Source organism: Roseateles sp. GW821-FHT09H11, assembly GCF_059415845.1.
In genome coordinates, this window is record NZ_JBWKOA010000001.1 from 730,589 (window position 1) to 844,411 (window position 113,823).

98 protein-coding genes are annotated in these 113,823 nt (G+C 68.8%); 34 read left to right on the plus strand and 64 right to left on the minus strand.

What is annotated here, in order from left to right; all coding sequences use genetic code 11:
• Window positions 1–342: 342 nt before the first annotated feature.
• Complete coding sequence (locus tag AC07PR_RS02855; protein ID WP_495134338.1) at window positions 343–1,902, plus strand: serine hydrolase domain-containing protein; 1,560 nt, start codon at window positions 343–345, stop codon at window positions 1,900–1,902.
• Here AC07PR_RS02855 and AC07PR_RS02860 read toward each other — a convergent pair.
• The gene (locus AC07PR_RS02860; protein ID WP_431103489.1) at window positions 1,871–3,805 is read right to left on the minus strand and encodes a potassium transporter Kup; all 1,935 of its coding nucleotides are present in this window, start codon (window positions 3,803–3,805) and stop codon (window positions 1,871–1,873) included. The two genes, AC07PR_RS02855 and AC07PR_RS02860, sit on opposite strands and share 32 nt — an antisense overlap.
• Window positions 3,806–4,059: 254 nt before the next feature.
• Here AC07PR_RS02860 and AC07PR_RS02865 point away from each other — a divergent pair, with 254 nt between their 5' ends.
• Window positions 4,060–4,266 carry a hypothetical protein gene (locus AC07PR_RS02865; RefSeq protein ID WP_377155172.1) on the plus strand — a complete coding sequence of 69 codons (207 nt, stop codon included), beginning with the start codon at window positions 4,060–4,062 and terminating at the stop codon, window positions 4,264–4,266.
• A 31-nt stretch (window positions 4,267–4,297) separates the two neighbouring features.
• Here the strand turns inward: AC07PR_RS02865 and AC07PR_RS02870 are convergent, their stop codons facing one another.
• A complete protein-coding gene (locus AC07PR_RS02870) occupies window positions 4,298–5,407 on the minus strand; it encodes an S-(hydroxymethyl)glutathione dehydrogenase/class III alcohol dehydrogenase (RefSeq protein WP_377155173.1) in 1,110 nt (369 codons plus the stop codon).
• 191 nt (window positions 5,408–5,598) lie between these two features.
• Entirely contained in the window at window positions 5,599–6,558 is a 960-nt protein-coding gene (locus AC07PR_RS02875) for a c-type cytochrome (protein WP_495134339.1), read from the minus strand.
• 225 nt (window positions 6,559–6,783) lie between these two features.
• Here AC07PR_RS02875 and AC07PR_RS02880 point away from each other — a divergent pair, with 225 nt between their 5' ends.
• From AC07PR_RS02880 to AC07PR_RS02890, 3 genes are read left to right on the plus strand one after another with little or no spacing between them, the layout of a single operon-like run.
• The gene (locus AC07PR_RS02880; RefSeq protein WP_377155175.1) at window positions 6,784–7,161 is read left to right on the plus strand and encodes a c-type cytochrome; all 378 of its coding nucleotides are present in this window, start codon (window positions 6,784–6,786) and stop codon (window positions 7,159–7,161) included.
• A gap of 11 nt (window positions 7,162–7,172) precedes the next feature.
• Complete coding sequence (gene coxB, locus AC07PR_RS02885; RefSeq protein ID WP_495134340.1) at window positions 7,173–8,177, plus strand: cytochrome c oxidase subunit II; 1,005 nt, start codon at window positions 7,173–7,175, stop codon at window positions 8,175–8,177.
• Window positions 8,174–10,786, plus strand: a complete 2,613-nt coding sequence (locus tag AC07PR_RS02890; RefSeq protein WP_495134341.1) for a cbb3-type cytochrome c oxidase subunit I — start codon at window positions 8,174–8,176, stop codon at window positions 10,784–10,786. Before coxB ends, AC07PR_RS02890 begins: the two co-directional genes overlap by 4 nt.
• Before the next feature lie 111 nt (window positions 10,787–10,897).
• On the opposite strand, the gene AC07PR_RS02895 is transcribed toward AC07PR_RS02890, so the two are convergent.
• Window positions 10,898–12,343, minus strand: coding sequence for an NAD-dependent succinate-semialdehyde dehydrogenase (locus AC07PR_RS02895; protein ID WP_495134342.1), 1,446 nt, complete (start codon window positions 12,341–12,343; stop codon window positions 10,898–10,900).
• Between the two features lie 166 nt (window positions 12,344–12,509).
• Between AC07PR_RS02895 and AC07PR_RS02900 the strand changes: the two genes are divergently transcribed.
• Window positions 12,510–15,014 carry a mechanosensitive ion channel domain-containing protein gene (locus AC07PR_RS02900; protein ID WP_495134343.1) on the plus strand — a complete coding sequence of 835 codons (2,505 nt, stop codon included), beginning with the start codon at window positions 12,510–12,512 and terminating at the stop codon, window positions 15,012–15,014.
• A 97-nt stretch (window positions 15,015–15,111) separates the two neighbouring features.
• Window positions 15,112–15,741 (plus strand): flavin reductase family protein, encoded by a 630-nt coding sequence (locus AC07PR_RS02905; RefSeq protein ID WP_495134835.1) that lies wholly within the window; start codon window positions 15,112–15,114, stop codon window positions 15,739–15,741.
• A 93-nt stretch (window positions 15,742–15,834) separates the two neighbouring features.
• On the opposite strand, the gene AC07PR_RS02910 is transcribed toward AC07PR_RS02905, so the two are convergent.
• From AC07PR_RS02910 to AC07PR_RS02940, 7 genes are all read right to left on the minus strand, one after another.
• Entirely contained in the window at window positions 15,835–16,923 is a 1,089-nt protein-coding gene (locus tag AC07PR_RS02910; RefSeq protein WP_495134344.1) for a porin, read from the minus strand.
• Between the two features lie 121 nt (window positions 16,924–17,044).
• Window positions 17,045–18,088: a tripartite tricarboxylate transporter substrate binding protein gene (locus tag AC07PR_RS02915; protein ID WP_495134345.1), complete on the minus strand. Its 1,044-nt coding sequence runs from the start codon at window positions 18,086–18,088 to the stop codon at window positions 17,045–17,047.
• Window positions 18,089–18,215: 127 nt separating this feature from the next.
• On the minus strand, window positions 18,216–19,766 hold the full coding sequence (locus tag AC07PR_RS02920) for a sensor histidine kinase N-terminal domain-containing protein (RefSeq protein WP_495134346.1): 1,551 nt from the start codon (window positions 19,764–19,766) through the stop codon (window positions 18,216–18,218).
• Window positions 19,763–20,428: a response regulator gene (locus tag AC07PR_RS02925; RefSeq protein ID WP_377155182.1), complete on the minus strand. Its 666-nt coding sequence runs from the start codon at window positions 20,426–20,428 to the stop codon at window positions 19,763–19,765. Before AC07PR_RS02925 ends, AC07PR_RS02920 begins: the two co-directional genes overlap by 4 nt.
• A gap of 74 nt (window positions 20,429–20,502) precedes the next feature.
• On the minus strand, window positions 20,503–20,673 hold the full coding sequence (locus AC07PR_RS02930) for a hypothetical protein (RefSeq protein WP_495134347.1): 171 nt from the start codon (window positions 20,671–20,673) through the stop codon (window positions 20,503–20,505).
• Window positions 20,663–21,079, minus strand: a complete 417-nt coding sequence (locus AC07PR_RS02935) for a hypothetical protein (protein WP_495134348.1) — start codon at window positions 21,077–21,079, stop codon at window positions 20,663–20,665. The genes AC07PR_RS02930 and AC07PR_RS02935 overlap by 11 nt, the downstream gene beginning before the upstream one ends.
• Before the next feature lie 395 nt (window positions 21,080–21,474).
• Window positions 21,475–21,807, minus strand: a complete 333-nt coding sequence (locus AC07PR_RS02940; protein WP_377155185.1) for a hypothetical protein — start codon at window positions 21,805–21,807, stop codon at window positions 21,475–21,477.
• 439 nt (window positions 21,808–22,246) lie between these two features.
• Between AC07PR_RS02940 and AC07PR_RS02945 the strand changes: the two genes are divergently transcribed.
• Both AC07PR_RS02945 and AC07PR_RS02950 read left to right on the plus strand, forming a co-directional pair.
• Window positions 22,247–22,672: an organic hydroperoxide resistance protein gene (locus AC07PR_RS02945; RefSeq protein WP_377155186.1), complete on the plus strand. Its 426-nt coding sequence runs from the start codon at window positions 22,247–22,249 to the stop codon at window positions 22,670–22,672.
• A gap of 259 nt (window positions 22,673–22,931) precedes the next feature.
• Window positions 22,932–23,984, plus strand: a complete 1,053-nt coding sequence (locus AC07PR_RS02950) for an MBL fold metallo-hydrolase (protein ID WP_495134349.1) — start codon at window positions 22,932–22,934, stop codon at window positions 23,982–23,984.
• A gap of 31 nt (window positions 23,985–24,015) precedes the next feature.
• Here the strand turns inward: AC07PR_RS02950 and AC07PR_RS02955 are convergent, their stop codons facing one another.
• Complete coding sequence (locus tag AC07PR_RS02955; RefSeq protein WP_495134350.1) at window positions 24,016–25,410, minus strand: MFS transporter; 1,395 nt, start codon at window positions 25,408–25,410, stop codon at window positions 24,016–24,018.
• 257 nt (window positions 25,411–25,667) lie between these two features.
• Between AC07PR_RS02955 and AC07PR_RS02960 the strand changes: the two genes are divergently transcribed.
• From AC07PR_RS02960 to AC07PR_RS02990, 7 genes are all read left to right on the plus strand, one after another.
• On the plus strand, window positions 25,668–27,230 hold the full coding sequence (locus AC07PR_RS02960) for a methyl-accepting chemotaxis protein (protein ID WP_495134351.1): 1,563 nt from the start codon (window positions 25,668–25,670) through the stop codon (window positions 27,228–27,230).
• Between the two features lie 242 nt (window positions 27,231–27,472).
• Window positions 27,473–28,024, plus strand: coding sequence for a type VI secretion system lipoprotein TssJ (tssJ, locus tag AC07PR_RS02965; protein ID WP_483106311.1), 552 nt, complete (start codon window positions 27,473–27,475; stop codon window positions 28,022–28,024).
• A complete protein-coding gene (gene tssK, locus AC07PR_RS02970) occupies window positions 28,021–29,355 on the plus strand; it encodes a type VI secretion system baseplate subunit TssK (RefSeq protein WP_377155192.1) in 1,335 nt (444 codons plus the stop codon). The genes tssJ and tssK overlap by 4 nt, the downstream gene beginning before the upstream one ends.
• 74 nt (window positions 29,356–29,429) lie before the next feature.
• Complete coding sequence (locus AC07PR_RS02975) at window positions 29,430–30,752, plus strand: DotU family type VI secretion system protein (RefSeq protein ID WP_377155193.1); 1,323 nt, start codon at window positions 29,430–29,432, stop codon at window positions 30,750–30,752.
• A complete protein-coding gene (gene tssM, locus AC07PR_RS02980) occupies window positions 30,749–34,327 on the plus strand; it encodes a type VI secretion system membrane subunit TssM (protein WP_495134352.1) in 3,579 nt (1,192 codons plus the stop codon). The genes AC07PR_RS02975 and tssM overlap by 4 nt, the downstream gene beginning before the upstream one ends.
• Before the next feature lie 22 nt (window positions 34,328–34,349).
• Window positions 34,350–35,060, plus strand: coding sequence for a type VI secretion system-associated protein TagF (gene tagF, locus AC07PR_RS02985; protein ID WP_483106309.1), 711 nt, complete (start codon window positions 34,350–34,352; stop codon window positions 35,058–35,060).
• 77 nt (window positions 35,061–35,137) lie between these two features.
• A complete protein-coding gene (locus AC07PR_RS02990) occupies window positions 35,138–36,661 on the plus strand; it encodes a HAMP domain-containing methyl-accepting chemotaxis protein (RefSeq protein ID WP_495134353.1) in 1,524 nt (507 codons plus the stop codon).
• Window positions 36,662–36,694: 33 nt separating this feature from the next.
• Here the strand turns inward: AC07PR_RS02990 and AC07PR_RS02995 are convergent, their stop codons facing one another.
• Window positions 36,695–37,564: a PP2C family protein-serine/threonine phosphatase gene (locus tag AC07PR_RS02995; RefSeq protein WP_377155197.1), complete on the minus strand. Its 870-nt coding sequence runs from the start codon at window positions 37,562–37,564 to the stop codon at window positions 36,695–36,697.
• A gap of 33 nt (window positions 37,565–37,597) precedes the next feature.
• On the minus strand, window positions 37,598–39,562 hold the full coding sequence (gene tagH, locus AC07PR_RS03000; protein ID WP_495134354.1) for a type VI secretion system-associated FHA domain protein TagH: 1,965 nt from the start codon (window positions 39,560–39,562) through the stop codon (window positions 37,598–37,600).
• A 132-nt stretch (window positions 39,563–39,694) separates the two neighbouring features.
• Between tagH and AC07PR_RS03005 the strand changes: the two genes are divergently transcribed.
• The 6 genes from AC07PR_RS03005 to AC07PR_RS03030 all read left to right on the plus strand — a co-directional run bounded on the left by AC07PR_RS03005 (window position 39,695) and on the right by AC07PR_RS03030 (window position 47,344).
• Window positions 39,695–40,738 carry a LysM peptidoglycan-binding domain-containing protein gene (locus AC07PR_RS03005; RefSeq protein WP_495134355.1) on the plus strand — a complete coding sequence of 348 codons (1,044 nt, stop codon included), beginning with the start codon at window positions 39,695–39,697 and terminating at the stop codon, window positions 40,736–40,738.
• Window positions 40,739–40,805: 67 nt separating this feature from the next.
• Entirely contained in the window at window positions 40,806–41,957 is a 1,152-nt protein-coding gene (locus AC07PR_RS03010; RefSeq protein WP_495134356.1) for an acyltransferase family protein, read from the plus strand.
• 56 nt (window positions 41,958–42,013) lie between these two features.
• A complete protein-coding gene (locus tag AC07PR_RS03015) occupies window positions 42,014–43,327 on the plus strand; it encodes a putative DNA modification/repair radical SAM protein (protein ID WP_495134357.1) in 1,314 nt (437 codons plus the stop codon).
• On the plus strand, window positions 43,327–44,280 hold the full coding sequence (locus AC07PR_RS03020; RefSeq protein WP_495134358.1) for a TIGR03915 family putative DNA repair protein: 954 nt from the start codon (window positions 43,327–43,329) through the stop codon (window positions 44,278–44,280). The genes AC07PR_RS03015 and AC07PR_RS03020 overlap by 1 nt, the downstream gene beginning before the upstream one ends.
• A 1,017-nt stretch (window positions 44,281–45,297) precedes the next feature.
• Window positions 45,298–45,726, plus strand: coding sequence for a VOC family protein (locus AC07PR_RS03025; protein ID WP_495134359.1), 429 nt, complete (start codon window positions 45,298–45,300; stop codon window positions 45,724–45,726).
• Window positions 45,727–45,826: 100 nt separating this feature from the next.
• Complete coding sequence (locus tag AC07PR_RS03030; protein ID WP_495134360.1) at window positions 45,827–47,344, plus strand: F-box protein; 1,518 nt, start codon at window positions 45,827–45,829, stop codon at window positions 47,342–47,344.
• A 24-nt stretch (window positions 47,345–47,368) separates the two neighbouring features.
• Here the strand turns inward: AC07PR_RS03030 and AC07PR_RS03035 are convergent, their stop codons facing one another.
• The 30 genes from AC07PR_RS03035 to AC07PR_RS03180 all read right to left on the minus strand — a co-directional run bounded on the left by AC07PR_RS03035 (window position 47,369) and on the right by AC07PR_RS03180 (window position 79,459).
• Window positions 47,369–48,277, minus strand: a complete 909-nt coding sequence (locus AC07PR_RS03035; RefSeq protein WP_495134361.1) for a hypothetical protein — start codon at window positions 48,275–48,277, stop codon at window positions 47,369–47,371.
• A complete protein-coding gene (locus tag AC07PR_RS03040; RefSeq protein WP_495134362.1) occupies window positions 48,274–49,389 on the minus strand; it encodes a polysaccharide deacetylase family protein in 1,116 nt (371 codons plus the stop codon). The genes AC07PR_RS03035 and AC07PR_RS03040 overlap by 4 nt, the downstream gene beginning before the upstream one ends.
• A gap of 26 nt (window positions 49,390–49,415) precedes the next feature.
• Window positions 49,416–52,082, minus strand: a complete 2,667-nt coding sequence (locus AC07PR_RS03045; protein WP_495134363.1) for a protein kinase domain-containing protein — start codon at window positions 52,080–52,082, stop codon at window positions 49,416–49,418.
• A gap of 125 nt (window positions 52,083–52,207) precedes the next feature.
• Window positions 52,208–53,110, minus strand: coding sequence for a type VI immunity family protein (locus AC07PR_RS03050; RefSeq protein ID WP_495134364.1), 903 nt, complete (start codon window positions 53,108–53,110; stop codon window positions 52,208–52,210).
• Between the two features lie 40 nt (window positions 53,111–53,150).
• Window positions 53,151–54,125, minus strand: coding sequence for a DUF4150 domain-containing protein (locus tag AC07PR_RS03055; protein WP_377155209.1), 975 nt, complete (start codon window positions 54,123–54,125; stop codon window positions 53,151–53,153).
• Window positions 54,126–54,129: 4 nt separating this feature from the next.
• Entirely contained in the window at window positions 54,130–54,909 is a 780-nt protein-coding gene (locus tag AC07PR_RS03060; protein ID WP_495134365.1) for a hypothetical protein, read from the minus strand.
• 12 nt (window positions 54,910–54,921) lie between these two features.
• Window positions 54,922–55,827 carry a type VI immunity family protein gene (locus AC07PR_RS03065; protein WP_495134366.1) on the minus strand — a complete coding sequence of 302 codons (906 nt, stop codon included), beginning with the start codon at window positions 55,825–55,827 and terminating at the stop codon, window positions 54,922–54,924.
• 11 nt (window positions 55,828–55,838) lie between these two features.
• Window positions 55,839–56,861, minus strand: coding sequence for a DUF4150 domain-containing protein (locus AC07PR_RS03070; RefSeq protein ID WP_377155212.1), 1,023 nt, complete (start codon window positions 56,859–56,861; stop codon window positions 55,839–55,841).
• A 4-nt stretch (window positions 56,862–56,865) separates the two neighbouring features.
• Window positions 56,866–58,164 carry a TIGR02270 family protein gene (locus AC07PR_RS03075; RefSeq protein WP_495134367.1) on the minus strand — a complete coding sequence of 433 codons (1,299 nt, stop codon included), beginning with the start codon at window positions 58,162–58,164 and terminating at the stop codon, window positions 56,866–56,868.
• Window positions 58,161–59,264, minus strand: coding sequence for a beta-ketoacyl synthase N-terminal-like domain-containing protein (locus AC07PR_RS03080; protein WP_495134368.1), 1,104 nt, complete (start codon window positions 59,262–59,264; stop codon window positions 58,161–58,163). The genes AC07PR_RS03075 and AC07PR_RS03080 overlap by 4 nt, the downstream gene beginning before the upstream one ends.
• A gap of 1 nt (window position 59,265) precedes the next feature.
• Window positions 59,266–60,336: a DUF2169 family type VI secretion system accessory protein gene (locus AC07PR_RS03085; protein WP_495134369.1), complete on the minus strand. Its 1,071-nt coding sequence runs from the start codon at window positions 60,334–60,336 to the stop codon at window positions 59,266–59,268.
• A 27-nt stretch (window positions 60,337–60,363) separates the two neighbouring features.
• On the minus strand, window positions 60,364–61,029 hold the full coding sequence (locus tag AC07PR_RS03090; protein ID WP_377155216.1) for a DUF6484 domain-containing protein: 666 nt from the start codon (window positions 61,027–61,029) through the stop codon (window positions 60,364–60,366).
• A gap of 1 nt (window position 61,030) precedes the next feature.
• Window positions 61,031–63,268, minus strand: a complete 2,238-nt coding sequence (locus AC07PR_RS03095) for a type VI secretion system Vgr family protein (RefSeq protein WP_495134370.1) — start codon at window positions 63,266–63,268, stop codon at window positions 61,031–61,033.
• A gap of 290 nt (window positions 63,269–63,558) precedes the next feature.
• Window positions 63,559–64,077: a hypothetical protein gene (locus tag AC07PR_RS03100; RefSeq protein ID WP_495134371.1), complete on the minus strand. Its 519-nt coding sequence runs from the start codon at window positions 64,075–64,077 to the stop codon at window positions 63,559–63,561.
• 73 nt (window positions 64,078–64,150) lie between these two features.
• Entirely contained in the window at window positions 64,151–64,594 is a 444-nt protein-coding gene (locus tag AC07PR_RS03105; RefSeq protein ID WP_495134372.1) for a hypothetical protein, read from the minus strand.
• Window position 64,595: 1 nt separating this feature from the next.
• The gene (locus tag AC07PR_RS03110; protein ID WP_495134373.1) at window positions 64,596–65,945 is read right to left on the minus strand and encodes a hypothetical protein; all 1,350 of its coding nucleotides are present in this window, start codon (window positions 65,943–65,945) and stop codon (window positions 64,596–64,598) included.
• A 26-nt stretch (window positions 65,946–65,971) separates the two neighbouring features.
• Window positions 65,972–66,955 carry a hypothetical protein gene (locus AC07PR_RS03115; protein WP_495134374.1) on the minus strand — a complete coding sequence of 328 codons (984 nt, stop codon included), beginning with the start codon at window positions 66,953–66,955 and terminating at the stop codon, window positions 65,972–65,974.
• Between the two features lie 17 nt (window positions 66,956–66,972).
• Complete coding sequence (locus AC07PR_RS03120; RefSeq protein WP_495134375.1) at window positions 66,973–67,956, minus strand: hypothetical protein; 984 nt, start codon at window positions 67,954–67,956, stop codon at window positions 66,973–66,975.
• 18 nt (window positions 67,957–67,974) lie between these two features.
• Window positions 67,975–68,544 carry a hypothetical protein gene (locus AC07PR_RS03125; RefSeq protein WP_495134376.1) on the minus strand — a complete coding sequence of 190 codons (570 nt, stop codon included), beginning with the start codon at window positions 68,542–68,544 and terminating at the stop codon, window positions 67,975–67,977.
• A 45-nt stretch (window positions 68,545–68,589) separates the two neighbouring features.
• The gene (locus AC07PR_RS03130; RefSeq protein ID WP_495134377.1) at window positions 68,590–68,958 is read right to left on the minus strand and encodes a hypothetical protein; all 369 of its coding nucleotides are present in this window, start codon (window positions 68,956–68,958) and stop codon (window positions 68,590–68,592) included.
• 1 nt (window position 68,959) lies between these two features.
• Window positions 68,960–69,622, minus strand: coding sequence for a GAD-like domain-containing protein (locus tag AC07PR_RS03135; protein ID WP_495134378.1), 663 nt, complete (start codon window positions 69,620–69,622; stop codon window positions 68,960–68,962).
• A gap of 50 nt (window positions 69,623–69,672) precedes the next feature.
• Window positions 69,673–70,050, minus strand: coding sequence for a hypothetical protein (locus tag AC07PR_RS03140; RefSeq protein WP_495134379.1), 378 nt, complete (start codon window positions 70,048–70,050; stop codon window positions 69,673–69,675).
• Window positions 70,051–70,118: 68 nt separating this feature from the next.
• Window positions 70,119–71,435, minus strand: a complete 1,317-nt coding sequence (locus tag AC07PR_RS03145; protein WP_495134380.1) for a HEAT repeat domain-containing protein — start codon at window positions 71,433–71,435, stop codon at window positions 70,119–70,121.
• A 20-nt stretch (window positions 71,436–71,455) separates the two neighbouring features.
• Complete coding sequence (locus tag AC07PR_RS03150; RefSeq protein ID WP_495134381.1) at window positions 71,456–72,418, minus strand: hypothetical protein; 963 nt, start codon at window positions 72,416–72,418, stop codon at window positions 71,456–71,458.
• Between the two features lie 16 nt (window positions 72,419–72,434).
• A complete protein-coding gene (locus tag AC07PR_RS03155; protein ID WP_495134382.1) occupies window positions 72,435–74,024 on the minus strand; it encodes a PAAR-like domain-containing protein in 1,590 nt (529 codons plus the stop codon).
• Between the two features lie 9 nt (window positions 74,025–74,033).
• On the minus strand, window positions 74,034–75,104 hold the full coding sequence (locus AC07PR_RS03160; RefSeq protein WP_495134383.1) for a hypothetical protein: 1,071 nt from the start codon (window positions 75,102–75,104) through the stop codon (window positions 74,034–74,036).
• Window positions 75,101–76,237: a DUF2169 family type VI secretion system accessory protein gene (locus tag AC07PR_RS03165; RefSeq protein WP_495134384.1), complete on the minus strand. Its 1,137-nt coding sequence runs from the start codon at window positions 76,235–76,237 to the stop codon at window positions 75,101–75,103. Before AC07PR_RS03165 ends, AC07PR_RS03160 begins: the two co-directional genes overlap by 4 nt.
• An 8-nt stretch (window positions 76,238–76,245) precedes the next feature.
• Window positions 76,246–76,791 carry a DUF6484 domain-containing protein gene (locus tag AC07PR_RS03170; RefSeq protein ID WP_495134385.1) on the minus strand — a complete coding sequence of 182 codons (546 nt, stop codon included), beginning with the start codon at window positions 76,789–76,791 and terminating at the stop codon, window positions 76,246–76,248.
• A gap of 1 nt (window position 76,792) precedes the next feature.
• Window positions 76,793–78,928: a type VI secretion system Vgr family protein gene (locus AC07PR_RS03175; protein WP_495134386.1), complete on the minus strand. Its 2,136-nt coding sequence runs from the start codon at window positions 78,926–78,928 to the stop codon at window positions 76,793–76,795.
• A 168-nt stretch (window positions 78,929–79,096) separates the two neighbouring features.
• Complete coding sequence (locus AC07PR_RS03180) at window positions 79,097–79,459, minus strand: hypothetical protein (RefSeq protein WP_495134387.1); 363 nt, start codon at window positions 79,457–79,459, stop codon at window positions 79,097–79,099.
• Between the two features lie 165 nt (window positions 79,460–79,624).
• Here AC07PR_RS03180 and AC07PR_RS03185 point away from each other — a divergent pair, with 165 nt between their 5' ends.
• The 4 genes from AC07PR_RS03185 to AC07PR_RS03200 all read left to right on the plus strand — a co-directional run bounded on the left by AC07PR_RS03185 (window position 79,625) and on the right by AC07PR_RS03200 (window position 82,221).
• On the plus strand, window positions 79,625–80,125 hold the full coding sequence (locus AC07PR_RS03185; RefSeq protein ID WP_495134388.1) for a hypothetical protein: 501 nt from the start codon (window positions 79,625–79,627) through the stop codon (window positions 80,123–80,125).
• 28 nt (window positions 80,126–80,153) lie between these two features.
• The gene (locus AC07PR_RS03190; protein ID WP_495134389.1) at window positions 80,154–80,600 is read left to right on the plus strand and encodes a hypothetical protein; all 447 of its coding nucleotides are present in this window, start codon (window positions 80,154–80,156) and stop codon (window positions 80,598–80,600) included.
• Between the two features lie 197 nt (window positions 80,601–80,797).
• Window positions 80,798–81,454 carry a hypothetical protein gene (locus AC07PR_RS03195; protein WP_377155231.1) on the plus strand — a complete coding sequence of 219 codons (657 nt, stop codon included), beginning with the start codon at window positions 80,798–80,800 and terminating at the stop codon, window positions 81,452–81,454.
• A 32-nt stretch (window positions 81,455–81,486) separates the two neighbouring features.
• Complete coding sequence (locus AC07PR_RS03200) at window positions 81,487–82,221, plus strand: hypothetical protein (protein ID WP_495134390.1); 735 nt, start codon at window positions 81,487–81,489, stop codon at window positions 82,219–82,221.
• Between the two features lie 158 nt (window positions 82,222–82,379).
• On the opposite strand, the gene AC07PR_RS03205 is transcribed toward AC07PR_RS03200, so the two are convergent.
• The 11 genes from AC07PR_RS03205 to tssA form a co-directional block, all read right to left on the minus strand.
• On the minus strand, window positions 82,380–83,015 hold the full coding sequence (locus tag AC07PR_RS03205; protein WP_377155233.1) for a PEP-CTERM sorting domain-containing protein: 636 nt from the start codon (window positions 83,013–83,015) through the stop codon (window positions 82,380–82,382).
• 255 nt (window positions 83,016–83,270) lie between these two features.
• Window positions 83,271–85,922, minus strand: coding sequence for a type VI secretion system ATPase TssH (gene tssH, locus AC07PR_RS03210; protein WP_495134391.1), 2,652 nt, complete (start codon window positions 85,920–85,922; stop codon window positions 83,271–83,273).
• Complete coding sequence (gene tssG / locus AC07PR_RS03215; RefSeq protein ID WP_495134392.1) at window positions 85,919–87,166, minus strand: type VI secretion system baseplate subunit TssG; 1,248 nt, start codon at window positions 87,164–87,166, stop codon at window positions 85,919–85,921. Before tssG ends, tssH begins: the two co-directional genes overlap by 4 nt.
• Window positions 87,163–89,073 (minus strand): type VI secretion system baseplate subunit TssF, encoded by a 1,911-nt coding sequence (tssF, locus tag AC07PR_RS03220; protein WP_495134393.1) that lies wholly within the window; start codon window positions 89,071–89,073, stop codon window positions 87,163–87,165. The genes tssG and tssF overlap by 4 nt, the downstream gene beginning before the upstream one ends.
• Before the next feature lie 4 nt (window positions 89,074–89,077).
• Window positions 89,078–89,572, minus strand: a complete 495-nt coding sequence (gene tssE / locus AC07PR_RS03225; RefSeq protein ID WP_088404496.1) for a type VI secretion system baseplate subunit TssE — start codon at window positions 89,570–89,572, stop codon at window positions 89,078–89,080.
• A gap of 79 nt (window positions 89,573–89,651) precedes the next feature.
• Window positions 89,652–90,455, minus strand: coding sequence for a type VI secretion system accessory protein TagJ (locus AC07PR_RS03230; RefSeq protein ID WP_495134394.1), 804 nt, complete (start codon window positions 90,453–90,455; stop codon window positions 89,652–89,654).
• Window positions 90,456–90,474: 19 nt separating this feature from the next.
• Window positions 90,475–90,972 carry an Hcp family type VI secretion system effector gene (locus AC07PR_RS03235; RefSeq protein ID WP_377155238.1) on the minus strand — a complete coding sequence of 166 codons (498 nt, stop codon included), beginning with the start codon at window positions 90,970–90,972 and terminating at the stop codon, window positions 90,475–90,477.
• A 190-nt stretch (window positions 90,973–91,162) separates the two neighbouring features.
• Window positions 91,163–91,642: an Hcp family type VI secretion system effector gene (locus AC07PR_RS03240; protein ID WP_377155239.1), complete on the minus strand. Its 480-nt coding sequence runs from the start codon at window positions 91,640–91,642 to the stop codon at window positions 91,163–91,165.
• Between the two features lie 220 nt (window positions 91,643–91,862).
• Window positions 91,863–93,362, minus strand: a complete 1,500-nt coding sequence (tssC, locus tag AC07PR_RS03245) for a type VI secretion system contractile sheath large subunit (protein ID WP_377155240.1) — start codon at window positions 93,360–93,362, stop codon at window positions 91,863–91,865.
• A gap of 66 nt (window positions 93,363–93,428) precedes the next feature.
• Window positions 93,429–93,938 carry a type VI secretion system contractile sheath small subunit gene (gene tssB / locus AC07PR_RS03250; RefSeq protein ID WP_377155241.1) on the minus strand — a complete coding sequence of 170 codons (510 nt, stop codon included), beginning with the start codon at window positions 93,936–93,938 and terminating at the stop codon, window positions 93,429–93,431.
• Between the two features lie 86 nt (window positions 93,939–94,024).
• Window positions 94,025–95,056 (minus strand): type VI secretion system protein TssA, encoded by a 1,032-nt coding sequence (tssA, locus tag AC07PR_RS03255; protein WP_377155242.1) that lies wholly within the window; start codon window positions 95,054–95,056, stop codon window positions 94,025–94,027.
• 320 nt (window positions 95,057–95,376) lie between these two features.
• Here tssA and AC07PR_RS03260 point away from each other — a divergent pair, with 320 nt between their 5' ends.
• On the plus strand, window positions 95,377–96,492 hold the full coding sequence (locus tag AC07PR_RS03260) for a glycoside hydrolase family protein (protein ID WP_495134395.1): 1,116 nt from the start codon (window positions 95,377–95,379) through the stop codon (window positions 96,490–96,492).
• Window positions 96,493–96,608: 116 nt separating this feature from the next.
• On the opposite strand, the gene AC07PR_RS03265 is transcribed toward AC07PR_RS03260, so the two are convergent.
• On the minus strand, window positions 96,609–97,037 hold the full coding sequence (locus AC07PR_RS03265) for a hypothetical protein (protein ID WP_377155244.1): 429 nt from the start codon (window positions 97,035–97,037) through the stop codon (window positions 96,609–96,611).
• A 247-nt stretch (window positions 97,038–97,284) separates the two neighbouring features.
• On the opposite strand from AC07PR_RS03265, the gene AC07PR_RS03270 reads away from it, so the two are divergent.
• Complete coding sequence (locus AC07PR_RS03270; protein ID WP_483106272.1) at window positions 97,285–98,283, plus strand: Crp/Fnr family transcriptional regulator; 999 nt, start codon at window positions 97,285–97,287, stop codon at window positions 98,281–98,283.
• A gap of 40 nt (window positions 98,284–98,323) precedes the next feature.
• On the opposite strand, the gene AC07PR_RS03275 is transcribed toward AC07PR_RS03270, so the two are convergent.
• From AC07PR_RS03275 to AC07PR_RS03295, 5 genes are all read right to left on the minus strand, one after another.
• Window positions 98,324–100,489, minus strand: a complete 2,166-nt coding sequence (locus tag AC07PR_RS03275; RefSeq protein WP_495134396.1) for a GAF domain-containing protein — start codon at window positions 100,487–100,489, stop codon at window positions 98,324–98,326.
• A gap of 20 nt (window positions 100,490–100,509) precedes the next feature.
• A complete protein-coding gene (locus AC07PR_RS03280; protein WP_495134397.1) occupies window positions 100,510–101,412 on the minus strand; it encodes a response regulator transcription factor in 903 nt (300 codons plus the stop codon).
• A gap of 9 nt (window positions 101,413–101,421) precedes the next feature.
• On the minus strand, window positions 101,422–103,035 hold the full coding sequence (locus AC07PR_RS03285) for a hybrid sensor histidine kinase/response regulator (RefSeq protein ID WP_495134398.1): 1,614 nt from the start codon (window positions 103,033–103,035) through the stop codon (window positions 101,422–101,424).
• Window positions 103,032–103,685: an MEDS domain-containing protein gene (locus tag AC07PR_RS03290; RefSeq protein WP_483106268.1), complete on the minus strand. Its 654-nt coding sequence runs from the start codon at window positions 103,683–103,685 to the stop codon at window positions 103,032–103,034. Before AC07PR_RS03290 ends, AC07PR_RS03285 begins: the two co-directional genes overlap by 4 nt.
• A 394-nt stretch (window positions 103,686–104,079) precedes the next feature.
• Window positions 104,080–104,439 (minus strand): four-helix bundle copper-binding protein, encoded by a 360-nt coding sequence (locus tag AC07PR_RS03295; protein WP_431103404.1) that lies wholly within the window; start codon window positions 104,437–104,439, stop codon window positions 104,080–104,082.
• Window positions 104,440–104,933: 494 nt separating this feature from the next.
• Here AC07PR_RS03295 and AC07PR_RS03300 point away from each other — a divergent pair, with 494 nt between their 5' ends.
• The 4 genes from AC07PR_RS03300 (at window position 104,934) to AC07PR_RS03315 (ending at window position 110,255) form a co-directional block, all read left to right on the plus strand.
• Window positions 104,934–106,070 (plus strand): TolC family protein, encoded by a 1,137-nt coding sequence (locus AC07PR_RS03300; protein WP_483106267.1) that lies wholly within the window; start codon window positions 104,934–104,936, stop codon window positions 106,068–106,070.
• A 63-nt stretch (window positions 106,071–106,133) separates the two neighbouring features.
• Window positions 106,134–108,290, plus strand: a complete 2,157-nt coding sequence (locus AC07PR_RS03305; protein ID WP_495134399.1) for an ATP-binding cassette domain-containing protein — start codon at window positions 106,134–106,136, stop codon at window positions 108,288–108,290.
• Between the two features lie 41 nt (window positions 108,291–108,331).
• Window positions 108,332–109,486: an HlyD family type I secretion periplasmic adaptor subunit gene (locus AC07PR_RS03310; RefSeq protein ID WP_495134400.1), complete on the plus strand. Its 1,155-nt coding sequence runs from the start codon at window positions 108,332–108,334 to the stop codon at window positions 109,484–109,486.
• A gap of 103 nt (window positions 109,487–109,589) precedes the next feature.
• Window positions 109,590–110,255 carry a response regulator gene (locus AC07PR_RS03315; protein ID WP_067271469.1) on the plus strand — a complete coding sequence of 222 codons (666 nt, stop codon included), beginning with the start codon at window positions 109,590–109,592 and terminating at the stop codon, window positions 110,253–110,255.
• 87 nt (window positions 110,256–110,342) lie between these two features.
• Here AC07PR_RS03315 and AC07PR_RS03320 read toward each other — a convergent pair whose 3' ends face one another.
• Window positions 110,343–111,533: an EAL and HDOD domain-containing protein gene (locus AC07PR_RS03320; RefSeq protein ID WP_495134401.1), complete on the minus strand. Its 1,191-nt coding sequence runs from the start codon at window positions 111,531–111,533 to the stop codon at window positions 110,343–110,345.
• 339 nt (window positions 111,534–111,872) lie between these two features.
• Here AC07PR_RS03320 and AC07PR_RS03325 point away from each other — a divergent pair, with 339 nt between their 5' ends.
• Window positions 111,873–112,532 (plus strand): YiaD family glycine zipper/OmpA-like lipoprotein, encoded by a 660-nt coding sequence (locus tag AC07PR_RS03325; protein WP_483109249.1) that lies wholly within the window; start codon window positions 111,873–111,875, stop codon window positions 112,530–112,532.
• A gap of 88 nt (window positions 112,533–112,620) precedes the next feature.
• On the opposite strand, the gene AC07PR_RS03330 is transcribed toward AC07PR_RS03325, so the two are convergent.
• Window positions 112,621–112,824: a hypothetical protein gene (locus AC07PR_RS03330; protein WP_377155257.1), complete on the minus strand. Its 204-nt coding sequence runs from the start codon at window positions 112,822–112,824 to the stop codon at window positions 112,621–112,623.
• Between the two features lie 22 nt (window positions 112,825–112,846).
• Window positions 112,847–113,374 (minus strand): hypothetical protein, encoded by a 528-nt coding sequence (locus AC07PR_RS03335; protein ID WP_377155258.1) that lies wholly within the window; start codon window positions 113,372–113,374, stop codon window positions 112,847–112,849.
• A gap of 263 nt (window positions 113,375–113,637) precedes the next feature.
• Here AC07PR_RS03335 and AC07PR_RS03340 point away from each other — a divergent pair, with 263 nt between their 5' ends.
• Window positions 113,638–113,814: a DUF1328 family protein gene (locus AC07PR_RS03340; RefSeq protein WP_067271457.1), complete on the plus strand. Its 177-nt coding sequence runs from the start codon at window positions 113,638–113,640 to the stop codon at window positions 113,812–113,814.
• The last annotated feature ends 9 nt before the right edge of the window (window positions 113,815–113,823 follow it).

Genomic DNA, 113,823 nt, shown 5'->3' on the forward strand with positions numbered 1-113,823 from the left:
ACTCGGCGGCGCCGCTCTCATAGGGATTCATCTGCATCGTCTGTTCCTCGATCAACAGCGGGCCCCTGCCCGCCATGGAGAACAACTCTGCCACCGCTGATCGAGTCCGAAATCGAAATCGGGCCGTGTTCCCCCATCAGTCGGCCTCAATCTGGAATCACCTTGCGGCGGATCAAAGGGCGGCGATAAAAATTCGTCCGGATGGGGGTGTGAATCGGCGGCGACGACGGCCCTCTTGGGGGATGGAGGCAACTCCTGACCCCGCCTTACACTGCTCAGGCATTCGGTCCTCGGCGACAAGACATTGGCGCTGAAGGCACCGGCATCCCGGGAGTCCCTCTCATGCCCAAGTTCACTCGTCGCGCCGGCCTGCAGGCTTCGGCCGCATTGGCCACCATCGGTCTGTCGGCGCCGTGGCGCGCGGTCGCGCAGTCCGCCGCGCCCGCCAGCAGGCCTGCCTCCAACGCCGCATCCAACGCCGCTTCGAACTCCGCTTCGAACTCCGCGTTGAACGCTCCTTCAAACGCGGCTTCGAGCGCCGGATCGAGCCCCGCCGTTTCGCCGTCCCGCGACGCCCCTCAGCACGACGGCCCGGACGGCGCCCTGCTCGCCGAGCGCTTGAAGTACGAAGGCGTCGCGCTCGCAGCCCTGCGCATCCGTGACGGGGCGACCACCTTCAGCGCAGCGAGCGCCCGCGGTCCGGTGCCCGATCAGCAGGCGCTGTTCGAGCTCGGCTCGATCACGAAGACCTTCACCGCACTGCTGCTGGCGGATGCCGTGACCCGCGGCCTGATCAAGCTCGACGATCCCGTCGAGACCGCCCTGCCCGATCGCCTCAAGCTGCGCGACAGCCAAGGCGCGCCGCTGCGCTGGGTGGATCTGGCGACACAGCGTTCGGGGCTGCCGCGGCTGCCCTCGAACCTGGCCGTGCGCCCGGATCTCACCGATCCCTACGCCAGCTACGACTGGACGCAGATGGCCGCGTTCCTCTCCGGGTGGAAAGCCGACAAGCCGCGCGACACGGCCTACGAGTATTCGAACCTCGGCTTCGGCCTGCTCGGCCAGGCGCTGGGTTTCCTGCAGCAGCGCGACTATGCGACGCTGCTTCGCGAGCGCGTGCTGGTGCCGCTGGGGATGGCGGACCAGATCTTCCTGAGTCCTCCGGCAGGCCGGCGTTTCCTCGACGGACATGACAAGTCCGGCAAGCCCGTCGACCACTGGACCTTCCGTCCGGCGATGGCCGGCGCGGGCGCGCTGCTCGGCAGCACGCGCGGCCTGGCGCGCTACGCACAGGCGGCGATGGGGCAGTTCGACCATCCGCTGAAAGAAGCCTTCGCGCTGTGCCTGCGCCGTCACGGCGCCCGCGACATCCCCGGTGCAGGCATCGGTCTCGCATGGAACAGCGCCGCGTTGCCGGGTCGCATCGCGTTCAACCACGACGGCGCCACCTTCGGCTTCAGCACCTCGCTGTGGCTGGACCCGTCGAAGGGCAATGCCTCCGCCGTACTGGCCAACGCCGGCGTGGGCGTCGTCAATCTGGCGTTGCATCTGCTGGAGCCGACCATCCCGCCGTCGGACATGTCCTTAACGCGCCAGACCGAGGTGACGCTGTCGCCGGAGCAGCTGACACCGTTGACGGGCGTCTATCTGCTGTCGCCGTCGATGAAGATCACCGTGCACGCCGACAGCAACCGCCTGTTCGCGCGGGCGACCGGGCAACAGGCCTTCGAGCTCTTCGCGACATCCCCGCTGACGTTCTTCGCCAAGGTCACGCCGATGGAGATCGTCTTCGAGCCCGGCGAGCGTGCCGCGCCGGCGCTGACCGTCAGGCAGGCGGGAAGAAGCACGCGGGCCGCGCGGGAGCCGGACGCTACAGCTGGACCCGCGAGCCCAACTCGATGACGCCGTTGTCCGGCAGCCGGAAGTAGTCCGCGGCGCTGCTGGAGTTGCGCGCCATGGTGATGAACAGCTGCTGCCGCCAACGCGCCATCCCGGAGGTCTTCTTGCCGGCGCCGGGTACCACGACCTGCCGGCTCAGGAAGTACGACGCCAGGAAGGGATCGAACTGCAGATCGTGCCGCGCGCAGCGCCCCAGCGCCGCCGGCAGATTGGGCTCATCCTTGAACCCGTAGCGCACCACCACGCGCCAGAAGCCGGGGCGCAGTGACTCGACGCTCAGTTGCTGGTCCTCCGGCACGAACGGCACCTCGTCGAAACGGACGGTGACGATCACGTTGCGCGCATGCAGCAGTTGGTAGTGCTTCAGGTTGTGCAGCAGCGCCGGCGGCACGACCTCGGGATTGGAGACCGGATAGACGGCGATCCGGTCGGGTCGAGGGCCTTCGACGTCATGCGACAGGGACTCCAGGAACGGGAGCAGCGGCAGGTCCTCCCCGGCGACCTGCTCGTGCAGCCGTTCCTTGCCTCGGCGCCACGTCGCCATCACGGCGAACAGCACCAGCCCCAGCGCCAGCGGGAACCATCCCCCCTGCATGATCTTGAGCGAGCAGGAGACCACCAGCAACGCGTCGACCGCCAGGAACCCGGCCGTGGCGGCCCATGCCAGCGGGGCCGGATAACGCCAGGCGTGGCGGACGACGAAGAAGGTCAGCAGCGTCGTGATCAGCATGGTGATCGTCACCGCGATGCCGTAGGCCGACGCCAGGGCCGAGGAACTTTCGAAGCCCAGCACGGCCAGCAGCACGGCGACCAGCAGCGTCCAGTTGATCGCCGGCAGATAGACCTGGCCCATCGCCCGCTCGGAGGTGTAGATCACCCGCATGCGGGGCAGCAGCCCCAGCTGGATCGCCTCCTTCGTCAGCGAGAACGCGCCCGAGATCACCGCCTGCGAGGCGATCACCGACGCGAGCGTGGCCAGGAGCACGCAGGGGATGAGCCAGGCCGACGGGAAGAGGCGGAAGAACGGGTTGTCCAGCGCACCCGGCTCCCGCAGCAGCAAGGCCCCCTGTCCGGCGTAGTTCAGCGCGAGCGTCGGCAGCACGAGCGCCGACCAGGCGAGCCGGATCGGTCGGCGGCCGAAATGCCCCATGTCCGCATACAGCGCTTCCGCGCCCGTCAGCGCCAGCACGAGCGCGCCGACGACCAGGAACAGCCCCGGCCCGCGCGCCTGGAGGAAGGCCAGGCCGAATCGGGGATCGAGCGCCTGGAGGATCTGCGGGGCCTGCGCGATCTGGAGGGCTCCGATCGTGCCGAGCACACCGAACCACAACAGCATGACCGGGCCGAACATCACGCCGACGGCCGCCGAGCCGTGGCGCTGGATCAGGAACAGGCCCGTCAGCACGGCCACCGAGAGGGGCAGGACAAAGGGCTTGAGGGTCGGCGTGATGATCTCCAGGCCTTCCACGGCGCCCATGACGGAGATCGCGGGCGTGATGACGCTGTCGCCGTAGAAGAGCGCCGCCCCGCAGACACCGACCAGCAGCAGCATCCGGCGCCGGCCCGGCGTGTCCCCGGCGGCCCGGACCGCCAGCGCGGTGAGCGCCATGATGCCGCCCTCGCCCCGGTTGTCCGCGCGCAGGATCAGCACGACGTACTTGAGCGTCACGACGATCATCAGCGCCCAGAGGATGGCCGATACCGCGCCGATGATGTCCGCCGGCTGCAGGCTCACGCCGTTGGCGGGGTTCAGCACTTCGCGCATCGTGTACAGCGGACTCGTCCCGATGTCGCCGAACACGATGCCCAACGCCCCCAGCGTCAGCGGGGCCAGTCCTTGACGCGGGCCGTGCTGGCCGCTCGAGGGGATGTCGCCGGCGACAGGCGGGGCGGAATCTCGAAGCATCAGGAGAGCGCCGAGGCGCGGTCTGCGGAGAAGGCACCACTATCCCACAGCGGGTGCCGGCTTCACGGGACCGGAGATCCGCGGCCGCGGGTGTCTCGCGGCCGCGGGTCCCCTCCGGCCGGGCGATCCTTCGCCCGTGCAGTCCGTGAAGCCCAAATCACGGTTGGTCGCGCGACGAGGGCGGCGGGCGGCCGTCGACGTTATGGTCTCGGCCAGCCGTATCGATCGATCACGGCGTCAACAAGGAGTGCGTCATGGGCTTCGTCGGCCTGCTGTTCTGGTTGGTCCTGTTCGTGCTGTGCTGGCCGCTGGCCTTGCTGGCGCTGGTGCTGTGGCCCGTCGCCTGGCTGCTGACGCTGCCGTTCCGCCTGATCGGACTGAGCGTCGAGGCGGTCTTCGCGCTGCTCAAGGCCATCCTGTTCCTGCCGGCGCGGGTGCTGGGCTGGCGCGAGTCTCGCTGACCGCTCTCAGGACGGAAGTCGCCCGCCTGCTTCAGTAGTGCACGACCGAGCGGATCGACTTGCCTTCGTGCATCAGGTCGAAGGCCTCGTTGATGCCGGTGAGCGGCATCGTGTGGGTCACGAACGGGGCGAGCTGGATGTCGCCGCGCATCGCCTCCTCGACCATGCCCGGCAGTTGCGAGCGCCCCTTGACGCCGCCGAAGGCGCTGCCCTTCCAGGTGCGGCCCGTGACCAGCTGGAACGGCCGCGTCGAGATCTCCTGACCCGCGCCCGCCACGCCGATCACGATCGACTGGCCCCAGCCGCGATGCGCGCACTCGAGCGCCGCGCGCATCACGTGGACGTTGCCGATGCACTCGAACGAGTGGTCGACGCCCCAGCCGGTCATCTCGACGATCACCTGCTGGATCGGCTTGTCGTGGTCCTTCGGGTTCACGAAGTCGGTGGCACCGAAGACCTTGGCGAGCTCGAACTTCGACGGGTTGGTATCGATCGCGATGATGCGGCCGGCCTGTGCCAGCTTGGCGCCCTGGATCACCGCCAGCCCGATGCCGCCGAGGCCGAACACGGCCACCGAGTCGCCCGGCTGCACCTTGGCGGTGTTCTTCACCGCGCCCAGGCCGGTGGTCACGCCGCAGCCCAGCAGGCAGACCTGCTCGGGATTGGCGTCCGGGCTGATCTTGGCCAGCGACACCTCGGCCACCACGGTGTACTCGCTGAAGGTCGAGCAGCCCATGTAGTGGTAGATCGGCTGGCCCTGGTAGGAGAAGCGCGTCGTGCCGTCCGGCATCACGCCCTTGCCCTGCGTCGCGCGCACGGCCACGCACAGGTTGGTCTTGCCGGACTTGCAGAACAGGCACTCGCCGCATTCCGCCGTGTAGAGCGGGATCACGTGGTCGCCGGGCTTGACGCTGGTGACGCCCTCGCCCACCTCGACGACGATGCCCGCGCCCTCATGGCCCAGCACCGCCGGGAACAGGCCTTCCGGATCGTCGCCGCTCAGCGTGAACGCGTCCGTGTGGCACACGCCGGTGTGGGTGATCTTCACCAGCACCTCGCCCTTGCGGGGCGGCTCGACATCGATCTCGACGATCTGCAGCGGCTGGCCAGCCTGGAATGCGACGGCGGCACGGGATTTCATGGGAAGGCCTTTCGGAAGAGACGGAGCAGCGGGGGAAGCGCCAGGAATGGCAGGGGCGCCAGGGACGCAACGAGGACGCGCCCCGGAGGGCGCGCTGATGCGTTCGAGTCTATCCCGCCCGGTCGCTCATCGCGGGTCCGATCCGGCATCGGCGTTCGCTTCCTGCATCGGCTCCGGGAGCGCTCCGGCGGTCAATGCGCGAGCAGGTAGCGCGCCATCAGCCGCGCCTGCGTCTCGCTGACGCCCAGCGTCGGCATCGCGGTGTGCGCGTCGATCGCCTGCGGATCACGGATCCAGGCGGCCAGGCCGTCCTCGGTCGGGAACGCCTTGCCGCCGATGCGGTCGCGTCCCGCGAGGCCGCTCAGGCGCGGACCGTTGGAGGTGTCCGGCCCGACCACGCCAGGGATCGTGTGGCAGGCGGTGCAGCCGTGCTGGCGGAAGGCGCGCTGGGCGAGCTCCACGCTCGGCAGCGGCGGCACCAGTGGCGCCGGGGCATCCACGATGCCGTCGCAGCGCGGCGTCGCGTTCCGCGCTCCAGCCGGTCCCGCCGTCACCGGTGACGGTCGCTGCGATGTCGGCGACGTCAGTGATGTCGTCGATCTTGCCGATGTGCTCGGCACCGGGCCCGCCGTGGCGCCTCCCGACGGCAACGCGGTCAACGCCCGGTACTGGTCCGGCGTCATCAGCGGCAACGCGTCGAGGAAGGCGACGACGGCCCAGAGCTCGTCCTCCTCCAGCCGGTACTCCCAGGCGGGCATGCCGCTCATCTTGATGCCGTTGCGGGTGATCCAGTAGAGGTCCTGCGGGCGCCAGTGGCGGGTGGCCTCCACGAGGGAACTCGGCACCGGCTGCATGCCCAGCGCGAACGCCTCCGGCGCCACGCCCGGCGCGCCGTGGCAGGCGACGCAACGGTCGCGGAAGCAGGCGGCGCCCTGCATCACTCGCTCCCGGGTGAGCAGGTCCCGCGGCGGCGGATGCGCGTCCGCGCGGTGCTGGACCGCGCGCTGCAGCGCGATTTCCAGCAAGGAATGCACCGGCTGCAGGTGCGGCCCGGTCGCCGACACGTCGTAGACGCCGAACCAGACGAAGGCGGCCGCGCCCGCCGCCCCGAGCACGCCGGCCGCGACGCCGGCGGCCAGGACGGCTTTCACAGGGGAGACGCCCGGGGGGACGCCCGGGGGGACGCGACGCGGCGGATCGATCATGGCCGCAGCGAGGCAAGCGCGGTGCCGGACCTGCGATGCCGGACCTGCGATGCCGGACCTGCGATGCCGGACAGGTGGGCTCGATGCCGGGGCAGGCACTTCGTGTGCCGGGGAGCGCGCATGACGCGTCCCCGCCCTCCCGTTCGCCCTCGCTCCTCCGGTTCAGCCACCGTGCCTGCGGCCGTCCTGGGACTGGCCGCCGCGCTGGTCCTCCTGCTGAGCGGCTGCGGCCCCGCCCCGGACGAGCCGCTGCGGCGGTGGCAGGTCGACGCCGCCGACCTGGAACGTGGTCGGCAACTGATGTCGCAGTTCCAGTGCGGCAGCTGCCACGCCGTCCCCGGCGTACCGGGGGGCGGTCAACGGGCGCCGGCGCTGGAGCGCTTCGGCCGGCGCGCCTACATCGCCGGCCAGTTGCCCAATTCCCCGGAGGTGCTCCAGCGCTGGCTGCTGGACCCGCCGGGCCTGCTGCCCGGCACGACGATGCCGCGACTCGGCCTGTCCGAGCGCGACGCGCGCGACATCGCCGGCTACCTGCTGTCGCTGCGATGAGCGCGGGCGGCATGCTCCGGCCCGCCGGCCCGCAGGCGCAGGCGCTGGCCGAGGTCATGACCACGACGCTGATCGTCTGCGCCTTCGCCTTCGTGTTCGCGATGGCCTGCCTGGCCGCGGCGCTGTGGTGGAAGGGCCGCCGGCCCGTGTCGACGGCGCTGTGGCTCTGGGGCGGCGGCCTGGTGCTGCCGGTCCTGGTGTTCGGCGGCCTGCTGCTCCACGGCGAGCGGCGCGCCTTCGGCCTGGACGACCCGTCACCGCCGGGCGCGCTGCGCGTGGCCGTCACCGGACACCTCTGGTGGTGGGCGATGCAGTACGACGCGGAGAGCGACGCGCCCGCCTTCGCGACGGCCAACGAATTGCGCGTGCCGGTCGGCCGTCCGGTGACCCTGACGCTGGCCTCGGAGGACGTGATCCACAGCTATTGGGTGCCGGCGCTTGGCGGCAAGGTCGACATGGTGCCGGGACGACTCAACCGGCTGACGTTCACCGCGTCGCAGCCGGGCGTGTTCCGCGGACCGTGTTCGGAGTACTGCGGCACGCAGCACGCGGCGATGGTGCTGCAGGTCGTCGCGATGCCGCCGGAAGAGTTCGCGCGATGGCGGCGCGCGCAGGCCGGCGCCGCGCCGGAGCCGGTCTCGCGACAGGCGCTGCGAGGCGCCGCGCTCTTCCGCGAGAACGGCTGCGCCGCCTGTCATGCGGTGCGGGGCACCCACACGGCCGGCGACGTGCGTCAGGGTCTGCAGGCGGCACCGCCACTCGGTCCGGACCTGACCCATGTGGCGAGTCGGCTGTGGCTGGGGGCCGGCGCGCTGCGCAATCGCGATCCGCTCGGTGATCCGCGCACGGCGTTGCGACAGTGGATCAGCGACGTCCATGCGGTGAAGCCGGGGGCGCGCATGCCGTCCTATCGGCACCTGCGCACGGACGAGATCGACGCGATGGTGGAGTTCCTCGCCGGACCACCCGTCGCAGGCGGCGGAACGGAGCGGCCGCTGGTCGCGTCCACGCCATGAGCGACGCCGGCAGCATGGACGGCGTGGGCGGTGCAGCCGGCGTGAGCGGCGCGGCCGACGTGCGCGCCACGAGCGCCACGGGCGACATGAACGATGTGCCGTCGCCCGGCGCCCGCCGGCCGGAGAATCGCCTGCCCAGGCCGGAGGGCGAGCTCGAGCGCTTGCGCGCCGCCTGGGAGCCGCCGAAGGGCTGGGCCGTGATCGGCAGCGTCAACAACGTCTTCATCGGCAAGCTCTACATCGCGACGGCGTTCGTGTTCCTGCTGCTGGGCGGTGTCCTGGCGCTGCTGATGCGAGCGCAACTGGCGACGCCGGGGCAGACGCTGTTCAGCGCGCCGGTCTTCCAGCAGTTGTTCACGATGCACGGCACGGTGATGATGTTCCTCTTCGCCGTGCCGATGGTCGAGGCGATCGCCGTCTTCCTGCTGCCCAACATGCTGGGCGCGCGCGACCTGCCCTTCCCGCGCCTGTCGGCTTATTCGTACTGGATGTACGCCATCGGCGGGCTGGCGTTCTACGCCACGCTGTTCTGGCAACTGGCGCCCGATTCGGGCTGGTTCATGTATCCGCCGTTGAGCGGCGCGACGTACTCGCCGGGCTTGAACGCGGACTTCTGGCTGCTGGGCATCGGCTTCATCGAGATCAGCGCGATCGCGGGCGCGATCGAGCTGATCACCGGCATCCTGATGACGCGCGCGCCGGGCATGACGCTGGGCCGGATGCCGGTCTACGCGTGGTCGATGCTGGTGGTGGGGCTGATGATCGTGCTGGCCTTCCCCGCCGTGATCGCCGGCACGGCGTTGCTGGAGATCGAACGCGCCTTCGACTGGCCGATCTTCGACGCCACGCGGGGCGGCGATCCGTTGCTGTGGCAGCACCTGTTCTGGTTCTTCGGGCACCCGGAGGTCTACATCATCTTCCTGCCGGCGGCGGGGCTGGTCTCGACGATGGTGCCGGCGCTGGCGCGGACCACGCTGATCGGCCGCCACGCGGTCAGCGCCGCGCTGGTCGCCATCGGTGCGGCGAGCTTCCTGCTGTGGCTGCATCACATGTTCACCGCCGGCCTGGGCGGCCTGGGGCTGAGCCTGGTCTCGATCTTCAGCGTCGCCATCGCCATCCCCGGCGCGCTGCAGATCTTCGCGTGGATCGGCACCTTGTGGCGGGGCCGACTGCAATGGACCACGGCGACCTGGTTCCTCATCGGCTTCCTCGTCACCTTCGTCGTCGGCGGCCTGACCGGCGTGATGCTGGCGCTGCTGCCGATCGACTGGCAGGTGCACGACACCTACTTCGTCGTCGCGCATTTCCACTACGTGCTCATCGGCGGCATGGTGCTGCCCATGTTCGCGGCGCTCTACCACTGGATTCCGCTGTGGAAGGGGCGCGCGATGTCGGAGCGCGCGGGCCGCTGGGTCTTCGGGCTGATCTTCGGCGGCTTCCACCTGACCTTCTTCCCGATGCACATCGCCGGCATGCTGGGCATGCCGCGGCGGGTGCACACCTACCCGTCGGGGCTGGGACTCGAACTGCCGAACCTGCTCTCGTCCGTCGGCGCCTTCATCATCGCCGCGGGCGTGCTGCTCTTCGTCATCGACCTCGTGCGCAGCCAGCTGGGGCCGGAGCAGGAGCACGACGACCCATGGCGCTCCTCGACGCTGGAGTGGCTGCCCAGCGAGGCTTACGGCACGCGCAGCATTCCGCACGTCGAGCACCACGAGCCGCTGTGGCACCGGCCCGCGCTGCATGAGGAGGTCGAGGCCGGCGCGCACTGGTTGCCCGGCACGATCACCGGCGACCGCGAGACGCTGTTGACCAGTCCTGCCCAGGCGCATCCGCTGCGTATCGTGACGCTGGCGGGGGACAGCCTGTGGCCGCTGCTGGCGGCGATCGGGACGGCGGCCTTCTTCCTGCTGATGACGGTGAAACACGTGAGCGGCACCGTGGCGGGCGGCGTACTGGCGATCGTCGCGATCTGGGCGTGGTTGTGGCAGACGGACCGCGCGCCGCCCTTCGAGGAAGCCGAGGCGGCGGATGGCGTGATCCTGCCGATGGGGGTGACGGGGCGTCAGGCGCCGTCGTTCTGGGCTGTGGTGATCCTGATCGTGGTGGAGGCGACGATCTTTGCGTCGATGGCTTTCGCGCATCTGCATGCGGCGATGAAGCTGGACGTGTGCCCACCGCCGGGAGTCGGGTTGGCGAGCCCCGCGACCTTGTTCCAGCAGACGCTGGGCTACGCGCTGAGTCTGGTGGTCGTCGTGTGGGCGGGGCTCGGCGCCAAGCGCGCGCCGGTCTCGAGGTGGCGTGCCGTACTTCTTGCACCGGCCTTCGGCCTGGCGGTGCTGGCGTTCTACAGCGGCCTGAGGACGGCCTGGCCGGCGGAACGACCGCCGACGCTGGATGCGTGGACGGGCACGCTTGCCGCGCTGCACAGCCTGCAAGGCCTGCAGATCGCTGTCGCCTCAATGCTGGCGCTGTACTACGCCGCGCGACTTGCGAGTGGCCTGATCCGTCCCCGACAGCACGCCACGCGCGAAGCGGTGGTGTTGCTGTGGGGTTGGATCTGCGTGCAGGGCGTGATCACGGTGTGGTGGCCTCGTCTCGTCGCATGAAGACGAGGGCAGCGAGCGCTTGTGGGGCCGGAATGGGGCTTGGGGTCCCTGGAGGGGCGCCCCATGCCCCGTGGAGAGCCCGCGCCAGGCTTACCGGAGTGGGCTCGCCGATCAAACCCCGAGCAGCGACACCGCCTTGGTATTGAGGTAGGCCTCCAGCGCCTCCGGCCCACCTTCCGAGCCGTAGCCCGAGTCCTTCACGCCGCCGAAGGGCATTTCCGCGGACGGCGTGGCGGGCTGGTTGACCCACAGCATCCCGACCTCCATGCGCTGCGCGAGCAGATGGGCGTTCTTGATGGACTTCGTGAACGCATACCCGGCGAGTCCGAACGGCAGCCGATTGGCTTCCGCGATGGCTTCCTCGAGCGTATCGAACCCGCGGATGGCTGCGATCGGCCCGAAGGGTTCGTCGTTGAACACGGACGCGTCGAGCGGGACATCGGCCAGGACGGTGGGCGCGAAGAAGTTGCCGGCGCTGCCGACGCGTTCCCCGCCGGTGGCGATCTTGGCGCCGCGTTCGCGGGCTTGCGCGACGATCTTGGACATGGCGACGACGCGTCGCTCATTGGCGAGCGGTCCCAGCGTGGTGCCTTCGGCGAGCCCGTCGCCGAGCTTGAGTCCTTGGGCGTGCTTCACCAACGCCGCGGTGAACTCGTCCTTGAGGCTGTTATGGACGAGGAAGCGTGTCGGCGAGATGCAGACCTGCCCGGCGTTGCGGAACTTCGCTGCGCCGGCGGCCTTGACGGCGAGGGCGACGTCCGCGTCTTCCGCGACGATCACGGGCGCGTGCCCGCCGAGTTCCATCGTGACGCGCTTCATGTGCGCGCCGGCCAGCGCGGCGAGCTGCTTGCCGACCGGGGTGGAGCCGGTGAAGGTGACCTTGCGGATGACCGGATGGGGGATCAGGTAGCTGGAGATTTCATGCGGGTCGCCGAAGACGAGGCCGACGGTTCCGGGCGGCACGCCCGCGTCGACGAAGGTCTGCAGCAGCGCTGCGGGCGATGCGGGGGTTTCCTCCGGCGCCTTCACCAGGAAGGAACAGCCGGTGGCCAGCGCCGCGCCGAGCTTGCGCACGATCTGGTTGACGGGGAAGTTCCAGGGCGTGAACGCGGCGATGGGCCCGACGGGTTCCTTCAGCACGAGCTGCTGCGCCGCCAGGTTGCGCGACGGCACGATGCGGCCGTAGACGCGGCGGCCTTCGTCGGCGAACCACTCGATGATGTCGGCGCCGGCGAGGACTTCCACCTTCGCTTCGCCGACGGGCTTGCCCTGCTCCTGCGTCAGCAGCTTGGCGATCTCGGGTGCGCGCTCGCGCAGCAGCGCGGCGGCGCGTCGCATCGTCGCGGCGCGCTCGTGCGCGGACACGTTGCGCCAGGCCTCGAAGCCCTTCTGCGCCGCTTCGAGCGCGCGGTCCAGGTCCGACTTGCTCGCATGCGCGACCTTGCCGATCACGGCGCCGGTCGCGGGGTTGCGCACGTCGATGGTCTTGCCGCCGGCGGCGTCGACCCATTCGTTGGCGATCAGCAGGCGGGTATCGGGATAGGAAGCAGTGGTCATGGCGGGTCCTCGTGAACGTTGAGGGTGACTCTACCCGCTGGCCGCGCTCGCCGGCGCCGCGGGGGCGCTAACCCGACGGATCGCTGGCCCATTGGACGCAGAGCGCCCGGGACGACGGGCAGGCAGGCGGATTGCCCTCCTGGCGCACCTCCACTCACGACTCACGATGCGACGGATCAAGGACCTGACCGCGAGAGCCTCGCGGATGCTCGCCACATGGCTGCTGTGCGCCGCCGTGGCGGCGATCCCGGCGTTCGCCTTGGCGCAAGACCCGGCGCCCGAGCCGACCGACCCCGCGAAGCTGCTCGACCTGGCCCGGACGGAACTCAAGGCGGCCCAGCCCAAGCCGGGCAAGGAACTGACGACCGAGGACCTGAACGCCATCAAGGACAAGGTCGAACGGGTGAAGTCGCGCATCGACCAGGCGCGCTCCGCGCTTCAGCCGAAGTTGGACGATGCCAAGAACCGGCTCGCGCAACTCGGCACGGCCCAGGCGGACGTGAAGGAAACGCCCGAGGTGGCGCAGTTGCGCGCGCAACTGGGACGCGAAGTCGCCACGATCGACGGTCAGGTGAAGGTCGCCAACGACCTCGGCGGACAGGCCGACAGCACACTGCGCAACGCCAACGCGGCCCAGCGGCTGCAGCTGAGCGCCCGTCTGGGCGAGCGCGTGCCGTCCTTGCTCCAGTCGGGCTTCTGGCGGGCGCTGGGCGCTGATCGCGCGGCCGACGTGGAACGCGCCCGCGTGTTCGGGATCGAGTTCGGGGCTTTGTGGTCCTCGGTGCCGGCCTCGGCCTGGGCGACCTTCGTCGCCGCGGTGGCGGCGTGGCTGGTCCTGTGCCTCGGCGCCCGGCGATTGACCGCGCGCCTGTGCGCGACGCGCATCCCGCCCGGTCGCCTGCGTCGATCGCTGTTCGCGATCAGCGAGGTGATCCTGCGCACGCTGCGGCCGGGGTTGATCGCCCACGGCCTGGTGCTGACCTTGACCGCCAGCCTCGTCGACGGCGCGCCGGACGGTCCGGACTCGCTCGCCCAGTGGCTGGACACGGCGGAGATGATCGTCTGGTTCGGCGGCTTCATCGCCGGTCTCGGGGCGGCTCTGCTGATGGCGCGCAAGCCGTCGTGGCGGCTGCTGCCGGTGCCCGACATCGCCGCGTCGCGCCTGGCCTGGCTGCCGCGCACGCTCGCGGGCGCCGTCGTGCTGGGCTGGCTCTCGTCCCGCACCGCGGCGACGCTGGACCTGAGCGCGTCGGGCAACGGCGCCGTGCAGACGCTCGCGTCGCTGACCTTCATCACGGTGCTCGGAGCGGCCATCGCGCAGCTTCGCCGGCATGCCGGCGTCGCGGAGGACAACGCCGCCGACGCCGATGCCGGTACTGGCAACCATCCAGAACTGACGATCCGTCCGTTGTGGCTGTCGGTGCTGCGCGCCGCCGCGTGGCTGACGCTGGTGGGCGCGACGCTCGCGCTGCTCACCGGCTTCGTGTCGCTGGCAATGTTCGTGCTGAACCAGGTGGTGTGGGGCTTGATCGTGATCGGCGGCGCCTACCTGCTGACGGTGCTGGTCGACGACCTCTTCATGACCCTGCTGGCGCCCTCGCCCTCGCCCTCGCCCTCGTCGGCGGCGACGGCGGGTGATGGCAGGAACGATGGCAGGAACGATGGCAAGGGCGACAACAAGGGCGGCCCGAACGCAAGACCTGGCACCTCCTCCGCCGCCGCCGCCGACGGTCCCGCGCCGCCGCGCACGCGCGAGCAGACCGCCCTGCTGCTGTCCGCCGTCTGCCGCGTGTCGATCGCCTTCTTCGCGCTCCTGCTGCTGCTCGCGCCGTACGGCGAAGGCCCGATGGACCTGGTGCGCCGCTCCGGCAGCCTGCAGGACGGCCTCACCATCGGCACGCTGCAGCTCAATCCGATCAAGCTGCTGCAGGCGCTCGCCGTGCTGTTCGTCGGTCTGGGCGCGGTGCGGCTGCTCAAGGCCTGGCTGAACGACAGCTACATGCCGACCACGCGCATGGACGTCGGCATGCGCTCGTCGACGACGACGCTGTTCGGCTACGTCGGCACTGTCGCCGCGATCGCCGCGGCCTTGACCGCCGTCGGCTTCAGCCTGCAGAGCGTCGCCTGGGTCGCCAGCGCGCTGTCGGTGGGCATCGGTTTCGGCCTGCAGTCGATCGTGCAGAACTTCGTCTCCGGCCTGATCCTGCTGGCCGAGCGGCCGGTGAAGGTCGGCGACTGGGTGTCGCTGTCGGGCGTGGAGGGCGACATCCGCCGCATCAGCGTGCGGGCCACCGAGATCCAGATGGGCGACCGCTCGACGGTGATCGTGCCGAATTCCGAGTTCATCACCAAGATCGTCCGCAACGTCACCTACGGCGAGTCGCTGGGCATGGTGCAGTTCAAGCTGCCGATGCCGCTGGCCACCGACACCGACCGCGTGAAGGCGCTGGTGCTGGCCGCGTTCCAGGCGCACGGCGGCGTGCTGTCCGCACCGGCGCCGAACGTGCAGCTCGACGGCGTGGACGGGACGAACCTGGTGCTCAACGCGTCGGGTTTCGTGAACTCGCCGCGCGCGGCCTACGGCATCAAGAGCGAGCTGCTCTTCGACGTGCTGTCGCGCCTGCGCGCCGAGGGGTTGCTGCCCGGGCAGACCGCGCCGCCGCCGGCGTGAGCGCCTGAGGGCCGGAGGGCTGAATCACGCGCAGGAGCAAGGTCCGGCGACCGCCGTCACAATGGTCGCCGCCATGAAGACGCTCTTGAACGAACTCCTGAACGAACACGTCGCGCCGGTCCCGCTGAACAAGGCCTACCGGCTGCTCAACCACGGGCCGACCGTGGTGGTGTCCGCCGCGCACGGCGGCGTGCGCAACGCAATGGCCGCGGCCTGGTCCTGCGCGCTGGACTTCCAGCCGCCGAAGGTGACGGTGGTGCTCGACAAGGCGACGCGCACGCGCGAACTGGTGGAGGCCAGCGGCTTCTTCGTGCTGCAGGTGCCGACGGCCGCTCAGGCCGAGCTGACGCACCGGCTCGGCAACCGCAGCCTGCATCAGGATGCGGACAAGCTCGCCCACGCGGGGGCGAGGGTGGTCGATGTCGAGCTCCCGGCCGATGCGGGCGCCGGCCCCGACGGCGCCGCCGCGGGTCCCGTCCCGCTGGTGGACGGCTGCGCCGCGTGGCTGGTGTGCCGGGTCTTGCCCGAGCCCCGCAACCAGTGGATCTACGACCTGTTCATCGGCGAGGTCGTCGCGGCCTGGGCCGATGCCCGCGTGTTCAGCGACGGGCATTGGCACTTCGAGTCCGCGCCGCCCGCGCTGCGCACGCTGCACTACATCGCGGGCGGCCAGTTCTACGCGATCGGGGAATCGATCGTCGTGCCGGACACGCCCGCGGCGGGTTGAACGGAGCGGATACGCGCCAGGGCGGATCGATCGCGGCCTCGCAGTGACGGCGACGTCGGACCGGTGAGGTCCGGACCGACGTGCCGACGCCTGTCAGAACCGGTGCTGGATGCCCAGGCCGACGCTGGACTGCGAATCGCCGAAGCCGTTGTCGTCGCGCGAGACGCTGACCCGTCCGCCGTCGCCCGACTTCGCCGTCGAGGCCACCGCGTAGAGGCTGGTGCGCTTGGACAGCTCGTACTTGGCGCGCAGCGCATACAGCTTCGGATCGTCGGTGCCGCTGGCGCCGCTGGAGATGTTCTGGAAGTACACGGCCGGCGTGATGCTCAGCGCGGGCGTCGCCTGCCAGGTCGCGCCCAGCCAGGTCATCGTGCTCTTCGCATCGGCGCCGCCGACCGCGAACGCCTTCCTGTAGACGCGTTGCGCCAGGAACAGCTTGACCGGCTTCCAGTCATAGGACGCCGCCCAGTGCAGCGCCTTTTCCTTGTCGTAGCGGCCGTTGGCGGCGATCGTCGCGCCGTTGCGCTGATCGACGACCAGCGTCGCCGAGAACGGCCCCGCCGTGTACGCGCCCGCCAGCGCGAAGAAGCGGCCCGCCGAGTCCGAGCCCGTGACCTCGCCGAGCGCGTAGGTCGCGCCGACCTTCACCGGGCCGAAGGTCCCCTGGTACTTGATCAGGTTGGACATGCCCGTGGCCATCCCGTCCTTGCGCGGCAGCGTCGCGATCTGGCCCCCGGACGTGGCCCACGAGTAGAACGGCGCGTAGCCCATCGGGTCGAACGGCAGCAGGAAGTCGTAGGTGGTGGTGTAGGAACGGCCGGCGACGACGCGGCCGAATTCCCCCTCCAGGCCGACGTTGGCCTGGCGGCCCCAGTAGGACGAGCCCGCCATGCCGGTGTCGAAGGCGACCTCGGCCTCGAGCTGGAACACAGCCTTCAAGCCGCCGCCGAGGTCCTCGGCGCCGCGCAGGCCCCAGCGGGAGGTGTTCATGCCGCCCGACGTCACGCCGAAGCGGTGGTCGCCGGCGGCGTTCATGTGGTCGCGGTATTCCAGCAGGACATCGGCGATGCCGTAGACCGTGACGCTGCTCTGCGCGAAGGCGGACGGTGTCGCGCACAGGGCCAACAGGCCGGCGGCGCACAGGGTGTTCAGTCGGATCGGGGTCTTGCGGGAGGATGTCAAGGGAGTCTCCTTGTTGTCGTTGAAAAAATTGGGACGCAGGGGCGCCCGCGGTCCTCACGCGGTGAGGCCCGGGTCTGGCGGAATCGGAGGGACGGGAAGCGGGACCGGAGCTTCGACGCGCTCAGCGTCTGAGACCGAAACGGGTGGCGAGCTCGACGTACTCGCGGTTCTGCCGGTCGATGACGGCGCGCAACGCCGGGCCGGTGAGCGCGAGCGGGAACAGACCGTGCCGCGCGCGGACCTCGGCGAAGGCCGGCGCGGCCATCAAGTGGTCGAAGGTGGCGGTCCACGCGGCGACGTCGCCGTCCGAGACCTTCGGCCCGACATAGAAACCGCGGATCGCGGGCCAGACGATGTCGACGCCCTGCTCGCGCGCCGTCGGCACGCCCGACAGCGGGCCGGGCAGCCGCTGGTCGGCGAGCACCGCCAGCGCGCGGAAGGGGCTGCCGGGGCCGAGCTTGTCGAAGACCTCGGACGCGTCGCCCATGTAGACCTGGACGTGGCCGCCCTTGAGCGCGGCGATGGCTTCGCCGCCGCCCTCGAAGGCGACGAAACGCATCGACTTGTGGTCCACGCCGCCGGCCCCGGCGACCAGCGCCGACTTGACCCAGTCCTGGCTGCCGATCGTGCCGCCGGCGGCGAAGCTGATCCGGCCCGGATCGGCCTTCAGCGCGGCGAGCAGCTCGGGCAGCGTCTTCCACGGCGACTGCCGGCCGACCAGGACCACGCCGTAGTCGACGCCGATGGCGGCGATCCAGCGCACGTCGTCGACGCTGCGCTTGCCGAAGCGGCCATGCGAGAGGTTCAGCAGCGAGCCGCTGGAGAAGGCCACCAGCGTGCGCGGCTCGGCGGGGCGGCGCGTGACGATCTGGTCGAAGGCGATCGCGCCGACGCCGCCCGGCATGTAGCTGATGCGCATCGGCGTCGTCGTGAGGCCGGCCTGCTGGAACGCGGCCTGCGCGAGCTTGCAGCTCTGGTCGAAGCCGCCGCCGGGCTTGGCGGGGGCGATGCATTCGGGCGCGGTGTCGCCGCCCGGCATCGGCGCGATGGCGGGCGTCCTGGCGGGCGCCGAGGCGCCACGGCCCGGCTGCGCCGCGACACCGGCGGACGCGGTCAGCCAGACGGCCGCCATGAGCGTGGCCGCCCAGGTCGAGATCGATCGCATGTCTTGTCTCCTCGCGGTGGTCTGTATCGCCGCCGGCCGTCGTCGATCGCGAACGCTCGCGCATCGTCGACAGGGCCGCGCGGTCGCCCGCCACCTGCTGGTGACGAACTCTAGGAAAGCGGCGCTTTCAACCGGCTTTCAGCGTGAAAGGAATTTCCGCCGTCGCGCGCAGCGGAAGCCGCAGCGTGACGGTGGTACCGCGCTCCAGGCCGTCGGCGTCGAGACGCGCCGCGGCGATCTCCATGTCGCCGAGGTGGCGACGGACGATCGCCCGCACGATGGCCAGGCCCAGTCCCGAGCCCGGCAGGTCCACGTTGCTGCCGCGGAAGAAGCGCTCGCCCGCGCGCGGCCGCTCGTCGGCGGGAATGCCGGGGCCGTCGTCGACGACACGGATCACGGCCCAGTGCGCGCGTTCTCCGCTCTCTCCGCTCTCTCCGCTCTCTCCGTTCTTTCCGCTCTGCACGCCCTGCTCGGCTGCCTGGTGTGCCTGCCTGCGTTCCACCCCGACCTGCAGCGTCACCGCACCGCCGCGCGGCGTGTAGCGCAGCGCGTTGTGCAGCAGGTTCAGCAGCGCCTCGCGCAACTGACCTTCGTGGCCCAGCACGACGATGTCCCCACCCATGTGATCGAAGCCGAGGTCGATGCCCTGCTCCCGCGCCAGCGGCCAGGATTCGCGCGCGCAGCGATCGGCCAGACGGTCCAGCGCCAGCGGCGTCATCGCCACCGCCGCGGTATCGGCACGGGCCAGCGCCAGCATCTGGTTGGTGCGACGCACGGTGTCGTCGATCTGGCCCTTGAGCGCGGTCAGCGCTTCGGCGAGCCGCTCCGGGTCGCGCTCGCGGCGCGCGTAACCCACCATCGTGGCCAGCGTCGCCAACGGCGTGCGCAACTGGTGCGAGGCGTCGTCGACGAAACGCCGTCGGCCGTCGATCAACTCGCGCTGCCGGGCGAGGTGATGGTTGATCGCGCGCACCAGCGGCGCGGCGTCGGCGGGCACCTCGGTCTCGTCGACGGGCGACAGGTCGTCGTCGGCACGCGCCTCGACCTCCCGCCGCAGCCGCTCCAGCGGCCGCAGCGCCCAGCCGATCACCAGCGCCAGGGTGCCGGCGACGATGGACACGGTCAGCAGGTCGCGCCACACCGCCTGCAGCAGCAGCGCGCGCGAGAACGCGTTGCGCGAGTTGGTGCTCTCGGCCACCTGGATGATCATTCGTCGGCCGGGACGTTCGGGATCGAGCTCGCGCGCCCACGCGCCCACGCGCACCGGGGCGCCGAAGTACTCGGCATCGATGAAGCGCGGCACGCCGGTCTTCAGCGGCTGGCCGGGCAGCGGCAGGCCGGCGTTGCCGATCTCGACGAGGCCGTCCTCCGTGCTGACGCGGAAGAAAACCTGCCCGCTGGCGGTGAGTTCGAAGAACTCCAGCAGCCGGTACGGCATCTCGACGGACAGGCCGCCGGTCTCGGTCGAGACGTTGCTGTCGATCGCCTTGATCGCGCCGAGCAGCGAGCGGTCGTAGGCGGAGTTGGCCGCCTGCAGCGCGGTGCCCCAGGTCAGCGCCAGCTCGATGCCGACGGCGGCCAGCATCACCGGCAGCACCAGCGCGAGCAGCGTGCGGCGGACGCTGAAACGGTGCCAGCGGGTCGGGAGCGAGGGCCAGCGGAGGCCGAGGCGTTTCACATCGCTTCCAGCACGTAGCCCAGGCCGCGCAATGTGGTGATGCGGACCTTGCCGGACTCGATGCGGCGGCGCAGCCGGTGGACGAGGACCTCGACGGCCTCGGGCCGGACGTCCTGCTCGTCGGAGAACAGGCGCTCCAGGATTTCCTGCTTGGACATGGGCTCGCCGCTGTGCTGGATCAGCGTGCGCAGGACCGCGTGCTCGCGCGGCGACAGCGCCAGCGGTTCGCGATCCAGCGTGAAGAGCTTGGAGGCCGCGTCGTAGACCAGCGGGCCGCAGGCGAAGCGCGGCTGGTCGCGGCCGCGGGAGCGACGGATCAGCGCGATCAGTCGGGCTTCGAGTTCCTGCAACTCGAACGGCTTGGCGAGAAAGTCGTCGGCGCCTTCATGCAGCGTGCTGACGCGTTCCATCAGCGAGTCGCGTGCGGTCAGCACCAGCACGGGGACGCGCGAATCGGCGTCCCGCAGCCGCGCCAGCACCTCGTGGCCGCCCAGGCCGGGCAGTCCGAGGTCCAGGACCATCGCGTCGTAGCGGGTGGCGGCCAGCTGGTTCAGCACCAGCCGGCCGTCGTCGACCCAGTCGACGACGAAGTCGTTCTGGGCAAGCGCCTTCACCAGCCAGTCGGCCAGGGGCTTTTCGTCTTCGACGAGGAGGATCCGCATGGCGCGCGATGCTAGCGCGGCGGTTTACGGTGGCGGCTAGTGTCTTCCCACATGGATGGATTCCCTCGCCGGATTCACGCTTCAGTGGCCATCGCGCCTTCACTTGCCTTATTGCGACGTCGGATCGCCTTTTCTTCGTCGGTATCCAGATATCCCAATCGACCGGCGACATAGAAAATCGTGCCAAAGAAAATCATGTAGAAGACAAAGGCCGCAAGGCCACCGAGCAAGAGTTCAGACAACATTGAATCCCCTTCCAAGAAGGTAGTAGTGAAAATAAAGATTGGAGCCAACAAATGTCCACATGGTCATGCACATGGCTACGCGCACGCCAAATGAGAAGCGATGATCCGAAGGCATCAGGAATGTCAGCTCAATCCAGCGGACAATGAGCAACCAGATCAGAATCGACAGGAAGATCAGCGCTGGCGAGATCGCCGGAAGAAGCAGCCTGACGGCCGCATTTGGCACATGGCAAGCCAGATCCTGTATACCGATGGCAATCGCACCGTCGAATGCAAGAAGCATCAAGGCCCAGTCCGCGGCCGAGCTTTTCAGGGCTTGCTCCCCTCGCAGAATCAGATTCAAGGCCCAGGTCGCCGCCGCGGGAATGGTGCCCGCCAGCCAATATGTCAGAGCCTCCGAGGTCATCGCATCTCCAAGTACTGCAGATGAAGACGATCCTATGACTGCGCGAGATACCCGAAAACGAGTCCACCCCGCGTTTTGCGAGGTTCTTGCCATCAAAACAGTGCAAACAAGTAGTCCGGCGTCACCGCGGGACAAAGTGGGGCTAGCAAGACGCGCCGGATGCGTCGTGGATCGATGAGGGAATGGCCTTGTTCAGGCGTGTCGGAGGCAGCAGCGCGGGCCACCCGGGCCCGGACACGCGCCGTCTCCCGACGGCACGGGTTCGCGCCGCACCGCGGTCGCGAGACTCCTCCGGCTGGCGCTGCGCAGCGCCAGGAACGGCATGGGATGCGGGAACCTCCCCGCCGCGGCCCGCGACGACATCGCGGATCGCGGACAGCGGCGGGTGATCCCGCTCAGGCGGACAGGCCGCGCGCCGCGTCGATCGTCGCGATCGCCTCGACCGTGTCGCCGTGGCGGACCAGCCAGCTGACCTTCTCCAGCTGGCGCAGATCACGGGAGTTGTCCGGGTCGCGTTGCGCCATCAGTTGACGACGCACGTCGCGCAACAGATGCATCGCGTTGTCCTGGTGATCGCAGTAGAGCTCGACCTGCACCGCGCGCAGTTGCTGCTGGATCGTCGCGCGGCGCTCCGACCGGCGCGCCATGTCATCGGGATTCGTCGAGGCCTGGGCCGACGCCGCCGCGAATGCGGCGACCATGGCGAGGATCGGGGTGGACTTGCTCATGTGCATCTCCTTCGGCTCGGCGGGCTCCGCGCCGGTGGCGTCTCGGGAAAGGCGTCGCCGTGGGCCGCGGGGCCGGTCGGGCCGATTGCGTCAAACATCGTGTTGCCCTGGGCGTAAGGTGCGCCCACCGAATTAGGGCGTCCTTAAGAAAACCGTCTGACGGGCGCTGGAAAACCTGTCGCGGCGCTGCACGCCCCAGGTTTTACGCGGCGGCAACGTCGACGTCACGGATCGTCACAGAGGCGGCTCCGGAGGAGGTCGTTCGCCTCGTCTGTCCGGACGCCCGCGGGGGCGGACGGTCCGTTTGTATGCCAGTGTGTCCAACGGCTGCCGCGACACGCGCCGCGCCAATTCGCCCGGGGGGTCACACATCGTCGATACATCGGCCCGTTGCAATGCAGGTCATGCAGCGAGTGACGCTGTGCCACTGGAGTCCGACATGCCCCCGACCACCGATCACGTCCAGGTCCTCTACACCGCCCACACGCACACGACCGGCGGCCGCGACGGCCGCGGCCAGTCCGACGACAGCCGTCTCGACGTCCAGCTGGGGTCGCCCGGCACGTCGCGGCCCGGCACGAATCCGGAACAGCTGTTCGCGGTCGGCTGGTCCGCCTGCTTCATCGGGGCGATGGGCCTGGCCGCTCACGCGATCGGCGTGCGGCTGCCCGCGGAGGCCGCCGTCGACGCGTCGGTCGACCTCAACAAGGGCGCCGATGGTTACTTCCTGAGCGCCAAGCTGCGGGTCAGCCTGCCCGGCCTGCCCCGCGACACGGCCTACGAGCTGATCAAGCGCGCCCACGAGACCTGCCCCTACTCGAAGATGACGCGCGGCAACATCAACGTCGGCCTGGAACTGGTCTGAGCTGGCGACAACACGGGATGCACCTCATGAAGCGATGGCTGCTCGCCCTGCTCTTCCTCCTCGGCGGCGCGGCGCATGAGGTGCGCCATCCGCTGCAGTGCACCGCGGTCACGAGCGGGGCCTGCCCCTCTGGAAGACGCCGGCCTGCCTCCTGAAGGTCGCACCGGCGCGGGGACACGGACACCGGGGCATCAACGCTGGGGCATCAACGCTCGGTATAGTGACTTTCACCATCACCCCGCCGCGCGCTGCTTCGGCCATGAGCCCCGTTCCCCCTGCCCCGTCCCCTGACGACCTCCCCGACGTCCTTCCCGACGTTCTCCCTGCCGTTCCCCCGGCGGTTTCTTCCGCCTTCACCATCCGGGCCTTCCACGACGACCGGACCGGCACGGTCAGCTACGTGCTGGCCGACCCCGCGACCCGCCAGGCGGCGATCGTCGATCCGGTGCTGGACTTCGACCTGAAGTCCGGCCGCACCGCGACCACGCAGGCCGATCGCCTGCTGGCGCACGTCGCGCAGGCGGGGCTCACGGTGCAGTGGATCCTCGAGACCCACGCGCATGCGGATCACCTGTCGGCGGCGAGGCATCTGCAGGCGCATGTCGGCGGCCGCATCGCCATCGGCGAACACATCCGCGAGGTGCAGGCGGTGTTCCGCAAGCTCTACAACCTGGAGCGCGATTTCCTGCCCGACGGCCGCCAGTTCGACCACCTGTTCCGCGACGGCGAGACGTTCAAGATCGGCGGCATCGAGGCGCAGGCACTGCTCGTGCCGGGACATACGCCGGCCTGCATGGCCTACCGCATCCGGGGTGGCCTCGAGACACGCCGTGAGACCGGCCTTGAGAAAGGCGGTCAGGAAGGCGGTGAGGCAGGCGCTGAGTCAGGGGGTGAGGCAGACAGCCAGGACGTGGTCTTCGTCGGCGACACGATGTTCATGCCCGATGTCGGGACCGCGCGCGCGGACTTCCCCGGCGGCGACGCGGCGACGCTGTACCGCTCCATCCGCCGCCTGCTGGCGCTGCCGCCCGCGACGCGGCTCCTCGTCTGTCACGACTATCCGCCCGAAGGCCGCGCGCCGGCCTGGGAAACGACGGTCGCCGAGCAGCGCGCCCGCAATATCCACGTCCATGACGGCGTCAGCGAAGCCGAGTTCGTCGCGCTGCGCACCGGGCGCGACGCCCAGCTGGACGTGCCGGCGCTGATCCTGCCCTCGATCCAGATCAACATCCGCGCCGGCCAGATGCCGCCCGCCGAGGACAACGGCGTCAGCTACCTGAAGATTCCGCTGAACACGCTGAGCCGGCAATGACGGACGGTGACCGGCGCTGATCCGGGGCCGGTCAGTGCCCGCCCGCGGCGGCGCCTTGATCCTCGCGGTCGACCGTCACCGGAAACGGCGCCAGCCACGCCAGCACGATCGGCGGGATCGAGAACACCAGCACCCAGCCGAAGAAGCTCGCGTAATGCTGGCCCAGGCCCGCGTAGAGCCAGCCGCTGACGCTGCCCGTCGTCCACCTCGTCAGCGCCATCACGCCGGTGGCCATCGCGTAGTGGGTCATCTTGAAGGGCCCCGGCGCGATCTGCTGCATCATGTACAGCATGTGCCCGACGGAGCCCATGCCGAAGCCGAACTTCTCGATGGCGACCACGGCGCCGATCCACCACAGGTCCGTCGGCATCGCGTGGCTGAGGTAGTAGTAGGTCAGGTGCGGCAGGTTGAGCGCGACCGCCAGCAGCAGGAACGAGCGTCGCAGCGTCATCTTCGCGGCGATGAAGCCGCCCAGGAAGGCGCCCGCGATGAACGCGATCGTGCCGGCGCTGCCGTAGATGTGGCCCAGCGCCGCGTTGTCCAGGCCGAGCCCGCCCGCCGAGCGCGGATCCAGCAGGAACAGCGGCCCGAACTTCTCGATGAAACCCTCGCCGAAGCGGTAGAAGAAGACCACGGCCAGCATCATCCAGATCGACGGCTTCTGGAACAGCGTGATCCACGACTGCCGCAGCGACACCATCGCGCTGGCCAGGTCCTGCCCCTGCACCACCGACGGCGCACCCGTCGGCAACACGCGCAGATGCCACAGCCCGAAGCCGCCCATCATCGCCGCCGCGCCCAGCATCACCGCCATCCAGCACTGCACCCAGCTCCAGCCCAGCGAGCCGTGCAGCCAGCCCGTCAGCGACACCAGCAAGCCCGACGCCACCACCGCGCCCAGGTTCCAGCACATGCCCTGCACCCCGGCGTAGCGCGCCTGCTCGCGGGGGTTCATCGTGGTCATGAACACCCCGTCGGCCACGATGTCCTGCGTCGCCGAGGCGAAGCCCGTGATCCAGAAGAAGGCCAGCGACGCGCGGAAGAAGCCGTCCAGCGGCAGGCAGAACGCGACGGCGCCGATCGACGCCATCATCAGGAACTGCATCGCGATCACCCACCAGCGCTTGGTCCGGTAGGGCTCCAGCAGCGGCGACCACAAGGGCTTGAGCACCCACGGCAGGTACATCTGCGAGGTGTAGAGCGCGATGTCCTCGTTGGACACGCCCAGGTTCTTGTACAGGATGGCCGCGACCAGGCCGACCAGCACGTTCGGCAGGCCCATCGCCAGGTACAGGGAGGGCACCCAGGTCAGCGGATGACGGGCCTGCACCGCGGCGGCCTCGCCGCCCGGTGCCTCGCCCAGCGGCGTGTTGCCCGGACCCGCGGGCGCGCCGCTGCCGGCGACCTGGGATAGATCTGCACTCATCGACTGTCTCCTCTTATGGATGCGGAGCATAGAGCACCCTGACAACGCTGTCATACGGGCAAGTGCGGAGTCTCCGGACGCTCGTCCTGCGTCGTGCGTTCGCATGATCGTCCGTGAAGGACTTCGCAACGGGTCACAGGACGTGGGGACGCTGGCTTCACACCGTGTTCAGGGGCCCCTCACGGACAGGTTTCTGAAGGCTGACGGGCGCACCCTGGTGACACCTCTCGTAACACCCGGCCTCCCCGGTCAAGACCATGTCCATCCTCCGCAACTTTCGCATCGGCAAGCGCCTGGCGCTGGCCTTCGGCGCCGTGCTGGCACTGCTGTGCTTCATCGCGGCGTTCGGCATCCAGCAGATGGCGCACATCAACGACAACGTCCAGGACCTCAACACGAACTGGCTGCCCAGCGTCGCCAAGCTGGCCGACATGCAGGACGCCGCCAACGAAACGCGCCGCCTGTCGCTGCGCGGCGCGCTGGAGATCGACGACGGCGCGCGCGCCAGACTCGTGCAGCAGCATGACGCGTCGGTCCTGGCCTTCGACAAGGCGGCGCATGAGTACGAGCCCTCCATCACCGGCGACAAGGAACGGCGGCTCTACGGCCAGATCCGCGACGCCTGGAAGGCCTTCCTCGAGTCGGACGCCGAACTGCAGCGCGCCGTCGCCGGCGGGGACGCCCAGCACGAGACCGCCCGCAAGCTGGCCGGCGGCAGTTCCTCCGCCCTCTTCAGCGCGCTGTCCAAGGCCGTCGACGTCGATGTCGCCTTCAACCGCGATGGCGGCGACCAGGCCGCCAAGGACGCCGCCGTGTCCTACGCCACCGGCCTGCGCGTGACGCTGGTCGTGGTGGCCGTGGCGCTGGCGATCGGCATCGTCCTCGCGCTGCAGGTGACGCGCTCCATCACCACCCCGATCGCCGAGGCGGTCCGCGCGACCCAGGATGTCGCTGGCGGCGACCTCACCGTCCGCATCCAGGCGGAAGGCCGCGACGAACCCGCCGACCTGCTGCGCGCGATGGGCCGCATGGTGGAACAGCTCGGCCAGCTGGTCGGCCAGGTGCGCGACAGCAGCGACAGCATCGCCAACGGTTCCAAGGAGATCGCCCAGGGCAATGCGGACCTGAGCTCGCGCACCGAAGCCCAGGCGAGCAGCCTGCAGCAGACCGCCGCGTCGATGGAGGAATTGACCAGCTCCGTCGCGCAGAACGCCGCGTCCGCAGGCCAGGCCAGCCGCATGGCCGCCGACGCGTCCGGCGCGGCCGCTGAAGGCGGCCGTGCCGTGAGCGCCCTGGTCGAGACCATGCAGGGCATCAGCGATGCGTCACGCCGCATCGGCGACATCATCGGCACGATCGACGGCATCGCGTTCCAGACCAATATCCTGGCGCTGAACGCGGCGGTCGAGGCGGCGCGGGCTGGCGAGCAGGGTCGCGGTTTCGCCGTCGTCGCGTCCGAGGTGCGGGCGCTGGCGCAGCGCTCGGCCGGCGCGGCCAAGGAGATCAAGGACCTGATCCAGGCCAGCACCCAGCGCGTGGACACCGGCGCGCGGCAGGCGCAGAGCGCCGGCGAGGTGATGCAGCGCGTGGTCGCGGAGGTCGGCCAGGTCGACACCCTGATCCGCGAGATCTCCTCCGCCACGCAGGAGCAGACCGGCGGCATCCAGCAGGTCGGCGACGCCGTCACCCACCTGGACCAGGTCACCCAGCAGAACGCGGCCCTGGTCGAGGAAAGTGCCGCCGCCGCCGAGAGCCTCAACGGCCAGGCCCAGCAACTGGCGAAGCTGGTCAGCCAGTTCCGCGTCAGCGCCACGGCCTGACCTCCGCCTGGTCTCCCCAGAGCATCGCCCGCTCTCCTCGGTCGCAAAACCGGGACAGTACGGCAGTGGTTGGGGACGGTGAGGCATGGGGTTCCGGACCTTGCGTCCGGGGCCCCATGCCTCGGCGGCCGACGCCCGGGCCTCCAAAGGAGCGTTCTCGCCCGCGGTCCCCGATTACCTAAGTCACCACCCCGAAGCCCCCCCGCTGGCTATCCTTTCTTCCGGTCAAGAAGGACAACCAGATGCTCACGCCGCGTTCGGGACACCAAACCACCCAATCCCTCACTCGCAGGGCTGCTGTAGCGGCCCCGCTGGCCTTGGGGGCGCTGCTCGCCCTGGGTGCCTTGGGGGGATGTTCCTCCCTCGACAAGATCAATCCCTTCTCCAGTTCGGAGAAGCCCACCGAGGTCACCAAGGGCAGCATCCAGGCGTCGGCTCAGGTGAACCCGAGCGTGACCAAGCGTCCCTCCCCGCTGCTGGTGCGGGTGTATGAGCTGAAATCGGACGTCGGCTTCAATGCGGCCGACTTCGTCAGCCTGTACCAGAAGGACCAGGCCGAGCTGGGCGCCGAGATCGTTTCCCGCGAGGAGATGACGCTGCAGCCTGGCGAAGCGCGTCCGTGGACGAAGAAGATCCTGTCGCCCGAGACGCGCTTCGTCGCGGTCTTTGCCGCCTACCGCGACCTGGAGCGTGCGCGCTGGCGCGCGGTGGTGCCGGTGGTGGTCGGCAGGAAGCAGGAGATTCTCATCCAGGCCGAAGAGCTGTCGGTCAGCGCGACGGTCAGGCTGCCGTGAGCTGGCACAGCAAGGTCATCTGGTCGCAGGGCATGTTCCTGCTGCCGCACCATTTCCAGCAGGAGACCCGTTACCTCGAGCATCTGGTGGACAGCCGCGCCCGCGCGTTGGCGCCGCACGGCTGGGGATTCACCGAACTCGTGCTGGACGAGGCGCTGCTGAGCGTCGGCCGGCTGGGCATCGTGCGCGCGAGCGGCATCCTGCCCGACGGCACCCCGTTCCAGATTCCGCAGGCGGATGCCGCGATGGCGCCGCTGGAGGTGCCCGCGGACCTGAAGGGCGACATGGTCGTCCTGGCCGCGCCGATTGCCCGCCCCGGCACGGACCAGGTCGCGTTCAACGGCCACGATGCCGGCGAGCTGCACCGCTATCACGTCGTCGACCAGGACCTGCGCGACCAGACCAGCGCCGGCGACGAGCCTGAACCCGTGCAGACCGGCGCGCTGACGCTGCGCCTGCTGCCCGCCCGCGAGCTCAACGACGCCTATGCCGCGCTGGGCGTGGCCCGCATCGCGGAACGCCGCGCCGACCAGCAGCTGGTGCTGGACCGCAGCTACATCCCCCCGCAGACGCGCATCGACGCCAGCGGCCATCTGTCCGTGATGGCATCGCTGCTGCACGGGCTGGTGCGCCAGCGCGCGCAGTTGCTGTCGTCGCGGATGGGGCAGCTCGGCAACGGCGTGTCCGAACTGGCCGACTTCCTGATGCTGCAGGCGCTGAACCGCGCCGACCCGCTGTTCCGCCAGCATGCGGCCTCCCCGCACGTGCACCCGGAAACGCTGCATCGCGACTGCCTGCAACTGGCCGGCGACATGGCCACCTTCGTCAGCGACACCCGGCTGGCCTCCGAATATCCGCTGTACCGCCACGACGACCTGCGCGGCAGTTTCGCGCCCTTGCTCGAGGACCTGCGCCGCATGCTCAGCGTCGTGCTGGAGCGCAACGCGCTGCAGATCGACCTGACCGAACGCACCCACGGCGTGCGCACCGCCGTCGTCCCCGACGCCGACCTGCTGCGCAGCGCGAGCTTCGTCATCGCGGTCAATGCGCAGGTGGCGGCGGAACAGCTGCGCCAGCGCTTCCCCGCGCAATCCAAGCTGGGCCCGGTGGACCGCATCCGCGACCTCGTCAACCTGCAGCTGCCTGGCATCAGCATGCGCGCGCTGCCGGTGGCGCCGCGCCAGTTGCCGTTCCACGCGGGCTTCCATTATTTCGAGCTGGACCGCGGCGGCGACCTCTGGAAGCAGCTCGAGCGCAGCGGCAGTCTGGCGCTGCACGTGGCCGGCGATTTCCCCGGACTGGAACTGGAGCTCTGGGCCATCCGGCAGTGACCGCCGCTCGCGGCGACGCCGGGCCCCGCTCCACGCTTCCACCGATTCAAGACCAGTAACCTCCGGGAGCCGGCATGGACCCCTCCGCGCTCAACGATCCGTTCGCAGGCTTCGACGATCAGCGCACCTTCATCAAGCCCCGTCCGGGCGGCGCGCAGGCGCCGCGCGGCGCCACACCGTCGCCCGACTCCGTGCAGCCCGACGCCGCCCCGCCGGCCGCCGGGCTCAACCCGCTGCTGACGCTGGCCAACCCGCTGCTGCTGCTCGTCCCGCAATTGCGCGGGACGCGCCGCGTGGACGACGTGGCGGTGCTGCGCAACAACCTGGCCCAGGGCATCCGCGACTTCGCGGCTCGCGCCGCCGCGGCCGGCATCCCGCCGGAGCGCGTCATGGCCACGCGCTACGTGCTCTGCACGATGATCGACGAGGCCTGCGCCGACACGCCCTGGGGCGGCTCCGGCGTCTGGGCGCGGCACAGCCTGCTGTCGATGTTCCACAACGAGACCTGGGGCGGCGAGAAGGTCTTCCAGCTAATGGCCCGCCTGGCCGAGAAGCCCGAGGCCAACCGCGACCTGCTCGAACTGATCTACGCCGCGTTGACGCTGGGCTTCGCCGGACGCTATCGCGTCATCGACAACGGTCCGGCGCAACTGGAAGCGGTGCGTGACCGTCTGGCCCAGATCCTGAAGCAGCAGCGCGGCGACTACCCCGCCGCGCTGGCGCAGCATTGGCAGGTCGAGGCCATCACCCAGCGCCGTCACATCGGCTGGCTGCCGCTGGCGGCGACGGCGGCGCTGACAGCGTTGCTGCTGGTGGGCGTGTACCTGTCGCTGACCCTGTCGCTGGCGGAGCGTTCCGATCCGGTGTTCGGACAGATCCAGGGGCTGCGGCTGTCGCCGCCCGTGGTCGCGCCCCCGCCGCCGCCGGCCAAGCCGCGCTTGGCGCAGTTCCTTCAATCCGACATCAAGGCCGGCCTGGTCACCGTGCGCGACGAGGTCGACCGCAGCGTCGTGACCATCCGCGGCGACGGCCTCTTCGCGCTGGGCAGCGCGACGATCGTGCCGGAGCGCGAAGCGCTCATGACCCGCATCGCCGACGCGCTGACGCAAGTCCAGGGCACGGTGCTGGTGACCGGGCACAGCGACAACACGCCGATCCGCACGGTGCGTTTCCCCTCCAACTGGCACCTGTCGGAAGAGCGCGCCAACACCGTGCGCGAACTGCTGGTGGCACGCCGCGTCGCCCCCGAGCGCATCCGCGCCGAGGGCCGCGCCGAGGCCGAGCCGGTCGCCCCCAACGACACCCCGACCAACCGCGCGCTGAACCGGCGCGTCGAAGTCAGCCTGATGGTCAATGGCCGCGCGCCTGAAGCGCCGGCGCGCGGAGCTTCCCGATGAAACGCGTCCTGGGATGGATCTTCAACCGCTGGGTGCTCCTGGCGGTGCTCGTGCTGGCGGTCGCGCTGCTGATCTGGATCGTCGGTCCGCTGGTGGCCGTCGGCGAGGCTCGCCCGCTCGACACCGAGCGCTCGCGCTGGCTCACGATCGGCGTGCTCGTCCTGATCGTGGCGCTGTGCATCGCCTGGAGCCGCTGGCGCGCCAAGCGCGGCAACAGCGCCGTCGTCAACCAGCTGCTGCAGCAACCCGCCGCGGACGCGCCCGAGCGCGAGACCGCCGACATGCTGGCCGTGCGCGAACGCTTCCGCCAGGCGCTGCAGATGCTGCAGCGCTCGCGCTTCGGCGCGGAGGGATCGGCGGGCTTCGGCGCCAAGCTGCGATCGCGCTTCGGCGGCCGGTATCTCTACGAGCTGCCCTGGTACCTGATCATCGGCGCGCCGGGTTCGGGCAAGACCACGGCGCTGCGCCACAGCGGGTTGAACTTCCCGCTGGCGGACCAGATGGGCGACCATGCGATCCGCGGCGTCGGCGGCACCCGGCATTGCGACTGGTGGTTCACCGACCGCGCCGTGCTGATCGACACCGCCGGCCGCTTCACCACGCAGGACAGCGACCCCACCAACGACAAGGCGACCTGGAGCGGTTTCCTGCAGATGCTGCGGCGCTCGCGTCCGCGCCAGCCGATCAACGGCGCGCTGGTGACGGTGTCGGTCACCGACCTGCTGTCGCGCAGCCCGTCGGAGCGTGCCCAGCACGCCGCCACCGTGCGGGCCCGCGTGCAGGAGCTGCAGAAGGACCTGGACATCCGCTTCCCGGTCTACCTGCTGGTCACCAAGGCCGACCTGCTGTCGGGCTTCATGGACTACTTCGCGACGGTCGACAAGGACCAGCGCGCGGCGCCGTGGGGCTTCACCTTCCCGCGCAACAGCACGTCGCCGCTGGCCGGCTACGGCGCGGAGTTCGACGCCCTCGAGCAGCGCCTGCAGAACGGCCTGATCGACCGGCTCCAGGCCGAGCGCGATCCGCAGCGCCGCGCCCGCATCTACGGTTTCCCGGCGCAGTTCGCGAGCCTGCGCGCGCTGCTGGCGGAGTTCGCCGAGGGCGTCTTCGCGCCCTCCCCCTACGAAGCCCAACCGCTGCTGCGCGGCGTGTACTTCGTCAGCGGCACGCAGGAAGGCACGCCCATCGACCGCGTGCTCGGCTCGGTGGCGCGCAGCTACCAGATCGAGAACGCGGTGCTGGCGCCCAACCAGGCCAGCGGCCGCAGCTACTTCCTGAACCGGCTGCTCAACGAGGTCGTCTTCGCCGAAGCCGGCCTGGGCGGCACGCACCGCGGCTGGGAGCGCCGCCGCAACGCGCTGGCGCTGGGCGGCTACGCCCTGGTCGCGATCGCCGGCATCGGTCTGCTCACGGCCTGGACCGTCAGCTACTTCAACAACAGGAAGTACCTGGAAGAGACCTCCGCCCGCGCGGACCAGGTGCGCGAACTGCTGCAGGCCACGCCCAACCGCGCGACCGCCGACCTGCTGCCGATCCTGCCCGCGCTGCAGGCCACGCGCGCGCTGGCCGCGGTCGACGAGAACGTCCCGTGGTCGATGCGCATGGGCCTCTTCCAGGGCAGGAAGCTCGACAGCGCCGCACGCGCGTCCTACCAGCGGATGCTGGGTGACGCGGTGCTGCCGCGGCTGGTGCTGCGCATCGAGGAACAACTCCGCCAGGGCGCGGCCACGCCGGTCACGCTGTACGAGGCGCTCAAGGCCTACGTGATGCTGCACGACCCGCAGCACTTCGACGCCCCGGCGCTGAAGCAGCACATCGAGGGCGACTGGGAAACCACGCGCCGCGAGCTCACGCCGGACCAGCGCGAGGCGCTCGGCGCCCACCTGGACGCGCTGCTGTCGCAGGGCGGCATCGCGTCGCCGCTGCCGGAGGACGCCTCGTTGCTGACGGCGGTGCGCACGCAGCTCGCGACGCAGCCGCTGCCGCAGCGGATCTACAACCGGCTGCGGGCGCAAGGCCTGGGCACCGAGTATCCCGACTTCACCGTCGCGCGCGCCGGCGGCCACAACGCGCCGCTGCTGTTCACGCGAGCCAACGGCGCGCCGCTGACGCAGGGCGTGCCAGGCTTCTTCACCCGCGACGCCTACCTGCGCGGCTTCCAGCCGCGGGTCGGCCAGGTCGCGGACGAGCTGGCCGCGGAAGAGCCGTGGGTGCTCGGCGTCGCCGCCGCGCCGAAGAATCCGCAGGACCTCGTGCGCGCCAACGCGCCGCTGGTCGACGACGTCCGCCGGCTCTACCTGAACGACTACGCGGCCTCCTGGGAATCCTTCCTCAACAGCGTGAAGCTGCTGCCGATGGCGACGGTGCCGCAGTCGGTGGAGCGCTCGCGCATGCTGTCCGCGCCGGACAGCCCGCTGGGTCCGTTCCTGCGGGCGGCGTCGCGCGAGACCACGCTCGCGCAGCCCGGCAACGCGATCGAGAACGCCGAGCGTCGCGCGGCGGACCTGGTCCAGCAGACGCGCGAAAAGGTCGCGGGCATGTTCTCCGGCAAGCCGGGTCAGCAGAACCCGGCAGACCCGAACGCGCCGCGCATCGAGAACATCGTCGACGACCGCTTCGTCGGCCTGCGCAGCATGGTCACGGCTCCGGCCGGCGGCGGCAAGGCGCCGCTGGACGAGACCGTCGGCCTGATCGCCGAGGCCAACATCATGCTGACCGCGGCCGATTCCGCGCTCAAGGGCGGCAGCGCGCCGCCGCCGTCGCCGGTGCCGACGCGACTGAAGGCCGCCGCCGCGATGAGCCCCGAGCCGCTGCGCACGATGCTCGACGACCTGGGCAGCAGCAGCGCCCGCGTGTCGCAGGGCGCGATGCGGCAGAACCTCGGCATGGAGGTGCGCTCGCAGGTCGGCGAGTTCTGCAACCAGGCCGTTTCCGGGCGTTATCCGCTGGACCGCAACTCGCCGCGCGACGCGACGCAGGCGGACTTCGCCATGCTGTTCGGGCCGGGCGGCAAGATCGACCAGCTCTTCCAGCAGAAGCTCGCGCCCTACGTCGACACGACGACCCGGCCGTGGAAGTTCCGCGCGGTCGAAGGCACGCCGCTGGGTGGCGACAGCGGCACGCTGCCGCAATTCCAGCGCGCGCAGGCGATCAAGGAGACCTTCTTCCCCGGCAGCGCCACGCCGTCGCTGCGGCTGGACTTCAAGCCGATCGAGATGGACACCACGATCCAGCAGTTCATCCTGGACGTGGACGGCCAGATCGTGCGCTACAGCCACGGGCCGCAGATCCCGACCTCGGTGCAGTGGCCGGGACCGCGCGGCAGCTCGCAGGTGCGGGTGCAGTTGAGCCCGGTCAGCGCGAGCGGTTCGTCGGGCCTGGTCAACGACGGGCCGTGGGCGCTGTTCCGGCTCTTCGACCGCGTCAAGATCGAGAAGACCGCCGCGCCCGAGCGCTTCAAGGCCACCTTCGAGATCGAAGGCCGCAAGGCGGTCTTCGAGGTCACCGCCAGCAGCGTCCGCAATCCGTTCCGTCTGCCGGAGCTCAACGAGTTCCGCTGCCCGGGCGGTCTGTGAGTCGCATCAGGAGAGCCCCACCATGAGCGCGCTGCCCGAAGCCCTGAACGCCGCCGGCGATGCCGTGCCCGGCTGGTACGGCAAAGTCACCGCGCTGGGCGACTTCGCCCAGCGGCGGCTGCCGCAGCACTGCGTGCAGCATTGCGACGCCTGGCTGTCCGGGATGATGCAGGACCTGCCGAAGGTGCTCGGCCCCCGCTGGCTCGACACCTACCTGACCGCGCCGGTGCTTCGCTTCGCGTGGGCGCCAGGCGTCGTCGACATGAAGTGGTGGTTCGGCGTGCTGATGGCCAGCTGCGACAACGTCGGGCGCTACTTCCCGCTGGTCATCGCGCAGCCACGCGCGCAGCCGCCGGTGGACCGCGCCGGGCTGGATCACCTCGACCGCTGGTACACGGTGCTGGCCAACGCGGCCATGCGCACGCTGGACGACACGGCGACGGTGAACTCGCTCGAGGCGGCGCTGGCCGCGGCGCCGCCCTGGCCACCGAGTCACGCGGCGACCTTGCCCGCGCCGGAGAACGCGGTGCAGTGGGTCACCTACACCGCGCCGGCAAGCCTGCTTACCGCGGCGGTGCCGATGCTGGCGGCGGGCGAGCTGCTGGAACGCCTGGCCGGCTGCACCGTGTGGTCGCCCAACCCCGAGCCCGGGGAGCAGGTCCACATGCGCTGGGGCCCGGGGCTCCCGTACGTGGAGGCGTTCGCGGCGATGCTGACGCGCAAGACCGGCTGATCTCGCTGGCTCGCGGTGACGGCAGGCGCGAGACCTTCAGCCTCACCTGTGCGACATTGCGCCCCAGGGAGAACCGCATGAAGACATTCGGACGCAGCCTCGCGCTGGGATTCCTGCTGGCCGCGGCGGTGCTGTGCGGCGTCGGCGTCGTCGCCATGAGAAGCGCCTATCTGATGGCGTCCGCGGCCGACGGCGTGGCGCAGAGCCATCAGAACTTGCGCCTCCTGGCCGAGCTGCTCAACGACGTGGCCGAAGCCGAGGCCGCGCAGCGCGGCTTCATGCTCACCAAGGACACGGCCTACCTGGCGGCCCTCGACAAGTCGACGGCCGTGGTCACTGCCAGACTCGCCGAGATGCGCGCGACGCCCGCGTGGCGATCCCGGAGCGCGGAGCTCACCAATACCGAACAGGACATCTCCGCGCTCTTCGCGCTGTTCCGTGAGCGCATCGCCGACCGCCAGACGATGAGCCTGGAAGAGACCACGCGATCGTCCAAGGTCAGCCTGGTCCGCCAGGGCATGGAGCGGCTGCGCGAGCGGTTCGCCGCGCTGGAGCGCGACGAGGTCGCGCAACTGGAGATGCGCTCGGCCGAGATGGGCCAGACCACGCGGCTGGTCAAGGGTGTAGGGCTCGGAGGCACGGTGCTCGGTCTGCTGATCGTCGTCGTCACCGGCCTGGTCCTGCAGCGACTGCTGATGCAGATGGTGGGCGCGTCCGCCGTGGACGTGGCCGAGCGCGCGCGCGAACTGGAAGCCTCTTCCGTGCGGCAGGCCGGGGCGACGAAGCAGACCTCCTCCGCGGCCATCGAACTCACCGCCACGATGCACGAGGTGCAGGCGGCCGCCAACCAGATCGCGCAGCGCTCGACCGAGGTCGAGGAGATGGCCTCGGCCAGCACACGCGCCGCGACGGCCGGCAGTCAGGCGATGGCCCGCGCGCGCGAGGCCACCGTCTCGCTGAGCCAGCAGATCGACATGGTCGTCACGCAGATGACGACGCTGGGCAAGGAGGTCCAGGGCGCCTCCACCGTGCTCGGCGCCATCGAGGAACTGGCGGAGCGCACCAACATCCTCGCGATCAACGCAACGATCGAAGCCTACGGCGCCGGCGAGGCCGGCGAGCGCTTCCGCGTCGTGGCCGACGAGATCCGCCGCCTGGCCGAGAAGGTGCGCGCCGATGCGGTGGACATCCGGCGCCAGCTGGACTCGATCCGCAACGTCTCCAACGCCACCATCATGTCGACCGAGGCCGGCGTCAAGGCGGTGGCGGCGAACTCGTCGCTGTTTTCGGAGGCGGAGGCGATGTTCACGCTGATCTCCGAACGCGTGGCCGCGTCCGACCTCGCGAGCAAGGAGATCAAGATGGCCACGCACCAGCAGTCCAGCGCCGGGCGCCAGCTGGAGGTCGCGTTGACCGATGTCGGCCGCGCGACGGCCGACGCGGAACAGGTCGCGCAACGCAACCTGGAGACGGCCGCTGCGCTCTCGACCACCGCGCAGAGATTGAGCGCGTTCGTGGCGTCGCCGACGCGGTGGCCGGCCGCAAGACCTGGCCCCGGCTCCGCATCGCGCACCGCGCCGCGAGGCGCGCGGGGCAGCTGAAGCACGAGCGGTCGGCGACCAAAGGCCCGGCGCTCAGAGCGGCATGCGCCGCGTCGACTCGTCCTCTTCTTCCTCTTCCAGCGGGATCGGGCCGGAATCGACCGTCGACTCCTGCACCGCGGTGCCGGCTTCGTCCGTCGGCGTCTGGGCCACGGCCGCCAGCACCGGCTCGCCCACCCACAGCGCGATCGCGCTGAAGTTGTCCTGATCGGGCAGCCGACGCTCCTCGATCACCGCGCGCATCGCCGCCAGCCAGTCGTCCGGCGACCCCGCGTTGCGCAGCGTGTCGTGGATCAGCGTGTCGCCCGCGCTGCCCCACCAGCCGTCGCTGCACAGCAGGAAAACGTCCCCGTCCTGCAAGGGCTGCGGCGCGGTGGTGTGCGGGTTCAGGTCATCCTCGATGCCGAGCGCGGCCACGAGGTGGTTCTTGTGCGGATGATCCTCCGCCTGCTCGGGCGTCAGCAGGCCGGCCTCGATCAGCATCTGCACGACGCTGTCGTCCTGCGTGATCGTGTCGATGTCGCCGCCGCGGATGCGGTACAGGCGCGAGTCGCCCACGTGCGTCCACAGCGCGAAGTTGCGCTGCGCGTCGACGCACAGCGCAACCAGCGTGGTGTGCATGCGGTCGCGACCGGTGCCCTCGACGCCGCGCCGCACGTCGTCGTGCGCGGCCAGCACCGCGCCGGTCAGCAGCTCGGGGCGCCACGGCAAGGTCGCGTCGCCCAGGCTGGTCTGCATGCGGTGCACGGCGCGGCGCGCGGCCTCGGCCCCGTTGCGGTGGCCACCGGCGCCGTCGGCCAGCACGGCATACCAGCCGGGGCCGTTCTCGTGCGCCACGATGGCGTCCTCGTTGTTGTTGCGCGCGCCTTGTTCGCTGCAGGCGGCAACCCTGATCTTGAGCATGGTGTGAACGACGTGTAGGACAAGTGGCGGGACTCAGGCCCCGCTCTGCTGTGCTTGTTGTTGTGACGGCTGCGAAGCCGCGGAGGCGCCCTGCCCATGCTGGCTCAGGCGCTCGAGTTGATCTTCATAGGCCTCCAGGAAGGCCTTGCCGAACAGTGAGTGGAAGTCTTCCTGCGCCTCGTCCCGGATGGACTCGAAATGCTGCAGGTAAAGCTCCCAGAGCTTGGCCTTGCGATTCATCGCCAGCACGCTGTCCAGCACCGACCGGCTGGAGAGCTTGGCTTCCAGCGCCTTGGGCTGGAAGCGCGTCAGCACGCCCTCCAGCGCGGCGCGCGTGCCGGCCATCGTGCCGATCGTGTGGCCGACCAGGTCGCGCATCGCGTCCTGCATCGCGGCGGGACCGGGCAGGAAACCGCGCACCGGCGGCTGCAGCAGTTGCTCGAGCGCCGATTGCGCGTCGGGCGAGAACTTCAGCGGGTTGTTCTCGCGCGAGCGGATGACGGTCACCTGCGCGCGCAATTCATGTTTCGTCGCGGCGCGCACGGCCATCATGCGCAACGCGCCGTCCACCGAGGCGTTCAGCAAGGACCCGATGACACGCATCAGGTCCGGGTTCAAGCCCTGCGGCGGCGCGGCCATGCGGATGCCGGCGCCCTCGCAGAAGGCCTGCCACAGCGCCGCGGTGTCGGCGGCCTGGCCCGGGGCAGCCGGCGTGGCGGCCGCGGCCGGCGCGGGCGGCGGCACGTAAGCGGGCATCGGCGGCGGGACATGCGGCGGCGGCACATGCGGCGGCGGAACCATCGCCAGCGGCGGAGGCGCCACCGCCTGAACCGCAGGCGCCGCGATCGGAACGCCAACAGGCGGCAGGATGGGCGGCAGGATGGGCGCGACGACGGCGGGCGCCACAGCCGGGGCCATCACCGGCGGGACGCCGGCCACAGGGGGAGCCACGGGCGGCTGAGCCGGCGGCAACGGCGGCGGGAGTGGCGTCCGGACTTCCGGCGGCCGGAAGGCCGAATGCAGCGCCGGCGTGTGGTCCGGCAGCGCGGGGGTCTGCGGCTCGGTGTTCGTTGCCGGCGCCGCGGCGCCGAACAGCGCCAGCGGGTCCGACGCCACCGTGTCGCGCAGCGCGTCGCCGGGCTTGGACGCGCCGGCCATGAAGCCGGCCAGCGGATCGCTGCCACCGGGCTGCAGGCCGAAAAGATCGTCCAGCGAGCGGTTGTTGTCACCCGGCACGAGGTCGGCGAAAGCGCCGCCGAAGCCGAGTTCGTCGTTGCGTGCCGGCGGCAGGGCCGGCGCGGGCGGCGGCGCCAGGTCCAGCCCGCCGAAGGGATCGAAGGGCGAGACACCCCCGGAGACCGGCGACGGCGATGGCGACGCCACCGGCGCGGCGCGGGACGGCGGCGGCGCGAACGGATCGAAGTCGTCCGGCAGCATCATCGGACCCGCCGGCGCGGGCGGCGGCGCCTGGACCGGCGGCGCCGCGAAGGCCGAGACGTGCGGCGCGGGCGCCGGCGAGGTGCTGAAGACGTCGGGCGGCGGCGGCGTGCCGCCGAACAGGTCGGCGAACGGATTGGAACTGGACAAGGCGGCCGGCGCCGGGGCCGGCGACGGTCCGAGCGTCGCCGGACGGGCGAGGTCCGGCGCGCGGCGGATGACCGTCGCGCCGCTGTCGGCGCTGGCCTCGCTCTGCACTTCCAGCAGGTACCCGCCGATCCGGACCTGGTCCAGATGGCGCAGCGGCACGGCCTGACCCTGCCCCACGGGCTGGCCGGCGACGGTGATCGGGTTGGCGCTGCCGACGTTGCGGATGACAAAACCGCCGGCCTCGGCGCTGATCTCGGCCTGCTGGCGGGAGATGTGGCGCTCCGGGTCCGGCAACGCCATGGTGTTGTTGTCGGCGCGACCGATGGTCCCCCCGGTGGCGTCGAAGCGCGCGGTGATGGGCTGCGTCAGGGGCAGGTCGTTGAGCGACACCGCGCGCAGGGTGAGGGTCATGTGGCTGCCTTTGGGACCTCGGGAGACTGGCATGGGATGTTTGCGTGACAATGGCCGCGCTTCAATGAACGAAAGTCACCTGAGAGGGGCTTGTCGCTGTTTCATACTCCACCCCGCTCGAATCCCGACGTGATGCCGATGTCGACCACCTTCCGTTCCGACGCCCCGATTTCCCTGACCCCGACCGCGCAAGCGGCGCGGGGCCGCGGCCATTCCCCCCTTGCTGCCGGTACGGCCCTGCTGCTGAGCCTGGCGCTCGCGGCCTGCGTCACGCCCGCCCCGCCGCCTCCGCCGCCGCCCGATCCGGTGGTGACGGCGCCGCCGCCGCCCCCTCCTCCGCCCGAGCCCGTGCCGCCGACCGCGGCCGAGCAGGCGCTGGCGCAGAAGACCGCCATGCAGGCGATCGAACTGCTGGAGGCCGGCCAGGAAGACCAGGCCCGCAACGAGCTGCAGCGCGCGCTGCAGCTGGACCCGGGCAACAAGCTGGCCAACAACCTGATGCGCCAGATCACCGCCGATCCGGTGGCGCAGCTGGGGCGCGAATCCTTCGCCTACACGGTGCAGTCCAGCGACACGCTGTCGCGGATCGCGGGCCGCTTCATGGGCGACATCTACTCCTTCTACATCCTGGCCCGCTACAACGACATCCGCGTGCCGCGCCAGGTGTCGGGCGGCCAGGTGCTGCGCATCCCCGGCAAGCCGCCGGCGGGTCCGCTGTATCCGCGTCCGTCGGCCAGGCCGGACCCGAAGGCGACCGCCGCGGCTGCGGCCGCCGCGGCAGCCGCGCAGGCCCCCACGCCGCCCGCGACGACGACGGTGGCCGCCGCCCCGACGCCGGCAGCGCCGCCGCCCCCGCCGGAACTCTCGCCCGGCGAGAAGGCGATGCGCGCCGGCGATGCGCACGAGCGCGCGGGCCGCTTCGACAAGGCGCTGGAGGAGTACCGCCGCGCCGAGGCCGCCGATCAGCCGGGCGCCGGCGCCAAGATCGAGGCGGTGCGCAAGAAGCAGATCGCCAAGGCCACGCTGGCCGCGCGCACCGCGTTCGCCAAGCAGGACCTGGCCGGCGCGATCAAGGGGTGGGACAGCGTCCTGCAACTCGATCCGGACAACGAGCTTGCCAAGCTTGAACGCCAGAAGGCCGCCACGCTGAAGGCGAAGGCGGACCAACTGAAGTGACCGGTCATTGCTGACCGCATGCGAAAGAGGCGCCCCGGGCGCCTCTTCGCTTTTTGAAGCCCATCCCATGGACTCCCCCACCCCGCGCAACTTCGCCATCGACTGCCTGCGCGGCGTGGCCATCCTGCTGGTGGTCGTGCACCACCTGGCACTGCCGTTCCGGCTGCCGCTGGCGCCGAGCCTGCTCGGCCCGTGGGTGCCCAAGCGCCTGATCGATGCCGTCAGCTTCAACGGCTACGAGGCGGTGTTCATGTTCTTCGTGATCTCCGGCTTCCTGATCACGACGCGCCTCCTCGAGCGCCACGGCGATCTCCGCCGTGTCGATCCGGGCGCCTTCTACCTGGCCCGCGCGCGCCGCATCCTGCCGCTGCTGCTGGTCGTCCTGACCGTGCTGACGCTGCTGGCCGCGCTCGGCGTGCCCGACTTCGCGCCCTCGTCGAAGCAGTCGCTCGGGGGCCTGCTGGGTTCGGCGCTCACCTTCACCTTCAACTGGTATGAAGGTCGGACCGGCTGGGCACCGGCCGCGTGGGACGTGCTGTGGTCGTTGTCGATCGAAGAGGTGTTCTACGTCGGCTTCCCGCTGCTGTGCCTGGGGCTGCCGCGCCCACTGCTCGTCGTCGCGCTCGCCGCGCTGGCGCTGAGCCTGCTGCCCTTGCGTTCGATGGTGCCCGTCAGCCACGAGGTCTGGTGGGAGAAGGCCTACCTGCCCGGCATGTCCGCCATCGCCTGGGGCGTGCTGGCCGCCCTCGCCGTCCAGCGTTGGCGGCCGGGCCCGCGCGACGCGCGCGCCCTGGCGATCTTCGGCGGCTTCTGCGTGCTGCTGGTGATCGGGTGGGGCGACCTCGTCCACCGCCATCTGTTCAAGAGCGGCATGTACGGCCTGTGCGTCGGCACCTGCGCGATGCTGATCGCCTTCCGGGCGCACGCGCCAGCCCCGCGCGCCGGTTTGAACTGGCTCGCGCGCATGGGCCGGCTCAGCTATGAGCTCTACCTGAGCCACATGGTCGTCGTGCTCGGCATCGTGGCGCTCTACCGCTCGTTGCTCGGGCCGTCGCAGGCGTGGACCTTCGTCGTCTATGTGCCGGCGGTCATCGCGAGCATCGGCCTTGCGATCTCGCTGGAGCGTCTCATGGTGCGTCTGGCCGAACTCGTCACGGGATCGACGCGGGCGACGCGGCACGCCCGTGCCGGCGCCACGGACATCGCATCCGGCAACTGAGGCAAACCTGCTGGAAAGCTGTATATTCATACAGTAGTTATTCTTCCGGCAGTGCCATGGACCTCCCCCGCAAGCTCGCCATCCTGGCGGACGCCGCCAAGTACGACGCCTCCTGCGCCTCCAGCGGCACGGACGCGCGCGATTCCCGCGGCGGGACCGGCATCGGCTCGACCGAAGGCATGGGGATCTGCCACAGCTACGCGCCCGACGGCCGCTGCATCTCGCTGCTGAAGATCCTGCTGACCAACCATTGCCAGTACGACTGTCTCTACTGCGTCAACCGGTCGTCGAGCAACGTGCCGCGCGCGAAGTTCAGCGTCGAGGAAGTCGTCGCGCTGACGCTGGGCTTCTACCGGCGCAACACGATCGAGGGCCTCTTCCTCAGCAGCGGCATCATCAAGAGCCCGGACTTCACGATGGAACAGGTCGTGCGCGTCGCGCAGGTCCTTCGCGAGGAGCATGACTTCCGCGGCTACATCCACCTGAAGACGATCCCCGATGCCAGCGAGGAACTGCTGCGGCGCGCCGGCCGGTATGCCGACCGGCTCAGCATCAATGTCGAGTTGCCGACCGATGTCGGCTTGAAGGCGTTGGCGCCCGACAAGGACACCGCCGCCATCCATCGTTCGATGGGCCGCCTGCGGCTGCACATCGACGATGCGAAGGACGCGCACCAGGCCGCCGCCAAGGCGCCGATCCGCGTGATGCCGGGCGCCGCCGCGCGTGCCGCCCGACCTCCCCGCTTCGCGCCGGCCGGCCAGAGCACGCAGATGATCGTCGGTGCCGATGCCAGCGACGACCGCAGCATCCTGCGCAGCAGCGCCGCGCTCTACGGGCGCTTCCGGATGCGGCGCGTCTATTACTCGGCCTTCAGTCCCATCCCCGATGCCGCACGGGCGCTGCCGCTGATGGCGCCGCCGCTGGTGCGCGAGCACCGGCTCTACCAGGCCGACTGGCTGATGCGCTTCTACGGCTTCGATCACGAGGAGATCGTCGACGACGGCACCGGTCTGCTGCGGCTCGACGTCGATCCCAAGCACGCGTGGGCGCTCGCGCATCCGGAGCGCTTCCCGGTCGACCTCAACCTGGCGCCGCGCGAAATGCTGCTGCGCGTGCCGGGCCTCGGCGTGGGTTCAGTCGACAAGCTGCTCGCCGCGCGCCGCGTGCGCCGCCTGCGCGCCGAGGACCTGCGGCAGATGAAGCTGCCCGCGCGCAAGGTGCTGCCCTTCGTGGTCGTCGACGGCCACAGACCCGCTGCGACGGCGATGGCCGCGACGTCCGTGGCCGCAGGCGCCCCGGGTCCGACAGCGCGCGCCGATTCGATGATGGCGCCTGCCATGCCGGTGCCGACGCAGATGGGCTTGTTCTGATGGTCCATGTCTGGCTCGACGGCCCCATCGATCTCGACGGCTTCCGTCAGGCAGCGAAGCGGCTGATAGCGCTCGGCATCGCGCCCGACGACGTCGTCTGGACCACGGGCGATGCAGGTGACGGCCTGTGGGGCGACGACGCGCACGGGAACGGACTTCCCCAAGGGCTGCCGCCCGACTTGGATGCGGCAACTGCGGCACCCACGGCAGCAGCAACGGCGGCAATGTTCACCGTGCCCGCAGCCTTCTTGTCGCTGTGCCGCACCGCCCTGCTCCACACCGAGCCCCAGCGGTTCACGCTGCTGTACCGGATGCTGTTCCGCCTGAAGACCGAGCCCGGCTACTGGCGCGACACGCTCGACGCGGACCGTCGCCGGGCGGAGCGTCTCGAACGCGAGGTCCGGCACGAGATCCACAAGACGCATGCGTTCGTCCGCTTCGTGCCGGTCGAAGACGCCGATGGCGAGCGCCTGGTCGCGTGGTTCGAACCGACGCACCACACGCTTGAGGCCGCCGCGCCCTTCTTCGCCCGGCGTTTCGCCAACCTGCGCTGGGCGATCCTGTCGCCGCGTTGCTCGGTGTCGTGGGACGGCCAGTCGCTGCAGATCGGCCCCGGAGGCCGGCGCGAGGACGCGCCGCCGCAGGACGCGGGCGCCGAGCTCTGGCTGACCTACTACCGCAGCATCTTCAATCCCGCGCGGCTGAAGGTCGCGATGATGGAACGCGAGATGCCGCGCCGCTACTGGACGAACCTGCCGGAAGCGGCACTGATCGAACCGCTCGTCGCGCAGGCCGGGGGCCGTGTTCAGGCGATGCTGGAAGCGGGACCGACCTCGCCGCGCCGCATCCGCGAGATCGAGCGCCCGCGCAGCGCCAACGCGGCGACGCCAGCGATCAGCAGCGCCCAGGTCGACGGCTCCGGCGCGGGCGACGGCACCGCGGACAGCGCGTAGTTGAAGCCCGATGCCGACGACAGCGAATAGTCGATGAGGTTGCCGTTCCAGTCGGTGACCTGTGAGATCCCGCCCCAGTAGATCGTCGGCGCGTTGGCGGCCATCGAGGCCGTCGCCGACGGCCCCGCCGCATTCAGGTGGCTGGTCATCTCCAGGTAGAAGTCCATGTTCGTCGCGTGCCCCGCGAAGATCGCCGCGGAGAAGCTGTAGATCGCGTACACGTCGCCGATCGGGCTGCTGTTCCAGTGGTTGTCGGTCACGACGCTGCCGTCGTGGGCGAGCGTGGTGGTGCTCTGCCAGGCGGTCGTGTAGAAGCCGTCGAGCTGATGGACCAGGGTCCAGTCCAGCGACCCCGCCTGCGTCGTGCCGCCGGCGCCGCCGGTCATCGACGCCGACGTGCCGCCCGCGATCACGATGTTGTAGTGGACGATCAGCTCCGGATCGAAGCTGCCGTCGTTGCGCGTGAAGGTCAGTGCATCGGTCTGGTACGCCGTCATCGAGGTCGACGAGGTGCCGCTGCCCGTGACGCTCGTGGCGAGGCTGCCCGACAGGTAGCCTGGGCCCAGCCGCGTCGACGCCGACGCGGTGGCGTTGAAGGGCGTTCCCGACGCATCCGTGCCGCTCTCGCTCGCCGACGCGTTCAACGATCCGGGCGTGCCATGGGTCGATCGACTGTCGGTCGCGGAACCGGCGCGGACCTCGATGGTCTGCTCGGGTCCGGCGGGCGGATTGAATTGGGCCTGTGCCTGGGGCACGACCGCCCAGAAGAGTGCGGCAAGGAGAAGCGGTTTCATGAGAGGGCTGCTTTCGGAGACGTGCAAGGCACGAGAACGATCGCGAGAGCAAACGCGGGGCCCATCGAGCACTCGCGCTGTCCCGGACTCGGGGGGCGTCGCACGACACCGCAGGAAAAACGAACGGCACATGCGCCGCGTCCGGAGGTGAACGGACAAGAACGCCGCTTGCCCCGTTCCTGTCACTGGACGTTTTCACCGCCACGATTTCAAGGAGATCCCCATGGAAACGCAGGAACTGCATCGCGGACGCCTCATCGACCACCTCCAGCTCGTCGTGCGGGATCTGCCCGCCAGCCGGAAGTTCTACGAGGCGATCCTGCCCCCGCTGGGCGTGCCGATCGGCGGCTCGGGCGACGACTACTTCTGGGCCGACGAGCTGTTCGTGTCCACCGCCGACAGCCAGGCCGCGCAAGGGCACCTCACCGGCCGCCACCACCTGGCCTTCCAGGCCAAGGACCGCGCGGCGGTGGATGCCTTCCACAAGACCGCGCTGGCCAACGGCGGCACCGACAACGGCGCGCCCGGCGAGCGGCCCTACCACCCCGGCTACTACGCGGCGTTCGTGCTCGACCCCGACGGCAACAACATCGAGGCCGTGTTCCACGGCGAGGCCAGGCGCAGTGCGGCGTCGGTCACGGTGACGTTCTGAGCCACTCCCGCAGAGCCCAGAGGCGAACCGTCGCCGTTTCCCGGTCACATAGCTCATCCCCCTTGTCCAGGTTGTCCGCCATCGAGGCAGACACGGAGACATGAGCAACCGGAGAACCATTGTCATGGTCAGAACATCGCCCCACTGGGGAAGCACGATCCCCACGTCCCCCACCGAAGCGGCGACCGAGGCGGTGACCGAAACGGCCATCGAAACGGCCATCGACACGGCACCCGGAACACTGCCTCCGTCTGGCGGAATGCCGAATCCGCAGCGCGCGGGCCTGATGCACCTGCCGCAGGAGATGCTCGAGCAGGTCGCCGATCACCTCCCGGCGAAGGATTTGAGGGCGCTGGCGCTCACGAGCAGGGAAAGCGCACGGGCCGTCGACTACCAGCTGAAGCGGGCGATGATCTCCCACCAGATCGCCCGGATCTCCGGAAGTGCGCAGCCTCCCTGGGGCGAACGACTCGCGACCTTTCAGCGACTGCTGACTGCCATCCAAGGGCTCCGCAAGAGCGATCAGCCCCGGCAAGCGCTGCAGGCCCTGAGTGCATGCCTCGATCTGATGCCGGAAGCGGAATGCCGACAGGCCGCGGCGAACTTGCTGACTTTGCATCCGCTGCTGCCGGAGTCACTGCACGAGCCCTTGAAGATCCTGGCCGAACACGGTTCGCCCACTCTCGCTATCGCTGGCGGCGTGAGCGTCGAAACGATCGTTCGCCACTTCTATCCGTCCTGCGAAGGACGGGCGCGGAACGATCTTCTTCTCAGGCTCGAGGACACGGCGATCCACCTGGGTCCGGCGGAGGAGGCCCTCAGGGCGGGTGACGATCCGGACGAAGTCGCCCAGCGCTTCGGCATTGAAAACACCTTCGTGTGGGCGTTGCAAAGGCGGATCGAGCAGAGAGCCGATGTGCTGCCTGGTGTCCTGGCTGTCGCTCGACGAGCGGTCCGTGGGGGAGAACGCGTAGATGAAGTGGCACCGCGTCTTCGGCTCATCGAGCAGCACGACATCGAGGACCTGGAGTTGTTCGCAACCGACGGCGTCGCGGGAGAAGCTGCGGCCTTGGGCGAACCTGTCGATCAGGTGGCGGAAAGGCATGGCATCCGAAGCGTCAACGGACGCTGGGCCCTGGAGCGTGCAGCCTGCTGCGGAGCGGCTTGCGAGGCGGTGAGGCGCGGCCACCTGGTGGATGCCACGGCGGACCGGCACGGCATCCTGGACCCGCTGAATCGTTACTACCTGCTGCTCCAGGCGATGACGGCAGGGTCGGGCGACGCGGTCAGGAACGGGACTGCCGTCGAGGACGTTGCGCGTCTCCATGGCGTCGACCTGTCTGCGCTCGCCATCGAACTGCAGGCGCGCGCCCCCAAGCGGTACATCGAGGTCGACCTCGACTTCCCCGGAGACCACGGAGAAGAAGACGATGAGACCTATGCGCAGCGAATGACGCAGAGCCACCATCAGTGGCTCGTCGACGACCTCAAGCGCCACGCCGAGTCGCGTCCGGAGAGTCGCCTGCAATTCAGGCGTCGGTTCATGACCTTCCTGACGGAAGTCCCCGCCCGCGAACGTCCTGGAGCCACGGGGCACGAGCCCCCGGCCCCGGCCTGAGGCGAGGCCCGCCCCGGCGGCGCTTCACTTCTTGTCGACCTTGTTCTTCGCCGTCGCCGCCGCGGCGGGTGCGGGCGCAGAGGACTTCGCGGCCGATTCGTCGATCAGCTGCCGCATCATGGCCGTCGCGCGCGCATTCTTGGGGTCCACGCGCAGGCACTTCTGCAGCACCATGATCGCCCCGGACTTGTCGATCGTCGCCAGCTTCTCGGCCTTGCGCACGTAGAGGTCGGCCAGCAGTCGTTTCGCCGACGGATCGTTGCGATCCTGCGGCGCGCGTTTCTCCAGCAGGCGGATCGGCTCGTCGATCTCGCCCTGCGCGGCCAGCATCGCGATGTGCTCCAGCTCGTTGCGGTCCGGTCCGGCGGTGGCCGCCGCGGCCTGGGCCGACTCCTTCGCCGGGGCGCCCGAGCTCGACGCCTGCGCCTTCGCGGGCGAGGCCGGCTTCGCCGCGACCGGCGGCGGCGCGGCCTTGCGCAGCGTCACGCGCGCCGGCTTGCCGAGGTAGCTCTTCTGGTTGCGTTCCTTCTCGAGCGCGCGCAGCGCATCGGCGGCCGCCTCGTTGTCCGGCTGCAGCGACAGCGCCGCGAGGTACTGCGTCGTCGCACCGTCGAGGTCGCCGCGCTTCTGCGCGGCCCGGGCCTTGTCCAGGCGCTCGCTCACGCCGCTGTCGATCTGCTGCCGCGTCGCGGCCAGGCTCTCGCGATAGCCGGCATTGTCCGGACGCAGCACCGTCAGCGCCTCCCAGGTCCAGGCGGCGTCGGCCAACTGGCCATCCTTCACCTGCTCCTGCGCACGCTGGACCTGCGCCTGCTCGAACGCCGACGGCGGCGCGCCCGCCGTCCCTTCCGGGTTGCGCAACGCGCCGGGGCCGCCGGTACAGGCCGACAGCGCGACGGCCATCACCAGGGCCAGTGCAACGGCGGCTCTCATGGGGTCGGTCCGATGCGTCGGCTGGTCTGCAGCCGGGCCTTGAAGGCCTCGAGGTCGTGGTCGCCAAAGATCATCGTGCGGCGCAGCATCAGCGGCTGCGCGTAGAAGGCGTTGCCGCCCGGGTTGACGGTCACCGCCAGCGTGTACTTCTGGCGCGTCAACGCGTCCAGCACCAGCTCGTTGGCGTCGCCGTAGGGATAGGCGTAATGGCGCACCTGGCCGGCCGTGCCGAGCTTCTGCTCGATCAGGTCGCGCGGGCCGGCGGTCTCGCTGTCGAGGTTGCGCTTGTAGCGCTCCTCGTTCTCGCCGGTGGTGCGTTCGATCAGGTTGCGATGCGACTTCGAGTGCGACTGGATGTCCATCAGTCCCGAGGACTGCATCTCCGCCAGCTGCGGCCAGCTCACCGCGTCGCCGCCCGCGCCGACGAAGTCGGTGTAGACGAACATCGTCGCCGGCAGGCCGAGCTTGCGCAGCACCGGATAGGCCAGCTTGTAGACCGACTCGTAGCCGTCGTCGAAGGTGATCACCACGGCCTTGGGCGGCAGCGGCTCCTTGCCGTCGAGGTAACCCGCGAGCTGCGACAGCTTGACGACGCGGTAATCGTTCTTCGCGAGCCACTCCATCTGCGCCGCGAAGTTGGCCTGGGACACGGCCATCTTGCCGCCGACCGTGCCGAGACGGTGATAGCAGAGGATGGGCACGGTCTGCAGCTGGCCCGAGCGCACGCCCAGCGGGCTCATCGGCTTGAGCGGCACGATCAGCGGCTGGCCCGGCTCGGCCTTCGTGGCGCCGCTGTTGGCCTCGCTGATCTGCCAGTCGCGGTCCTCGCTGCCGAGCAGCCGGGCCGCGATGCCGCGCAGCGACTCACCGGCCACCGGCACGTAGATCAGCAGCCGGTCGCTGCGCGCGACGATCTCGCCGTTGGCGGTGGTCGAAGGCGCCTTCACGGGCGCGGGCTCGCTCAGCGGCGGCGTCGCGGTCGGCGGCGCGACGCAACCGGTCAGCGCGAGCACCATGGCCGCGGCGGTGACGACTGCGCCGCCCAGCATCGGACGACGCGGATTGACTCCCTCTCCCGCTTGCGGGAGAGGGTTGGCGTGAGGAGCCCTCATGCGCGGCAATGCTTTCGCGACGGACATCAGGCGGCTCCCGGCGTCGACGGCGGCACCGGCGGTGCGGGTTGCGTCTGCTCATCCGAAGGCGCAACGGCGACCGGCGGCTCGGGCTCGGCCGGAGAAGCCTGCGCGGCCTGAGCGGCCTGCGCGCGCGCCGCCGCCAGCGCGCCGGACTTGCGCCCGATCGTCGTCGGCGCCTCGGCCTTCGCGGCGGAGGCCGCCAGCGCCTGCTTGTCCTGCAGCGCCTGCGCCATGCGGTCGAAGGCGGCGTAGAGCAGCCCGAATTCGTCCTTGCGCTGTTCTCGGATGCGGAAGTCGACGCGGCCACGGCCGATCTCGTCCAGCGCCTCCACGACCAGCTTGATGGGCCGCGAGAACCAGTTGGCGACGAAGAACATCGCGATCGCCACCGCCAGCACCGTCGTCACCGCGAGCACCGCCATCAGCGTGCGCGACAGCCGCGCGACGCTTTCCAGCGGGCGCTCCGGCAAGCCCAGCGCGACACGCCCCACGGTCTTGTCCTGGAAGGTGATCGGCGAATCGAAGCCCAGGATCGCCGCGCCGCCCGCCGCGTGGTACCGAGTGCGCTTGACGGCGCCCTGCGCGCCCAGCGTCTCGCCCGGCGGCGCCTGATACGGCTTGCCGACGGTGTCGGGCAGGCTGGACGCGGCGACCACGCCGGCGCGGTCGATGACGGTGACGCTCTCGAAGTCACCCGTCTTCATGATCTCCTGCAGCGAGACGTCGACGGAGACCCAGTCCTCGCCCAGCGCCGCGGTGGCGTTCTGCGCGGCGATGAAGCGCGACAGCGCGGTGCCGTAGTCGGCCACCTGCTGCATCAGCGCGGCGTTCTGGCGCTGGCTGATGATGGAGCCGCTCACGGCCATCACGATGGCGACGATGCCGGCCATCATCGCGGCCCACTTCACGCGCAGCGGGATCAACTTGGAGCGGCCCTTGTTGCGCGCTTCCTCGTCGATCTCGTTGAGCACCTTGACCAGCGAATCGGCGAGTTCGGCGCCGGTCTGGAAGCGGTTGTCCGGCGCCTTGGCCATGCAGCGGTCGACGACGCGGCGCAGCGACGCGGGGATCTCAGGGCGCAGCTTGTTGAGCGGCGTCGGGTCGTCCTTGGCGATCTTGAGCGCCAGGTTCACCACGCTGTCGCCGGTGAACGGGCGCACGCCGGTGAGCATCTGGTACAGCACGATGCCCACTGAGAACAGGTCCGAGCGGCCGTCGATCTTCTCGCCGTTCATCTGCTCGGGGGCCATGTATTGCGGCGTGCCGAGCACGTCGCCGACGCGGGTGCGCTGCTCCCCCTTGGTGGACTCCATGTGGGCGATGCCGAAGTCCATCACCTTGATGTCGAGCGTGCCGCGCACGCGGGCGATGTTGCCGGGCTTGATGTCGCGGTGCACGATGCCGCGCTTGTGCGCGTAGTCGAGCGCGCGGGCCAGCTGGATGGCCATCACGACGGTGTCGCGGATGGGCAGCGGCGTGCCGGGCTCGAGCAGGTCGGCCAGCGGCTCGCCGTCGAGCAGCTCCATGGCCATGTAGGGCCGGCCGTCGACCTCGCCCACGTCGTGCACGGTGACGATGTTGGGATGCGACAGGCTGCCGGAGGCGCGCGCCTCGCGCAGGAAGCGGGCGTGGTATTCCTCGTCCTCGCACAGCGAGGCGTGCAGGAACTTGATCGCCACGTCGCGGCCGATGCTCGGGTCGTGGGCCTTGAACACGCTGGCCATGCCGCCGCGTCCGATGCGGTCCAGCACCTGGAAGCGGCCGACCTGGCGCACGGGGGCCTCGTTGCTCGCGACCTTCGCGGCGAGCGTGCCGCCCGGCAGCGTGCCGGTGGACGGACGCCGCTCGGGCTCGGGCGGCAAGGCGCGCAGCGCCGCCACGGCGGCGGCGGCATCGGGATCGAGCACGGTCTCGGCGAATTCGGACGCGCCGAATTCGGATTCCTCGGCGTCGGCCACGGGCGCGGCGAACGGCGTCACCGACGCAGCGGGCGGGGCGACCGGCGGGGCGACCGGCACGGCGGGCGGTGTCACTTCGGGAGCCGGAGGCGCCACGGGCGGCTTGGCAACCGCCTCGACGGCGGGCGGCTTCGCCACGACAGCCTTCGCGGCCGGAACGAGCACCGTTTCATTGCCCGAGGGCTCAATGTCCGCGAGCGACTTGGCGGCGGCTGCGGGCGGCTCGACCGGCGCGGCTGGTGGAACGGGGGGCTGGGCAGGCGCCGAAGGCGTCGGGGCAGGAGTCACGGAAGAGGCTTCAGCGGGAATGGCGGATTCGGCGGCGGGCGTCGAGGGGGCGGGCTTCCCGGCGTGCGTGCGCGGGGTCAGCAGCGGGGCGGGCGCGATGACGGTGTGGTCGGTGTCGACGGGAATGTCGGCCGGCTTGCGACCGGCGCGCATCGAGAAGGTGTCGGGGAACGTCGGATCGATGAAGCTGATCTCGCGTTCATGCTGGACCGTCTCGGGGCCGTCGTCGTGCGGCGGCTCGGGATCCGGCTCCGCGGCCGATGCCGGAACGGCGCGGTTGGCGGCGGTGTTCGGGGGCATGCGGTCCAGCGGCGCGCCGGCCGGCACGATGCGTGTCGCGTCCGGATCGAGCGTGGGATCGTCGGCCGCCGCCGGTGCGTTGCCCGGCTTGGCCGAGCGGGGATTGCCTTCTTTTCGTGACATCGAACGCCTCGCCGCGGCGAGGATCGCCGCCCAATGCGCATCGTCCCTGTCACGGGGATCGGGGGCAATGAACGAAAGTCACCAGAGCAAGGTCCTGGAGTTCGCTAAGCCCCGCCCTGGTCGATTCAGAAGAAGCGCGCGACCCAGCGGTCTCCCACTTCCGAGTCCATCGTCGGATAGCTGATCTTTTCCAGATACTCGTCGCTGACCCAGACGGGCCGGAGCGCATTCGCAACAGCCCGGTACACGGGTAACGGATCGTTGCGGTTGACATCTCCGGCGACCGGCTCAACGCCCGCTTGGACAAGCACCGCGCCGTCCTTCAGGTCCATCACCCGGCAATCGGTCGGCAGGACATCCCTCAACGCGCCACCACCGCCTAGCCGGTCCGCATGGCGGGGTCCCAAGGCCGTGAGCCAGTTGATGGTCATGAGACCGGCGGGTGCATGAAGCACCAGGAACGAGAAGTCGCCCATGGCCAGTCCCGGATGCCGCAGCAGCCGGGGGACCGAGTGAGTCTCGAACGCGTCGGTCGCGTCGTTGTGCTCGGCATTCCAGGCGAATGCGGGGCCACACAGCCCGTAGTTGAGCGGCAGCCCTGCAAGCATCGAGGCGAAGGCCTCCCGCAGCGCATCCGGGCCGTCACGCAGGACATCTAGCGGCAGAAGAATCTGGATGCCACCCCGCGACAATTCCCTCGACGGCGCGTAGTGCACCGCGTCAAAAGCGGGCGGCGTGGCGTCAGCGTCAGGTTCTGCCGCCTGGAAGTGCGCACCGAAGGAGCCGCTGCCCAGCGTCAGGTCCGCATCGAGCCAGCGCGAAACGTCCGCCCACTCCGAAGGCTCGAAGGGGCGCATCGCTTCGTCGTCGTAGTCGCTGCAGAGACGGATGCTTGCGCCGAACCGTTGCATGAAGCCGTCATACAGGCGCTGGATCGCCGGCATGGCCGGCGCGAGCGGCCCGTCGAGCAGCAGGACGATCTCGATGCAGAGGTCGACCAGTCGGACACCGTCTTCATCGACGGTCACTTGTTCTCGAAGTTCAGTGAGAGTCATTGTTGGCAGCCCGTCATGTGCAGGCGCAGTCCTTGTCAGGCTTCATTTCGACGATCTTGTCCTTGTCGGCGCGACTCATGTTGCGCCGGGTGAAGCGCTGATTGCGGGTGTGAGTGTCCTTCGGAAACTTCACCTCGATGTACTTCGAGATGTTGCCCGGCGCGATGCCCCCGGCCGGCGACTTGAGCGACACGGCATCCCAGATCGTCAAGCGACCGCCAAGGGCCAGCGCCTCCTTGGCGATGCCACCAAAGGCGGCGACACCCGGCGCCATGCTGGTCAGCGCCGTCGTCCCGGCGATCGTGCGACCGGTCATCGAGACCAGCATGATCATCGGATCGCCTGGCGTCATCGGCGACAGCGCGGGAGCCTCCAGCAGCAGTCTCGGGTTCTTCGCCGTGTAGGTAGTGAAGTTTCCCCCATGCGTCTTGAATGATGACGAACTGAGGCGCTCCGCCATCATGTCCTGGCGCTTGCCCATGCCGGGCTTCCAGTTCTTCGTCACATGGCAGGCCGCATCGCAGAGCTCATCCGCGAGTTCCTTGTCCCCCAGTCGAGCCGCGAAGTCCGCCGTTGCGATGCCCTGGATCTCTCCGCCCAGGTTCGCCGCGTTCTCGTGGTTGTGGAACATCTTGTCCATCAACCGGGCGCAGTTCTTCCCGTTCATCTTCGTGTCGAAGGAGTACAGGATCCAGGTCGCCTCCTTCATGAAGGTGCTGGACTTGACGCCGCCGAGCGTGCCCGGATTGTCCCCGTTGGACATCGCGAACTTCGAGCCCTTGATGGCCGCCATCGCCTTGTCGCCCTTGACGGTGGTCGTGCCGTCGGACAGCGTCATCGACTGGGCGATGTTGGGATACGGGATCGGCACGGGACCGCCCGGGCTCGGGGTCTTGCAGACGTCCGGGATGGTGGCCGCGCTGATGCCGTTGCTGAACTTGTGGACCAGCGAGTTGACCGTTCCGTTGACCTTGATGGTGACCGGCATGGCGTCAGTCGATCCGGCTGCGAAGCACGGGCCACAACTGCGCGTGGAAGGTGCCGCACAGGCCGAGCAGTCCGTCGAGCAGGTCCGGGTGCGCCCGGAACCGCCACAGGCTCCAGGTCAGCCGGTTGTCCAGCCAGTCGATCTCCTCGTCGTACTGGAAGCCGCACTTCAGCGGATCGACGGGCGCGACCCCGTAGGCCCCCGATGAGGCGGCGTGGGCCCAGAACCGCAACAACTCCTCGATGCCCGCCTTGGCATCGTCCGCAGGGATGCCGTCAAAGGTCAGGTCCAGTTCGAACTGGTCCTGGCCTTCGTGCGAGATCTCCGCCTCGAACGGCAACGGCATCGTCGCGGGATAGGCGTGATCGAGCTTCGTCTCCTTCGCCAACTGGTACTGGCAGGCCCGGCCATCGCCGGACACCTCGATCCGACGCAGCAAGGTGACGACGTCGCTGCCCATGAACTGGCTCGCCAGGACCGACACGGCGCCGTCCACCGCCGGCCACCCCTTGAGCTTCCACGCGAAATCGTCCTTGCCCACCCGGACGGACTTGAACAGCGGCGTCATCGGATCGAAGTCACTTGCCGGCAGCACGCCCAGAGCACCGGTCGCACCGAGCACCCCGAAGTTCATCAGCTTGCCATGCAGCAGCGGACGGACCTCGTCCATCGGCAACTCGTCGTTCACCACGAAGCGCAGATGCGTCGTGACATCCGGGCCGAACAGGGGCCCCTCGGACAGGAGGAACTCGAATGGCAGCTCATAGGCAGTCGACAGGGTCATGCGCGGCGGACCTCAATGCAGTTCATGAAGGAAGCGTCGTTCGTAGCGGTCCAGCAGGTCGGCGTTGCCGGCGAAGCGGGCCCGTTGCAGCGCCAGGTCGTCGAAAAGCGTCATCGGTTCGAGGAACCGCGCCATCGCGCCGTACTGCGCGGCAGTCGGACCGTCGTGAACCCAGCCGGCAAACGGCGAGCCGGGAACCTGCAGACGCCATCGCCCGCGTGCCGATGCGGCCACCACGCCCGCGGCGCGCAGACCGACGAGTTCCTCTTCGCCGCCCGCGCGTTCGACCAAGGCATCGTCGAGCAGCACCATCCAGCGCGCACCCCGGCAGCGCCCGCCGATCTCCAGGCGTGTCGCGCCGTTGGTCGACACGTCCAGGGGTGGCACGCGCAAGCCCCAGCCGCCAGTGCCTGCGGAGGGCTCATCGTCGGGGTCGCGTGGACTCGCCAACGCGGGCGCCAGATAGCCGCTCTCCAGCGGACCCGTCAGCAGGACGCCCATCAGCGCCTCCAGATGGTCCGGCCAACGCGGCTGCGCGCGCAGCGCATCGATCGAGAGCTCGGCCTGCCACCAGTGGCGCACCGGGCTGCCGGCCACTGCCGCATCGGTGTCGGCGACGAACTCGACCGATTGCTCGGCCGCCATCGGATCCGTGCCGGCGCAATACTCGGCGGAGAACAGGCTCCGCGCCCGCCCTGCCTGCGAGCGCCGCCACGCGGCAATGTGCGCGAGGAATTGCCCGGCCTCCGCACTCCGATAGCGACCCGCGCCCGCGCCGATCATCGCGGCGCCGGGCAGCGACCGCCACAGCGGGGAGGTCATCCACGCGCTGCTGGCGCGCTCCGCCCAGGCCACGAAGTCGTCCAGCGGACCGACGCAGAACGCGGCGGCGGTCAGGGTCATGCGCACGGGCGGCATGGTCGGCGCCTTCAGACCGGCAGCGGCGGAAGCGCCGGCAATTTCGTGACCGACGACACTACCTTCCCGGCCTTGTTCCACGCCGAATGGATCACCGTCGGCTGGCCGTCGCCGGTATAGCGCCCATAGGCCCGCTGCTGCTTGTTGGACATCTTCCCCTTGCCGCCGCAGTTGAACTTGAAGTCGATCGCCTTGGCGATGTTGTCCTTGGTGATGGGGAGCTTGGGGTCCTTCAGCACGAGCACATCGGCGACGAAGTTGCCCATGCCGCCGGCCGCCTTCAACGCGTTCTTGAACACGTCGCCCCAGCGCCGCACCAGTGAGCGCCCCACCAGGGCGACGCTGGTCTCGTAGACCTTGCGAGCTTCGTCGCGGGCCTTGCGAGCCACGCCCTCCAGCGCCTGGCCCTGCCGGTTGAACGCCACCTCTGAACGTAGCGGCGAATTGGGATTCTTCTTGTTGTACTCGTTGATCGAGTCCTCGCAGCACTGGTGTTTGCTTGAACCGAGGGCCGTGCAGGCCTTGCCCTTGGGAGGATTCGACGGGCTGTAGCCCGCCTTGCGGTTGATGGCGTCGTTGCAGTCTTCAGCCAGCTTCTGCAGATCCGCGTCAGTCACGCCGCCGAGTGCCTGCACGACGCCCGCCAGGTTGGCCGCATTCTCGTGGTTGTGGAACATCTTGTCGGTCAGCCGCGCCGCGTTCTTCTTGTTCAGCTTGACGTCGAAGGAGTACAGGATCCACGTAGCCTCCTTCATGAAGGTACTGGACTTCACACCACCCGCGACGCCGGCGTTGTCGCCGTTGGACAGCGCGAATTTCGAGCCCTTGACCGCCGCCATGGTCTTGTCGCCACGGACCGAGGTCGTGCCGTCGGACAGCGTGATGGACTGGGCGATGTTGGGATAGGGAATGGGCACCGGCCCGCCAGGACTGGGCGTCTTGCAGACATCGGGGATGGTGGCCACGCTGATGCCACTGCTGAACTTGTGGACCAGCGTGTTGACCGTGCCGTTGACCTGGATCGTGATCGACATGGCCTCACCCCCCGCCGAGACGATCCAGCAGCCGCTGCTGCCGCCACGCCGGCGCATCCACCGGGAACAGCGGCGTGCCCGGCCGCAGCAGGCACAGGTGCAGCGCGGCGAGCGCCCTCGCCCGCTGACGTCCGCCGTGCAGCACGCGCAGGCAGTGCACCTCGCTCAACGGCTGACCCAGGAAAAGCCGGCCGTCCGCCGACAAGGTCGGCAGCCGCGACTGGTGCGCCAGCCACCAGGCCCGCACCTGCTCGACGTTCGGCCACGGCAGCGCGACGTCCACCGGCACCTCGACGTCGTCGTCCTCCGGGTCCTCGTTGGGGCCCTCGTCGAAGTCCTCCGGCGGCGGCGCCTCCAGGCCGTCCGTGTTCACGTCGGCGCCGGCGATCAGGCAGAAGGCCTCCAGCGCGATGCGCGCCGACGCGGGCTTGGTCATCTGGTCGATCAGCCACGGCAGGTAGCGCAGCTGGCCGGACAGCCCCGCGCCGATGATGCGCAGGCGCGCCGCGCCGGCCATCGTCTCCGCCTCCACCAGCAGGCGGTGGCCCTCCTGCACCGGCAGCGCGAGCACCGCCAGCCGGAACGCGTCCATCTGCCGCGTGCCCGGCCGCAGCGCGGCGCCGGTCAGCGCGGCCAGCGCCTTGCCGCGATCGCCCAGCAGCACGCCGGACCACAAGGCCCAGTAGCGTGGCTCGCTCTTCTCGTCGCCGATCAGGCCGAGCACCGGCTCCAGCCACTCGACGCGCCCGAGCTCGCCCGCCAGCCGCAGCGCCCGCGCGCGCTCGCCGGCATTGGTCGACCGCATCGACACCGACCAGCGCTCGCCCGCGTCCAGCCGGTGCGCGCCGTAGGCCTCCAGCGTCAGGCGCCGGCTCAGCGAATCGTCGGCCGACATCAGCGCCTCGGCCTTCAGCGCCTCGTTGGCGCCGACCCAGCCCAGCGCCGAGGCAAGACCTGGCGCCGCCTCGGGCGCTTCCTTGGCGCGCCGCACCAGCGGCAGCCAGTCGTCCGGCCGCCCGTTCAGCGCCAGGACGCCGGCGACGAAGAAGTCCTCCGCGCAATCGTTGACCAGCGCGGCCTGGCACGGCGGCCAGGCCTCGTCGCCGGCCTCGACGAGCCCGTCGATCTGCGCGGCCAGTTGTTCGTCCAGGTCGGCGAACTGCTGCGGCGAGTAGTGCGGTGCGTCGAGCGCGTCACGCCGCTGCGTCCACAGGAACGCAGCCTCGTCGCGGTAGGTCTCGATCTGGTCGGCGGTCACCGGCGCCGGAAGACCAGGATCGAAGCGGGCGTTGTCCATCGTCATGCCCGCACCGCCACGTCGGCGCGGATCACCGCCGCGCCGCGTCCGCCGCCGTCCGAGCTGCCCCACAGCAGCGTCAGCGGCCCCTTCGCATGCCCCTTGCGGCAGGCGGAGGCCGCCAGCAGCAGATGCAGCGGCAAGCCCGCCGCGCCCACGTCGCCCCAGCAGTCCGCCGGCGCGAGGAAGTCCGTCGGATCGCGCAGCCGGTCGCGCACGCGCAGCCCGCAGAAACCGTATTCATCGGCGCGATACGCCTCTCCGTTCATGTCGCAGACCACGTTGTCGATCACCCCTCCCGCGGGCATTTCATCCAGCGCGCGGCGCAGGGCCTGCGTCAGGCCTTCGCCGATGCAGACCTCGCCGCTCTTGTTCAATTTCGATTCGCGGCCGAGACCGACCGCGAGCACGTCCGCCCAGCCGCCGCCCGCCGCGGTCTCTCCCGCACGCGCCAGGAGCAGCGCGCCGGCGGCTTCACCGGGGATGAAGCCCCAGGCGTTGTTCAAGGGACCGGCACCGTGCAACTGCTCTTCGGCCTCGAGCCATTCGAGCGTCTCCGGCGCCAGATACGAGTCCACGCCCGCGACGACGACGGCGTCGACCTGCCCGCCGCGCAGCCAGGCGCGCGCCTGGTCGAGCGCCTCGAAGCCGCCCGCATGGCCGCTGGCGAAGAGCTGGCACGGGCCAAGCCAGGCGCCGAGGCGTTCGCGGCACAGCGCGCGCACGGCGTCGGCGGCGTCATCCGGACCGCCAGGACGCGCAGGCGGCAAGGCGATGGCGACGCCGATGCGGCCGTCGCGCCCATCGCGGGCCGTCGTCGCCGCACCGCCGGGCGCGAGCACACCCGCCAAGGCTTCCGTCAACGCGGGCGCGAGCAGCGCGACCAGGCGTTCCGCGCCGCGCAGGGCGTCATCGACGCCGGCCACCCGCGCCACGCGCATCGGCTCGCCGGCGGTGTCGATCATGTAGGCGTGCTCGCTGAAGCCGCACAGCCCCGCACGCACCGCGGCGGCGGTCGAACGCGCATCGCCGCCCACCGGGGTGAAGGCGCCGATCGCCAGCACGCGCAGCGCCGGCGGGGCCGGAACAGTCGGTTCCTGGCGCATCTCAGGCCTCCGCCCGATGACCGGAGGCCTCGGCCTCGTCGGGCTCCGGCGCCCCGAGCACGCCGTCGCGCAGGTCCTGTTTGAGCCAGATCCGCGTGCGGTCGAGCTTGAGCACGCGCGGATGGCACGGCAGCGCGCTGTGGAAGACCAGCGAGACCCGGCGCTCGTCCGGCGCCAGGATGACGGTGTGCAGCTTCGGCGGCGGATGCTGCTCGCGGTGGCCGTCGTTGAAGAAGGTCTCCAGGCCGAGGAACACGCGCGGCAAGGCGAAGCGGAGCTGTCCGCCGCCCGGCGACAGGTTCAGCAGCGCGACGGGTTCACCGCCGCGCAGAAAGCCCGCGTGCTGCTGATCCGGCGGCGCGCACTGGTAGTGACGGTCGTCGAAGTCGTCGGGCAGCAGCGGCAGGCGCTCGCGCTGCCAGCGCTCGTCGTAGGTGCCGGCGAAGCGGCGGCGTTCCGTCCAATGGCTGCACAGCGCGCCGAAACCGGCCGGCACGGGCCGGTCCTTCCAGCCACGGATCAGATGGTCGGGGTCCTCGATGTTGGGCAGCGGCCGGCCGTCGACATGGTCGCCGTCGACCGCGTAGCCCTGCCCCAGCGGATTGCGCTCGTCCCAGGTCGCGGGATCGGCCTGGGGATCGACACCGCCGAAGGCGCGCTCCCACACGACGGGCATCGCCGTGAACGGCGCCGGACGGCCGATGCTGCGGCCTGACCAGACGCGATCGCCGAAGACCTTGAGCACCTTCGCGCGACCGCCCACCGCCACGCCGACGTCCAGTTCCGTCACCGGCGTTCCGCCGGGCGCATGGGCCTGTCCGTCGACGATCACGTCGGTCGCGATCTTGGTCCGGATCAGGTCCGCGTCCGCCGACAGGCTGGTCGAGGCCGCGTCACCGCGATGCGCCGGACCGCGCAGCACCTCGGGCTGCGTCTCGGCCACGCGCGGCGTGCCGTCCGCCTGCAGCGTGAAGCTCGCCTTCACGGCCACCAGCCAGATCTCGGTGCCGTCGCGATCGCGCACCCAGCCGCGCTCGGCGGCGAACGGCGTGCGGTTCTGCAGTTGCCACATGGGGGATCCTGACGGGGTCCGGGACCGTCAGTTGATGTCGACGAACGCACCCTTGATGCGGTTCGCGCCGCTGGAGCGGCTCAGCACGTAGGTGCCCCGGATCAGGATCTTGCCGGCGGCGGTCAGCACGATGCTGGCCTCGCCGCAGCGCAGCTCGACCTGCTTCGCGCCGTTGAGCACGACACGCTCGCCGTCGACCGTCACGGTCTGACCCCGTCGCGTCAGCGCGGGTCCGGCCGTCCCGGCAGGCGCTCCCTCGGGGTCGATTTCGGGTTCAGGTTCGGGCGCGGCCCCGCGCGCTTCCAGCTCGAGTTCGCGCGCGGCGTGGGCCGCACGGGCGCCGTGCCTCGGCGCCTCGGGCTCCGCATGCCGCATCGCGCGGCCCAGGATGACCGGCCGGGTCGGATCGCCGCGCTCGAGCGAGACGATGACCTCGTCGCCCTCGTCCTCGACCTTCAGTCCGACGACGGACATCGCGACCACGGGCGGCAGGCCCTTGGCCATGCGGACCAGGAAACGGCCCTGCGCGTCGAAGCCGCAGAACATGCCGACCAGCACGCCGGCGTCGACGAGCCGCATGCGGTCCATCAGGTGCTCGGCGGCGGCGACGGCCGCGCGGGTGGGATCGCCGCGACGGCGGTTGGGACTGGGAGCGGCACCCAGGGGCCCCGCGTTGCCTGCTTGTTCGGCCATGTCAGTTCTCTCCGATCTTGGCGCCCTTGACGGCGACGCCGCCGCTGCCCTTGATGCCTACCGTGCCGCTGGCCTTGATGGTGATCTTGGATGCGGTGATCGTGATCCCGCTCGAGTCCATCACGATCTTGCTGCCGCCGGCCTTGAGCGTGATCGACGGCGCCTCGATCGTGGCGCTGCCGCCGGCCTTGGTCTTGTAGGTGCCCTTGGCGGTCTGCCCGATGGTCGCGGCCGACAGCTTGTGCGGACCGCCGACGCCGATCGACTGCAGCGCGCCGACGTTGACCCGCTGCAGCCCGCCGATGGACACCATCTGCGCGCCGCCGACGTTGATCGCTTCCGCCGCGCCCACGGTGTGCATGCGCGCCGCGCCGACCGTGTGGGCCTCGGCCAGCGAGACGGTGGTGGTCTGCGCACCGTTGACGGTGTGGCTGCGCACGCCGTTGACGGTGACCGTCTGGCCGGCGTTGATCGTCACCGTCTCGCCGCCGTTGACGGTCTCGGTGCGATGCGCGCCGATGGTGATGGTCTCGGCCGCGCCGACGGTCTCGGTGCGGCTGGCGCCGACCGAGGTGGTCTCGTTAGCGCCGACCGTCTTCGAGCGGTTCGATCCGACGCTGATCGTCTGGTTCACGCCGACGGTCTGCGTCTGGTTGTTGCCCACGGTCTCCGAGTCGTCCACGTCGACCGTGTCGGTGCGGTTGTTGTGGATGGTGGAGGTCTGGTCGTGCTCGATCGTGGTGGCCATGTCGTACTGGCCGTGGATCGTGATCATCTCCTTGCCGGCGGTGTCGTCCATCGACATCTCGTTGTAGCCGGCGCCCTTGTGGGTCTTGGACTTCATGCCGCTGATGACGGCGGCGGCGGGCAGGCCGTACGGGGGCATCTGCTCGGCGTTGTAGACGCGGCCGGTGATGAGCGGCTGGTCGGGGTCGCCCTCGACGAAGTCGACCACCACCTCCTGCCCGATGCGCGGGATGGACACGCCGCCCCAGCCCTTGCCGGCCCAGGGCTGCGAGACGCGGATCCAGCACGAACTGGTCTCGTTGCGCTGGCCGCGGCGGTCCCAGTGGAACTGCACCTTCACGCGGCCGTACTTGTCGGTGAAGATCTCCTCGCCCGACGGCCCCGTCACGATCGCGGTCTGCGGGCCCGGCGCCATCGGCTTGGGCGTGCGGCGCTCAGGACGGAACTGCTGGTCGGCGGGGATGGCGTTGAAGCGGCAGCGCAGCTCGGACTCGCCCGAGGCCGACTCCGTCGACGCCTGGCGCAGCTGCGTGACCGTGCCGGTGATGAGGTACTTCGCGTTCTGGTCGTCGCGCGGATGGCGGCTCAGCGACAGCAGATGGCCGGTGCGCACGCCCTGCGCGTTGGTGTCGCCGTCGAAGCGGGCGAAGGCGGTCTGGATCTCGTCGAGGCGGTCCTCGACGTACTGCGCGCCGTCGCTGCCCTGCACGTAGCCGCCGGGGTAGTCGAAGACCTCGCCGTCGGACAGGTCGTAGTCGCGGGCGCGGTCCAGCTGCGTTTCCAGCGAGGTCGAGGGCCGCTCGAAGTCGTAGTCGGTGATGACGACCTTGCCGGGTTTGAGGCTCTCCTGCGTGACCCAGGTGTCGACGTACTCGAGCTCGGGCGGCGCGTTGTTCGCGCCGCCGTAGAACGGCAGGGTCTCGCAGTCCGGGGCGCAGTCGTGGGCGGAGGCGGCGTCGGTCAGCACCAGCGTGTGGCCGGATTCGTCGTGGGTGAAGTACCAGTAGATGCCCTCGTTCTCGAGCAGCCGGGCGACGAAGTTGAAGTCGGTCTCGCGGTACTGGACGCAGTAGGTCCAGGGCCGGTAAGCGCGCATCAGCTTGAACTCGTGGCGCGCGACCGGGTGGTCGTCGAAGACCGCCTTGACGATGTCGGGGACGGTCATCTCCTGGAAGATGCGGCAGTCGGCGGTGCGCGTGAGCAGCCACAGCCAGGGGCGCATCGTCATCTGGTAGACGGTGTGCTTGCCCTCGAAGCCGGTCTGCGCGAAGCGGGTGACGTAGCCGGCCAGGTGGCGGGGCGCGTCGTCGCGCAGGGCCATGGTCAGCGTCGCGGACTTGCCGAGCAGTTCCGAGGCGCGGATGTCCTTGCGCTCGCTGAGCAGGGTCAGCGTGGTCTCGCCGAGGTCGCTCAGCGCCTCACGCGACGCGCAGGCGTGGACGCGGAGGACGTCGTCGTCGAGGGCGGTCTTGAGGCGGAATGGAGCTGCCATGGGCGGACCGTGAAGGCGGACCGGAGCAATCGGACCTTCACGGTAGGCTCGGGCGAACTACGCCGAAAGCGACCAAAGTCATTCGCCACGGTTGCCACGGCCGCAAGGCGGGCAGTCCGCGGCGTTGCAAATCCTCGCCATAGCGCCGCTATGGCTGCGGTTTACGCCTAGCGGCCCCTCCCGCCTTGCAGCCGCGGCAACCGCGGCGGCCGGCGCGGGGGGGGCCCTGGCATGTCACCGGTGTGGGTGACGCGTGCGCCGCTGCGTGCGGCGCCGCACGTTCGTCATCGTTACATCGGCAGCGTCAGCGAGACGGTGATCGTCAGCACGGCGCCGTCGTCGTCGTAGTCGGCGGTGACCTCACGGCCCTCGACTTCCCACTGCTCCCACTCGAAGACGCCCTCTTCCTCCTCGCCGTCGACGGCTTCCCCATAGGCGGCGGAGGCGGCCTCGCGGGTGGTCACCGGCGTGGTCGCGAACGGGCCGTTGCCCTTGTAGGGATCGACTTCCTCGCTGCCTTCGGGGTAGTAGAAGATCGCGCTCAGCACGTGCGTGCCGGGGCCCAGTGGTTCACCGTAGTCGACCGCGTGGGTCTCGCGCGGGGAGAAGGACAGCACCACGCCGGCCTCCTTGAGGTGCACGAAGCCGGCGCGGATCTCCTTCTTGCGCTTCTGGGAGAGCTCGGTCGGCGCGGGCGTGCCGGCGGGCGTGGTGTGCGCGAGAACCGCGGCGATCAGCGGAGCGTCGAGCTCGGTCAGGCCCAGGAGGCTGGGGAGATCGGGGAGCGTCGGAATGGTGGTGGTGGTCATGAGGCTGAACGATACCCCGTAATGGGGGCGTCGGGCCGGGCGGGCGATCAGGCAGTTGGTATGGGTACCGCGCTCACGAGCCGGCCGCCCAGGACGTGGAAGCGAATTCCACCCACAACCGAGGGAGTTCCGTCAGTTCGCCCTGATGTGGATCTCGAACTTGGCTGCCCTCAATCACGAGCGGCTTCAGGCTGACGCGCTCAGCCGGAGGCGCGTCGAGATCGATGTCCTCCACGATGGCCGCCTGCACGCAGACGCCCTGACGCCATCGGAGCAGCAGCGGCAGGTCGGGAGGGATGAAGCCGTTCAGGAACTCGGCGTGATCCTCCAGATCCAGCCACATCCAGGCGACTTGGGCCGGCATCGCATCCGCGCAGAGCGCGTCGAAGAGCGGCCGCAGCCGCAGACACTTCGGGCACCACGCCTCGGCGCCGATGATGACCAGCAGCTCCGCGTCGGGCCGTGCGAGTTGACGGGCCAGCGCTTGCGCGTCATTCCAAGGATCGAAGGTCGGCATGTCAGGCGGCCTGCTCGAGACCGATGCGGCGGAGTTGACGCGCCTGATGCCCAGGGCTCGCGCGCAGGTCGACCGCGTATTCGGGATGCATCCGCGTCAACGCGTCGGCCGCGATGAATCGCAGGGCCTGGGCGTGGTCGCGCGTCGGGTCGAGGATGTCCCGCAGGAGGTGCGGATGCACCGGATTCGCCAGCAGCAGCCGCTGGTCGCGCGGCCACGCGTGACGGCTGGCCGGATGCGCGCGGACCCGCGTGACGTCGGGCAGAGGAAGGCCGGCGTCGGCATCGCGGCGCTCCGTTGTCATCGGTGCGTCGAGATCGAAGGCTGGCTCCTCGGCCGTGAGCCCTTCTCCGGCTAGATCGACGGCCGTGAGGCACTGCCAGACCCATCCAGCCCAACGACCCTGCGCCGGATCCTGCATCGCGGCCACGACGAAGTCGAGCAGCGCCGGATCGCCATGACTCAGCGAAAAATTCAGCGCCTGCCTCACCGGCAGACGCGCCACCAGCCGCCCCGTCTCGGGATGACCGATCGGCAGCATGGCGGCGAGTTCACGGAGCCAGCGGTCCAGACGGCGTCGCGCCGGCACGCGATACCAGCCGGTCGCCGTGGCGAGCACATCGGTCTGTTCCACGGTGCATTGCCAGAGCAGACCCGACAGGCGCGCCACGACGTCGGAGCTGCGGGCTTCCCGGGCTGCGCCCGCATGCCAGGCGATCACGGCCTCGGCGCGGACGGCGCTCGATGGGTCCTCGAACAGCGGCCGAAGCAGCCCTGGCCGCTCCCGTCCGACAGCGCGACAGGCGGCGGCACGGACATGGGGGTCGGCGTGTTGAAGCAGAACGGCAGCCGATTCGGGCACCGTGCCGCGCAGTGCGCTTGCCCGCAAGGCGAGCACGAGGTCCACCGGTTCCTCACTCGTCCAGGCCTTGTCGAGCCAGGCCGCGGCATCGGTCTCGCTGGCCCACGCCAACGCGGAAGCCGCTCCGCGCAGCACGGCATCCGGATGGCGACGGATCGTGCGCAGGACGCGCCCGATCCGGTCATCACGCGAATCGGAATCGCCGAGCAAGGCGCAATACATCGCTACGAAGGCCTCCCCGGCCTTGCCCCAGCGGTCGAGTCCGGCGATGGCCAGTTCGTACGACAACGGCGTATTCAGGCGCAGGCCTTCGAGATTGGCCTCGAGCAGATGCGCGAAGTGCCGGGCCCGCTCGGCGCCGAGATGCGTGGCCTCTGCGGGACGATCCAGCGTCGTCCAATAGAACGCGGCGTCTTCCACATGCCGCGCCACGATGGGCGAGACGAAGGGGCGGTCCAGTGCGACGGAATCCATCTGTTCCTCGGGCATGAGTTCGGGTGCGGACAGCGGGGCCGTCAGTTCTTGTAGGGGGCAACGACCTTGCGCCAGGTCTTGCCGTCGAAAGTCGAGACCGTCCACAGGTCCGCAACAACGAGCAGGCCGTCGTGCGCGTCCATGTGGCCCGAGGCCAGGATGGGCTTGCCCTCGTGCTCGGGCGCCACGATCTCGTGCCCGTTCCACACGCGGAGCTGATAGTCGGAAGCGAGCCAGAGCTGACCGTTGAACCAGCGCGTGTCGTTCCACAGGATGCTGGAGCCGCGCTGTTCCAGCAGGCGCCAGGTGGACTGCTGCCCCACCCACAGGCTGCCGCCTTCGCCGGTGATGTACACGTTCCCGTCGCCGCCGCAAGTCACCGTCGCCAGTTGCTCGTTCGTCGGGAAGTCCATCTGGCGCCAATCGCCACCGTTGAAATGCCAGACGTCGCCGTGACCGCCGACCGCGTACATGTCCGATTCCGAGAAGGCATCCAGGTCCTTGAAGCCGGCCGCCTGCAGTTCGTCTTCGTTCTGGGACATGGGGATGCCTTCGACCCGCATCCAGCGGCCCACCGCCACGCGCTTGTACAGCGTGCGGGCGATGCCGATGGAGTACGTGAAACCGAAGAGACACTTCATGCGGCTTGTCGCCGGGCGGGCCCCCACGGCGATCTTCTCGAGAGGTCCATTGCCGCCCCCGAGCGGCCAGGCGTCGCCGTCCCGTCCCCTGGACACGACGATCCCGCCCGGCCGCTCGAACGGCGCACGGCTGACCCCAAGCTTCGGAAACGCCATGTTCTGCAGCTCCTGGCACTCCAGGTTCTGGTCCGACGTGTCGTCGAGAAACACGCTGAAGATGCGAGTGGGTACGTCGGCATCGAGCAGGTGCGTCGTCTCGTCATGCGGCAAGGATTTGCGGGCGACCAACTGAAGGATGTCGCGATTGCGTACGGCGACACCGGTGATCTCGAAACCTTCGACGATCTCCTGCCACTTCTTCAGTGAAACGTGCGGACTGCTCATGGAGGTGGACAGCCGGTTCAGTCCTTGTATGGCGCGACGACCTTGCGCCAGGTCTTGCCGTCAAAAGTGGACACGGTCCACAAGTCGGCAACGGCGAGGATCCCGTCATGGGCATCCATGTGCCCTGAAGCCACAATCGGCTTTCCCTCATGCTGAGGGACGACGATTTCCCGCCCGTCCCAGACCCGCAGTTGATAGTCCGAGGCCAGCCAGAGCCGCCCCTCAAACCATCGCGCGTCGTTCCAGAGCACTGTGGACTCGCGCTTCTCCAGCAGACGCCAGGTCGAATGCTGCCCGACCCAGAGGCTGCCGCCTTCGCTGCTGATGTAGACGTTGCCGTCACCGGCGCAAGTCACCGTCGCCAGACGCTCGTTGGTCGGGAACCCAGACTGGCGCCAGTCGCGGCCGTTGAAATGCCAGACATCACCGTGGCCACCGACTGCGTAAATGTCACTTTCTGAGAAACCGTCGATGTCGTCGAAGCCGGAAGCCTTCATTTCCTCCTCGTTGCGCGGAACCTCGATCCCCGCCGCCTTCTCCCAGCGGCCCACCGCGACCCGTTTGTAGATTTCGCGCGCAGTGCCGACCGCATAGGTGTGCGCTCCGATGCACTTCAGACGAGAGGTACCGGGCCATTGCCCGGCGGCAATCTTTTCCAGCGGTCCGTTGCCACCGCCTAAAGGCCAGGTGTCGCCATCGGCATTCATCGCGGCCACGAGACCGCCAGGACGGGCAAACGGGACTCGACTGACACCCAGAGCCGGGAACGGCATGTGGCTCAACTGCTGAGATTCGATGTTGTTCTCGGTCAAGTCATCCAGAAAGATGCTGCTCAACCGGGTGGGAATGTCGCTGTCCTTCATCAGCGACGCCTGAGCCGCCGGTACGTGCTGGCGCGCCAGCATCTGAAGGATATTGCGATCGCGGACGGCAATGCCGGTGATCTCGAAACCTTCGACGATCTCTTGCCACTTCTTCAGTGAAACGTGCGGACTGCTCATGGAGGGGGGACGGCCGGTTCAGTCCTTGTATGGCGCGACGACCTTGCGCCAGGTCTTGCCGTCAAAAGTCGAGACCGTCCACAGGTCCGCGACAACGAGCAAGCCGTCGTGCGCGTCCATGTGGCCCGAAGCCAGGATGGGCTTGCCCTCGTGCTCAGGCGCCACGATCTCGTGCCCGTTCCACACGCGCAACTGGTAGTCGGAAGTCAGCCAGAGCTGACCGTTGAACCAGCGCGTATCGTTCCACAGGATGCTGGAACCTCGCTGCTCCAGTTGGCGCCATGTGGACTGCTGTCCGACCCACAAGCTGCCGCCTTCGCTCGTGATGTACACGTTGCCGTCGCCGCCGCAAGTCACGGTCGCCAGTTGCTCGTTCGTCGGGAAGCCCAGCTGGCGCCACTCACGACCGTTGAAATTCCAGACGTCGCCGTGTCCGCCGACGGCGTACATGTCGGACTCGGAGAAAGCATCGAAGTCACGGAACCCCGCCCCTTTGAGCTCCGCCTCTTGCGTCGACATGGGGATACCGGAGAGCTGTTCCCATTTGCCCACGGCGACCCGCCTGTAGAGGCGACGGGCCAATGCCACGGCGAAGGTCTGATCGCCAATGCAGCGCAGTCGCTGCAGGCCCGGCTAGCGGCCGGCATCGATCTTTTCGAATGGGCCATCGAGCCCGCCGCCCACGGGATAGACATCGCCATCGCGGTCCATCGATGCGACAAGGACACCATCGTGGAACGGTGCACGCGACACGCCCAGTCGAGGATGGGTCATCCCGGAGATATCGCGGAAACCGACGTTGTCCTCGGAGGGGTCGTCCAGAAAGATGGTTGCGACCCGGGTCGGGATCTGACCGTCGAGCAGATGGGTTGCCTTGTCGTGGGGTGTCGTCTGCCGGGAGAGCGTCTGGAGCGTGTCGCGATTGCGGATCGCGACGCCGACGATCTCCTGGCCCTGGTAGACGTCCGTCCAGGAAGTGCGGCTCAGATGCGGAATGGACATGTCAATCCTTCAAGAGCCGTGCATCCTCTTCTCCGGAAAAGGGCATGGACGGAGCCGCCAACTGCCTCAAGATAGTCAGGTGTTGATCGATCTTCAGCTTGCGCAGGTTCTCAACGCGCATGCGACCGCCGGCGACCAGCGCCGGTTCGAATCCATACACCTCATCCTCTGCCAGCGGACCCAGCGCTTTCATCGCCCTGGCAAACATCGGCTTTCCGTCTTCGTCGTCAAGGTCGCATTCTTCCCTGTCAACACCGAGGAACACGAGGATCGACATGTCCCGGGCATCGGGTGTCTTGGGCTTGAGCCGCTTCGGAACAGCAAAGACAGCATTCGTCGCGCAGTTGATCGTCGCCGACTGTCCACTCCTCTGCCCACAGAGAAAGAGCTTCCCAAAGGCGGTTCGGGCGATCACGTGAAAAGAGTCGATCTGCTCAAGGGAAGAGTTCTCCAGCCATTCGTCCACGATGTCTTCATAGCCTGCCGGGTTCACGAACCAGAAGCGCCCCTCGCCATATCGACCCCAGCCTTCTTCGCGCCAGTACGCCATCAACTGATCCGGGAGCTTTCCGGTCCAGGCGGCGATCTCTGATTCCGGCACAGGTTGCCGGAAATCAGCTCCACCGAATTCCTCGATGAATGCCTCGAAATCTTCGTCTCTCATCTCAGGTCAATTCCGCGGCGAGGTTCAAGCAGTCGGCGTGACCGTCTTGCTCACGAGCCGGCCGCCCAGGACTTGGAAGCGAATTCCACCCACAACCGAGGGAGTTCCGTCAGTTCGCCCTGAAGTGGATCCCGGACCTGACTGCCCTCGATCACGAGCGGCTTCAGGCTGACGCGCTCAGCCGGAGGCGCGGCGAGATCGATGTCCTCCACGATGGCCGCCTGCACGCAGACGCCCTGACGCCAACGGAGCAACAGCGGCAGGTCCGGAGGGATGAAGCCGTTCAGGAACTCGGCGTGATCCTCCAGATCCAGCCACATCGGCACCACGTGCTCAGGCATGCCGACGGCCAGCGCTTCGAACGCAGGACGAAGGCGCTGACATTTGCTGCACCAGGACTCGGCCCCAAGAACCACCAGCAGCTCCATGCCCGGCTCACGAAGACGTTGAGCCAGGTGCGCAGCATCCAGCCACGGATCCAATCGTTGCCTTTCACTCACTGCGATATCCCCATACGGGCCAGCTGTGCCGCTTGCCCCGCAGGACTGGCGCGAAGGTTCAGCGCGTAGGCGGGGAGCAGTTGTTCCAGTGCATGCGAGGCCACGAAGCGCAGCGCCTGGGGCTGGTTGGATGCGGGGTCCAGCAGCGCGCGCAAGACCTGGGGCTGCACGGGCTGGCCCATCAACAAGCGCTGACCGGCAGACAGCGCGATGTGGCTAGCCGAATGGGCCATCACTGCGGCGACGTCAGGCAGTGGCAAGCCATGATCTGCGTCCAGTTGGGTCGTGGTCAGCGGCGCATCCAGGTCGGGCTGCCGGTCGGGCAGAGTTAAGCCCGCGGCCTGGGGGTCAACACCGGTGAGGCAGCGCCAGACCCACAAGGCCCATCGGGCCGATTCGGGCTGATGCAAAGCCCGCAGCACGAAGCCCAGATGCGCTGCATCGCCGTGATGCAGCACGAAAGTCAGACCCAGGCGCGGAGGCAGTTGCGCAAGCAGTTGCTGCACACCTGGATGCCCCAACGGAGCGAGCCACGCTAGGTGGCGTAGCCAACGCGCAAGGCGCCGTTGAGCCTGCAGGCGATGCCAGCCGGTTGCGGCGCTCAACAGCCGCTGTTGTTCGACCACGCAGTGCCATAGCAGACCCGCCGCTTGGGCGACCGCGTCAGCGCTGCGCTCACTCAATGGAACGAGGCGAGCCCAGGCCAGCACGCTTTCCGCGCGAACGACCAAATCCGGGTCTGTACGCAGCGCGAGCAAGTCCTTCAACGCCTCCATCGGTGCTGACCGACAGGCGGCTGAACGCACAAAGGAACTCTCATGCCGGATCTGCTGCGACCAGCCGGGAACCGTAAGCCCACGTAACGCATGCGCGCGTAGTGCAGCAACCCGCCTGACGGGCTCGTCCTGCAGCGCCTGAGCTAACCAAGGCTCGGCCTGAGCCTGCTCGGCCCAGGCCAGCGCGGAGATGGCGCCTCGCAGCAGGAGGTCTGGCGCCCGGGCGACAAGATCGAATACCGCCTCGCAGGCGGATATTTGCTCTCCAACGACTGGGGCAGCAAGAGCGCAATGCATGGCAACAAATGCCTCACCTGACTTGCGAAAGCGCTTCAATGCATCAAGGCTGAGCTGCGCTCCCTTCTCTGCGGCGATACGCAGCCCTTCCAAGTTCGCGTCAAGAAACTCCGCGAAATCCAGTGCGTGCAACGCCTGCAAATGATCGGCCGTCGCCGGTTCCTGCAATTGACCCCAATAAAAGACGGCGTCGTCCAGGTGCCTGTGCAGCAATGGAAGGACCACCCGCGATTGCTGCATTTCTCCGCCTGCGTCCGGGCTCAAAGGTAGGGCGCCACGATGGTTCGCCAGGCCGTGCCGTCAAAGACATTGACCTGCTCGATGCCGGCAATGGCCAACAAGCCGTCGCGAGCATCCATATGACCATTGAGCCAGAGCTGCTTACCGTGATGCGTGACGGGCTCCAAACTCTTTCCATCCCAGTTTCTGAACTGAAAGTCCGACGACAGCCAAAGCTTTCCTTCGAACCACAGCACATCATTCCACAAGACGCTCGCGCCTCCTTCGTAGATGCGCTTCCAGGTGGATTTTTGCCCCACCCACAGGCTTCCGCCCTCACCGCTGATGTAGACCTGCCCATCACCCGCGCAGGTCACGGTGCCCAATTGCACATTACTTGGAAAGCCCATCTGGCTCCAGCGCTCACCATTGAAATGCCAGACGTCGCCATGACCGCCTACCGCATACATATCGTGCTCACTGAAGGCGTCCATGTCCTCGAAGCCATGAGCGGTCGCAGCTTCGATTGCCGGGAACCCATTATTGAGTGGCAACCAGGTTCCAATGTCAGTTCGCTTGTAAATGGAACGCCCCTGACCTACCGAATAGGCGTACCCAAACAAGGTCTTGACCCTGTAAGTCATGGGATATTTTCCAGGATCAATGAATTCATCGGGAAAGTCGCGACCACCGCCAAGCAGAACCACTTGACCATCAGCATTTCTCGCGACCATCATTGCCTGAGCGACCGGGGCCAGACAAACGCCGACCCTTGGCAATTTGAGACCCGAGTAGGTTCGGTCTCCATAAACATTCTCATCTCGATTGATGAACACATTCATCAACCTCGACGGAATATCACTATCGGCAGTCCAACTCATCTCCTCAGAATCCACCTTGCGGCGCAGGCACAGACTGATCACATCCCGACTGCGCACCGCACAGTCCGTGATATCCCAGCCTTGAATTCGTTCGCTCCAGATTTCCTTTGAGACGTGAGTCATTCTCTACCCTTCATGATTACTCATTCACGCCGCCGCCTTGTTCGACCGGCTTCCCGTTTGTGGTACCCAACGCCTTGGGCCTCGTCCCTGGACATGCCTTGTTGTAATAGCTTTCCAATTGATTCTTGATGCATTCCTTTGAACAATTGGAAGCCGGGAATGATTCCTTGTGCGAGGTGGCGGCAGCATCGATGGCCTGCGCCATGCTCATGGTGCCATTCTGAAGTTTGCCGCCTTTGGCAAGCAAATCCACCTCTTTGTCCATCTTCTCGTGAATGCGCTTATGGCTTCCCACAGTGTGACTGTAACCCTCAACACAAACTGTCGGGGCATCCTTGTGCATTTGATTGCCCGGACCCTCGCGCTTATAACCCGGGCAGGCACCTTCAAGCATTGCACCGGTCACAAGGTGATGCCCTGTTTGCCCATCACAGCAGCCACCCTTGACCGAGTTATCCCGTCCGGGCTGCTTGGCGCTGGTGCTGTATGGGGTCAGCATGCACTTGCGAGCTCGTGTGCAGTCATTCAGCGTTGCAATAGTATCTTGCGCTTTACCCGCGATCTCCAAACCCTTTTTTGCCTGCTCATCGGGGCTAAGCTTGCTGAAATCTTGAAACTCCTTACCCAAGCTTTGCAAATCGCCAATCTTGCTGCGTAGAAGACTCAACTTCTCCAAGGATTGAGCGGCAACGGTCCGGATCTCATTCACATCACCAATGGCGATCACGGCATCCACCCCTGACCAAATCGCCATCAGCGCATTACCTACGGCGGGGACTGAGCTACCGCCGAGTTGCTTGATGCCGGCCTTGGCCGACCATTTGGCAAGCGCTTTCGCGCCCGCCTTTGTGGCCATCTCTCCCAATTCCTGTTCCAAGGCGCCTAGGATCTGAAGTTCACCGGGAAGGTTTTTGACCACCTCCTGCATCTTCTCCGCGTAGGCCTTGCCTTGTTCGAGCGAAGACAGCATCGTGTCCAAGCCATCACAGTGATCGTCGGTCCAATGATATTTACTGCCCGCTGCCTTGGCAGGCTTATCCTTCTTGAGCAATTGGCGAATCTTGCTCTTGCTCTTGATCGCCTTGCGAGCATCAGAATTCTTGTGCTCCGGCTCGCAGTTCCGCTTGACCCGGTTCATCTCGGTACCGCAGTCATTGCCAAACCAACCGCGCGACAGATAAGGAAAGGTCGGCGTATTCGCAGGCATCGATCCGTGATTATGCGTAACCAGATCAAAATTCCTGGGGACGCCGTGCCCTTCAAAGATCACATCGGCAGACCATTTCGTAAAATACGCCTTGCCTTTAATGACTCCCGTCGCCACACCCTTGGCAAATGCCTGCGTCGCTGGCTCATTGCCAAAACTGACGTCAAAGCGCGATTGATCCGATTTGGCAACGGTCTGCCCTTTGATCTTCACGGTGCTCGTGCCGTTCGTGATCGAATCGGCGAAGCAAGTATTCGGGTAGGGCAGCACGACCGGTCCGGCCGCTGGCGCTGGCGGACTCCAGCAGGAGTCGGGAAAGGCACTCGACGAAATGCCGCTGTTTCCGACTGCTTTGCTCGCAATCTCGTTGCCATTGGCATAGACATGGGTTGCAGGCATATCGGATCGTCAGGTTGATACGGAAGAAGGTGGAACAAGTGACAGGTCAACCGCCACCGCACATCTGTGACCGTCGTCACTCGCAAAATGCATCAGACCACTGTTGCCAAAATTTCGATGCCCCTGCGTCATGGCAGCTTGCAACCACGCCAGGGAAAGGAGAGGTGCGGCAACTCCGGTCTCTCCAACGTACTGTGCAATCATGTGATGAGGAAACTGACTACGCTTGCGCTCCATGGTACGAGACAGTGCGAGCTGAATTTCCTTCGAGTACCATTCTTCGCCATTCATGCCGCTGGCATGAAACTCAAAGTCAGATACAGCCCGACCAGCCTGCGCAGCGGCGTCACGAATCACCGCGGTCAATGCCTCGGCCCGAATCGGAGCGTCGCCGTCGATGCGCCAAGAATCCCGCCGCTGCGACCAGCCAACAATATGAAGAGCCGGTTTGGTGGGTTGCTCCTTGCGTCGCGTGAGCATGATCGTGCAGGCTCCCTCTCCTGGAAGTAGCCCATCAGTATTACCGCTGCTGGCAATTCGCCCCTGGCTGAGCAATCTTTCAATTGTTGGCGCGTCCAGCAAGGTGTCGACCGCCGCGAGCAGGACGGCGTCGACCGGGAACTCAAACTGAGACGCCAGCAGGCTCTGACTGGCTGCCAAGGCGCCCGCCAGTCCGCCCTTCCCAATTCGCCCCACACGGCTCTCCGCATGCAATCCGAGTTCCTCAATCAATTCACCACTGATCGCTTCAAGCGCGCCAAAGGGATAGGCTGCCCGTTCGGGCTCGGGAAGCATCACGATCATTGCGACTCGAGAGATATCGAAGCCTTCGATCTCCTTCTCAGCCTTTTGCAAGCACTCCGTCAAGCTTGAACGGAGCATCAGGATGAGTCGTTCGGGCCCCCAAACATTCAGATCGTGCATGGCTGCGGTGACCAATGGCAGACCGTCGATCCCGACAAACTGGCTATGCTGGAAATGGTTGAGATGGGCTCGCAGCGCTGCAACGACGGCTGATTCATGCCAGCCCAGCGCACAGCACATGCCACTCACCCGCACCTGCAACGCACTGCTGATCATTCCGTCGTCTCTTGCTCGTTTGGCGTCTGATTTTCGGCTTGAGTATTACAACCAATGCATCCGCCACCCGCGTGGCCTGCAAGCCGGGCCTTCCACCAAAGCGGATCGATCGGGCCGATTGCCACATCCTTGAGTTCCTGGAGATTTTTCTTCAGCGGCACGCTGGCCCTCCAGACCACGCTGAACCTCCGTTGCTCTGTCTCGAAATACAGCGTATCTGCCGATGTCGTGGGACTCAGCTCGCTGTAGTCCTGGCGCAGGATCCGCACATGCATCGCCAAGGCGGGCAACACAAACCGGACATCCGGTCGCCCTGGCAACAGGTTGATGAGCCGCACGATTTCACCACCTTGCGGATACGGCATCTGCTGATCCTGCGGCGCGCACTGGTGGAACTGCTCGTCGAAATCGCCTGGTAGCAGCGGAAAAACCTCCTGCCGCCAGGTCTCATCATGCGTGCCCGCATGGTTGCGTCGCGGCAGCCAATGCCGCCCGATGGCACTCAGTCCGACGGGCTCGATCCGGTCGGTAGGCTGACGAACCGCGTGCTGCGGATGCTCCAGCTGGTGTGCGGACTGGTGGTGCATCCCCCCTGCCGTGTGCTGCCCGGCATAGCCCAAGCCAGCGGGGTTGTGCAGATGCGCCTCGCACAGGCGATCCTTGCCTTGCTCGTACCAACGCGTTCCACCGAAGGCCAGGCCATAGTGCATGGGTACCCGGGTGAAGGCCTCGGCCGCACCCAGCTCGTAGTCGGTGCGACTGTCCTTCACGCGCTGCCACCGCCGCGGCCCACTGACTTTCAACTGTTTGCGCAGCGGGCCCAACTCGAAACCTGCCAGCAGTTCCGTCATTGGCTGACCATGAGCGCTGTGCGCGCAGGCATCGAAGATCACGTCGCAGCGTGGCTTGAAGCGAGACATGTCAGCGCCATAGCGCAACGCGCTCTCGCCGGGCTCGCCGTAGTATTCATCGGACATGGCCAATGGTTGTGGCGGCAGCGGCCTCGGCCGCTGACCCGGCTCCGGGATGCTCCAGGTCGCCTTGGCCACCACCACCAGATGCTCACGTCCACTGACATCGAGCGCCATTGCGACGTCGGCCGCAAGGTGCTTGGACCCAATATGCAACTGCATGATTGCGATCAGTTCACATGCACCGACCCGCCCACGATCCGCTGCGTGGCGCTCGCGTGGCTGGTGATGTAGGTTCCGCGCAGCTGGATGCGGCCGTCGGCCGTCAGCACGATGCACGCCTCGCCGCAGCGCAGCTCGAGTTCCTCGGCGGCTTCGATCACCTCGCGATGACCGTCCACCGTGATGACGAGCCCTTCCGGCTCCTCGTCGTGAACCACCTGCGCCGATTGCGTTGCAGGCGCGGCCTCGCCGTTCCACAGCAAGCCCAGCACGATCGCGGAACCGCCGGCAAGCACGCTCAGCGCGACGCCCTGGCCTTCGTGTTCGGCCGACAGCGGCACCAGGCTGTGTGCCACGCCCACGAGCCCCAGCCCGGGAACCATCGCCGCGCCAGTCGCGCCTTGCGCGGGCACCGCCTGCAGCGTGCCGATGATCACCTGTCCCGGCACCGGCATGGCGGCCGACTGCGAGCCCTGATTCAACAGCGCATGGAACGGCGACGCGTCCTGCGCCGCCGCGTCGACGCCCTGCGCCGGCAAGTCGAGTCGCTCCACGTCAGTTCTCCAGGATCTTCTTGCCCTTGACCGTCACCTCGCCGTCGGCCTTGAAGGTCTGCTCGCCGGTGGTGCCGACGCTGAGCGTGTGGCCGTTGAGGATGATGGTGCCGTCGGACTTCATCGTCAGGCTGGCCTTGCCCACCGTCAGGTGGATCTCGTCCTTGGCGTCGACGGAGTACACCGCGCCGCTGCTGATGCTGTAGTCCTTACCGACCATCGTGTTCTTGTACAGCCCGACCTGTTCCGTCTGGAATGCACCGACCGTCGTGTTCATCATCGCGCCGACCGACGTCTGGTACCCCAGACCGATCGTCAACGCCTTGGCCATGCCGATGGTTTCGGCCTTCGCCATCGCGATGGTCTCGGTCTTGTTCGCACCGATCGTCACCGACCGGTTCGACCCGATGCTGATCGTCTCGTTGATGCCGACGTCTTCCGTGCGGTTCATCCCGATCGAGATCTTCTCGTCGAGGTCGACCCGCTCCGTCCGGTTCTGATGGATCGTGATCGTCTCGTCCAGGTTCACCGTCTCGGTACGGTTGCCCTTGACCAGCGTCGTCTCATGCCGATCGATCGTCTTGGTCCGATCCCGTCCGACCCAGTGCGTCTCGTCGTTCTCGACCTCGATGTCCTGGTTCTTCTCCGCGTGGATCCACAGCTGCTCGTCGCCGTGCTTGTCCTCGAAACGGATCGCGTTGGCGTTGCCGTAGCTCCCGCCCTTGGTCGAGCGCGTCAGGAAGCCGCTCTGCGTCGCATTGGCCGGCAGGTCCCACGGCGGCAGGTTCTCGCCGTTGTAGGTCCGCCCCATGATGATGGGCGCGTCCGGGTCCCCTTCGATGAACCCGATGATCACTTCCTGCCCGATGCGCGGGATGTGGATGCCGCCGAAGTTCGAGCCCGCCCACGGATGCGCCACGCTCACCCAGCACGAGCTGCGCTCGTCGCTCTTGCCGCGCCGGTCCCAGTGGAATTGCACCTTCACCCGGCCGTACTTGTCGGTGTGGATCTCCTCGCCCGCCGGGCCGCTCACGATGGCCGTCTGCGGCCCCGCCACCAGCGGCTTCGGGGTGCGCCGCGGCGGCCGGTACTGCTGCGCCGCCGGGATGCAGTTGAAGCTGCAGCGCAGCCCCGTCTCGCCCGAACCCGCCTCGTTGGCCGCCTGGCTCAGGCTGATCTGCGTGCCCGTGACCAGGTACTGCGCGTTCTCGCTCTCGCGCGGATGGCGGGTCAGCGACAACAGGTGCCCCGTCTGGACACCCTGCGCGTTGGTCGTGCCGTCGTAGGTCTGGAACTGCGTCTGCAGCTCGTCGAGCCGGTCTTCCACATACTGCGACCCGTCGCCCGTCTGGATGTAGCCGCCCGGGTAGTCGAAGATCTCGCCGTCGGACAGGTCGTAGTTGCGCGCCACGCTCTGGTTGGTCTCCAGCGACGTCGACGGCCGCTGGAAGTCGTAATCCGTGATCACGACCTTGCCCGGCTTCACGCACTCCGCGCTGCCCCAGGCCTGCACGTACTCCAGCGCCGGCGTGGCCTGCGCGCCCGAGCCGTAGAACGGCAGCGACTCGCAACCCGGCTTGGCGTCATGCCCGCTGGCCGAGTCGCACAGCACCACCTTGTGGCCGCTCTCGTCGTGCTCGACGTACCAGTAGATGCCTTCGTGCTCCAGCAGCCGCGCCACGAAGTTGAAGTCGGTCTCGCGGTACTGGACGCAGTAGTTCCAGGTCCGGTACGGGCGAAGCAGCTTGAACTCGTAGCGCGCGACCGGGTGGTCCTCGAACACCTGCTTGACGATGTCGGGGACCGACAGCTCCTGGAAGATGCGGCAGTCCGAGGTCCGCGACAACAGCCACAGCCACGGCTTGAGCTGCATCTCGTAGACGCAGTGCTTGCCCTCGAAGCCGCGCTGCGCGAAACGCGTCACGTAGCCGCTGAGGAATCGCGGCGCATCGTCGCGCAGCGCGATCGTCAGCGTCGCGGGCTTGCCCAGCAGCTCCGAGGCCTGGATGTCCTTGCGTTCGCTCAACAGCGTCAGCGTGGTGTCTCCGGCGTCGCTCAGAGCCTCCCGCGACACACAGGTGTGCACGCGCAGGGTCTCTTCAGGCAAGGCGGTCTTGAGGCGGAAAGGTGAGGCCATGGCACCAGGGGTCAGGTCGACACCCCGGAGGCTAGGGATCACCCGCAATCACCACAACGGTCGAAAGTCACTCCGAGGGTTCGCAGGCGCCTGGCGAATTCCGCAGAATTATCAGAACGGCGCCCGACCGGGGTCAGGTCCTGCCCTCCTCGCGGCGCCAGCCGCACGTCAACCACGGACTTCGATCGACAGATCGCCCAGTCTCGGGTCCACGTAGAACTCGACTTCGCCCCAAGGGAATCGGGCCGCCGCGCGGGACTGCGCCAGCATCTCGGCCTCGACGCCGGTCTTCTTGGCGAAGCGCTTCACCATCCGCGAGGTCAGGATCGACGTCGGAAACTCCTCCTCGTCGAAAAGCACGAATGCCGAAGGACCCCGGCCATCGCGGGCGTCGATCACCAGCTTCGCTGAAAGGTCCAAGTACCGGACCGGCTGACCTTCAAGACGCGCCACATCCAACGCGCCAGCTTGCCAGACGACCTTACCGTCGACGGTGACACGGCCGTCGATCACATCGATTTCCAGATTCATGGGTCGAGCTCGCTGCCGCGTTTTCCTGAGGTCCATTCGGAAGCGCACGATAGGGCGCCCCGATCGCGGGGGTCAGCGGCGAAGGTCATTCGGGGCGAGAAACGCCCGATACTCCGGTCGCTCGCCAATCGCCCACAACCACTTGCCCATCGCCTGAAGCGCGCCATGCCCATCCTCCGCAGAGTCATCGCCCTCGCCGTCCTTGCGGGCTGCGTCTGGACCTTCCAGGAGGGGCGGCGAGGCACCTTCGGCATGCTGGGTGGCCCCTTCGCGATCATCGCGGTGATCATCGGCATCCTGGCGCTGGCCGCGGCGATCTTCAACCTCCAGGTCTTCGGCGATCGGCAGTGGGAAGACAGCGGCTTCGACAACTCCGTGCTGGGTCAGCGGTCCGGCCGCGTCTTCGGCGTCTTCCTGGCCTTCATCTTCGGCGGCTCGATGATCTTCATCGCGATCCGCGGGCTCGCGCGAGGCGTGATCTCGCCGCTCTGGAGCGCGCCGGACCTCGTCGCCGCCCGCTCGCCGGTGATGTTCGTGCTCTGCTTCGCGCTTTGGCTGGGCACCGGGATGGCGCTCTTCGTGCTGATCATCAAGGGCACCTGGCGTGCAACGTTCGGTGGCGACAAGATGTCGTCGCCCGCTGCCCTGCCCCGCAGACGGCGTTGATCCACCTTGCCGAGCAGAGAAGGCATTCATGATCGAGTCCCTCCCGCATCGCCGAGTTGCGATGTCGATACTCGCCTCGTTGGCCGCCAGCCTGGCGCTGAGCGCCTGCCAGAGCTTCGGGACCAGTGAGCTCAGCCTGCCCACTGGCAAGGACCCACAGGTCCGGGAGGTCGTGGCGGCCTGGGCCCTCGAACACGGTCTTCGGCCCTGCGCAGAATGGAACGTGCAGGTCGACGGCGCGGACAGCTGCTTCGGCGGTCGCATCGAGCCGATGTCGGTCACCGCAGTGACCCTGCCTCAGGGCGACCGTTACTCGGTCCGCATCAGCGTGTACGCCGTCGGCCTCGGCACCACCGGCGCGATCAAGACACACGACGATCAGCTACGCACGCGCTTGGAGGCCGTCTTCGAACCTGGCCAGGTGATCGCCCGCCGGCTGCCAGCGCCGATGCAAACGCGCCGGATCAACGGATGAACGGGGCAGGACTTGCCTCGCTCGAAACATCCCGTTGCGAATTCCCGCCTGTGCAGAGGCCAAAGTCACTTCGGCGCGCCCGACCCGCCCGGTACCTTCCGGTTCATCCGCATTCTGAAGAGGCGCCGATGCCTGCTGCACGCATTCCCGGTCCGCAAGGCGCCGGAGCCAACACATTCGAGATCGACGACGGCACGATGATCCGCGCCGCGTCCCCGCTGGTGTCGCCGGTCGGCGCCGCGCCGCGCGCCGAGAAGGCGCCCGCCATCGACGACGACACCCGCGCGCTGGCCGCCGTCGCCTACGGCGAGGGATCGACCGGCAACGTCTACGAGGAGATGGCCGCCATCGCCAACGTGCTGGTGCGTCAGCAGAAGGCGCGCGGCTTCGCGTCGATCAGCGCGTTCATCAAGACGGACAAGACCTTCGCGTTCGCCGCGCATGACGGCAACCAGCGGCACAACAAGCTCAAGAAGGCCACGGCCGAAGAGATCGCCGCCGACACCGGCATGAGCGACGCCGTGCGCGGTGCGCGCAACGCGCTGAGCGCCACCGGCACGGACTACGCCAACGGCGGCTACTTCTGGGACGGCGCCGACATCAAGTCGAACTACGACAAGCACCCCAAGGTCAAGGCCGGCATCCACATCACCGACCCGAAGCACAACATCTACGGCATCAAGGACAAGGACGTCCCCGGTGAAGAATGGTGGCGCAGCGCGGCGGGCGCCAAGACCAAGCTGCGCGGCAAATGGGATTACAAGTACGAGTCCACCGCCGCGTACGGCGGGACCATCTTCTGGAAGTACAACGACGACTTCGTGAAGGCCACCAACAACAAGGTGTACGACTGATGCCCCGCCTGCCCCGTCCGCTCCGCGCTTCGATGAGCCACCCCCTGCGCTGTTCCCTGCGCCGTGCGCTGCCTCGATCGCTGCAGGTTGCCGCGACCGCCCTCGCCGGCTCGCTCTTCGTCGCCTGCGCGGCGCACGCCGACGCCGTGGCCAGGAATGCGACCGAGCTGCGCGACCTGCTGCGCGGCACGGCGACGCCCGCAGCGCTGGAACCGATCAAGACCGAAGGCTGGTGCGGACCGCAAGGCTGCTTCGTCGACGTCGGCGAGCTGCGCCTCGACCGCGACAAGGGCGGCTTCGCCAAGGCGCCAGGCGGCAGGCAACTCGTCCTCGTCGAGCACAAGGCCATGGGCGGTGAGCCGCTTCCGGACATCGACTGGACGTCGACGGACGCCTACCGCGTGACGTCCGGCGGCCAGCGCTGGGGCACGTGCATGGAGTTCGCGCATACCGGCATCGGCAAGAGCGGCGTGTACCAGCGCTGGACCAGCGTGGTGCTGGTGCCGTTCAACGGCGGCAAGCCCGCGGGAACGGCGCATCGCTTCGTCGGCTACTGGGCCGGGTGCGATTCGTTGCAGGCCACCGCGACCCAGGGTCAGGTCGTGCTGCCGGTCATCGAGCGCGGTGAGCCGACGGCGTCGAAGCCGCTGCGGCTGGTGAACCAACAGTGCAGCGCCAAGAGCTGCGACGGACAGATCGACCGTCGGGTGATCGATGGAGATCCCGCCAGCGAAGATGGCACGCTGTCGATGCGCGACGCGCGCTGAGTTCCTGTCGCCGCTTCGGCTCCCAGCCTTCCCACGTCCTACGGCACCGTGCTGCGTCAATCCGCGCCGGACGTGAAAACGCCCGCGAGTGCGGGCGTTCGAACCGCCGCCGGATGGCGGGGTGGTCGGACGGATTCGTCCGACGATGACTTCAGCGATCAGGCCGACTTGCGGCGACGCACGACACCGACCGCCGCCAGCGCGAGGCCAGCCAGCGCCAGCGACGCGGGTTCCGGCACGGCGTTGCCTTCCAGCGCGAACGCAACGCTCTCGCCGCTGCGCAGGCCCGCGCCCTGCTGGTACAGCTGACCGCCCACATGGCTGTAGCCCCACACGCCCAGGTCGGTGTTGTAGAAACTGGCGTAGTAGGTGCCGGCCGCCAGAGTCAGGTTGAGCAGATCGTCGGTGGTGGCCGTGCCCTGGAGGCCGCCGAGGTCCGTCGTCGTGAAGTCGCCGGCGACGAGCGTCTGGCTGAACAGCTGCGCGCCCGGCAGGCCGTCGCCGCCGATGCTCCACACCGAGAACGTCATGCCGTTGTTCCAGTACGGCGCCGAGTTGTAGATGTTGACGCTGAAGCCGGTGATGTCGCTGGCCGAACCCAGCGTGAACTGGTCGAAGACGCGGTAGGTGCCGCCGCAGCCCGAGCACCACGGCGACGCGGGCGTGTTGCCGGTCAGGCTGGGGAACGACTGGAACACCACGTCCGCCGAAGCGGTCATCGGCAGCGCGGCGCAGGCCAGTGCAACGGCGCCCAGGGACAGGCGGGCGGTCGTGAAGAGGGAGCGGAGGGTCATGGTGTCGTCGTTGGAATGAGGTTGGACCAACCATCCCAACGCAGCGTCCGTGCCAGGCTTCAATTTCCCAGTCACGTCAATGACTTACGCTGACCATGCCCCTTGCTTCAGTGACAAGCTGTAAAGGAGTTCGACACTTGTTCATGGGACATAGTTCACGAATCGTGGGCATGCCGCTTGAAAAGTTCAACTCCACTGCCCGGCAGCTGGTCGCTACTTCGCCAGCGTCACCGGGCAAGGACCTCCCCGTCGTACTCAGTCGAACGCGTACGCGAAGTCCCCGTCCTTCACCGCCAGCTCGACCTTCGTGATCGCCTGGCCGTTGGTGACGCGGGTGAGGTACTCGCGGCTGATGCGCGGCAGCACGGTGTTCGTGAGGATCGCGTCGACCACGCGGCCACCGCTCTCCACCTCGTTGCAGCGGCTGATGATCAGCTTGACCACGTCGTCGCCGAAGGTCAGCGGCACGCCGAGGTTCTCGCCCACGCGCTTCTGGATGCGGCCCAGTTGCAGGCGCACGATCTGGCCCAGCATCTCCTCGCTCAGCGGGTAGTACGGGATCGTCACCAGGCGGCCCAGCAGCGCCGCCGGGAACACCTTCAGCAGCGGCTCGCGCAGCGCCTTGGCGATGCCGTCCGGTTCCGGCATCAGCTCCGGGTCCGCGCACAGCTTCATGATCAGGTCGCTGCCCGCGTTGCTGGTCAGCAGGATGATCGTGTTCTTGAAGTCGATGTGGCGACCCTCGCCGTCTTCCATGCGGCCCTTGTCGAAGACCTGGAAGAAGAGCTCGTGCACGTCCGGGTGAGCCTTCTCGACCTCGTCCAGCAGCACGATGCTGTAGGGGCGGCGACGCACCGCCTCGGTCAGCACGCCGCCTTCGCCGTAACCGACGTAGCCCGGGGGCGAGCCCTTGAGCGTGGAGACCGTGTGGGCCTCCTGGAACTCGCTCATGTTGATGGTGATGACGTTCTGCTCGCCGCCGTAGAGCGCCTCGGCCAGCGCGAGCGCCGTCTCCGTCTTGCCCACGCCCGAGGTGCCCGCCAGCAGGAACACGCCGATCGGCTTGCTCGGGTTGTCCAGCCCGGCGCGCGAGACCTCGATGCGCTTGGCGATCATCTCCAGCGCATGGCGCTGACCGACGACGCGCTGGTTCAGCGTGTCCGCCAGTTGCAGCACCGCCTGCACCTCGTTGCGCACCATGCGGCCCACCGGGATGCCGGTCCAGTCCTGCACCACCGCGGCCACGGCCTGTTCATCGACGGTCGGCAGGATCAGCGGCGCATCGCCCTGCAGCGTGGTCAGCTCGGAACGCAGACCGTGCAGTTCGGTGAGCAGCGTCTCGCGCTCCTGCTCCTCCGGAGCGCCCTCGCCTTCCTTGCGCAGCAGCGCGTGCAGTTCGAGCACGCGGTCGACCATGCCCTTTTCCTTCAGGTGACGCGCTTCCAGCTCCGCCTTGCGCGTCTGCGCCTCGTCGAGCTGCGTCGCCACGCGCTGCTTGCGCTCCGCGACGTCCATGCCGATCGCACCCTCGCGGCCGATGATCTCGCGCTCGATCTCCAGCGCCTGGATGCGGCGCAGGCAGTCCTCGAGTTCCGCCGGCGTCGCGTGCTGGCTCACCGCCACGCGCGCGCAGGCCGTGTCGAGCAGGCTCACCGCCTTGTCCGGCAGCTGTCGCGCCGGGATGTAGCGATGGCTCAGGCGCACCGCCGCCTCGATGCCCTCGTCGAGCAGCGCCACACGGTGGTGCTTCTCCAGGATCGATGCCACGCCGCGCAGCATCAGCACGGCCTTGTGTTCATCGGGCTCGGGCACCTGCACGACCTGGAAGCGCCGCGTCAGCGCGGGATCCTTCTCGATGTGCTTCTTGTACTCGGCCCAGGTCGTCGCCGCGATCGTGCGCAGCTTGCCGCGCGCAAGCGCGGGCTTCAGCAGATTGGCCGCGTCGCCGGTCCCGGCCGCGCCGCCCGCGCCGATCAGCGTGTGCGCCTCGTCGATGAACAGGATGATCGGCTTGGGCGAGGCCTGCACCTCGTCAATGACCTGGCGCAAGCGGTTCTCGAATTCGCCCTTCATGCTCGCGCCGGCCTGCAGCAGGCCGATGTCGAGCATGTACAGCGACACGTCCTTGAGCTGCGGCGGCACGTCGCCCTGCGCCAGGCGCAGCGCGAAGCCTTCCACCACCGCCGTCTTGCCGACGCCCGCCTCGCCCGTGAGGATCGGGTTGTTCTGGCGGCGACGCATCAGGATGTCGACGATCTGGCGGATCTCCTCGTCGCGGCCGGCGATCGGATCGATCTCGCCATTGCGCGCGCGCTCGGTCAGGTCGACGGCGTAGCGCTTGAGCGCTTCCTGCTTGCCCATCGCCGCGGGCGCGATCGCGCCGCTCGCGTCACCGGGGGCAGCGCCCGGCTCGGCCGCGCGCATCGCGCGTTCGGGCGAGCCTTCGAGGATCTGGTTGAACTTCTCGCCCAGGTCGTCGACGTTGATCTTCTCGAATTGCTTGGACACCGACAGCAGCACGTTGCGCATCGACGCCGTCTTCAGCAGCCCCAGCACCAGGTGGCCGGTGCGCACCTGCTGGTCGCCGAACATCAGCGAGCCGTAGACCCAACCGCGCTCGACCGCGTTCTCGACCCAGCTCGACAGGTCGGTCACCGAGGTCGCGCCGCGCGGCAGCCGGTCCAGCGAGGCCATCAGGTCCGACGACAGCTGCGCCGCGTCCAGCCCGTAATGCTTGACGATGCGATGCAGGTCGGAATCGGGCGTGTTGAGGATCTGGTAGAGCCAGTGCTGCAGCTCGACGTACGGATTGCCCCGCAGCTTGCAGAACACGGTGGCGCCTTCGATCGCCTTGTAGGCCAGCGGATTGAGCTTGCCGAAGAGGCTGGTGCGGGCGATTTCAGTCATGACGATGCTCCCTGTGATGCCGGCGGCGTGGCCCGTCCCTTCACCCGCTGTTGCGGATGCAGGTGCAGGTCGCCCCGGTCGTGACGATGCGGACGGCCGCCCGAGCGGCCCGTCCAGGAGGTGAAGCCCAGGCGCGCGTTGCCGCTGAGCGCCGCGGCGGGCACCTCGTCGCGGCGCAGCACGGGCTGCAGCTCCCATTGCAGGTTGTGGCCGACGTACTGCCGGATCCAGTCGTTCAGCGGCCGCCACGCGTCGCCGTCGGGCAGGAAGCCCTCGTACTGGCGCAGCGTCAGCGGCCCCAGGACGACGCGGAAACGGTATTGCCGGTCCCAGGCCTTGTTGCCCGCCGATGTGTTTCGACCCAGACGCGGCAGTTCCCTGCCGATGCGCTCGGGCCGCTGGCGCGCGAAGCCCAGCCGCGTGCGCTCGCCGTCCTCGACGGGCAGCCAGTGCGGCACATGCTGCTCGATGCGCACCGGCACCTTGAAGTGGGACGACAGGATCTTGGCAAGGCCTTCCGGATGCTGCGCGCGCCCGCCGTGCAGGCCCGCCTGGAACAGGCGCGCGGTCTGCGGCAGCGAGTCGCCGGGCCGCTGCGCGCCGTCCAGTCCGGTCGCCGCGCCCAGCCAGGCCGCGTAGCGGTCGGTCGCGGGCCGGTCGTGCTGCACGGCCGGTTGCGACTGCGCCCAGGCGCGGTAGAAGTGCAGCAGCAGCCGGTGATGGAAGACGTCGAGGAAGCGGCTCAGCGTCGGATCGCCGCGCTGGTGCAGCCGTTCACGGGTGTACTCGGTCAGGTGCAGCGGCATCGGCCCTTGCGGGCCGAGCAGGCCGAAGAAGCGCACGCCGAGGCGCGGCGCCGGGTTCTGGCCGCGCGTCAGGCTCTGCAGCGCCGCCGGCGCAAAGTCCAGCTCGGGCTCCTGGCCCAGGCGGATCGCCTCCTGCGAGGGGCGCAGACCGCGTCCCAGCCGCGGCACGTCCGGCGTCAGGCCCTCGATGCGCCGCAGCAGCGCGAAGAAATCATGCGCCCAGGGCGTCGCCTCGACGTCCTCGAAGAGTGCGCGCAGCGCGGCTTCGCGCTCGTTGCGCTTCTCGGGTCGGCGCGCGAGCAGCGACTCGGGCGTCGGCGCGGCGCCTGCCTCGGCACCGGCATCGGACGCCTGCGCGACGGCACCACCACCGGACGTGCCGGAGGCGTCCTCGTTGGCGTCGTCACCAGGGGTCGAGCCGGGGCCGTGCAGGTTCATCCGCGCTCCTCGTCGCGCGCGCGGTCGCCGCGACCTTCGGCGTCGCCGCCGATGCGCGGGGCCCAGCGCTTCACGAGGCCGCGCTGCGTCGTGCGCAGGCTCAGTTGCGTGAAGCTGTTGATCGCCGCGTGGCGCGTGAAGTAGCGCTCCAGCACGCTGGCGAAGAGGAAGGTGCTGTGGCCCTGGAAGGCGTGTTCGTCGAGCTCCAGGGCGATCTCCGCGCCGGTGCCGTAGCTCAGCGGCCCGCTGAACGGCAGGCGCCGCACGACGGGTTTGGATTCGACCGCACGCACGCCCTCGACCTGACGCAGCCAGCCGGGATCGCCCGGTGGGCCGTACAACGCCAGCAGTCGTCGCAGGGTCGCGGCCGCCTGCGCGGGCGGCTCGTCGGCCCAGGGCAGCTGCTGCTGCGTCAGCAGGCCGACCAGGCTCCAGCCCGCTTCGCCCGCCGGCTGGCGGTTGACCGGCCGCGTCGGACCATGCACCGCATCGACCTTGAGCACGGGCCCGGCGGCATCGAGCCGCCACACGCCGGCGCCGTTGTGCGGCAGCAGCATCGGCAGGTCGCGGTTGGTGACCAGCGCCGAGACCGACAGCTGGCGGATGTCCTCGCGATACGGCGCATGGCGCGGATCGACCAGGGAGATGAAGACCTCGTCGCCGATGTAGCCGGTGCGCGGCCCCTGCTCCTTCTGGCGCGTGGACATCAGCCGCGGCTCGCGCCGCGCGGTGTAGAAGCCGGGGGCATCGGGCGGCGCCTCGTGATACGTCGCGTAGAGCGGCTCGAAGCCCTGCTGGCCGAGCGCCCCGGCGCCGTAGCCGATGACCGACTGCAGGCTGTGGATCTCGTAGTCCATCGGCCGGGTGCGGTCCGGCACGACGTGATATTCCCAACTGCCCGTGCCGAGCTGGATCCGGTCCAGCCGTTTCGGGAACAGGTTGATCGCCGGCGTGCAGTGCAGCGAGACGCTGTCGACATCGACCATCGCCTCCAGCGCGCCGTCGCCGCGGGAGAAGAACAGCACGATCTCGAAGGACGTGCCGTCGATGCGCGCGAGGCGGTCGGCCAGTTGATCGATCTCGAGGAACAGGAAGCGCCGCGGCATCGCGGCGAGCTCCTGCATCAGCCGGCTGCCGGAGAAGTTGCGGTGGGTCTCGGGCAGCAGCGCCTCGTCGGGCGCGAAACCCAGCGGACGGATGCTCGTCGCAGGCCGCCATTGCAGGGGCACGGTCGACGCGTCGATGCCGTCGCCGGTGACGAAAGTCCCCAGCGGCGCGCCCAGCGCCAGTTCATGCAGGCGATAGGCGACCTCGTCCGGCGCGCTCAGATACAGCGCGAGCCGGTCGAGTCCGAGCTGCCGCACGGGGATGCCGCCACCGGTCTTGAGCCTGAGCCGCACGCCGCCGCGGCTGCCCGCCGCATCCGGCAGACGCGACACCGGCAGGTCTGGCGCGTGGGTGAAGTACTGGACGTCATCCAGCGTCAGCGGCCACAAGGTGACGTCGTGGGCGGTGCGGAATTCGCAGCGCGTATCCTGCCCGCGCGGGATGCCGGACTGCAGCACGCTGCCGCGCGGTACCGGATGGCCCTTGGAGAGGTTGGGGTCGGTCGGATCGACGCTCAGGCGCGCGATCATCATCGACGGGATCGGCGCCAGGAAGTTCGGGTAGATCGATTCCAGCAGATGCGAGATCAGCCGCGGGTGCTCGGCGTCGAGCTTGAGCTGGACGCGCGCGGACAGGAAGGCGAAACCCTCCAGCAACCGCTCGACGTAGGGATCGGCGACCTCGGCATCTTCCAGCCCGAGGCGGGCGGCGATCTTCGGGAAGTCGCGTGCGAATTCGGCGCCGACCTCGCGCAGGTGGGCGAGCTCGTCGTTGTACAGGCGCAGCAGGCGCGGATCCATGTCCTCAGCCCTCGCGCACTTCGACCTGACCGGCCTCGAGGTCCATCTGCGTGCGCAGCAGGATCTCCAGCGGAATCGGCTGCGCCCACAGGTGGCCGCGGATGTCGAACTCGATCACGTTGTGCGTGTCCATCACGCTCTGCGTCTCGATCGCGCGGACCTCCAGCGTGTCGGGCAGGATGCGCGGCTCGAAGCGCAGGATGGCCTGGCGGATCTGCTTCTCCAGCAGGTGCACGTCGATGCGCGAGGCCAGTTGCCCTGACAGCGCCGGCAGTCCGAAGTTCAGCACGCTGTCGCCCACGTGGCCGTAGGGATCGCATTCCTTGCCCATCGGCTGGATCGCGTTGAACAGCCAGCCCAGGTCGCGCAGCACCGCCTGGCGCAGCTGCGACTTGGTCATGACGCGGCGTTCCTCCGCCTCCACGCGGTGGAAGGGATCGTCGTCGGTCAGCCGGTCCAGCAGGGCCGGTTGCAGGCGGTCGCGGTGGATCTGGCTCATGAGCGGGTCGAGCGAGTCGAGCGAGTCGAGGGAATCCGGAGCGCCGGCATGCCGCGGCTGGCCGCGCGCGGCGACGCCGTCATGGCTGGCGGAGTTCGATGAGGCGCGCGTCGAGCAGCCCGGTCTCGCCCTGGTCGGTCATCAGCACGCGCTGGCCGACGCCGGCGTACTGGTCGTCCTGCGAGCCCGGCAGCGGCTGCCATTCGGTGCGTCGCGCCAGCCAGACGCGCTCGTCGTCGAAGGCGACGCTGCGCGGGTAACGCGTCGGGATCAGCGCGACGGAGCCGCCGCCGTTGGGGAATTCGAGGTGCGCCGCGGACCACACGAGATCGCGCAAGTCGGTCGGCGGCTCGATGTGGATCTCCTTGATCGCGGAGAACGGGACCCAGCAGTAGCGGCCGTTGATCACCGCCTCCAGCACCGGGCCGATGCGCGAATCGCCGTCGCAGATCCAGTCGAAGGCCTGGCCGTCGATCGAGCCGGCCGTCGCGGGCGCGGCGTCCAGCGCCTGCGCACGCAGTTGCCGCGCGCCGGCGACGTCGCCGTCCTGCTCGAGCTTCAGCGAATGGACCAGGTTGGCGACCCACTCGGCCGGCTCGCCCATCACCATCGGCGTGGTGCGACCCTCGAAGACGGCCTCGCGCACCAGCTCGCACTTCAGCGCTTCGCGGTAGGTGTTGACCATCGCCAGCGTGCCCGCGTCGAGTTCGCCGCAGACCTCCAGCTGCGCGGCCGCACGCGCCCATTGGCCCGTCACCGCCAGCAGCTGGAACAGCATCGTGCGCAGCTTCGCGTCCTGCGGACGCTGACGGACTTCCGCCTGCGCCGCGGCCAGCGCCTCGGTCGGGCGGCCCGCCGCCAGCAGTTCCTGCACTGCGCTCATTCCATACTCCTCAAGACACTCAGGTGAGGTCGTCGTCGAAGGTGTGCGTGCCGCCCATCGCGCCCTTGGCGTTCTGGGTGCGGTACTCGATGTTGACCTTCTGGAAGCTCATCGAGATGCGCTCCACCGGCGCGCCGGTCTCGTCGCAGTCGATGTCGTAGGACGCGACGCGCGCCTTCTCCAGCGTCAGGCAGAAATAGTCCTCCTGCGAGCCGCCGGCCTTGCGCAGGTAGAGCTTGGCGCTCTTGACCTCGTCGTTGGTCGCGACGGCGCTCATCAGCGCGGTGCTCGCGCTGTCGAGGCCCTTGGTGATCGTCAGCTGGCGGTAGCTGCGGCGGCCGGTCTGCTGTCCGGCCACGGCATCGCCGGCGGCGCCCACGCCCCAGCTGAAGCCGCGCACGACGATGTCGTTGGCGTGGCCCGCCGAGGTGGACTCGCCCTTGACCTTGCCCGCCCGCTTGAGCGACAGGTCCAGGTACATGTCGGCGCTGCTCGCGCCGCTGGTCAACGGATTCATCTTTCGCTCCGGCATGGACAACGGATGACGGCGTCGGACGCCAGCGGATGGCACCGGACGGCATCACGCGCCGCCCTTGCTCACCGTCATTCGTTGTCCGAGCGCGGCGCGACAGACCGGAGCCTGCCGCGCCGCGGGGATCGTCGAGGGTGCCGCGCCGACGCGAGCCGGCACTGCACCCGTCAACACATCAACGCGTTTCGGTCGTGGCCACGTTCCAGCCGAACTTGACCGCGCCGCCCAGGCCGCCCTTGGCGTCTTGAGCCTTGTACTCGAACTCGATGTCGGCGTAGGACACCGACACGCTTTCGCTGATCTCGCCGCCGGCCGAAGCGGACGGGGAGACCGAGGTCACCAGGACTTGCTTCAGGGTGACCTTCAGGAAGTCCTGCTGGCCTTCGCCGGCCTTGCGGCAGGTCAGGACGGCCTGGTCGAAGTGCTTGCCCGAAGCGCAGGCCTTGGCCAGCACCGGGGACGCCTTGTCGTAGTAGTGCGCGAACACGAACTGGCCAGGAACGCCCTTGCCCTTGCCCGAACCGGTACCGGCGGCGGCGGTGCTTTCCTGACGCACGTCCCACGACCAGGCCAGCAGGTCGATCTCGCCCTTGTGGTCCTTGTGGGTGGATTCGCCTTCGACTCCGGCGAACTTCAGATTGGCGTCGATCGTCATGGTCGGTTTCTCCTAGATGAACTCTGTGAAAACAGTCTCCGCCTCGACGCTGACCGCGACGGAGACCAGGGATTTCGGACCTTGGAAGGTCCGGATGGCGGGGTGCCTCGAAAGTTCAGACCGCGCCTTTCAAGGCGCTCCCTTCAACACGTCGCGCGTCATCGCGCGCGATTCTCAAATTCTTGTGCTGGCGTTGACCGCGCGGCGGTCGCCGCCGTGGTTATTTGCCCTTCTGCGACGGCAGCGTCGAGACCAGACGCAGCGACACGGTCAGGCCTTCGAGCTGGTAATGCGGACGCAGGAAGAACTTCGACGAGTAGTAGCCGGGGTTGCCCGGGATCTCCTCGACCACCACTTCCGCGGAGGCCAGCGGCTTCTGCGACTTCGTCGTTTCCGACGAGTTCGCCGGATCGCCGTCGACGTAGTTCATGATCCACTTGTTCAGCCACTTCTCCATGTCGCCGCGCTCCTTGAAGGAGCCCACCTTGTCGCGCACGATGCACTTCAGGTAATGGGCGAAACGGTTGCAGGCGAACAGATACGGCAGCCGCGCGGCCAGGTTGGCGTTGGCGGTGGCGTCCGGGTCGTCGTACTCGGCGGGCTTCTGCAGCGACTGGGCGCCGATGAACGCGGCGAAGTCCGAGTTCTTGCGGTGCACCAGCGGCATGAAGCCGTTCTTGGCCAGCTCGGCCTCGCGGCGGTCGCTGATCGCGATCTCCGTCGGGCACTTCATGGCCACGCCGCCCTCGTCGGTCGGGAAGGTGTGCGCCGGCAGACCCTCGACCGCGCCGCCCGCTTCCACGCCGCGGATGCGGGTGCACCAGCCGTAGGTCTTGAACGAGCGGTTGATGTTGGTCGCCATCGCGTAGGCCGAGTTGGCCCACGTGTACTTGGCGTGTTCGCCGCCGCCGGTCTCTTCCTCGAAGTTGAACTCCTCGACCGGGTTCGTCTTCGAGCCGTAGGGCAGGCGCGCCAGGAAACGCGGCATGGCCAGGCCGATGTAGCGCGCGTCGTCGGACTCACGCAGCGACTTCCAGGCGGCGTACTCGGGCGTGCTGAAGATCTTGGTCAGGTCGCGCGGGTTCGCGAGTTCCTGCCACGAGCCCATCTGCATCAGCGACGGATTGACCGCGGCGATGAAGGGCGAGTGCGCGGCGGCCGCGACCTTGGCGATCTCGCCCAGCAGCTCGACGTCCGGCGGGCTGTGGTCGAAGTAGTAGTCGCCGACGATGGAGCCGAAGGGCTCGCCGCCGAACTGACCGAATTCCTCCTCGTACACGCGCTTGAAGATCGGGCTCTGGTCCCAGGCCGTGCCCTTGTAGCGCTTGAGCGTCTTGCCGAGGTCGTTCTTCGAGATGCTCATCACGCGGATCTTGAGCTGCTCGTCGGTCTCGGTGTTGTTGACGAGGTAGTGCAGGCCGCGCCAGGCCGACTCCAGCTGCTGGAACTCGGCGTGGTGCAGGATCGCGTTGACCTGCTCCGACAGCTTCTTGTCGATCTCGGCGATCATGGCCTCGATCGAGACGATGACGTCGCTGCCGATCAGCGTGGTCTGCGACAGCGCCTGCTGCGCCAGCGTCAGCACCGCCTGCTCGACGGCGGACTTGGCCTCGTCGGTCTTGGGCTTGAATTCCTTGTTCAGCAGCGAGGCGAACTCGCCGCCTTCGTACTCGATGCCCTGCAATGAAGGCGCGTGTTGCGCGAGGGTGTCATCGGCCATGGTGCGTGCTCCGTGGGATCCGTGGGTCGGTTCTTGAATCGGTTCTGGAAAGCGTCAGCGGCGCGCTCACTGCGCGGCGCCGTCGTCGGGCTTCTGGGCCGAGGCCAGCGACTTGAGCAGCGCCTCGTCCTTCACGACCTTGGCGATCAGCTGCTCGGCGCCGGCCTTGCCGTCCATGTAGGTGATCAGGTTGGCGAGTTGCTGACGCGCCTCGAGCAGTTGCTTGAGGCCGTCGACCTTGCGCGCGACCGCGGCCGGGGAGAAGTCGTCCATCGACTCGAAGGTCAGGTCGACCATCAGGTTGCCTTCGCCGGTCAGCGTGTTGGGCACGGCGAACGAGACGCGCGGCTTCATGGCCTTCATGCGGGCGTCGAAGTTGTCGACGTCGAAGTCCAGGAACTTGCGGTCCGACACCGGCGGCAGCGGCTCGGTGGGCTTGCCCGACAGGTCCGACAGCACGCCCATCACGAAGGGCAGCTGCACCTTCTTCTCGGCGCCGTAGAGCTCGACGTCGTACTCGATCTGCACGCGCGGGGCGCGATTCCTGGCGATGAACTTCTGGCTGCTGGTGGCCATGGGGTGCTCCTTGAAGCGGGGATCGGGTGAAAGGCGGAACGTTGAAGAACGGCGTCGAATTCGGTGTCGGTGGCGGTGTCCGGCGCTTACTCGCTGGTCGTGCCGGCGAGCTTCTCGATCTCGTGCACGCCCTCGGGATTGAGGTCGCGCATGATTTCCAGGAAGCTCTTGCTCATCAGCCGCTGCGCGCGGCGGATCAGCAGCGGCGCGGGATTGCTGGGCTCGTGGCGCTCGATCCAGTCGCAGACGCGTTGCAGCGCGCGGACGGCGTCGTCGCGGCTGGCGATCGTGCCCGGCGCGGACACCGCGCCGACGGCCACGCCGCCGAAGCCCGCGGCCGGCGCGCCGGCCGCGTCGTCCGAGGCGGCCGCGACATCGCCGCCGCCCTGCCCCTGCAGTTGTCCGGCGGCCGCGGCGAGCGGCTTGAACAGACGCAGCAGCGGCGAGAAATCAGGACCTTGTCCGGTGCCGAGCGGCGCTTCGATCGCCGCCACGATGCCTTGCACCGTCGGCAGCGCGTCATGCAGTCGCGCGGCGAAGGCGGGATCGTTCGCGGCCTGCGCCGACAGCCCGGCCATCAGGCCTTCGGGCGACGGCACGGATTCCTCGCCCATCGGATCGGCGTTGCCCAGCGCCAGTTCCACGTCGCGGACCCGGGGACCCCCGCGCTGGCCGGTCAGGCTGGCGGCGCGCAGGTCGGCGATGCCGGCCATGACGCTGGTCAGGGGCTGCAGCGCGTTCAGGCGCATCGTGGGATCGTCGTGGTCGGAGGCATCCAGTTGCGGATGCACATGCGCCCACTGTTGTTCCAGCAGACCGCGGATCAGGGCCAGGCCGTCGATGGCGGCGCCCAGTCCCTGCAGCCGGGCACCGGCGCGCACCAGCCAGACGGCGACGCGCAGGTCGCGGGTCCGCTTCGCCAGCGCCAGGGCCTGTTCGTGGACGGCGTGCCAGTCGGGTTCCTCGGCCGGGATGATGGTGTCGCCGAATTGCTGCTCGGGTTTGCCCGCACCCGCCGCTTCCAGTGCGAGGAAGGCAGCGTCGTACTCCAGGTCGGCGCCGCACGGGGCGTCGTCCTGCAAGGGGGCAAGCAGCGAATCGAGGTCGAGGTCAGCCATCGCGTCGGAGGCAGCAAAACGGTTGCATGCCATGGACTCTATTGAGGCCTGTAACCGAGCGCAGTGGTCGAAAGTCACTTTGGCGAGAGAGAGGGGGCGCTCAGGCTAGGGATTGCCGCCCGTCTCAAGTCAAGCCCGGACAGCTCTGCGCAACGCGCGACACCCTCTTCCGAGGTACCAGGATGAATGCCAGCCGTCAGCAACATTAACAATGTGTTTCGACGCGGGACAAGGACATCGGGAGACGCTCATACTCCGGCCCCGCAAGACCTGTCCCCTGCGTGGGGGACAAGGTTATCCATCGCTGCAAGAGCTCCCCCATGAAGCATCCGGCTGAATCCCCTTTGAATGCGCTGACGGCTCCGGCCGCGCCGACGCTCGTCGCGCCGTTGCCGCCCGACGCCGACCGCCGTCGCCTGCTGACCCTGGCCGGCGCGAGCGCGCTGCTGTCCGCCTGCGGCGGCGGCGGCAGCGGCGGGGACTCGCCGGCAACGCCCGCGGCGCCTCCGGCGGGATCGCCGCCCGCGTCCCCGCCACCGCCGGCGGCTCCGCCGCCTCCTGCATCGCCCCCGCCCCCGGCAGCACCGCCGCCGGCCGGGTCGCCTCCGGCATCGCCACCGCCGCCTGCATCGCCGCCGCCACCCCCTCCTCCGCCGCCCATCACGTCAGTGAAGCGGGGCGTCGCCTACGACCTCAAGGACGCGGCCGACTTCAACGCGCTGTCCGGCGGGACCATCGGCTGGTGGTACAACTGGGCGCTCCAACCCAACACGACCGTGCAATCGCAGCCGTCCATCGCCGGCGCGCTGGAGCACGTGCCGATGCTGTGGAACTTCAACTTCAACACGGCGCAGGTCGTGACGGCGTTGAAGGCGCGTCCGACGGTGAAGTACCTGCTGGTGCTGAACGAACCCAACCTCACCGACCAGGCCAATCTCTCGCCGGCCGATGCCGCCGCGCAGTGGCCGCGTTATGAGGACGTCGCGCGCCAGACCGGCGTGAAGATCGTCGGCCCGGCGATCACCTGGGGCACGATGCCGAACTACGGCGATCCGGTCGTGTGGATGGATGCGTTCATCGCCGCCTACCGCGCCGCCAACGGGGGCCGCGATCCGCAGATCGACGCGCTGGCCTTCCACTGGTACGACTACGGGCTCAAGGACCAGCTGGACCGGTTGACCAAATACGGCAAGCCGTTCTGGGTCACCGAGATGGCCAACTGGCACAACGGCGCCGGCCCGCACATCGACACCTCCGACAAGCAGAAGGCGCAGATGGCCGACATGGTCAGCGTCTGCGAGAACCGCAGCGACGTGGCCCGCTATGCGTGGTTCACCGGCCGCTGGGACAACGACGTGCACTTCACCAGCCTGTTCGGCGCCACCGGCGTGCTGACGCCGGTCGGCCAGCAGTACAAGAGCCTGCCGAAGGCTTGACGGCCTGCCGATGGGTCGTCGAGGGATGCTGCCGACCTTGCAGCACCCGTTGCAGGAGGCGCAGGCCCTCAAGGCGACCCTCCAGGCCGCTGACAAGAAGAAGTGATCTGAAGTGATTAGCGCAGCGCGGCGAGCAGCGCCGCCTGCACTGTTTGAACCGCCTCCGCCGCTTGTACCGCGTGCGTGATGCGGCGGCGCTCCTTCTCTGCCTCAGTGCCGCGCCCGTCGACGGGCGCGAGCACGGCCTGCACGTCCACCACGGGCACCACGGCCGCCGTCGCCAAGCGCCGCAGGACAGCGGGCGGCAGGCCGTCGCACGCGATCGCGCCGTAGAGACGCCCGAGCAGCCGTGCGACATCTTCCAGTGCCGCGCCGTCCTCGATCACCCGCGTGGGGTCGAGCACAGTCACCTGCGCGCCCAGTTCTCGCGCCGCCTGCTGGAACAGCATCGCCCCCGGTGCGCCCTCGTCCCCACACACCATGCCCATCCGCAGGCCCTGCAAGGGCGCAGGCGTCGTGCGCGGAGACGAAGCGGACAGCGGCATGGTCGAACGCGTGGCGTGGAGGGAGGAAGTCGGCGGCATGACGGGGGCGGCGGGCGCGGGGACCACGCCGGGAGGCGAGCTGCACAGCGTAGTCAGCTCGCGGAGGGAGGCGTTGATCGATGTCAACGCGAACGCCTCGTCGACGCCGGGCGCGCAGCACGGCTGCCCGGACTCGACGGGCTGTTACTGAACCGTCACCGAGGGTTCACTGACTGTTGCTGACCGATGTCAAGGATTGGTGCCGCCGTTGCGAGCCGTTTCTAGCATCTCCAGCAATCCCTTCAACCCCGAGACCATCATGCACAGCGCCATCGCCCTCGCCTCCCCTCCGAGCGACCTCCCCCGCGATCGCCTGCGCGATGCCCCGGCTGGCCGGCCGCGTGTGGCGCCTTCGGCCAAACCGGTGCCTCGCGAAGGCGCCGCGCCCCTGTCCGCCACCGCCGCGATCGTCGCGTGCACCACCCCCGGCCTGATCGCGCCCGATCTGCGCCCGCAAGCGCGGCCGCCGCTGCAGGTGACCGTGTCGGAACCGCGCGTCGTCTCCCGTGATCCGCAACAGCGCATGCTCGAGGTGATGCGCACCATCCGCGACATCCTCCAGCCGGCCGCCAAGGTGGTGCGCGCCGGCGACATGGTCTTCCGCGCCTCGCAGCCCTTCAACACCGTGTACCTGATCAATGCCGGCGCGTTCAAGCTGGTGAGCCGCAGCCTGGACGGCCGCGAGCAGATCGTGAGCCTGAAGTTCCGCGGTGACTGGCTGGGCTTCAGCGGCATCGCGCACGGACGCCATCCCTGCGACGCGGTCGCGATGGACACCGGCAACATCTCGATCATTCCGTATGACCTGCTGCTGCAGGCCTGCGCGCGTTACCCGGAGATGATGGCCGTGGTCCACGAAGGCATGAGCGCCGAGATCACCCATGAACGCCAGTCGCTGATGTCGGTGTGCACGCTGGCCTCGCTGGCACGGGTGGCGGAGTTCCTCTGCGCCTGGGCGCGCAGCATGCATCAGCGCGGCCTGCGCGCCGATGAACTCACGCTGCGCATGACGCGCGCCGACCTGGGCAACTACCTGGGCATGACGCTCGAGACGGTCAGCCGCTGCCTGTCCAAGCTCAACCGCGAGGGCCTGATCCTGTTCGGCGAACGCGGCCGTCGCCAGATCTCGATCCCCAGCCGGGAACGGCTGGAGCAGTTCGTGATCGGGGGCTCGATGGCGCGGGGGAAGCTGGCGACGGCGGCGTGAGCCCCGCCGGCGCCTTCCGGTGCCGGGCGCCATTCGTCCCTCAGCGCGACATCACCCTCCCGATTGCCCGCGCCAGCGCGGCGCGCTCATAGGGCTTGGGCAGCAGCGCCCAGTCCAGCGCGTTGTCGTGCTCGGAAGAAAGCAGTTCGGCCGAGAACCCCGACATCAGCAGCACGGCGATGTCGGGCCATTCCTTTTGAACGCGTGACGCCAGTTCCGTACCGCGCATGCCGGCGCCCAACGCGATGTCGCTGAGCAGCAGATGCGGCAGCGGGCTGCCCTCGGACGAGTCAGCCGCTTCGTCCAGGTCGCGCAGATGCCGCAGGGCTTCTTCCCCGCTCGCGCAGGCCGTGACGCTGCAGCCGAAATCGGTCAGGTAGCGACGTGCGACGGCGCGCACTTCAGCGTCATCCTCCACCAGCAGCACGCGCAGCCCCGGCGGTACGGCCGAGGCCGTCGCATCATGCTCGACCATCTGGCGCTGCGCGGCCGGCGGCTGCGGCAGGATCAAGGACAAGGTCGTGCCGTGACCCGGCGTGCTGTCGATGCCGATCGCCCCGCGCGACTGGCGCGCGAAACCGTAGACGGTGCTCAGTCCCAGGCCGGTGCCGCGGCCCGCCTGCTTGGTCGTGAAGAAGGGTTCGAAGGCGCGCTCCTTGACGTCCTCCGGCATGCCCGTGCCGCTGTCGGAGATGGCGATGCGGACATAGTGCATCGCACCCTCCGACCCGGATCCCGCAGGCGTCGGATCCTCGTCGTCCTCCTGCAGCTCGCGGCGCAACTCGGGCGGGATGGACCTCAGCGGCCCGGCTTCGAAGAGCAGTTCCCCGCCCTCCGGCATCGCATCGCGCGCGTTGATGGCGATGTTCAGCAGCGCCGATTCCAGCTGCGCCGGATCGGCCTGCACATCGGGGCATTCGGCGGCCACCTCGATGCGGATGCGGATGCGCTGGTCAAGCGTGCGGTGCAGCATGTCGGCCAGCGAGCGAAGCATCGCGCCCACGTCGACGCTGGCCGGCTGCAGCCGCTGCCGGCGCGAGAACGCCAGCAACTTGCCCGTCAGCTCCGCGCCCCGGCGCGAGGCCCGCGTCGCCGCCGCGACCAGTTGCGGCGCGAAGCCGTCCTCGGTCACCGCCGGCAGTTCGGCCAGCACCTGCAGATTGCCCTGGATGACGGTCAGCAGGTTGTTGAAATCGTGCGCGATGCCGCCCGTCAGTTGACCCACGGCCTCCAGGCGCTGGGAGTGGCTCAGCGCTTCCTCGGTCTGAGCCCGCTGCAGACAGGTGCCGAGCAGGTTGGCGACCGATTCCAGGAAGCGCAGCTCCGCATCGCCGAAGCGTCGCGGCTGACGCGAGCGCACCGCCAGCGTGCCCACCGGCCTTCCCCGATCGGACAGCGGGACCGCCAGCCCGGACACCAGGCCCGCCAGCAGGTAGCTCTGCGGCACGGCGAACCGTTGCTCGCTGCGGTAGTCCTCGACGACGACCGGCGCGCCCTGGGCCAGGACGAAGCCTTGCGGCGTGTCCGGGCGGTTCGGCACCGTCGCGCCGAGGCTTTCGCCGTCCAGCAGTCCGACGCCGTCCGCCAGGCGCAGTTCGTTGCGGCCCGGTTCGAGCAGGAAGACGACCGCCAGGTCCGCCTCCAGGGCCCGGGCGGCAATCGAGGGCACCTGGCGCAGCACCTCCTGCGGATCGAGCGAATCGACGGCGATCCTGCCCAACTGGGCCAGATGTTCGCTGTATCGCGCCCGCTGCAAGGCCTGGCGCACGCGCGGGTACTCGGCGACGCTGCGGATCGAGGCCATCGTGTACGGCAGGCCCAGCGGCTGCAACGGGCTCAGCGCGATCTCCACCAGCACCTCCGACCCGTCACGCCGCCGCGCGACCAGCTCGGTGGCCGTGCCGCCCATGGGCCGCGATCGCGGTGCGGCCTCGTAGGCGTGCCGGTAGGCCGCGTGACTCGGACGGATGCTGTCAGGCACCAGCATCTCGACGGAGGCGCCGACGAGGTCCTCGTTGGCATATCCCAGCAGTTGCGTGACCGTCGGATTCGCGAGCCGGATCAGCCCCCGGTCGTCGACGAGCAGCAGTCCGTCCGGCGACGCGGCGAACAGCGCGCGAAAGACGGCGGATTCGTCGAGCCCCGTGGATCCGCCGTCATTCCCGCCGTGCGCGTCGTTCCCGCGGTCGTTGGTGGCGTTGCTCATGACCTTGCTCCTCGCGGCGCTCAGGTCGAGCGCGTCGAGGTCACTCTCGGCGCGAACAGGTAGCCGGCGCCCCGGACCGACTTGATCCACTGGCCTTCACCCGACTCGGCGCCGAGCTTGCGACGCAGCCGCCCCACCTGCACATCGATCGTGCGGTCGAAGGGCCCGGACTCGCGACCCCGGGTGTGCTCCAGCAGAAAGTCGCGCGACAGCACGCGCCCGGGGTGCAGCATGAGGATGTGCAGCAGGTCGAACTCGCCGGTCGTCAGCGCGACCTCCTCGCCGTCCGGCCCGGTCACGCGGCGCGCGGACACATCCATGGTCCAGCCCTCGAAGTGGAGGCGCTCGCGGCCGGCGGACAGGTCCTGGACGATCTCGACTGGCTGCCCGCTCGAAAGTCCCGGCGGCGCCAATGCGGCACCGGAAGCCACGCCCGCATTGCCCAGGTGGCCCGGGTGGCCCGACGAAGCAGGCGCGGCGACCGGGCCGGCCGCCGGTCCTGGCGCCAGGCGCCGCAGCACGGCCTTCACGCGGGCGACCAGCTCGCGCAGGTCGAAGGGCTTGGTGACGTAGTCGTCCGCACCGACCTCCAGCCCGACGACCTTGTCCACCGCGTCGCCGCGCCCGGTGACGATCACCAGGCCGCAGCGCCAGTGCTCGCGCAACTGGCGCGCGATCACGAAGCCATCCTCGCCGGGCAGCCCCAGGTCCAGCAGCACCAGGTCGGGCGTGTCCGCCGCCATCAGGTCCATCAGCGCCCGGCCGGTGTGGAGTTGCGTCGTGCGGAAACCGTGCGACGCGAGGTAGCCGGCCAGGAGCTGGGTGATGTCCGGCTCGTCGTCGAGGATCGCCACATGGGCCGGGGCTGGCGCCGACACGCTCGCGGGCGTGGTCGCGGAAGGGAGGGAATCGGGCGCGCTCATGAGCCCCGATTAGAGCGCGTCCGCGCGGATCAGCCGCTCCAGCGTGCGCGTCAGGCGATCCAGATCGATCGGCTTGACCATGTGCTCGTCGAAGCCGCTGCTCAGCGCCTTGTCGCGATCGGAGGCCTGGCCATACCCGGTCAGCGCGATCAGGCGCGGCGCCGCCGCCCCGAGTTCGTGATGGATCAGGGTGGCCAACTGGTAGCCGTCGATGACCGGCATGCCGATGTCGAGCACCGCGGCATCGAAGCGCGATGCGCGCACCCGGTCCATCGCTTCCTGCGGCAGCGTCGTCGTGACGACGTCGTAGCCGGCGTAGCGCAACGCCATGCCCAGCGTCTCGGCGGCGTCGCGGTTGTCGTCGACGACCAGCACCCGCCCCTGCACCGGCGGCAGCGTGTCCAGCGCCTCGGTGGCCGGCCCCGGCGCGGGCGGCGCGGCGTGGATCTCCGCCGGCAGCGTCACGCGGAAGGTCGCGCCCTGCCCCGGCCCCGCGCTGAACACCGCCACCTGGCCGTGATGCATCTCGACCAGCTGCTTCACGATCGCCAGCCCGATGCCGAGCCCGCCTTTGGAGCGGTCCAGCGTCGTCGAGCCCTGCTCGAACAGTTCGAACACGCGCGGCAGCATGTCCGCGTCGATGCCGGCGCCGTTGTCCTGCACCTCGATCACCAGCGCATCGCCGACGGCGCGCGCCGCGACGCGGATCTCGCCGTTCGTCGGCGTGTACTTGGCGGCGTTGCTCAGCAGGTTGACGAGGACCTGGCGCAGCCGGGCCCGATCGCCCACCAGCCGCAACTCCGGTCCGACGTCGCAGGCCACCCGCAGCAGGTGGTTGCGTTCCTCGAGCAGCGGGCTCACGCCCTCGATCGCGTCGCTCAGCAGGAAAGGCACGTCCACCGGCTCGCGCGCCAGCTCGATCTTCCCGCGCGTGATGCGGGTGATGTCGAGCAGGTCGTCGACCAGCTTGGAGAGGTGGCCGACCTGGCGTTCGATGATCTCGTGCTCGCGCGACAGCTGGCCGGTCTGCAGGCGGATCAGATGCAGCGCGGTGGAGATCGGCGCCAGCGGGTTGCGCAGCTCATGGCCGAGCATGGCGAGGAACTCGTCCTTCGCGCTCGCGGCGCGTTCGCGCTCATGGTCCAGCCTCGCGGCGTGCAGACCGGTCGACGCCAGCGTCGCCGCGGCGCGCATGAAGGCGCTCTGGTGCGGCGACGGGAAGTCCGGCCGGGAGGAGCCGAACCACAGGCTGCCGGCCCGCCCCGCCGGTCCCAGGTAGAGCCGCACCACGCGCAAGGTGCCCAGCGGCGATTCCAGCGCGGTCGCGCTGTCGGCGGTGTCCGGCATCTGGCGGCAGGCGATGATGAAGTCGATCCAGGCCTCCTGCGACACACGCACGCCCCCAAGCTGCAGGACCGTGGCCGGCGCGGCGTCCGGCACCAGCGGCGCATGCAGCAGGCAGACCGCCGTGCCGACGATCCGGTTCACCGCCTCGGTCGTGAGCTGCAGGACGGTGGCGGCGTCGCGCCCGACCCAGAGGGCCGGCAGCGCGAGCAGGCCCATCAGGTCACGCAGCGCCCGGTCGGCGGCGGACGGTTCTCTTTCTCGGGACATCGTGGTCATTCGGCCCGCCGGGGTCGTGCCGGCACTGGGAGCGCCACCGGCGCGGAGCGCCCGCGACGGCGCCCCGTGGCCCGGCGCGCGGACAGCTCGCGCAGCATCTCGGCCGGCGGCGTGAAGAACGGATTCTCTCGCAGCACGCCGCCGATCATCGTCAGCGGATGCGTGCGCAGCAGATCCATCATGGTGGTGCCATCGAGCGGCGCGAGGTCGTAGACGCAGATCGCCAGGCGCCGGTTCGCGTCCAGGACGCCGTTCAGGCGCGCCTCGTACTCCAGCAGGTCCAGACGGTCGATGCCATGACGGACCGCCCAGCCCATCTGCGTCATCACACGCAGTCCGTCGAATCCGCCCAGCTCCCGCCCTTGCGCCGCGGTGGCCAGCGCCATGGCCGCGAGCATGGCCTCCACGTCGATCGCGCCGGGCGCCTGCGGCCAGGGCCACAGGGCCAGCTGGCCGCGGTGTTCGCACGCCACGACGTCGATCCCGGCGCCGACCAGCCGGGCCCGGTGCTCGTCAAGGCCGCCCGGCTCGATCAGATGCAGGTTGCGTTCGTTGTTCCGCTCCGCCTCCCGGTAGAACGGCGCCAGCACCTGGCACGCCTCCTCCCGGCTGTCGAAAAAAGCGCAAATGTGGAAATGGGGGGTGATCACTGCTCTCTCGCACCGTCCGCGGCGTCAAGGCCATCGGACGTCCTCCGTCCCGAGTTGCATCGGCCAGTCGGCTGGCTCTTGGGGTCGATCGCCGGATGTTAGCCGTGAAGCGGGTGTGCGACTGGCATCCGATGTCCGACGGCCATCGTCATTCCGTCCCCGACCGTGTTCGAGCGCCCCGGCCCGCCCTGTCACATGCCACGTTCTTCGATCAGTTGCCGACTCACAACCGTCAGGTACGGATTAAATCCCTGAAATCAAAGATGGACACTTGCCAGAAACCCGTCATGACAATTCATCAATGAACCGACTGCAGTAAGTCAATCGGCCCATCAATAAGTCAGCCGGCAACCGTGCCTTGGCAGAAAGTCTGCCGCCCTGCCGCCAATTGCGCTCAAGCGTGGGCGCCCAGCGCATGTCGCTCACCCGCGTGGACATCGCAGGCAGCTGCGCAAGCCCGGCAAGCCTGGGCGCAACGCCTGCAATGCGCATGCTGATGCTTCTCGCATTCTTCGGCGCACGCCCGGCACAGATGGGCGCACAACGCGCAGAAGTCGCCGTGGTGCGCGGACTCCCGCGACAGCACACCGATCGTGGCCTCGCAGATCGCGGCGCAATCCAGATCCAGCAGGGCGCACGCCTCCAGCAGGCGATCGCCGGAGCGGATGCACGCGTTGGCGCACTGACGCGTCGCCAGCAAGGCCTCGGCACACGCCTTCATGCAGGGTTCCAGGTCTTCGGAGGGGGTGGTCATCGCGAGTCCTTCAGGAGGTAAGAGGTGCCGCTTCCGGGCAACCGTCATTCCCCCGGACGCCGGCATCGGGCCCCTAGATATTCGTGCCCCGAACCCGACTAGCAAACTATTGCTAGTTTCTTTGCATAAACAAGCCATCAGTGGTTGACGGCGCCAAAAGGCTAGCAAGGAAATGTCATTGTGAGACGGCAGGACAGGAAACGAAACTGAGCGGGATAGAAAACAGCCCGACGGGGTTTCCCTTGAACCGCCAAGCTCCTTTCCGACCTTTCCGACCTTTCCGACCCTTCCGCGCTTTCCGATCACACCGGTCAACGACTATCGACATCGCCACCGGATGGCACTATCCGCTCGCCGCGCTGGCACTGATCAGCCTGCCGGCCCACGCGGACGACGGACGCCAGATGCCGGCCGAGGCCCTGGAGGAAGCCCCCCTCGCCGTTTCCTCCGCCAGCGCCGCCTCGCCGGTGAATGCCGTTCGCTGGGGGGCCGCCATGGATGACTTCCTCACCGGCGCGTTGTCCGCGGATCCCTCGATCGAACGCGCCCGGGCCTCGATCGCCGCCGCCGAGGACGGCGTCACCGCCGCGAAGTGGCAGTTCGGTCCCTCGCCGAGCTTCTCGCGCCAACTCGCCAGCGGCATCGGCGGGTACGTCAACGTCCTGAGCATCCAGCAGCCGCTCTACACGGGAGGACTGCTGTCGGCCAACCTGAGCGCCGCACGGACCACCGTGCGCAGCAGCGAGATGGAGCTGCGTTCCGCGCAACTCCAGTTGAAGCTGAAGATCGTGCAGACCTGGGCCGACTGGGCCAAGGTCCGTGGTCGCATCGACAGCCTGGAGGCGTTGCGCGCGGAGCATCAGCAGTTGCTGGAGATGATCCGGCGTCGCAACCAGGCGGGCGTGGCCACGAACGCCGACGCGGCGCTGGCCGCCTCCCGGCTGAGCGCCGTGCAGGCGGAAATGGCGCAGGCCCGGCTCGAGGAAGCATTGCAACGCGACCGGCTGCAGCGCCTGGCGCGTCGCCCCGTCGACGATCCCTTGCGCGTCGTGCTCGACGGCGAGCTCCCCGCGCCACCGGCGTTGAACCAGGTGCTCGACCGCATCCAGCTCTCGCCCGAGATGGCGATCGCGCGCGCGAACGTCGACCTGTACCGCGATGAACTGACCAAGGCCAAGGCCGCGCTGCTGCCGACCGTCAGCCTGCGCATGGACCGTCAGAGCGGCGCCTACAAGGACGATCGCATCGGCGTCGTGATCCAGGCCGGACTGCCCGGGGGCCTGTCGGCCCTGTCCGGCGTGAATGCGGCCCGCTCCCGGATCGCCGCGGCGGAAGCCGCGGTCGCCGCGACCGAACAGGACCAGTTGAGCAACTATCAGCTGGAGTACACGCGCCATGCCGCGGCGGTCGCCTCGCTGCGCAACGCCGAGCTCACCGCCTCGACCGGCGACGAGGTGCTCGCGTCGTACCGACGTCAGTTCGATGCCGGCAAGCGGGCGTGGCTGGACCTGCTGAACATGGTCCGCGAGGCCCACACCACCCGCCAATCCCAGCGTGACGCCGCGATCGACGAACGCGCCGGCCTGTATCGCCTGCACCTGCTCCTCGACGGCGCACCGGCGCTCGATTGAACGGCTCGACATCCGTCCGCCGCAACGCCCTTCCTGCCCATCGCCACCCGCGAGATGCCCGCCATGACATGGAATCCCTTCAAGCGAACGACGGCCGCGTCGTCGCCCCCTTCGGCCGCCGTCGCGACCACCCTGGCCCACTGGCTGCGCCTGAAGGGGCGTCCCGTGCCCGCCGCGCTGGTCCGTCAACGCCAGATGGAGCTGGCTCTGCCCGGCGAGGATCTTCACAGCGTGCGCCTGCTGGCCGGTGCGCTCGATCAGCAGAGCCATTTCGTGCTGCTCGACGCGCCGCAACTCGCCGCGTTGCCGCTGCTGTGCCACCACGCCGAGCACGGCTGGCAAGTGGTCACCGCCCGCACGCCCGAGGGACTCTGGACGTGCGCGGGGCCTGATCGGGTCCGTCGCGACCTCGTGCTGGACGATCAGCCCTGCCTGCACGCGGTGGTGGATCACGAGACCGAACGGGGCGCGACCCGAAGCGCGCGCGGCATGATGCTCGCGCAGATCCGAGGCCAGTGGCCGATCTTCGTGGAGGCGGCGGGCCTGTCGCTGGTGCTCTCGACGATCGGCATCGCCATCTCGTTCTTCTCGATGCAGGTCTACGACCGCGTCATCCCGAGCCAGGGCCACCAGACCCTGTGGGTCCTGACCCTGGGCGTGGGCCTGGCGGTGGTGATCGAGTTCCTGCTGAAGCTCGCGCGGGCCTCGCTGCTCGAACCGCGGCTGAAACAGCTGGACGTCGGCATCTCGAGGGCACTGATGGCGCGGCTCAACGCGGTCCGGCTGGATCAGCGACCCGGTTCCGTCGGCACGCTGGCGTCGCAGGTGCAGAGCTTCGAGTCGATCCGCGGCATCCTGTCGGCCAGCACCCTGTTCCTGCTCTTCGACATGCCGATGGCGCTGATCTTCGCGCTCGTGATCGCGGCGATCGGCGGCTTCTGGATGGCACTGCCGGCGGTGGTGCTCTTCGGCGTGACCGTGCTGACCGGCCTGCTGCGTGCCCGTCGCATCGCCCGGCTAACCGCGAGCAGCCAGTCCGGGGCCAACGCCAAGACCGGCCTGCTGGTCGAGACCATCGAAGGCACCGAGGCGATCAAGGGCCTGGGCGCCACCTGGCGCTTCGAATCCCGCTGGGCGGCGCTGTGCGAAGTGAACGCCGCGCAGAGCCTCGCCCTGAAGCACGAGAGCGACACCACCTCGTACATTTCCGCCGCCCTGCAACAGGTCAGCTACGTGGCCCTGATCTGCGTCGGCGCGGTGCTCGCGATCGACGGGCACCTGACACAGGGCGCGATCGTCGCCTGCTCGATCCTGTCGGGGCGCGTGCTGTCGCCGCTGGCCTCGATCCCGCCTTTGCTCGTGCAGTTGGGCAGCGCTCGTGCGTCCATGAAGGCGCTCGATGCGATCTTCCGGCTGCAGGTGGACAACGAAGGCGTCGCCCGCCCCCTCGTGCCCCAGGTCCTGCACGGGGAGTTGCGCTTCGAGAATGTCGAATTCGCCTACCCCGGTCAGAAGGAAGCGCTGCGCTTCGGCAGCATGCGCTTCCGCCCCGGCGAGAAGGTCGCCATCCTGGGAACCATCGGCGCCGGCAAGACCACGCTGCTGTCGCTTGCCTGCGGCCTGACCCAGCCGACACGCGGCACCGTCTACCTGGACGGCGTCGACCAGCAGCAGATCCACGCCGGATGGCGCGCGACCCAACTGGCCTATTGCCCGCAGCACGCCTGGCTGTTCTCCGGCACGCTGCGCGACAACCTCCTTTTCGGACTGCCCGACGTCAGCGACGACCTCCTGGTCGCCGCCTGCCAGAAGACCGGTCTCTGGCCCATGGTGGCCCAGCATCCGCTGGGCCTGGACCGCAAGCTCTCGGAAGGCGGACGCGGCCTGTCGGGCGGGCAGCGTCAGCTCGTGGCGCTGACGCGCCTCGTCCTGGCCGATCGCGCGGTGTGGCTGCTCGACGAGCCGACCTCCGGCATGGACGACGGACTGGAACAGGCCACCGTCCGCTTGATGCGGCAGATGCTCAAGCCCGAGACGACGCTGCTGCTGGTGACCCATCGCCTGTCGATGCTGGCGCTGGTCGACCGCGTGATCGTTCTTTCGCCACAGGGCGTCCTGGCGGACGGCCCGCGGGACGAGGTGCTGGCCAGGCTGCAGGGCCGACCGGCGCCGTCCAACGACGCCGCGGCCGCCACCAGGGCCGCCACCGCGGCCGCTTGAGCGTCGGCCGCTCGCAGAACTTCCGACATCAAGAGAACGTTATGACAACGACCAAGAGTCTTCACGAGGGTCAGGCGCGCATGCGCTGGACCGTCCTCGCCACGGTGGCGGCGCTGGCTGCCGGCTTGTGGTGGGCCTCCCAGGCGCAGATCGAGCAGGTGACTCGCGCCGGGGGCAAGGTCATGGCATCCTCGCGCACCCAGGTGATCCAGGCACCGGACGGAGGTGTGGTGGAAAAGCTCTTCGTGCACGAGGGGGATGCCGTTCGCAAGGGCGATCTGCTGGCGCAGCTCGACAACACCAAGGCCAGCGCGGCGCTGGCGGACTCCAGCGAAAAGGCCGATGCCCTGAACGCCTCGCTGGCGCGCCTGCGCGCCGAGACCCTGGGCACGCCCTACCGTCCCGCCGGCACCGGCCCGTTCAACGAGCTGCAGCGCCAGCTCTACGAACGCCGCCGCACGGCCTTGCAGGAAGAGCTCACGGTGCTGGCGACGTCCGCCGATCTCGCCCGGCGCGAGGTCGCCCTCAACGAGCCCCTGTACAAGGCCGGCGACATCAGCGCGGCCGACTATCTGCGGCTCCAGCGCACGGCGAACGAGGCTGCGGGACAGGTCACCTTGCGCCGCAACCGCTTCCTCCAGGATTCGCAGGCGGAGCTGGCCAAGACCGAAGAAGAACTCGCCAGCGTGCAGCAGATGCTGAACGACCGTCGCGGCAACCTGGAACACACGCAGTTGCGTGCGCCGGTCGACGGCGTGGTCAATCTGATCACGCTGACCACCGAGGGCGCGGTCCTGCGACCGGGCGACGAGATCATGCAGCTGCTGCCCACCGGCGACGACCTGATCATCGAGGCCCGGCTGCGCGCCGCGGACATCGGATTCATTCGACGCGGCATGCCGGCGGTGGTCAAGGTGGATGCCTTCGACTACAGCATCTACGGCGCCCTCGACGGCAGCGTGACCTACGTGAGTCCCGACGCCCTGACCGAGCGCACCGCGCAAGGCGAGCAGGCCTACTACCGCACGCACATCCGCATCAGCGGCAAGCGTTTCAAGGGCGAGAAGGCCGATCGCATCGTGATCCAGCCCGGCATGACGGCAACGGCGGAGATCATCACCGGCCGCCACACGGTGCTGGACTACCTGCTCAAGCCCGTCCGGAAAACGATCTCGGAATCACTCGGAGAGCGCTGAATCCCCGGCGACCGCACGACGCTTGCGCAAGCACCACTCACTTCACGTCATCAATCTTCATCGCCCATCAGCAACAACAACTCCGAACCAGAGGGGAACAGACATGATCACCGTCACCATCATCGAAGACGATGCCACCGTCCTGCAGCGCCTGATCGACGTCGTGTCGGCCAGCAGCGCCTGCCAGATCGTGGGCATCGGTCGCAACCGCGGCGAATCGGTCTCCGCGATCCTCGCCAATCGTGCGGACATCTACCTGGTCGACCTCGGCCTGCCCGACGTGGACGGGATCGACCTGATCAAGCTGATCGACGAGAAGTGTCCCGATGCCCACAGCATCGTGATCAGCACCTTCGGCGATGCCAAGCATGTGATGCGCAGCCTGCGCTCGGGTGCTTCGGGCTACCTGCTGAAGGAAGAGATCCAGCCCAGCCTGATCGACAAGATCATCGCCACCCACAACGGCCACGCCCCCTTGAGCCCCGCCGTCTCCCGGCTGGTGCTCGACAAGCTCGAGAGCCTGGAGACCGGCGTGAAGCCCAAGGTGGACAAGGGGCAGAAGCTGAAGGAGCTCGGCCTGGGTCAACGCGAATGGAGCGTGCTGAACCTGCTGATCGAAGGCCTGCCGATCGTCGACATCGGCAGCCGCCTGTCGATCTCGCGCTTCACGGTGAACCAGCACTTGCGGTCGATCTATCGCAAGCTGAACGTCAACTCCCGCGCCATGGCCACGAGTGTCGCCCGGCTGCATGGGCTGATCGACGAGTGAGCGTGCCGGGGGGAGGCCCCGTGCCCGGATGCTCGCGGACAGGCCGCCCTCCCGGGTGGCTTGGTCATGGCTCAAGCGCCTGCGCCCTCAGGCGGCAGCCGTCACCATGCCATTGCCGGGCCTGCCGTCACGAGCAGGTGTGGCGGAGCCAAGGATCGACAGGAACACCGAGGCGGGTTTCGACAGCAACCGCATCCGCAGCAGTTGCTTGCAGAGCATGAAGGAGGCTTGCTCCAGCGCTCCCGAGGTGCTCACAAGGCCCTCGCGACGCAAGCGGAGCCGCCCTTCGGCCAGTTCGCCGCGCAGCAGCTGCGCCAAGTCGCGATCCCGGCCATGCACGGCGGCGACGTTGAGCACCGCCAGCCAGGCAACCAGGACCGCACGGGGCAACGACGCCAGCACATCCGCCAGCGACTCCGATGTCGCGGCGCAATGGGGCGCATGGATGGCCTGCACGCGCAGCAGTCGCGCGACCAGTGCGGGATGACGCCCCGCGATCAGCGCGAGCGACGACGCCGAGACCCCCGAGCGCGCCAGCATGAACAGCTGCCCGACCACGTGCGGATCGCATCCAGGCAGCGCGTGCACGGCCAGGGTCGTCGGCCGGGCGATGCCATAGCCTTGGAAATAGTCGGCGCCCGCACGACGCGCGCGCTGAAGGGATGCATCGTCCTCGATCTTCTCGGCGATGACGGCCATGCCGAGTTGGTGGGCCTGGCGAACCAGCGCAGACAGTTGATCTGCATCAAGACCGACGGCATCGATCTTGGCGAACTGGACCCACGGGGCCAGTGCCCATCGCGCGTCGTCGGCGCGGACGATATCGTCGAGGGCGAAACGGTAGCCGCGGCCATGAAGGTCGCGGATTCGATGCAGAAGCGCCGCGTCCACCACGACGGTTTCGAGCAGCTCGATCACGCCGACATCCGGCGTCAGCGCTTCGGCGATCGGACTCATCAGCGTGCGGCAATCCATGTTGACCAGCAGGTCGCCGATGGGGTGCTCCGCGGCAGGCGCGTCGGTCAGCAGCTCGCCATCGATCAACGCGCCCGACAGGGCCGTGGCCGTCGCGTAGGCGCCCAGTTCCGGTCCGACGCCGTCATCGCTGGCATTCCAGCGGAACAGCAGTTCCGTGGCCACGACGCGGCCGGCACGATCGATGACCGGTTGCATGGCGTAGCGGACATGGGAGCCGAGATGTTCGGCCTGCCAGTTCGGCGAGGGGGAAAGTTCCACACCGTTGACGGGGGTGCGACCGGGTTCGGACGATCGGGACATGGGCACTCCGCGGAGCGGGTAGCGAAGAAGGCCTCATGCTATGAACCAAGGGCCCGGCGCTGAATAACAAACACTTGTCATCCATGGAAGCTCGATAACAGTTATGGGAGGGGTCACCGACTGGAACTTGGGGGACACGGCAGGTGCCGCACTTGCCCTCTTTCGTCACCGTCGGACACGCGCTCGGACCGGAACCCCGGTGCGATGCGCGGGCGACTCACCCGCCAGACCCGGACCGGGTCCGCCGCCGCGCTGGGATACTGACCTGCGCGGGCGGCGGCACAGCCGCCCGGGTCGTTGGGTTTTCTTACCCGGATCACAAGGAGAAGCAACATGCAGATGCGACACACCCGACTGGCCGCGGCCGCCCTGGCGGCCGCCGTCCTGGCCGGCTGCGCGAACATGGACGAACGCCAGCGCGGCACCGCGGGCGGCGCCGCGATCGGTGCCGTCTCGGGCGCGGTCATCAGTTCCGCCACCGGCGGCAAGGCGGGGACAGGCGCGTTGATCGGCGGCGCGCTCGGCGCGGTGGCCGGCAACGTCTGGTCACGCCACATGGAGGACAAGCGCCGCGCGATGGAACAGGCCACGCAGGGCACCGGCGTCGAGGTGACGCGCACGGCGGACAACCAGTTGAAGCTCGACGTGCCGAGCGACATCTCCTTCGCGACCAACAGCGCCGCCATCGAGCCGCGGCTGCGTCCGGTGCTGGACGCCTTCGCGAACGGCCTGAACAGCAATCCGTCGCCGACGATGGTGCGCGTGGTGGGCCACACCGACAACACCGGCTCCGATGCGATCAACGATCCGTTGTCGCTGCGTCGCGCGGAGAGCGTGCGGGGTTATCTGGCCGACCGCGGCGTCCGTTCCGACCGGGTCGAGGTCGCCGGCCGAGGCTCGCGCGAACCGCTCGTGTCGAACGACACGGCGGAGAGCCGCGCCAAGAACCGCCGCGTCGAGATCTTCCTGCGCGAGCCGCAGCAGGGCTCGGGCGGATGAGCGTTCCGACGCTCCCATGACAAAGGCGCCTGTGATGCAGGCGCCTTTTTTCTATCGCGCGTTCGGCGCGTCCAGCGCGTCCAGCGCGTCAGGTCGTGGGCTTGGCGGGCTCGGGTCCCATGTGCGGTCCGGTGCGATGCAGCGCGCCGCCCTCGCCTTCCCAGGTGGTGACCTCCTCGGGTTTCGAATGCGAGGTCTTGTGCCGCGCCTCGAAGCGCCGGGCCTGCCACTGCCACAGGGCGTAGCCGGCCAGGCTCGACAACGCGAGGGGGACGAGTCGTTTCATCAGCATGGTGTCGCTCCTCGTCGATCGATCATCGTGCCGGCGCGCTGGCCTTGGGCTGGCGCGGGGGCGGAACGTCCGGTCCCGGACGCATCGTCGCGCTCGGCGGTTCGGCCGGGGCGGACGGAATCCCCGCCGCCGTCGGGTTCTCCTGCACCATGCGATCGATGCGGGTCAGGATGCCGCCGCTCTGCACGCTGCCGTCGCGCGTGCCCTGCCCCATCACCATCATGCGGCAGTCCTCGCGGTCTTCCGCGGCGACGCGCTGGCAGCGCAGCATCGCGTTGTTGGCGAGGTCCTGCGCGCTCGCGGTCCGGAGGCTGCCGCGCTGGGCTTCCTGACGGGCCGCGCCGGCTTCCTTCAGGCAGGCCGCGCGGGCCTGGCCGGTCTTGCCGGCGAGGCAGTTGGCGCGTTCCTGCTCATAGGTCGCCTGGATGTCGGACTTGGACGCGGCCGCAAAGGCCGGCGTGGTCACCATCATGACGGCCGACAGCACCGCCCCGGCGGTGATCCACGCGGCGGCGGAGGGGGACGTGAGGGTCTTGTTGAGCTTGATCATCTTGGGTTCCTTTCCAGCGCTCGGCGCCGAGGTCGGAAGACGGGACGGGAGGATGAAGCAAGGCTAGGCCCGCGACCCGCCGCCGTCTGTCGTACCGCGCCGGAGCCGCGTGTAGGACGAGTCCGGCACCGCGCTCCAAGGCGGCGGTGGCGGCGTCCTGTCCTACACCCGGACGTGGGCCCTGCTGATCCTTCCGGTCCACGGCGGCTTCTACAGTGACCCCAAGTGCCGCGCCGCGGCCGACAGCTGGAAAGGACATCGTCATGTTGAAGTGGGCCTTGATCTTTGCCGTGATCTCGCTGGTGGCGGGTGTACTCGGCTTCACCGGCCTCGCCGCGGGCGCTGCGGGCATCGCCAAGATCCTGTTCGGGATCTTCCTGGTCATCTTCCTGGTGCTGCTGGTCCTGGGCATCACCGGCGTGAACGCCCTTCGAAAGTGACCTTCACCG

What these genes read in the sequence shown, in the direction of transcription:
- AC07PR_RS03275 (WP_495134396.1), bottom strand. Translation starts at nt 100,489, where the DNA reads ATGAGCAACGCCACCAACGACCGCGGGAACGACGCGCACGGCGGGAAT.
- AC07PR_RS02945 (WP_377155186.1), top strand. Translation starts at nt 22,247, where the DNA reads ATGCCCCCGACCACCGATCACGTCCAGGTCCTCTACACCGCCCACACG.
- tssC (WP_377155240.1), bottom strand. Translation starts at nt 93,362, where the DNA reads ATGGCCGATGACACCCTCGCGCAACACGCGCCTTCATTGCAGGGCATC.
- AC07PR_RS03025 (WP_495134359.1), top strand. Translation starts at nt 45,298, where the DNA reads ATGGAAACGCAGGAACTGCATCGCGGACGCCTCATCGACCACCTCCAG.
- AC07PR_RS03260 (WP_495134395.1), top strand. Translation starts at nt 95,377, where the DNA reads ATGAAGCATCCGGCTGAATCCCCTTTGAATGCGCTGACGGCTCCGGCC.
- tssG (WP_495134392.1), bottom strand. Translation starts at nt 87,166, where the DNA reads ATGAACCTGCACGGCCCCGGCTCGACCCCTGGTGACGACGCCAACGAG.
- AC07PR_RS03035 (WP_495134361.1), bottom strand. Translation starts at nt 48,277, where the DNA reads ATGAGAGCCGCCGTTGCACTGGCCCTGGTGATGGCCGTCGCGCTGTCG.
- AC07PR_RS03055 (WP_377155209.1), bottom strand. Translation starts at nt 54,125, where the DNA reads ATGCCGGTCACCATCAAGGTCAACGGAACGGTCAACTCGCTGGTCCAC.
- AC07PR_RS02895 (WP_495134342.1), bottom strand. Translation starts at nt 12,343, where the DNA reads ATGACCACTGCTTCCTATCCCGATACCCGCCTGCTGATCGCCAACGAA.
- AC07PR_RS03030 (WP_495134360.1), top strand. Translation starts at nt 45,827, where the DNA reads ATGAGCAACCGGAGAACCATTGTCATGGTCAGAACATCGCCCCACTGG.
- AC07PR_RS02930 (WP_495134347.1), bottom strand. Translation starts at nt 20,673, where the DNA reads ATGTTGTCTGAACTCTTGCTCGGTGGCCTTGCGGCCTTTGTCTTCTAC.
- AC07PR_RS02900 (WP_495134343.1), top strand. Translation starts at nt 12,510, where the DNA reads ATGCGACGGATCAAGGACCTGACCGCGAGAGCCTCGCGGATGCTCGCC.
- AC07PR_RS03280 (WP_495134397.1), bottom strand. Translation starts at nt 101,412, where the DNA reads ATGAGCGCGCCCGATTCCCTCCCTTCCGCGACCACGCCCGCGAGCGTG.
- AC07PR_RS02940 (WP_377155185.1), bottom strand. Translation starts at nt 21,807, where the DNA reads ATGAGCAAGTCCACCCCGATCCTCGCCATGGTCGCCGCATTCGCGGCG.
- AC07PR_RS03115 (WP_495134374.1), bottom strand. Translation starts at nt 66,955, where the DNA reads ATGAGCAGTCCGCACGTTTCACTGAAGAAGTGGCAGGAGATCGTCGAA.
- AC07PR_RS03265 (WP_377155244.1), bottom strand. Translation starts at nt 97,037, where the DNA reads ATGCCGCTGTCCGCTTCGTCTCCGCGCACGACGCCTGCGCCCTTGCAG.
- tssJ (WP_483106311.1), top strand. Translation starts at nt 27,473, where the DNA reads ATGCTCACGCCGCGTTCGGGACACCAAACCACCCAATCCCTCACTCGC.
- AC07PR_RS02860 (WP_431103489.1), bottom strand. Translation starts at nt 3,805, where the DNA reads ATGCTTCGAGATTCCGCCCCGCCTGTCGCCGGCGACATCCCCTCGAGC.
- tssH (WP_495134391.1), bottom strand. Translation starts at nt 85,922, where the DNA reads ATGACTGAAATCGCCCGCACCAGCCTCTTCGGCAAGCTCAATCCGCTG.
- AC07PR_RS02890 (WP_495134341.1), top strand. Translation starts at nt 8,174, where the DNA reads ATGAGCGACGCCGGCAGCATGGACGGCGTGGGCGGTGCAGCCGGCGTG.
- AC07PR_RS03205 (WP_377155233.1), bottom strand. Translation starts at nt 83,015, where the DNA reads ATGACCCTCCGCTCCCTCTTCACGACCGCCCGCCTGTCCCTGGGCGCC.
- tagH (WP_495134354.1), bottom strand. Translation starts at nt 39,562, where the DNA reads ATGACCCTCACCCTGCGCGCGGTGTCGCTCAACGACCTGCCCCTGACG.
- AC07PR_RS03020 (WP_495134358.1), top strand. Translation starts at nt 43,327, where the DNA reads ATGGTCCATGTCTGGCTCGACGGCCCCATCGATCTCGACGGCTTCCGT.
- AC07PR_RS03175 (WP_495134386.1), bottom strand. Translation starts at nt 78,928, where the DNA reads ATGGCCTCACCTTTCCGCCTCAAGACCGCCTTGCCTGAAGAGACCCTG.
- AC07PR_RS03040 (WP_495134362.1), bottom strand. Translation starts at nt 49,389, where the DNA reads ATGAGGGCTCCTCACGCCAACCCTCTCCCGCAAGCGGGAGAGGGAGTC.
- AC07PR_RS02955 (WP_495134350.1), bottom strand. Translation starts at nt 25,410, where the DNA reads ATGAGTGCAGATCTATCCCAGGTCGCCGGCAGCGGCGCGCCCGCGGGT.
- tssM (WP_495134352.1), top strand. Translation starts at nt 30,749, where the DNA reads ATGAAACGCGTCCTGGGATGGATCTTCAACCGCTGGGTGCTCCTGGCG.
- AC07PR_RS03140 (WP_495134379.1), bottom strand. Translation starts at nt 70,050, where the DNA reads ATGGAGCTGCTGGTGGTTCTTGGGGCCGAGTCCTGGTGCAGCAAATGT.
- AC07PR_RS02870 (WP_377155173.1), bottom strand. Translation starts at nt 5,407, where the DNA reads ATGAAATCCCGTGCCGCCGTCGCATTCCAGGCTGGCCAGCCGCTGCAG.
- AC07PR_RS03145 (WP_495134380.1), bottom strand. Translation starts at nt 71,435, where the DNA reads ATGCAGCAATCGCGGGTGGTCCTTCCATTGCTGCACAGGCACCTGGAC.
- tssF (WP_495134393.1), bottom strand. Translation starts at nt 89,073, where the DNA reads ATGGATCCGCGCCTGCTGCGCCTGTACAACGACGAGCTCGCCCACCTG.
- tssB (WP_377155241.1), bottom strand. Translation starts at nt 93,938, where the DNA reads ATGGCCACCAGCAGCCAGAAGTTCATCGCCAGGAATCGCGCCCCGCGC.
- AC07PR_RS03005 (WP_495134355.1), top strand. Translation starts at nt 39,695, where the DNA reads ATGCCGATGTCGACCACCTTCCGTTCCGACGCCCCGATTTCCCTGACC.
- AC07PR_RS03095 (WP_495134370.1), bottom strand. Translation starts at nt 63,268, where the DNA reads ATGGCAGCTCCATTCCGCCTCAAGACCGCCCTCGACGACGACGTCCTC.
- AC07PR_RS03070 (WP_377155212.1), bottom strand. Translation starts at nt 56,861, where the DNA reads ATGTCGATCACGATCCAGGTCAACGGCACGGTCAACACGCTGGTCCAC.
- AC07PR_RS03330 (WP_377155257.1), bottom strand. Translation starts at nt 112,824, where the DNA reads ATGCTGATGAAACGACTCGTCCCCCTCGCGTTGTCGAGCCTGGCCGGC.
- AC07PR_RS02995 (WP_377155197.1), bottom strand. Translation starts at nt 37,564, where the DNA reads ATGCTCAAGATCAGGGTTGCCGCCTGCAGCGAACAAGGCGCGCGCAAC.
- AC07PR_RS03180 (WP_495134387.1), bottom strand. Translation starts at nt 79,459, where the DNA reads ATGAATCTGGAAATCGATGTGATCGACGGCCGTGTCACCGTCGACGGT.
- AC07PR_RS03315 (WP_067271469.1), top strand. Translation starts at nt 109,590, where the DNA reads ATGATCACCGTCACCATCATCGAAGACGATGCCACCGTCCTGCAGCGC.
- AC07PR_RS03110 (WP_495134373.1), bottom strand. Translation starts at nt 65,945, where the DNA reads ATGCCCGAGGAACAGATGGATTCCGTCGCACTGGACCGCCCCTTCGTC.
- AC07PR_RS03235 (WP_377155238.1), bottom strand. Translation starts at nt 90,972, where the DNA reads ATGAATCCGTTGACCAGCGGCGCGAGCAGCGCCGACATGTACCTGGAC.
- AC07PR_RS03295 (WP_431103404.1), bottom strand. Translation starts at nt 104,439, where the DNA reads ATGACCACCCCCTCCGAAGACCTGGAACCCTGCATGAAGGCGTGTGCC.
- tssE (WP_088404496.1), bottom strand. Translation starts at nt 89,572, where the DNA reads ATGAGCCAGATCCACCGCGACCGCCTGCAACCGGCCCTGCTGGACCGG.
- AC07PR_RS03190 (WP_495134389.1), top strand. Translation starts at nt 80,154, where the DNA reads ATGATCGAGTCCCTCCCGCATCGCCGAGTTGCGATGTCGATACTCGCC.
- AC07PR_RS03105 (WP_495134372.1), bottom strand. Translation starts at nt 64,594, where the DNA reads ATGCCGACCTTCGATCCTTGGAATGACGCGCAAGCGCTGGCCCGTCAA.
- AC07PR_RS02865 (WP_377155172.1), top strand. Translation starts at nt 4,060, where the DNA reads ATGGGCTTCGTCGGCCTGCTGTTCTGGTTGGTCCTGTTCGTGCTGTGC.
- AC07PR_RS03200 (WP_495134390.1), top strand. Translation starts at nt 81,487, where the DNA reads ATGAGCCACCCCCTGCGCTGTTCCCTGCGCCGTGCGCTGCCTCGATCG.
- AC07PR_RS03080 (WP_495134368.1), bottom strand. Translation starts at nt 59,264, where the DNA reads ATGCGCCAGGAACCGACTGTTCCGGCCCCGCCGGCGCTGCGCGTGCTG.
- AC07PR_RS03065 (WP_495134366.1), bottom strand. Translation starts at nt 55,827, where the DNA reads ATGCCGCCCGTGCGCATGACCCTGACCGCCGCCGCGTTCTGCGTCGGT.
- AC07PR_RS03100 (WP_495134371.1), bottom strand. Translation starts at nt 64,077, where the DNA reads ATGACCACCACCACCATTCCGACGCTCCCCGATCTCCCCAGCCTCCTG.
- AC07PR_RS03060 (WP_495134365.1), bottom strand. Translation starts at nt 54,909, where the DNA reads ATGACCCTGTCGACTGCCTATGAGCTGCCATTCGAGTTCCTCCTGTCC.
- AC07PR_RS03155 (WP_495134382.1), bottom strand. Translation starts at nt 74,024, where the DNA reads ATGCCTGCAACCCATGTCTATGCCAATGGCAACGAGATTGCGAGCAAA.
- AC07PR_RS03305 (WP_495134399.1), top strand. Translation starts at nt 106,134, where the DNA reads ATGACATGGAATCCCTTCAAGCGAACGACGGCCGCGTCGTCGCCCCCT.
- AC07PR_RS03010 (WP_495134356.1), top strand. Translation starts at nt 40,806, where the DNA reads ATGGACTCCCCCACCCCGCGCAACTTCGCCATCGACTGCCTGCGCGGC.
- AC07PR_RS03160 (WP_495134383.1), bottom strand. Translation starts at nt 75,104, where the DNA reads ATGATCAGCAGTGCGTTGCAGGTGCGGGTGAGTGGCATGTGCTGTGCG.
- AC07PR_RS03300 (WP_483106267.1), top strand. Translation starts at nt 104,934, where the DNA reads ATGGATGACTTCCTCACCGGCGCGTTGTCCGCGGATCCCTCGATCGAA.
- AC07PR_RS03085 (WP_495134369.1), bottom strand. Translation starts at nt 60,336, where the DNA reads ATGTGGCAACTGCAGAACCGCACGCCGTTCGCCGCCGAGCGCGGCTGG.
- AC07PR_RS03195 (WP_377155231.1), top strand. Translation starts at nt 80,798, where the DNA reads ATGATCCGCGCCGCGTCCCCGCTGGTGTCGCCGGTCGGCGCCGCGCCG.
- AC07PR_RS03335 (WP_377155258.1), bottom strand. Translation starts at nt 113,374, where the DNA reads ATGATCAAGCTCAACAAGACCCTCACGTCCCCCTCCGCCGCCGCGTGG.
- AC07PR_RS03075 (WP_495134367.1), bottom strand. Translation starts at nt 58,164, where the DNA reads ATGACGATGGACAACGCCCGCTTCGATCCTGGTCTTCCGGCGCCGGTG.
- AC07PR_RS03130 (WP_495134377.1), bottom strand. Translation starts at nt 68,958, where the DNA reads ATGTCCATTCCGCATCTGAGCCGCACTTCCTGGACGGACGTCTACCAG.
- AC07PR_RS03340 (WP_067271457.1), top strand. Translation starts at nt 113,638, where the DNA reads ATGTTGAAGTGGGCCTTGATCTTTGCCGTGATCTCGCTGGTGGCGGGT.
- AC07PR_RS02950 (WP_495134349.1), top strand. Translation starts at nt 22,932, where the DNA reads ATGAGCCCCGTTCCCCCTGCCCCGTCCCCTGACGACCTCCCCGACGTC.
- AC07PR_RS02915 (WP_495134345.1), bottom strand. Translation starts at nt 18,088, where the DNA reads ATGCGATCGATCTCGACCTGGGCGGCCACGCTCATGGCGGCCGTCTGG.
- AC07PR_RS03185 (WP_495134388.1), top strand. Translation starts at nt 79,625, where the DNA reads ATGCCCATCCTCCGCAGAGTCATCGCCCTCGCCGTCCTTGCGGGCTGC.
- tagF (WP_483106309.1), top strand. Translation starts at nt 34,350, where the DNA reads ATGAGCGCGCTGCCCGAAGCCCTGAACGCCGCCGGCGATGCCGTGCCC.
- AC07PR_RS03325 (WP_483109249.1), top strand. Translation starts at nt 111,873, where the DNA reads ATGCGACACACCCGACTGGCCGCGGCCGCCCTGGCGGCCGCCGTCCTG.
- AC07PR_RS02975 (WP_377155193.1), top strand. Translation starts at nt 29,430, where the DNA reads ATGGACCCCTCCGCGCTCAACGATCCGTTCGCAGGCTTCGACGATCAG.
- AC07PR_RS02990 (WP_495134353.1), top strand. Translation starts at nt 35,138, where the DNA reads ATGAAGACATTCGGACGCAGCCTCGCGCTGGGATTCCTGCTGGCCGCG.
- AC07PR_RS03045 (WP_495134363.1), bottom strand. Translation starts at nt 52,082, where the DNA reads ATGTCACGAAAAGAAGGCAATCCCCGCTCGGCCAAGCCGGGCAACGCA.
- AC07PR_RS03120 (WP_495134375.1), bottom strand. Translation starts at nt 67,956, where the DNA reads ATGAGCAGTCCGCACGTTTCACTGAAGAAGTGGCAAGAGATCGTCGAA.
- AC07PR_RS03310 (WP_495134400.1), top strand. Translation starts at nt 108,332, where the DNA reads ATGACAACGACCAAGAGTCTTCACGAGGGTCAGGCGCGCATGCGCTGG.
- AC07PR_RS02935 (WP_495134348.1), bottom strand. Translation starts at nt 21,079, where the DNA reads ATGACCTCGGAGGCTCTGACATATTGGCTGGCGGGCACCATTCCCGCG.
- AC07PR_RS03135 (WP_495134378.1), bottom strand. Translation starts at nt 69,622, where the DNA reads ATGAGAGACGAAGATTTCGAGGCATTCATCGAGGAATTCGGTGGAGCT.
- AC07PR_RS02855 (WP_495134338.1), top strand. Translation starts at nt 343, where the DNA reads ATGCCCAAGTTCACTCGTCGCGCCGGCCTGCAGGCTTCGGCCGCATTG.
- AC07PR_RS03240 (WP_377155239.1), bottom strand. Translation starts at nt 91,642, where the DNA reads ATGACGATCGACGCCAATCTGAAGTTCGCCGGAGTCGAAGGCGAATCC.
- AC07PR_RS03230 (WP_495134394.1), bottom strand. Translation starts at nt 90,455, where the DNA reads ATGAGCGCAGTGCAGGAACTGCTGGCGGCGGGCCGCCCGACCGAGGCG.
- AC07PR_RS03090 (WP_377155216.1), bottom strand. Translation starts at nt 61,029, where the DNA reads ATGGCCGAACAAGCAGGCAACGCGGGGCCCCTGGGTGCCGCTCCCAGT.
- AC07PR_RS03285 (WP_495134398.1), bottom strand. Translation starts at nt 103,035, where the DNA reads ATGACCACGATGTCCCGAGAAAGAGAACCGTCCGCCGCCGACCGGGCG.
- coxB (WP_495134340.1), top strand. Translation starts at nt 7,173, where the DNA reads ATGCTCCGGCCCGCCGGCCCGCAGGCGCAGGCGCTGGCCGAGGTCATG.
- tssA (WP_377155242.1), bottom strand. Translation starts at nt 95,056, where the DNA reads ATGGCTGACCTCGACCTCGATTCGCTGCTTGCCCCCTTGCAGGACGAC.
- AC07PR_RS02925 (WP_377155182.1), bottom strand. Translation starts at nt 20,428, where the DNA reads ATGCGGATCCTCCTCGTCGAAGACGAAAAGCCCCTGGCCGACTGGCTG.
- AC07PR_RS03165 (WP_495134384.1), bottom strand. Translation starts at nt 76,237, where the DNA reads ATGCAGTTGCATATTGGGTCCAAGCACCTTGCGGCCGACGTCGCAATG.
- AC07PR_RS03015 (WP_495134357.1), top strand. Translation starts at nt 42,014, where the DNA reads ATGGACCTCCCCCGCAAGCTCGCCATCCTGGCGGACGCCGCCAAGTAC.
- AC07PR_RS02960 (WP_495134351.1), top strand. Translation starts at nt 25,668, where the DNA reads ATGTCCATCCTCCGCAACTTTCGCATCGGCAAGCGCCTGGCGCTGGCC.
- AC07PR_RS03150 (WP_495134381.1), bottom strand. Translation starts at nt 72,418, where the DNA reads ATGACTCACGTCTCAAAGGAAATCTGGAGCGAACGAATTCAAGGCTGG.
- AC07PR_RS03320 (WP_495134401.1), bottom strand. Translation starts at nt 111,533, where the DNA reads ATGTCCCGATCGTCCGAACCCGGTCGCACCCCCGTCAACGGTGTGGAA.